The 115,343-nt window shown below is 65.1% G+C and carries 94 protein-coding genes and 3 tRNA genes (2 of these 97 only partly in view); 42 read left to right on the forward strand and 55 right to left on the reverse strand.

Annotated features, from left to right (window positions below):
* Positions 1 to 595: the 5' portion of a glycosyltransferase gene (locus tag L8K25_RS12805; protein ID WP_242139380.1), read on the reverse strand. Its footprint begins 515 nt before the window's first position; only the first 595 of its 1,110 coding nucleotides appear in the window; the start codon lies at positions 593 to 595; its stop codon lies off the left edge, out of view.
* Positions 596 to 698: 103 nt separating this feature from the next.
* A complete protein-coding gene (locus L8K25_RS22805) occupies positions 699 to 1,328 on the reverse strand; it encodes a transglutaminase-like cysteine peptidase (protein ID WP_242139381.1) in 630 nt (209 codons plus the stop codon).
* 795 nt (positions 1,329 to 2,123) lie between these two features.
* On the opposite strand from L8K25_RS22805, the gene L8K25_RS12815 reads away from it, so the two are divergent.
* The 5 genes from L8K25_RS12815 to L8K25_RS12835 all read left to right on the forward strand — a co-directional run bounded on the left by L8K25_RS12815 (position 2,124) and on the right by L8K25_RS12835 (position 7,360).
* Positions 2,124 to 2,642 carry a polysaccharide biosynthesis/export family protein gene (locus L8K25_RS12815; protein WP_242139382.1) on the forward strand — a complete coding sequence of 173 codons (519 nt, stop codon included), beginning with the start codon at positions 2,124 to 2,126 and terminating at the stop codon, positions 2,640 to 2,642.
* Between the two features lie 45 nt (positions 2,643 to 2,687).
* On the forward strand, positions 2,688 to 3,170 hold the full coding sequence (locus L8K25_RS12820) for a hypothetical protein (protein WP_242139383.1): 483 nt from the start codon (positions 2,688 to 2,690) through the stop codon (positions 3,168 to 3,170).
* Positions 3,171 to 3,193: 23 nt separating this feature from the next.
* Positions 3,194 to 4,504, forward strand: coding sequence for an outer membrane beta-barrel protein (locus L8K25_RS12825; protein WP_242139384.1), 1,311 nt, complete (start codon positions 3,194 to 3,196; stop codon positions 4,502 to 4,504).
* 25 nt (positions 4,505 to 4,529) lie between these two features.
* Positions 4,530 to 6,689, forward strand: a complete 2,160-nt coding sequence (locus L8K25_RS12830) for an AAA family ATPase (protein ID WP_242139385.1) — start codon at positions 4,530 to 4,532, stop codon at positions 6,687 to 6,689.
* 74 nt (positions 6,690 to 6,763) lie between these two features.
* The gene (locus L8K25_RS12835) at positions 6,764 to 7,360 is read left to right on the forward strand and encodes a hypothetical protein (protein ID WP_242139386.1); all 597 of its coding nucleotides are present in this window, start codon (positions 6,764 to 6,766) and stop codon (positions 7,358 to 7,360) included.
* Here the strand turns inward: L8K25_RS12835 and L8K25_RS12840 are convergent.
* The 8 genes from L8K25_RS12840 to epsC form a co-directional block, all read right to left on the reverse strand.
* The gene (locus L8K25_RS12840; RefSeq protein ID WP_242139387.1) at positions 7,321 to 8,625 is read right to left on the reverse strand and encodes an O-antigen ligase family protein; all 1,305 of its coding nucleotides are present in this window, start codon (positions 8,623 to 8,625) and stop codon (positions 7,321 to 7,323) included. The genes L8K25_RS12835 and L8K25_RS12840 overlap by 40 nt on opposite strands.
* A gap of 160 nt (positions 8,626 to 8,785) precedes the next feature.
* Positions 8,786 to 9,445 carry a sugar transferase gene (locus L8K25_RS12845; RefSeq protein WP_242139388.1) on the reverse strand — a complete coding sequence of 220 codons (660 nt, stop codon included), beginning with the start codon at positions 9,443 to 9,445 and terminating at the stop codon, positions 8,786 to 8,788.
* 183 nt (positions 9,446 to 9,628) lie between these two features.
* Positions 9,629 to 10,123: a hypothetical protein gene (locus tag L8K25_RS12850; RefSeq protein ID WP_242139389.1), complete on the reverse strand. Its 495-nt coding sequence runs from the start codon at positions 10,121 to 10,123 to the stop codon at positions 9,629 to 9,631.
* A 114-nt stretch (positions 10,124 to 10,237) separates the two neighbouring features.
* Positions 10,238 to 11,233 carry a cell wall hydrolase gene (locus tag L8K25_RS12855; RefSeq protein ID WP_242139390.1) on the reverse strand — a complete coding sequence of 332 codons (996 nt, stop codon included), beginning with the start codon at positions 11,231 to 11,233 and terminating at the stop codon, positions 10,238 to 10,240.
* A gap of 102 nt (positions 11,234 to 11,335) precedes the next feature.
* A complete protein-coding gene (locus L8K25_RS12860) occupies positions 11,336 to 13,774 on the reverse strand; it encodes a TonB-dependent receptor (RefSeq protein ID WP_242139391.1) in 2,439 nt (812 codons plus the stop codon).
* A 203-nt stretch (positions 13,775 to 13,977) separates the two neighbouring features.
* Positions 13,978 to 14,217: a hypothetical protein gene (locus L8K25_RS12865; protein WP_242139392.1), complete on the reverse strand. Its 240-nt coding sequence runs from the start codon at positions 14,215 to 14,217 to the stop codon at positions 13,978 to 13,980.
* A gap of 27 nt (positions 14,218 to 14,244) precedes the next feature.
* Positions 14,245 to 14,967 carry a gamma-glutamyl-gamma-aminobutyrate hydrolase family protein gene (locus L8K25_RS12870; protein ID WP_242139393.1) on the reverse strand — a complete coding sequence of 241 codons (723 nt, stop codon included), beginning with the start codon at positions 14,965 to 14,967 and terminating at the stop codon, positions 14,245 to 14,247.
* Between the two features lie 38 nt (positions 14,968 to 15,005).
* The gene (gene epsC / locus L8K25_RS12875) at positions 15,006 to 15,986 is read right to left on the reverse strand and encodes a serine O-acetyltransferase EpsC (protein WP_242139394.1); all 981 of its coding nucleotides are present in this window, start codon (positions 15,984 to 15,986) and stop codon (positions 15,006 to 15,008) included.
* A gap of 168 nt (positions 15,987 to 16,154) precedes the next feature.
* Here epsC and L8K25_RS12880 point away from each other — a divergent pair, with 168 nt between their 5' ends.
* Positions 16,155 to 17,501: a dicarboxylate/amino acid:cation symporter gene (locus L8K25_RS12880; protein ID WP_242139395.1), complete on the forward strand. Its 1,347-nt coding sequence runs from the start codon at positions 16,155 to 16,157 to the stop codon at positions 17,499 to 17,501.
* 95 nt (positions 17,502 to 17,596) lie between these two features.
* Here the strand turns inward: L8K25_RS12880 and L8K25_RS12885 are convergent, their stop codons facing one another.
* Positions 17,597 to 18,634 (reverse strand): SDR family NAD(P)-dependent oxidoreductase, encoded by a 1,038-nt coding sequence (locus tag L8K25_RS12885; protein WP_277923619.1) that lies wholly within the window; start codon positions 18,632 to 18,634, stop codon positions 17,597 to 17,599.
* Positions 18,635 to 18,748: 114 nt separating this feature from the next.
* Between L8K25_RS12885 and L8K25_RS12890 the strand changes: the two genes are divergently transcribed.
* A complete protein-coding gene (locus L8K25_RS12890; RefSeq protein ID WP_242139397.1) occupies positions 18,749 to 19,378 on the forward strand; it encodes a TetR/AcrR family transcriptional regulator in 630 nt (209 codons plus the stop codon).
* A gap of 159 nt (positions 19,379 to 19,537) precedes the next feature.
* Here the strand turns inward: L8K25_RS12890 and L8K25_RS12895 are convergent, their stop codons facing one another.
* A complete protein-coding gene (locus L8K25_RS12895) occupies positions 19,538 to 20,443 on the reverse strand; it encodes an aromatic alcohol reductase (RefSeq protein WP_242139398.1) in 906 nt (301 codons plus the stop codon).
* Complete coding sequence (locus tag L8K25_RS12900) at positions 20,440 to 20,874, reverse strand: pyridoxamine 5'-phosphate oxidase family protein (RefSeq protein ID WP_242139399.1); 435 nt, start codon at positions 20,872 to 20,874, stop codon at positions 20,440 to 20,442. The genes L8K25_RS12895 and L8K25_RS12900 overlap by 4 nt, the downstream gene beginning before the upstream one ends.
* Before the next feature lie 82 nt (positions 20,875 to 20,956).
* Between L8K25_RS12900 and L8K25_RS12905 the strand changes: the two genes are divergently transcribed.
* Positions 20,957 to 21,625 carry a TetR/AcrR family transcriptional regulator gene (locus L8K25_RS12905; protein ID WP_242139400.1) on the forward strand — a complete coding sequence of 223 codons (669 nt, stop codon included), beginning with the start codon at positions 20,957 to 20,959 and terminating at the stop codon, positions 21,623 to 21,625.
* A 151-nt stretch (positions 21,626 to 21,776) separates the two neighbouring features.
* On the opposite strand, the gene L8K25_RS12910 is transcribed toward L8K25_RS12905, so the two are convergent.
* Positions 21,777 to 22,682, reverse strand: a complete 906-nt coding sequence (locus L8K25_RS12910) for a LysR family transcriptional regulator (RefSeq protein WP_242139401.1) — start codon at positions 22,680 to 22,682, stop codon at positions 21,777 to 21,779.
* A gap of 95 nt (positions 22,683 to 22,777) precedes the next feature.
* Between L8K25_RS12910 and L8K25_RS12915 the strand changes: the two genes are divergently transcribed.
* Positions 22,778 to 23,737 carry an NAD(P)H-binding protein gene (locus tag L8K25_RS12915; protein ID WP_242139402.1) on the forward strand — a complete coding sequence of 320 codons (960 nt, stop codon included), beginning with the start codon at positions 22,778 to 22,780 and terminating at the stop codon, positions 23,735 to 23,737.
* Between the two features lie 297 nt (positions 23,738 to 24,034).
* Here the strand turns inward: L8K25_RS12915 and pepF are convergent, their stop codons facing one another.
* Both pepF and L8K25_RS12925 read right to left on the reverse strand, forming a co-directional pair.
* Entirely contained in the window at positions 24,035 to 25,900 is a 1,866-nt protein-coding gene (gene pepF / locus L8K25_RS12920) for an oligoendopeptidase F (protein WP_242139403.1), read from the reverse strand.
* Positions 25,901 to 26,401: 501 nt separating this feature from the next.
* Positions 26,402 to 26,492 (reverse strand) — tRNA-Ser (locus L8K25_RS12925).
* Positions 26,493 to 26,604: 112 nt separating this feature from the next.
* Between L8K25_RS12925 and L8K25_RS12930 the strand changes: the two genes are divergently transcribed.
* A complete protein-coding gene (locus L8K25_RS12930; RefSeq protein ID WP_242139404.1) occupies positions 26,605 to 27,504 on the forward strand; it encodes a peptidylprolyl isomerase in 900 nt (299 codons plus the stop codon).
* Positions 27,505 to 27,557: 53 nt separating this feature from the next.
* Here L8K25_RS12930 and L8K25_RS12935 read toward each other — a convergent pair whose 3' ends face one another.
* The 4 genes from L8K25_RS12935 to L8K25_RS12950 are packed head-to-tail and all read right to left on the reverse strand — an operon-like array spanning position 27,558 to position 31,059.
* On the reverse strand, positions 27,558 to 28,157 hold the full coding sequence (locus L8K25_RS12935) for an ABC-type transport auxiliary lipoprotein family protein (protein ID WP_242139405.1): 600 nt from the start codon (positions 28,155 to 28,157) through the stop codon (positions 27,558 to 27,560).
* Positions 28,154 to 29,125: an MlaD family protein gene (locus L8K25_RS12940; RefSeq protein WP_242139406.1), complete on the reverse strand. Its 972-nt coding sequence runs from the start codon at positions 29,123 to 29,125 to the stop codon at positions 28,154 to 28,156. Before L8K25_RS12940 ends, L8K25_RS12935 begins: the two co-directional genes overlap by 4 nt.
* 3 nt (positions 29,126 to 29,128) lie before the next feature.
* Entirely contained in the window at positions 29,129 to 29,962 is an 834-nt protein-coding gene (locus tag L8K25_RS12945; RefSeq protein ID WP_242139407.1) for an ABC transporter ATP-binding protein, read from the reverse strand.
* Positions 29,962 to 31,059 (reverse strand): ABC transporter permease, encoded by a 1,098-nt coding sequence (locus L8K25_RS12950; RefSeq protein WP_242139408.1) that lies wholly within the window; start codon positions 31,057 to 31,059, stop codon positions 29,962 to 29,964. Before L8K25_RS12950 ends, L8K25_RS12945 begins: the two co-directional genes overlap by 1 nt.
* Before the next feature lie 62 nt (positions 31,060 to 31,121).
* Here L8K25_RS12950 and L8K25_RS12955 point away from each other — a divergent pair, with 62 nt between their 5' ends.
* Positions 31,122 to 31,793 carry a haloacid dehalogenase-like hydrolase gene (locus L8K25_RS12955; protein WP_242139409.1) on the forward strand — a complete coding sequence of 224 codons (672 nt, stop codon included), beginning with the start codon at positions 31,122 to 31,124 and terminating at the stop codon, positions 31,791 to 31,793.
* A gap of 46 nt (positions 31,794 to 31,839) precedes the next feature.
* On the opposite strand, the gene L8K25_RS12960 is transcribed toward L8K25_RS12955, so the two are convergent.
* From L8K25_RS12960 to L8K25_RS12975, 4 genes are all read right to left on the reverse strand, one after another.
* On the reverse strand, positions 31,840 to 33,057 hold the full coding sequence (locus tag L8K25_RS12960; protein WP_242139410.1) for a DUF445 domain-containing protein: 1,218 nt from the start codon (positions 33,055 to 33,057) through the stop codon (positions 31,840 to 31,842).
* A gap of 145 nt (positions 33,058 to 33,202) precedes the next feature.
* A complete protein-coding gene (locus L8K25_RS12965; protein WP_242139411.1) occupies positions 33,203 to 36,370 on the reverse strand; it encodes an efflux RND transporter permease subunit in 3,168 nt (1,055 codons plus the stop codon).
* A 4-nt stretch (positions 36,371 to 36,374) separates the two neighbouring features.
* Entirely contained in the window at positions 36,375 to 37,559 is a 1,185-nt protein-coding gene (locus L8K25_RS12970) for an efflux RND transporter periplasmic adaptor subunit (protein ID WP_242139612.1), read from the reverse strand.
* Between the two features lie 241 nt (positions 37,560 to 37,800).
* Complete coding sequence (locus tag L8K25_RS12975; RefSeq protein ID WP_242139613.1) at positions 37,801 to 40,017, reverse strand: penicillin acylase family protein; 2,217 nt, start codon at positions 40,015 to 40,017, stop codon at positions 37,801 to 37,803.
* 53 nt (positions 40,018 to 40,070) lie between these two features.
* Between L8K25_RS12975 and L8K25_RS12980 the strand changes: the two genes are divergently transcribed.
* The 3 genes from L8K25_RS12980 (at position 40,071) to L8K25_RS12990 (ending at position 42,722) form a co-directional block, all read left to right on the forward strand.
* Positions 40,071 to 41,321, forward strand: coding sequence for an amidohydrolase family protein (locus tag L8K25_RS12980; RefSeq protein WP_242139412.1), 1,251 nt, complete (start codon positions 40,071 to 40,073; stop codon positions 41,319 to 41,321).
* Positions 41,322 to 41,628: 307 nt separating this feature from the next.
* On the forward strand, positions 41,629 to 41,886 hold the full coding sequence (locus L8K25_RS12985; RefSeq protein WP_242139413.1) for a hypothetical protein: 258 nt from the start codon (positions 41,629 to 41,631) through the stop codon (positions 41,884 to 41,886).
* Positions 41,883 to 42,722: a CoA ester lyase gene (locus L8K25_RS12990; protein WP_242139414.1), complete on the forward strand. Its 840-nt coding sequence runs from the start codon at positions 41,883 to 41,885 to the stop codon at positions 42,720 to 42,722. The genes L8K25_RS12985 and L8K25_RS12990 overlap by 4 nt, the downstream gene beginning before the upstream one ends.
* 167 nt (positions 42,723 to 42,889) lie before the next feature.
* On the opposite strand, the gene mtnP is transcribed toward L8K25_RS12990, so the two are convergent.
* From mtnP to L8K25_RS13005, 3 genes are read right to left on the reverse strand one after another with little or no spacing between them, the layout of a single operon-like run.
* Positions 42,890 to 43,759 (reverse strand): S-methyl-5'-thioadenosine phosphorylase, encoded by an 870-nt coding sequence (mtnP, locus tag L8K25_RS12995; protein WP_242139415.1) that lies wholly within the window; start codon positions 43,757 to 43,759, stop codon positions 42,890 to 42,892.
* Positions 43,756 to 44,109 carry a hypothetical protein gene (locus tag L8K25_RS13000; RefSeq protein WP_242139416.1) on the reverse strand — a complete coding sequence of 118 codons (354 nt, stop codon included), beginning with the start codon at positions 44,107 to 44,109 and terminating at the stop codon, positions 43,756 to 43,758. Before L8K25_RS13000 ends, mtnP begins: the two co-directional genes overlap by 4 nt.
* Positions 44,109 to 44,732: a DNA-3-methyladenine glycosylase 2 family protein gene (locus tag L8K25_RS13005; protein ID WP_242139417.1), complete on the reverse strand. Its 624-nt coding sequence runs from the start codon at positions 44,730 to 44,732 to the stop codon at positions 44,109 to 44,111. The genes L8K25_RS13000 and L8K25_RS13005 overlap by 1 nt, the downstream gene beginning before the upstream one ends.
* 81 nt (positions 44,733 to 44,813) lie before the next feature.
* Between L8K25_RS13005 and L8K25_RS13010 the strand changes: the two genes are divergently transcribed.
* A complete protein-coding gene (locus tag L8K25_RS13010) occupies positions 44,814 to 45,131 on the forward strand; it encodes a 2Fe-2S iron-sulfur cluster-binding protein (protein WP_242139418.1) in 318 nt (105 codons plus the stop codon).
* Between the two features lie 155 nt (positions 45,132 to 45,286).
* Here L8K25_RS13010 and rlmB read toward each other — a convergent pair whose 3' ends face one another.
* Both rlmB and L8K25_RS13020 read right to left on the reverse strand, forming a co-directional pair.
* Positions 45,287 to 46,033 carry a 23S rRNA (guanosine(2251)-2'-O)-methyltransferase RlmB gene (gene rlmB, locus L8K25_RS13015; RefSeq protein ID WP_242139419.1) on the reverse strand — a complete coding sequence of 249 codons (747 nt, stop codon included), beginning with the start codon at positions 46,031 to 46,033 and terminating at the stop codon, positions 45,287 to 45,289.
* 42 nt (positions 46,034 to 46,075) lie between these two features.
* Positions 46,076 to 47,686, reverse strand: a complete 1,611-nt coding sequence (locus tag L8K25_RS13020; RefSeq protein WP_242139420.1) for a M20/M25/M40 family metallo-hydrolase — start codon at positions 47,684 to 47,686, stop codon at positions 46,076 to 46,078.
* Between the two features lie 188 nt (positions 47,687 to 47,874).
* Here L8K25_RS13020 and L8K25_RS13025 point away from each other — a divergent pair.
* From L8K25_RS13025 to L8K25_RS13035, 3 genes are all read left to right on the forward strand, one after another.
* Positions 47,875 to 47,960, forward strand: a tRNA-Tyr gene (locus tag L8K25_RS13025).
* 239 nt (positions 47,961 to 48,199) lie between these two features.
* Positions 48,200 to 49,261 (forward strand): acyltransferase, encoded by a 1,062-nt coding sequence (locus L8K25_RS13030; RefSeq protein ID WP_277923640.1) that lies wholly within the window; start codon positions 48,200 to 48,202, stop codon positions 49,259 to 49,261.
* A gap of 308 nt (positions 49,262 to 49,569) precedes the next feature.
* Positions 49,570 to 50,130, forward strand: coding sequence for a hypothetical protein (locus tag L8K25_RS13035; RefSeq protein WP_242139422.1), 561 nt, complete (start codon positions 49,570 to 49,572; stop codon positions 50,128 to 50,130).
* On the opposite strand, the gene L8K25_RS13040 is transcribed toward L8K25_RS13035, so the two are convergent.
* Together L8K25_RS13040 and L8K25_RS13045 are read right to left on the reverse strand one after the other, a co-directional pair.
* Positions 50,058 to 50,912, reverse strand: coding sequence for a choice-of-anchor A family protein (locus tag L8K25_RS13040; RefSeq protein WP_242139423.1), 855 nt, complete (start codon positions 50,910 to 50,912; stop codon positions 50,058 to 50,060). The genes L8K25_RS13035 and L8K25_RS13040 overlap by 73 nt on opposite strands.
* Positions 50,913 to 51,022: 110 nt before the next feature.
* A tRNA-Gly gene (locus L8K25_RS13045) sits at positions 51,023 to 51,096 on the reverse strand.
* A gap of 184 nt (positions 51,097 to 51,280) precedes the next feature.
* Between L8K25_RS13045 and L8K25_RS13050 the strand changes: the two genes are divergently transcribed.
* The 5 genes from L8K25_RS13050 to mmsB all read left to right on the forward strand — a co-directional run bounded on the left by L8K25_RS13050 (position 51,281) and on the right by mmsB (position 56,941).
* On the forward strand, positions 51,281 to 52,822 hold the full coding sequence (locus L8K25_RS13050) for a CoA-acylating methylmalonate-semialdehyde dehydrogenase (RefSeq protein WP_242139424.1): 1,542 nt from the start codon (positions 51,281 to 51,283) through the stop codon (positions 52,820 to 52,822).
* Between the two features lie 39 nt (positions 52,823 to 52,861).
* Positions 52,862 to 54,007, forward strand: a complete 1,146-nt coding sequence (locus L8K25_RS13055) for an acyl-CoA dehydrogenase family protein (protein ID WP_242139425.1) — start codon at positions 52,862 to 52,864, stop codon at positions 54,005 to 54,007.
* A gap of 111 nt (positions 54,008 to 54,118) precedes the next feature.
* A complete protein-coding gene (locus L8K25_RS13060) occupies positions 54,119 to 55,162 on the forward strand; it encodes an enoyl-CoA hydratase/isomerase family protein (RefSeq protein WP_242139426.1) in 1,044 nt (347 codons plus the stop codon).
* Positions 55,159 to 55,932: an enoyl-CoA hydratase gene (locus tag L8K25_RS13065; RefSeq protein WP_242139427.1), complete on the forward strand. Its 774-nt coding sequence runs from the start codon at positions 55,159 to 55,161 to the stop codon at positions 55,930 to 55,932. The genes L8K25_RS13060 and L8K25_RS13065 overlap by 4 nt, the downstream gene beginning before the upstream one ends.
* A gap of 130 nt (positions 55,933 to 56,062) precedes the next feature.
* Positions 56,063 to 56,941: a 3-hydroxyisobutyrate dehydrogenase gene (gene mmsB, locus L8K25_RS13070; RefSeq protein ID WP_242139428.1), complete on the forward strand. Its 879-nt coding sequence runs from the start codon at positions 56,063 to 56,065 to the stop codon at positions 56,939 to 56,941.
* 240 nt (positions 56,942 to 57,181) lie between these two features.
* Here mmsB and L8K25_RS13075 read toward each other — a convergent pair whose 3' ends face one another.
* Complete coding sequence (locus tag L8K25_RS13075) at positions 57,182 to 57,895, reverse strand: PAS domain-containing protein (RefSeq protein ID WP_242139429.1); 714 nt, start codon at positions 57,893 to 57,895, stop codon at positions 57,182 to 57,184.
* Positions 57,896 to 58,007: 112 nt separating this feature from the next.
* On the opposite strand from L8K25_RS13075, the gene L8K25_RS13080 reads away from it, so the two are divergent.
* Positions 58,008 to 58,214: a hypothetical protein gene (locus L8K25_RS13080; RefSeq protein WP_242139430.1), complete on the forward strand. Its 207-nt coding sequence runs from the start codon at positions 58,008 to 58,010 to the stop codon at positions 58,212 to 58,214.
* A 2-nt stretch (positions 58,215 to 58,216) separates the two neighbouring features.
* On the opposite strand, the gene L8K25_RS13085 is transcribed toward L8K25_RS13080, so the two are convergent.
* Together L8K25_RS13085 and L8K25_RS13090 are read right to left on the reverse strand one after the other, a co-directional pair.
* Positions 58,217 to 59,590 carry a glutamate--cysteine ligase gene (locus L8K25_RS13085; protein ID WP_242139431.1) on the reverse strand — a complete coding sequence of 458 codons (1,374 nt, stop codon included), beginning with the start codon at positions 59,588 to 59,590 and terminating at the stop codon, positions 58,217 to 58,219.
* 54 nt (positions 59,591 to 59,644) lie between these two features.
* Complete coding sequence (locus L8K25_RS13090) at positions 59,645 to 60,385, reverse strand: 16S rRNA (uracil(1498)-N(3))-methyltransferase (RefSeq protein WP_242139432.1); 741 nt, start codon at positions 60,383 to 60,385, stop codon at positions 59,645 to 59,647.
* Positions 60,386 to 60,471: 86 nt separating this feature from the next.
* Between L8K25_RS13090 and L8K25_RS13095 the strand changes: the two genes are divergently transcribed.
* Together L8K25_RS13095 and L8K25_RS13100 are read left to right on the forward strand one after the other, a co-directional pair.
* The gene (locus tag L8K25_RS13095; protein ID WP_242139433.1) at positions 60,472 to 61,158 is read left to right on the forward strand and encodes a YoaK family protein; all 687 of its coding nucleotides are present in this window, start codon (positions 60,472 to 60,474) and stop codon (positions 61,156 to 61,158) included.
* A gap of 241 nt (positions 61,159 to 61,399) precedes the next feature.
* Entirely contained in the window at positions 61,400 to 61,837 is a 438-nt protein-coding gene (locus tag L8K25_RS13100; RefSeq protein ID WP_242139434.1) for a hypothetical protein, read from the forward strand.
* Positions 61,838 to 61,931: 94 nt separating this feature from the next.
* On the opposite strand, the gene L8K25_RS13105 is transcribed toward L8K25_RS13100, so the two are convergent.
* Positions 61,932 to 62,087, reverse strand: coding sequence for a hypothetical protein (locus L8K25_RS13105; RefSeq protein ID WP_242139435.1), 156 nt, complete (start codon positions 62,085 to 62,087; stop codon positions 61,932 to 61,934).
* A gap of 146 nt (positions 62,088 to 62,233) precedes the next feature.
* Between L8K25_RS13105 and ubiA the strand changes: the two genes are divergently transcribed.
* From ubiA to L8K25_RS13120, 3 genes are all read left to right on the forward strand, one after another.
* Complete coding sequence (ubiA, locus tag L8K25_RS13110) at positions 62,234 to 63,160, forward strand: 4-hydroxybenzoate octaprenyltransferase (protein WP_242139436.1); 927 nt, start codon at positions 62,234 to 62,236, stop codon at positions 63,158 to 63,160.
* Positions 63,161 to 63,221: 61 nt separating this feature from the next.
* Complete coding sequence (locus tag L8K25_RS13115) at positions 63,222 to 64,577, forward strand: metallopeptidase TldD-related protein (RefSeq protein WP_242139437.1); 1,356 nt, start codon at positions 63,222 to 63,224, stop codon at positions 64,575 to 64,577.
* Positions 64,570 to 65,352 (forward strand): 3'(2'),5'-bisphosphate nucleotidase CysQ, encoded by a 783-nt coding sequence (locus L8K25_RS13120; RefSeq protein ID WP_242139438.1) that lies wholly within the window; start codon positions 64,570 to 64,572, stop codon positions 65,350 to 65,352. Before L8K25_RS13115 ends, L8K25_RS13120 begins: the two co-directional genes overlap by 8 nt.
* A gap of 220 nt (positions 65,353 to 65,572) precedes the next feature.
* Here the strand turns inward: L8K25_RS13120 and L8K25_RS13125 are convergent, their stop codons facing one another.
* The 4 genes from L8K25_RS13125 to rpoB form a co-directional block, all read right to left on the reverse strand.
* A complete protein-coding gene (locus tag L8K25_RS13125; RefSeq protein WP_242139439.1) occupies positions 65,573 to 66,121 on the reverse strand; it encodes a pseudouridine synthase in 549 nt (182 codons plus the stop codon).
* 101 nt (positions 66,122 to 66,222) lie between these two features.
* On the reverse strand, positions 66,223 to 69,024 hold the full coding sequence (locus L8K25_RS13130; RefSeq protein WP_242139440.1) for a TonB-dependent receptor: 2,802 nt from the start codon (positions 69,022 to 69,024) through the stop codon (positions 66,223 to 66,225).
* Positions 69,025 to 69,514: 490 nt separating this feature from the next.
* Positions 69,515 to 73,807 carry a DNA-directed RNA polymerase subunit beta' gene (gene rpoC / locus L8K25_RS13135; protein ID WP_242139441.1) on the reverse strand — a complete coding sequence of 1,431 codons (4,293 nt, stop codon included), beginning with the start codon at positions 73,805 to 73,807 and terminating at the stop codon, positions 69,515 to 69,517.
* 170 nt (positions 73,808 to 73,977) lie between these two features.
* Positions 73,978 to 78,162: a DNA-directed RNA polymerase subunit beta gene (rpoB, locus tag L8K25_RS13140; protein ID WP_242139442.1), complete on the reverse strand. Its 4,185-nt coding sequence runs from the start codon at positions 78,160 to 78,162 to the stop codon at positions 73,978 to 73,980.
* Between the two features lie 337 nt (positions 78,163 to 78,499).
* On the opposite strand from rpoB, the gene L8K25_RS13145 reads away from it, so the two are divergent.
* Positions 78,500 to 79,687, forward strand: coding sequence for a hypothetical protein (locus L8K25_RS13145; protein WP_242139443.1), 1,188 nt, complete (start codon positions 78,500 to 78,502; stop codon positions 79,685 to 79,687).
* 170 nt (positions 79,688 to 79,857) lie between these two features.
* Here the strand turns inward: L8K25_RS13145 and rplL are convergent, their stop codons facing one another.
* Together rplL and rplJ are read right to left on the reverse strand one after the other, a co-directional pair.
* Positions 79,858 to 80,235 carry a 50S ribosomal protein L7/L12 gene (gene rplL / locus L8K25_RS13150; RefSeq protein ID WP_242139444.1) on the reverse strand — a complete coding sequence of 126 codons (378 nt, stop codon included), beginning with the start codon at positions 80,233 to 80,235 and terminating at the stop codon, positions 79,858 to 79,860.
* Between the two features lie 70 nt (positions 80,236 to 80,305).
* Complete coding sequence (gene rplJ / locus L8K25_RS13155) at positions 80,306 to 80,839, reverse strand: 50S ribosomal protein L10 (RefSeq protein ID WP_242139445.1); 534 nt, start codon at positions 80,837 to 80,839, stop codon at positions 80,306 to 80,308.
* 577 nt (positions 80,840 to 81,416) lie between these two features.
* On the opposite strand from rplJ, the gene L8K25_RS13160 reads away from it, so the two are divergent.
* A complete protein-coding gene (locus L8K25_RS13160) occupies positions 81,417 to 82,586 on the forward strand; it encodes a pyridoxal phosphate-dependent aminotransferase (RefSeq protein WP_242139446.1) in 1,170 nt (389 codons plus the stop codon).
* Positions 82,587 to 82,765: 179 nt separating this feature from the next.
* Complete coding sequence (locus tag L8K25_RS13165) at positions 82,766 to 84,643, forward strand: AsmA family protein (RefSeq protein ID WP_242139447.1); 1,878 nt, start codon at positions 82,766 to 82,768, stop codon at positions 84,641 to 84,643.
* Positions 84,644 to 84,703: 60 nt separating this feature from the next.
* Here L8K25_RS13165 and L8K25_RS13170 read toward each other — a convergent pair whose 3' ends face one another.
* Complete coding sequence (locus L8K25_RS13170) at positions 84,704 to 85,279, reverse strand: sugar O-acetyltransferase (RefSeq protein WP_277923621.1); 576 nt, start codon at positions 85,277 to 85,279, stop codon at positions 84,704 to 84,706.
* Positions 85,280 to 85,284: 5 nt separating this feature from the next.
* On the reverse strand, positions 85,285 to 85,959 hold the full coding sequence (locus L8K25_RS13175) for a DUF1349 domain-containing protein (RefSeq protein WP_242139449.1): 675 nt from the start codon (positions 85,957 to 85,959) through the stop codon (positions 85,285 to 85,287).
* 84 nt (positions 85,960 to 86,043) lie between these two features.
* On the opposite strand from L8K25_RS13175, the gene L8K25_RS13180 reads away from it, so the two are divergent.
* Complete coding sequence (locus L8K25_RS13180) at positions 86,044 to 86,649, forward strand: TetR family transcriptional regulator (protein WP_242139450.1); 606 nt, start codon at positions 86,044 to 86,046, stop codon at positions 86,647 to 86,649.
* Positions 86,650 to 86,755: 106 nt separating this feature from the next.
* Here the strand turns inward: L8K25_RS13180 and L8K25_RS13185 are convergent, their stop codons facing one another.
* From L8K25_RS13185 to rplK, 3 genes are all read right to left on the reverse strand, one after another.
* Positions 86,756 to 88,828 carry a catalase gene (locus L8K25_RS13185; RefSeq protein ID WP_242139451.1) on the reverse strand — a complete coding sequence of 691 codons (2,073 nt, stop codon included), beginning with the start codon at positions 88,826 to 88,828 and terminating at the stop codon, positions 86,756 to 86,758.
* 202 nt (positions 88,829 to 89,030) lie between these two features.
* A complete protein-coding gene (gene rplA, locus L8K25_RS13190) occupies positions 89,031 to 89,729 on the reverse strand; it encodes a 50S ribosomal protein L1 (RefSeq protein WP_242139452.1) in 699 nt (232 codons plus the stop codon).
* A gap of 4 nt (positions 89,730 to 89,733) precedes the next feature.
* A complete protein-coding gene (gene rplK / locus L8K25_RS13195) occupies positions 89,734 to 90,165 on the reverse strand; it encodes a 50S ribosomal protein L11 (RefSeq protein WP_010160412.1) in 432 nt (143 codons plus the stop codon).
* A gap of 596 nt (positions 90,166 to 90,761) precedes the next feature.
* Between rplK and L8K25_RS13200 the strand changes: the two genes are divergently transcribed.
* On the forward strand, positions 90,762 to 91,322 hold the full coding sequence (locus L8K25_RS13200) for a PEPxxWA-CTERM sorting domain-containing protein (protein ID WP_242139453.1): 561 nt from the start codon (positions 90,762 to 90,764) through the stop codon (positions 91,320 to 91,322).
* 72 nt (positions 91,323 to 91,394) lie between these two features.
* Here the strand turns inward: L8K25_RS13200 and L8K25_RS13205 are convergent, their stop codons facing one another.
* A complete protein-coding gene (locus L8K25_RS13205) occupies positions 91,395 to 92,081 on the reverse strand; it encodes a hypothetical protein (protein WP_242139454.1) in 687 nt (228 codons plus the stop codon).
* A gap of 4 nt (positions 92,082 to 92,085) precedes the next feature.
* Positions 92,086 to 93,297 carry a toxic anion resistance protein gene (locus L8K25_RS13210; protein WP_242139614.1) on the reverse strand — a complete coding sequence of 404 codons (1,212 nt, stop codon included), beginning with the start codon at positions 93,295 to 93,297 and terminating at the stop codon, positions 92,086 to 92,088.
* 179 nt (positions 93,298 to 93,476) lie between these two features.
* Here L8K25_RS13210 and L8K25_RS13215 point away from each other — a divergent pair, with 179 nt between their 5' ends.
* The 5 genes from L8K25_RS13215 to L8K25_RS13235 all read left to right on the forward strand — a co-directional run bounded on the left by L8K25_RS13215 (position 93,477) and on the right by L8K25_RS13235 (position 101,318).
* Complete coding sequence (locus L8K25_RS13215; RefSeq protein ID WP_242139455.1) at positions 93,477 to 95,864, forward strand: TonB-dependent receptor; 2,388 nt, start codon at positions 93,477 to 93,479, stop codon at positions 95,862 to 95,864.
* Positions 95,865 to 96,095: 231 nt separating this feature from the next.
* On the forward strand, positions 96,096 to 97,940 hold the full coding sequence (typA, locus tag L8K25_RS13220; protein WP_242139456.1) for a translational GTPase TypA: 1,845 nt from the start codon (positions 96,096 to 96,098) through the stop codon (positions 97,938 to 97,940).
* Positions 97,941 to 98,198: 258 nt separating this feature from the next.
* Complete coding sequence (locus tag L8K25_RS13225) at positions 98,199 to 98,471, forward strand: hypothetical protein (protein ID WP_242139457.1); 273 nt, start codon at positions 98,199 to 98,201, stop codon at positions 98,469 to 98,471.
* A gap of 138 nt (positions 98,472 to 98,609) precedes the next feature.
* Positions 98,610 to 99,887, forward strand: coding sequence for an AIPR family protein (locus L8K25_RS13230; protein WP_242139458.1), 1,278 nt, complete (start codon positions 98,610 to 98,612; stop codon positions 99,885 to 99,887).
* Positions 99,888 to 100,145: 258 nt separating this feature from the next.
* Positions 100,146 to 101,318, forward strand: coding sequence for a hypothetical protein (locus L8K25_RS13235; RefSeq protein WP_242139459.1), 1,173 nt, complete (start codon positions 100,146 to 100,148; stop codon positions 101,316 to 101,318).
* A 64-nt stretch (positions 101,319 to 101,382) separates the two neighbouring features.
* Here the strand turns inward: L8K25_RS13235 and L8K25_RS13240 are convergent, their stop codons facing one another.
* The 3 genes from L8K25_RS13240 to L8K25_RS13250 form a co-directional block, all read right to left on the reverse strand.
* Entirely contained in the window at positions 101,383 to 103,161 is a 1,779-nt protein-coding gene (locus L8K25_RS13240) for a retropepsin-like aspartic protease (protein WP_242139460.1), read from the reverse strand.
* A 93-nt stretch (positions 103,162 to 103,254) separates the two neighbouring features.
* Positions 103,255 to 105,048, reverse strand: a complete 1,794-nt coding sequence (locus L8K25_RS13245) for an EAL domain-containing protein (protein WP_242139461.1) — start codon at positions 105,046 to 105,048, stop codon at positions 103,255 to 103,257.
* A gap of 214 nt (positions 105,049 to 105,262) precedes the next feature.
* Positions 105,263 to 105,454, reverse strand: coding sequence for a hypothetical protein (locus L8K25_RS13250; RefSeq protein ID WP_242139462.1), 192 nt, complete (start codon positions 105,452 to 105,454; stop codon positions 105,263 to 105,265).
* Between the two features lie 283 nt (positions 105,455 to 105,737).
* Here L8K25_RS13250 and L8K25_RS13255 point away from each other — a divergent pair, with 283 nt between their 5' ends.
* Positions 105,738 to 106,160 carry a hypothetical protein gene (locus tag L8K25_RS13255; RefSeq protein ID WP_242139463.1) on the forward strand — a complete coding sequence of 141 codons (423 nt, stop codon included), beginning with the start codon at positions 105,738 to 105,740 and terminating at the stop codon, positions 106,158 to 106,160.
* Positions 106,161 to 106,262: 102 nt separating this feature from the next.
* Positions 106,263 to 106,526 carry a DUF3297 family protein gene (locus L8K25_RS13260; RefSeq protein WP_242139464.1) on the forward strand — a complete coding sequence of 88 codons (264 nt, stop codon included), beginning with the start codon at positions 106,263 to 106,265 and terminating at the stop codon, positions 106,524 to 106,526.
* An 858-nt stretch (positions 106,527 to 107,384) separates the two neighbouring features.
* Here the strand turns inward: L8K25_RS13260 and L8K25_RS13265 are convergent.
* Both L8K25_RS13265 and L8K25_RS13270 read right to left on the reverse strand, forming a co-directional pair.
* Positions 107,385 to 108,185, reverse strand: coding sequence for a LytTR family DNA-binding domain-containing protein (locus tag L8K25_RS13265; protein WP_242139465.1), 801 nt, complete (start codon positions 108,183 to 108,185; stop codon positions 107,385 to 107,387).
* Entirely contained in the window at positions 108,182 to 109,306 is a 1,125-nt protein-coding gene (locus L8K25_RS13270) for a sensor histidine kinase (RefSeq protein WP_242139466.1), read from the reverse strand. Before L8K25_RS13270 ends, L8K25_RS13265 begins: the two co-directional genes overlap by 4 nt.
* 102 nt (positions 109,307 to 109,408) lie before the next feature.
* Between L8K25_RS13270 and L8K25_RS13275 the strand changes: the two genes are divergently transcribed.
* On the forward strand, positions 109,409 to 110,029 hold the full coding sequence (locus L8K25_RS13275; protein WP_242139467.1) for an HD domain-containing protein: 621 nt from the start codon (positions 109,409 to 109,411) through the stop codon (positions 110,027 to 110,029).
* 180 nt (positions 110,030 to 110,209) lie between these two features.
* Here L8K25_RS13275 and L8K25_RS13280 read toward each other — a convergent pair whose 3' ends face one another.
* Positions 110,210 to 113,542 (reverse strand): TonB-dependent receptor, encoded by a 3,333-nt coding sequence (locus L8K25_RS13280; RefSeq protein ID WP_242139468.1) that lies wholly within the window; start codon positions 113,540 to 113,542, stop codon positions 110,210 to 110,212.
* A 163-nt stretch (positions 113,543 to 113,705) separates the two neighbouring features.
* Positions 113,706 to 115,343, reverse strand: partial view of an NAD-dependent DNA ligase LigA gene (gene ligA / locus L8K25_RS13285; RefSeq protein ID WP_242139469.1) — the 3' portion only. The gene runs 498 nt beyond the window's last position; the window shows 1,638 of its 2,136 coding nt (coding positions 499–2,136); its start codon lies off the right edge, out of view — the gene reads right to left on this strand; the stop codon is at positions 113,706 to 113,708.

Below are 115,343 nucleotides of genomic sequence, written 5' to 3' on the forward strand. Positions count from 1 at the left end.
ATTCATCGCTGATATCCGTACCCGGGGCATAGAGCTGCGTGTCGACGGGCGGATAGACGATCGTCGCGTCGCGTCGCCAGCTCTTGGCGATACGCGCCTTGATATAGCCGCTGTTCGCCATGATCCGGTCCGGCCGCGCCGCGCTCGCCATGTCCCACAACCGCAGCGAGGGTGCGAAGAGCGGCATCGCCAGCCGTGCGCCCAACCCGCTTGCGGCATGATATTGCGCATATTGATCCCACAGATAACGCATCGGCGAGTGGCAGTAGGTAACATGAACCGCATCGGGTCGGGTGATGACGCCCTTGGCAGGTCCCGCCTCGCAACTGATCACCATGTCATACGCGTTGAGATCGAGCAGTTCGAGCGCTCGCGGCATGAGCGGTAGATATTTCTGATAATGCCGCCGGGACAAGGGAAGGCGGTCGATAAACGTCGTGTGAATGGCATGTTCGAGAATTACGGAGGAAATGGCACTGCGGTCGACCACGTGTGTGAAGATGTCCGCATCGGGATACATCTTGCAAAGGTGTTCGAGAACACGTTCGCCACCGCGCATTTGGACGAGCCAGTAATGAATGATTGCAATGCGCAACTCGGCCCCCACCTCGTTGGGGACTAGGTAGATAGGATAAGCAAACCAAGTCCATAGTGCGTTTGTATTAGACGGTCATTAAACATGGTATTGTTCGGGTACGTCAGGATATGGCGCGCCATCGGGTCGGATCACCCGGATATTCTGCAATAAGCCACTGGTAACGCGTCTTCGACCACGGCTCGATAAAGGCGGACAGGCTGTCGAGGACCATGTCCCCTTCGTCCAGCCGTGCGACGAGTACGGTATGCAACCCGACCCTCGACTGAAAGACGATGGCGAAGAACAGGCGTTCCGTGGGAAATCCCGCCGCGACCAGTTCGAGCCGTTTCTCGATTGCAATGTCTTCGCAGTCCCCCACCGCGCTGCGGCCGGATCCGCTGGGGCGCCACAGTTCGCCGATGCCATAGGTGGCCCAGTCACTTTGTTGCCGGACATGGGCGTTTACCCGCGCGCCGATGCGCTGCAGCAGGCTCATCCGGGCTTGGTCCTGGTCCAGCTGGCCCGCGCCGATGGTGTCGAGACTAGGGCGACTTCCGCCGACCAGGCGAAGCGAGGGCCGTCCTGCCAGTGTATCGCAAACCTGTTGGAGCGACCGACAGAGTTCGACGAAGCCGCGCGGCACGTCCGCCGGTGCGCCTAGCGTGAGGAAGGGTTGCTGCGGCGGTTTTGCCTCGACCGGGTTTGCGCAAAGTACAGCTAAACCAACGACCCATCCGAATATGCGCACCACGACCTGCTCCGCCCAATTGGTCGCGGAGCCATGCTCGTGAAGTTCTTAGCAAACGGTTATAAATGACGCTCGAACAATACTAAATAATGTCCGACAGAACTTAAGATGGATAGCGTGAACCAGCCAATGGATAAAAACGCCGGCCAGGTAACGAGGCTCAGCGTAATGGCGATCCCGACGCGGACTGCAGGTGGCCAGCGATAGGGTGCTGCCCGATCGGTACCGTACGGCTTTGCGGTTGGGGTACGGTGCAGACGCGCGGCAGTGCCGGTTCGACCGAGATTGCCCCCCTGTTGTATGTCGTCGGTAACCATCGTTCCAAGCTGCTCCACATCGCGCAAGCGTAGTGGCTCGATCGCCGAGCGGCTAGGTGTTCCACGTACATACTTTGGGTAATCAGATCGGAAATGTGACCCGTTTCTGCGCAGTACGCTTCGCCAGCTGGCCCGGTCAAAATAGCGCAATAAATTAGCGCCAAAGCGGGGCATGCCAATCGTGCCAAAAGATAATAGCTTCAAGAGTTATACATCAGACGTAGAAGAAGACTGATGGTACGTTTGATGTAAGGACCTACTTGTCGTCAAACTATTCAGGAAACAGGAGGGTTTTAACTTGGTATTCTTGATGCTATCACGGATCCAAGATCACAAAGATCGTGTCGATCGAGAGGGCGGCTCATGTGTATTGTCGAGTCACAGTTGGAGTGCCGTATAAAATATCAAGCTGGAGTGCTTGGGTTCCATGTTGAAGCGCCGATCACCTTTTCTGGTCCTATTGCGGTTGGCGGCTTGGGCAGTGATTCTGGCCGGCGTGCCCGCGCAAGGGACGGCTGCCGTTCTGCAGGAGGCAGTGGATACTGACTATCCACTGGGCGTTGCCGATAAGGTTCGCGTGATCGTCTTCGACGAACCGTCTTTATCCGGAGAGTTCATCGTCAATGCCAATGGCGCGTTATCGATGCCGTTGATCGGGGACGTTCGCGCGGTCGGGCAAACTGCGACGGAAATTGCGGCAGTCATCCAGCGGAAACTCATGGACGGTTACGTCCTGCAGCCTCGCGTCAGTATCGATATCCTGACGTTCAGACCGTTTTACATCCTTGGCGAAGTCAACAAGCCCGGAGAGTATCCTTATTCTTCGGGACTGACCGTGGATGGCGCAGTCGCAACGGCGCAGGGTTACACCTATCGGGCGGACAAGCGGAGCATCTACATCAAGCGCGCGGGGGAAGCGCGTTCGGTGAAGTCCCGGATTGCACCCGATCTCAAAATACGACCAGGCGACACGATCAGGGTTGGGGAACGCTATCTCTAGCGCGGCTCGAACGACCGCGCGGATAGCGCAACAAAGGAGTGCACCATGATCAATTCTGGCGCAGTGCGCATTTTGGCGATGATGTTGTCCGGGGCGGGCGTGTCGGGGGATGTTTCCGGCATCGACGCGGCCAGCACTGCGCAGGATCAGCAGCCGACGCAACCTGCGCCGGCAGATGCCGGGCCAAGTTCGCCGGACCGCGACAAGCAGATTTCGGCTTTGGCGGCGTTGCTCGTTGCAGCGTTGAAGGGCGATGGCCGGCCCTCGGCGCAGATCGAAGGCCAGCTGTCCCTAGTCATCAGCCAGGCACAGTCGGGTTGCGGGGATTCCCGGACGGCGTTGACGCAGGCGATGGCGCAGGCCGGAACCCTCAGCGCGGCGGCGTCCGTTGCCGTGCGCAACGTCTCCGGCGCACTCCAGCGCTGCGAGATCGACGGCACTGCGGCCGTCGCGAATGCGCAGACCACCCTCAATCGCGGAACGACCCTGGGCCTGTCCGGGGGAAGCTCGAACTACATTCCGCAATAGCGCAACGCGCCGGAGACATCGAAATGACGCAACGCGCCATCGTCTTGGGAGCATGGATCGGCCTGGCCGGGATAGGGGCGGGTCTTGCCACGCCGGCTGTGGCGCAGAGTGTCGGCGACAGCTTTGTCGTGCCCAATCTTCCGATCGAATACGACCGCGGCCGCAATACCGGCGTGCTCGACCGCCCCCGGCCGCAATATGATGCCCTGGGGGTCAAGATCGGGGGATTCACGCTGTTCCCCCGGCTCGAAACGTCGATCGGCTATTCCGACAACGTCTATCAATCGGCGTCCAACCGAAAGTCCGATGGCGTGGCGGACCTGTCGCCGAGCGCGCGCCTTACCAGCGACTGGTCGCGACATTCCTTCACGCTCGACGGGGCGGCGGATGTGAAACGGTTCTTCACCGAGACCCGCCGCAACCAGGACAGCTGGCACGTCGGCGCATCGGGGCGATACGATCTTGGTGGGCAGGCGACCCTGTCCGCGTCGGCGCGGACCGAGCGCGCGACGGAGCCGCCAACCTCGGCCGCCTATCCCACTGCAGCCGCGGCGGCGTCGCAATATCAGAGCACGCAGATGCAACTGAACGCGGGCTATGCCCCCGGCCGGCTGAAGCTGCAGGGCGGCTTCACGTTCATTGCGCTCGGGTTCGACGATGTGCTCACCTTCGCCAATGGAGTGGTCAGCCAGGCCAACCGCAATTCCCACACGGAAAGCGGCTCGGGCCGCGCCGAATATGCGCTCAGTCCGGACACGTCGGTGTTCGTCCAGACGACGTACGACCGGGTCGCCTACGCCCGGCCACTGGCCACGGGTATCCCGAACCGGAGTTCTGACACCTATCGCGGGCTGGCCGGCGCGACTTTCGACCTCAGTACGTTGCTGCGGGGGTCGCTCGGCGTGGGGTATATGCGCCGGCGCTACGATTCAGCGATCTACCGGCCCATCGGCGGTCTGACCGCCGAGGCCCGGATGGAATATTTTCCGACGCCGTTGACCACGGTGACGGTGTCCGGGCGGCGCCTGATCGAGGATGCGTCGTTCCTGAATTCCGGCGGGTTCGTGAACAATACGGTCGCATTGCGGCTCGATCACGAACTGCTGCGCTACGTCCTGCTCGATACCCAGATCGGCTATGAGCATGACAGCTACAAAGGGACCAATGCCAGTCTCGATATCGTCCGCGCGAGCGGGGGCGCGCGGTATATCCTGACGCGTGAATTCGGCCTGGGCGTGTCCGTCGCGCATGACCTGCGCGCGGCGCATGGCGCCAGCGCGGGGCCTTCCTATCACGAAACCCGGTTTCTCCTATCCATTGTCGCGCAGCGATAGCGACCCTGTCGAAAAGCACCGCAGCATGGACATGACTCTCGAACCGCAGCATTTGCCCCAGGGCAGTCGTCTCGACCAGAGCCGCCATATCGGACGAAAGCCCGTCACGCTGGCCGCGCTAGGCGCCACGCTGCGTCGCCGATGGAAGGTGATCGGTGCGACGATCCTGGTATGTACGCTCGTCGCCATCGTCGGCGGCCTGTTGATCACGCCGCAATATGACGCGGTCGCCCGGATCCGGATAACCCCGGCAAAGCAGGCTCCGCTCGATTTCGACACCGCGAAGGACGGACCGCTCGACCAGGCGCTGGTCAACACCGAGATGGCCACGATCCGTTCCCGCGATATCGCACGCCGTGTCGTCACGCGATACGGATTGCAGGGCGATCCGGAATTTGCGGGCCCAGCCGTAAGCGCGCGGCGCGGACCGATCGCAACCGCCCATGCGATCGAAACCGCAACGTCGGCCGTCCTCCGGCAACTCACGGTCTTGCAGCAGGAAAAGAGCTACGTCCTGACGATTGGCCTGCGTTCGCGCGATCCCGTCAAAGCGGCGCGGCTCGCCAATGCCATGGCCATGGCGTATATCGACAGCACGGCGGACCTGCAGACGAGCACGGCGACGCGACAGGAGCAAAGCGGGCAGACGGCGCTCCAGCGGCTTGGCGGCGAAGCCGAAGCGGCGGAGGCCAGCGTTGCGCGCTACCGTGCCGACAGCGGCATCGTGCAGGGGGGCGGGGTCGGCACGATCAACGAGCAGCAGGTGGTGCCCGTGTCGCAACAGCTCGCGACCGCCAAGGCCGAGGCCGCGGCGTTGCGTTCGAATGTCGCGGCTGCGGAGCGGCAGATCGCGGCCGGCGGCTCGGACACGGTCTCGGCGGTGTTGTCCGCACCGGCAATCAACGACCTGCGCCGTCAGCGCACCGAAGCCGAGCGCCAGCGGGCCCAGCTCGCCGCGCGGTACGGGGACAAGTTCCCCGCGCTGGTCCAGAGCAACCAGCAGATCGTGGCGCTCGACCAGCAGATCGGGCTCGAACAGACCCGGATCATCGAAGGCTTGCGCAGCGCGGCACGATCCGCGGCAGCCAAGGCCGCGGACCTGCAGCAACAGCTCGATGCGCTCAAGCAGCAGATCGCGCTGAACCGTCAGGCCGCGGTCCGTGCCGACAGCTTGCAACGCAAGGCCGATGCCGCGACCGCGGCCTATAACCGGATGGCCGGCACGGTCCAGCAGGCCGCCCAGGCGCAGCGCAGCACCGAACCGCAGGCGCGCTTGTTGGAAGCCGCCGTCGTGCTGGCACGGCCAACCTATCCCAATCGCGCGGCGATCGCGGTGGCGGGCATGCTTGCCGGCTTCGTCCTCGGCATCGGGGCGGCGGCGACCACGGAAGCATTGCAGACCACGATCCGTAGTCCGGAAGAGATCGAGACGATGCTCGGGCTGCGCTTTGTCGGAGCCGTCCCGCAATTGGGGCGTCGTCGCCTGGTCGACGAGAACGGGCGCAGCTGCACGCCGGCGGAGACCCTGCACCACCGACCGGTTTCGGCGTATGCCGAAGCCTTTCGGACCGTCCGCACGGTGATCCGCCCTGGCGGTGCGAAAGTCATCGCAATCGGATCGACCTTGCCGTCCGAGGGCAAGACCACGAGCGCGCTGTCGCTGGCGCGCGTCATGGCGCTGTCCGGCGACCGCGTCCTGTTGATCGACTGCGATGTCCGCCGTGCCGGGCTGGCGCGTGATCTCGCTTGCTTGCCGATGCTCGGAACGCTCGAGGTCCTGCGTGGCGAGGCGACGCTCGCGCAGGCGGTGTGCCCAGACGCGATCGCGGGGCTCGACCTGCTGTACGTGTGCGCTCCGACATTCACGCCCGTGGACCTGTTCGACACCGGCGCGATGGCAACACTGTTGGGTCAGGCGCGCGAACACTATGACCACGTCGTGCTCGATACGCCGCCCTTGCTGGGGATCGCCGACGCGCGGACGCTGGCCAAGCTCGCCGATGGGGTTCTGCTGCTGGTCAAATGGAACGCCACGCCGGTGTCCGCGATCGATACCGCGCTGGCGGGGCTCGAACAGGATAGTGCGGTTGTGCTGGGCGGGGTGCTCACCATGGTCGATACGCATTCCGAGGCGATGGGCGGGCTCTATTATTCATCTCGCTACAACCGGTATTACGAACAGTGAGAGGGCGGCGCCGGCTTCGCCGCGGCCTATGGTCCGGTTTGTCGCCGTCCCCCGTCCTGGCTAGCGTTGCCTGTTTGCTAGGGTGCCTCGGTGCGACCAAGCTGGCGCAGGACGAAGGGCTTGCGGCGGGCATCGCGGCGGCGGCGGGGGAGCGGTCCGCCTCTGCGCGCGACACGGCGCTCGAAGCCTATGGGGATCGTTCCCCGGCGCACCTGCCGCAGCGAGCGATTGCGCCACTGGCGCAGCTCGCGATCAACGGCGCGCATCTGGGAGCAAGCCCAGCCTTGCGGGCGCTGAACGCAGTGCGCGCCAAGGCGTTGATCGACCATCTGGAACGGACACGCCCCGGTCGGGACACGACGGTGTTGCTGGTCACGCAACGCGAATTGCTGGTGAATCATGGCGCCACGGCCGCCGCACTCGGCGCCTTTGCGGGCAGCTACAGGGTTCGGCCGTTCTATGCCGCCTTCGCCGCCTGGCGGATCGCCTTTGCGCGGATCTACTGGTCGGCGCTGGACCCGGCGACGCAACGGGCGGTGATCGAGGAAGCCGTCTGGCAGACACGCTACGACAATGGGCGTCGTGGCGGGATCGAGCGGCTGCTGGGGGATTCCCCCGCTGCCGCAGCTTATCAGTTGCGCATGGTCGCGATCGGCCATGGTGCGGGATAAACGGACGTTTCCGTCGACCCGGTGCGTGGCGGGGCCCGGCGACCGAGCAATCGCCCCCAGGCAAGACCCAGCAATACTGCGCATAGCGCGGCGATGGCCGGAACATTGAGGGCGATATCGGCGATCGATCCTGCAACCGCGACCGCTACCGCAAGCAACAGGGACAGGCCGATCGCGGATGTCCGTGCCGATGGTGCGCGACACAGGCGCCACAGCAGGTTGACCAGCGCGATCGCGACCAGGGCAACGGCGGGCCAACCCGCCTCGATCGCAAACTGCAGAACCACATCGTGCGCGGCGCCGAAATCCCCGACCTGCAGAACCGTTTCGGGAGTGAGGCTGCGTTGGTTTGCGACGGCAAAACCGCCCAGGCCATAGCCGGACAGCGGCGCGTGCATGGCCATCGCGGCGTAATGGCGCAGGATCGCGATCCGGCTCGCGCCATCGTCGCCGACCGCACCATAGCGTTCGAATACGGTGGCCGTCGACAGCCACAGCGCAGCGGCGGCCATTCCCAGCGCGCCTGCCCAGAGGGGACGCCGGAGGCGCTGGCGGCCACCCCGGACGGTTGGAAGGAGCGCGACGACGAAAATGATTTGCGCGACGCAGGTCGCCGCGAAAGCGGTGCGCGACTGGGACAGGGCGACCAGCACGGTCGCCATCATTGCGCCGGTTGTCGCGACCGCCGCGGCGATCGACGGCCAGGCGCGCGCGCGATCCCGCCATTCCCGCCAATAGTCGTGCGCAACGCCGGTCATCAGCAGGCTGATCATACCGTAGCTGATGCCTGCCGCATTGGCGTTGCCGATCAAGCCGCTGAAGCGGTGGTAGCGATGGTCCTCGATCAACGGTCCCAGCAATTCCGGGCTGCCGAACGCGCGCAGGGCCAGTGTCGCCGTCATCAGGATCGCGGCGAACAGGCATAGCCATCGAGCGGTCATGCGCGCAAATCCCCGCAATCGGCCGGCGTGGGCAGCGGCCAACAGAAGGGCGACCAGCGAAAAGGCATGGCACCAGGCAACGCCCAGGAGGTCCGGGTCCAGCGGCGGGGAGACCAGCCCCGCTGCCAGGCGGGGGCGCAGCGGGAGCGCAACCCATGCCAGCAGCAGCAGCAGTGGTGCGGCGACTGGTGCCATCCGCAGAGCGAGGCCGGTATCGCTCGGCAAACGCGCAAAGGCGACGGCGGCCCAACCCAGATACAGGATCGAAGCGACGGCGGACAGTAGCGCCGCATTCGCGCCCTCCATCGCGAGCGGCAGGATCAAGATCAGCGCCAGACCCCGTGAAAGCCAGCGTGCCCCGCGCGCCGGGCGCAGACCGATCCCCACCGCGCGCGACCGGCGCGGTAGAGCAGGCGGTGGTGACGACCCGTACGCAAAGGGGACGTCCGACCGCCCGGTTGCCCGATGGTCGCGAAATTCGGGGCTAGTACGAGCCACGTTGCAACAGCACGGCGGGTAGCGTCAGCACCATGATCCGTCCGTACAGGCCAAGGCTTCTGCGACGCGCATAGACGACGTCCAGCGCCACGCGGCGGCGATAGGTCGTGTTGTTGCGGCCGCTGATCTGCCACAGTCCGGTCAAGCCGGGGCGCAGAGCGGTATAATGGACAAACCGGCGACCATAACGGGGGATCTCTGCGGCGACGATTGGACGCGGGCCGACCAGGCTCATCGATCCTTGCAGCACGTTCAGCAATTGCGGCAATTCGTCGAGGCTGGAGCGACGGAGGAATCGTCCCAGGGGCGTGACGCGCGGATCGTGTCGCAGCTTGTGATCGAACAACCATTCGGCACGGGCACGAAGATCACACTCCAACAGGGCCGCAAGCCTGGCGTCGGCATCTTCGGTCATGGTGCGAAATTTCAAGCACTGAAACTCGTGTCCTTGATAGCCGATCCGACGCTGCGAATAGAAAGCGGGGCCGGTGCTGGTGGATTTGACCAAGGCGGCGACGAAGATCAGTAATGGTCCAAAAAAGATCAGGAGAACTATGCTGATCGCTATATCCAGCAAACGCATGGCGTCGTGAGGAATGCCGGGAATATCCAGATCGATTCGCGTGACGGTGTCGACCTGATCCATACTGCCCCCACGGTTGGATTTATCGAATCACGATCGATATGCTCTCGTGTAAAATATTAAGGGAATATGGAATTATAGGTAATTCTATAAATGTAGTATGCCGGTAAGTATAAATCCGCCACGGGATTTGGATTCCGCCACTTTACTGGCAAGCGCGGGCGCGGACTTTGCGCGGCTGACCGCCTAGAGGGGTTCCGCTGGCATTCCGTCGACGGCGGGTGCCGCCGTTTCGGCGGGGCGTGCGGGTCGCAATCGCATCGCAGCCCTGCGACCCACTGCAATTGCCGGCGCTTCGACGAACAGGAACGCTGCGAAGGATACGAGCGTGACGAGGATCACGGCAACGGGGTAGAGCCAGACGATCCACGCGAACGGCCGCCCGGCGAGCATTGGCTGCGCGGCGCTGAAGGCGACATGCAGGACAATTCCGTGCAGCATGTAAATGCCGAACGAACATTCTCCGAGCACATATGCCCCGCGGTTTGCGACGACCCCGCCGATCCGGTTGCCCGCCGCGACGATAAAAAGGAAGAAACCGAGCGGGAACAGCACAGGGAGCGCCAGGGGATTGTGGATCGTCGTCAGGATCCCGCCGACGACCAGGACCGTGACGATCGCTACGCCCGGATGGCGTGCCCAGGCGCACGGATGGCGAGAAAGGATCAGACGCGCGATCATGCCGCGTATTTATCGCTTACGCCCGCTCCGAGATGCTCCACCCAAGCCAACAGGCAGACGGTTCGCGGCATACCGAAACGGACCAAGACGCCAACTCCATGCCGGGTGGCGACTTCAGGTTCCCGGGATGGCGAGAGCAGGGCGGTCCCGTCGTACCTTCGGATAGAAGTCCCGCGGAGACTTGGCCGAAGCGGTCGGCACGGCGGCGGGGTTGGTCGATGCTACGGGTTCGGTCGGCGCGGTCGCTGACCGGGACGGCGCGGCCAGTGGCCCGTCGCGCAGGTCCGTTGCGGACACCGGTGGCGCGCCATCTGGACCGGGCGGCATCGTGGTCGCAAATTCCGTAGGTATCTCCGCATGTTCCAGCGTCGGCGCGACCGAGGCCATCGCATATCCGCCGTAAGGACGGGGCGGCCTGTAGAAGACGTGATGGCCGATGATGGCGACCTTCGACAGATCGCCGGCCCAGCGGGGAACGATCCAGATCGCGTGATAGTGCGTTGCCTGCCCGGCGGGCAGCGAAATTGCCCCGCGCAACGCCGCCTCGGCGACGCCGCGGGCGCGCGCCAAGGCGGCGGGATCGGGACGGCGGGCGAGCGATCCGTCGCAGGAGAAGGTGAACTGGCAACCGTCGCGCCGATCGGCGCCCTCATAGACCACGCCGCAGATCGTCTTGGGATAATGCGGATTGCGCAACCGGTTCAGAACGACCTGAGCGACCGCCTGTTGGCCGGCGATCGGCTCGCCGGCGGCTTCGTAATAGATTGCGGTGGCGAGACAGGTCGTGGATGCGCCGAAATCGGTCTCGGACAGCCAGGATGGATCGAACGGTGGGGGCGATGGATTGGTCGTCGCCAGCGCGCTTGCCAAATTCCGAGCCACTGCCTGTGTGGCGCTCAGATCGAGCGTCTGTTGCGGCAGGAAATGCTCGAGCGGGAGGTCTGCCGGGCGCGGCTGGATCGATCGCACGGTAGGGGGCGGCACGTCGCCCAACTGTACGATGTCCTGCGACGAAAACGCAACGCTATAGACCAGATATAATAGGCCGCTTCCGATCGATACTACAAACAGCGTACTATAAAGTATCGAGAGGCGGATCGGCGAGATCATGGCGCAATGGTGCTATCGCATCATTGATGGAGTCAATCGCCGTATTTGGAAACTATGCCGGAATACCGTCCGGGGCACCCTCAGGTGCCCCGGTTCGACCGCCTACCAGGCCAGGCTTACGCGGCCGTAAACATAGCGCCCGTTGAACCCGAACGGAGAGTAATACGGGAAGGCCGTCCCGCCATTGTTATAGTTGAGCACATTGGTGCCGGGAACCCGATTGGGGTAGACGTCGAACAGATTGTTGGCGCCGACCGAAAGCGTTGCCGCCCGTGCCACTTTTGCCCGCAGTTCGGCATCGACCAGGAAGTGCCGACCCGTATCGACATAATCGACGAGCGAGGACGCGGGCTGCGTCACGCTGCCGTAATAGGTCCCGCGCAACGTGGCGCCGAACCGGTCGAGCGACCAGTCGGCCTGGCCGACCACCTTGACCCTTGGCGTGCCATGTTCGAACGCGGCGACCCGCTGCGGGCCAAACAATGCCGGGACCGCGACCGTGCCCGTGCCGGTCGGCACGCTGGTGATCTTGACCTCATTGAGATTGGCGGAAGTGGTCAGGTCGAACAGGCCATAGCTGGTCCGCTGCGTCCGGTAGTGCGCGATGATGTCGATGCCCTTGGTGGTCGACCGCAAACCGTTGACGAAGAAGCGCGCCGCCGTCACGTTGAACGGTGCCAGCAAGGCCGCAATCGCGGCAGTGTTGTTGACGCCGCTGCCGAGGTTGTCTGACAGCGCGATCTGGTCGCGGATCTTGATCTGATACGCATCGACCGAAAGGTCGAATCCGCCGAACCGGAGCACGCCGCCCCCCGACAGGTTGAACGACTTTTCCGGCTGCAGCGGCTTGCCGCCAAGTGCGGTTGCGACCGGGTAGGTCGACGGATACAGGCCGGTGTCCACGATCGTCGCGACCCCATTGACGTTGGTCGTCAGCGGCTGGGTCAGGGTGTAGAAGGATTGTTGCAGCGACGGGGCCCGGAACCCGTTCGACACCGTCCCGCGCAGCGCGAAATGCGGCCCGAAATCATAGCGTGCGGAGAATTTGCCGGTGCCGGTCGTGCCGAAGTCCGAATAGCCCTCGCCACGACCGGCGAGACCGAGCGTCAGGTCGGCGATCTTCGCTTCCAGGTCCAGGTAGATGCCGATGTTGCCGCGGTGCCGGTCCAGCGCATTGGCTGGCGTAAAGCCCTGGAAACCCTGTGCTCCGCTACCGAGCGCGGTGTTGCCCCCAAGCGGTCCGCGCGCATAGGATTCGACCTGGCCCGGGGTAATTTTGAAACTCTCGTAGCGTGAATCGATGCCCCAGGCGACGTTAAGCGTACCGCTGCCGAGGCCGAACTGCTTGTCGACGTCTAGCCCCGCGGTGACCTGCGAATAGCGGACCCGGCCGTCGTAAAATTCGGTCGGCGACGCCGCGCCGTAGGTCGAATTGATCGAGTTGCGCGTGTCGAAGCGCAGCGCGTTGGCACCGAACGACGTGTTGAAATCGACGTTCCAGCCAGACACGACGCCCTTGACGCCGAGTGCTCCGTTGAAGTCGTCCGACCGTACGCCGATGCGAGGCAGGAAGCCGTTCGGATAGATCGAGGGAACGGTATTTACGTTGCCGGCTAGGCGATAGAAGGCTGCGCTGATGCTGTCACGATGCTGGTAGCCGCCATGCCCGTAGACCGACCACACCGCGCCGACCGGCACCGAAAAATTGACGAAGCCGCTATATTGCTCGACCTTCGGGTCGCCGAAATGGGAAATGATCGCATTCGGCGTCACGCGCCGGTCGAGATCGCCGCGGCTGGTGCGGTCGCGATTCTGGTAATCGCCCGAGACGGTCAGGAACCCGCCGTCGCCGAGCTTGAACCCCTGCCACGCCGAGACATCGACGGTCCGGCCGTCGTTGCGGTGATAGTTGGTGCGCGCGGTCGAGACGTCGGTGACATATTCACCGAAGCTGACGTTCGCGCCGCCACCGTGATCGGCCTTGCGCAGCCGCAGGTTGATGACGCCGGCGATCGCGTCCGAGCCATATTGCGCGGAGGCGCCGTCGCGCAGCACCTCGACGCTGCCCAGCGCAACCGTTGGAATCGTGTCGAGATCGAACGCGGCAGAGCCCCGCCCGACCGAGCCGTTGGTGTTGAGCAGCGCGGAGCTGTGGCCGCGGACACCGTCGATCAGGACCAGCGTCTGGTCCGGGCTGAGACCGCGCAGCGTGATCGGCCGGATCGAGTCGGTCGTGTCCACTGCGGCCGACCGGGGAAAGTCGATCGACGGAGCGACGGCGGCCAGCGCACTGGCGAGCTGGGGCGTGCCCTGATGCTGCAGCGTCTCGGCACTGAGCACGTCCACCGGCGAACTGCTGGCAAGTCGCGATCGCCCGGTGGTGCGCGATCCGGTGACGACGATGTCGTTCGATGCCGGAGGCGTATCCGAGGCGATGGCGACGGGGGCATCTGCTTGTTGCGCCTGCGCATGCGCCGTTCCGGCAACCATCATGGCAAGGGTCGAGGCTGCAACCGCGAGCAGCGGCCGGGGGGTGGTCATGTTCGGGTCCCTTTGGAATTTCTATGTAGTGGCACAGCGCCCTCGGGCGCTTTTGTGACATGCCCTTTGGCAGATTTGTCGATGCCGTGAAGCAAGGAAATCTATCGTTCGCAATTGCGAAAAATGGGCCCGGCAACGATGCCGGGCCGAGGCGCGCGCGGGAGCTTACCATGCGTGTTGGTCGTCGGTTCCCGGGCCGGAAACTAGGGGGTGTTGCCGATAGGCTCCCCTGCGTTCAGCGTTGCCGGGTCGGTTCGGGAAGCGTCATTCTCGTTACCGATGTCGTCGGTTGTCGCGGCATTGCCAGCCGTCGTCGAAGGATCGTCCCCCACGGCCGCGTCGACGACGGCCGTATTGGACGCGGCCTCCGGCTTCGCACAGGCACTTACGGTCAAAAGCAGCGCGGTGGCCGGCGCGACCATCAGTAGAATCTTGTGCATCATTTCCCCTTTCAACGATGGTGGATCCGATCAGCCGGCCGCCGCCGCGCGCAGCGACGTGCCGATGACAGTGAAGAAGGCGCGGCTTTCGGGGGAGCGCTCGGCGTCCCATTCGGGATGCCACTGCACGCCCAGCACGTCCGCTCCGCATGGTCGGGCGCGGACCGCTTCGACCAATCCGTCGTCGGCGGCGACGGCCTCGATCGTAAGCCCGGCACCGAGGCGATCGATCCCCTGTTCGTGGACCGAATTGACCGACATGCGCCGCTGCCCGGTCGATCGCGCGAGCAGTCCGCCGGCCCTCAGCTCGACATCGTGACAATGGCCGAACAACTCCTGGTAACACCCATCCCAGGATCCGCGATGGTGCCGGGCATGGCATGCGGTCGAAAGCGTACCGCCGAACAGCACGTTGATTTCCTGCAGGCCGCGGCAGATGCCGAATACCGGCTTCCCCGCTTCGATCATGCCTCCGGCGAGCGCGAGCGCGACCGTATCGCGGTCCGGATCACGGCGCTGCCCGGCGGGAAGCGGACCGCCGCCATACTGTTCCGGCGCAACGTTGGAGCGCGAGCCGGTCAGCAACAAGCCATCCAGCAGCACGATCAGCGACGCGATGTTGGCATCGTCGCGGACCGCCGGCACCAGCACGACCGCGGCATCCGCTAAGCGGGACAGCGGCGACAGGAACCGCGTGGCGACCGACTGCACCGGTCGCCCGTTGTCTTCGTTGCAGCACAGGACGCCGATCACGGGCCGGGCGCTCGTGCAGGGCGAGGGGTTTGCACTGCTCAATGCGCTGCTGCCCGTTGCAACACGTCTCGCAGGTCCCGCCCTGCCGCTGGAGCCAGCTGCACCGCTTCCGGTTGCACCAGGACGCTGTCTTCGGGGACGTCGGACAACAGCCAGACGTTGCCGCCGATCGTCGATCGCGCACCGATCGTTACGCGGCCCAGGATCGTCGTGCCGGCATAGACCACGACATCGTCGCCCAGGATCGGATGGCGGGAGTGGCGTTCCCGCACATCGTCGCGCGTGAGCCCGGCCGGGCTGCGCGCGCCCAGCGTGACATGCTGGTACAGCCGGACCCGCGCACCCACGATAGCGGTTTCGCCGATGACGACGCCGGTGCCATGATCGATGAAGAAGCTCTCGCCGATCGTAGCACCCGGATGGATGTCGATCCCGGTGCGCTCGTTGGCCATCTCGGACAGCACGCGCGCAACGATCGGCGCGCCCAGGTTGTGAAGTTCGTGGGCGATGCGGTGGTACAGGCTCGCGATGGCGCCCGGATAGCAAACGAGGATTTCATCGACGCTGCGCGCTGCAGGATCGCCGAGGAACGCTGCCTCGACATCGCTATCCACCCGCCGCCGGATGTCGCCCAACGTCGCCGTGAACAGGCGCGCGATCGTCGCGGCCTGATCGGGCTCGAACGGCCCGGCTTCGTGCTGCCAATAGCCGATCTCGGCCGCGATCTCGCGTTCGAGCGCCGTCAGCGCAGCGCGCAGCTTCCCCGCGACGAACGCGTCCTCCTCGACCGCCGAGCCGCGGAAATGGCCGAGCCGTCGCGGATACAGCGCAGATGACAGCAAGGCGACCACCTGTTCCAGACCTGTACGGGACGGGAAGCTTGCAACGTCGCGCGCCTCTTCCTGGCGGGCGCGCCACCCCGCTCGCGCAGTCCGATGGTCCGCCACCGCGTCGTCGATCGAAGGCGGCGCCGTCGGTACGGCGCGAGGCTGAGCGGATATGTGCGTCCGGTTGATCATGATCGCCTCCTGAAGCCAACATATCCTATCAAGCCGATAGGATATGAAAGAATTGCTTCGACCGGCGCAAGGATGGCTTTGCGGACGCGCGCGACGGGTTGGTTCAAGAGGCTCGCGCCCTGCGCGTCAGCGTGGCGGAGCCTTGCCAGACGTTATCGGAGCCTGCCCATGTCCTCTTCCGAACCAGCCGAGCGCTCTGTGCCGCGCCTGCCATTCGGTGCGCAGGTCCTGCTGGGCATGGCGATCGGACTTGCCCTGGGGTTTGCCGGGCGCGCGCTGGACGGAGCGTCCGGCGCGCTGTTGGGGGAGACGCTCCACACGGTCGGCCAGATTTTCGTGCAGCTGCTGAAAGCGCTGGTGCCGCCACTCGTGTTCACCGCGATCGTCGCGTCGATCGCGGCACTGCGCGATCTGGAGAATGCCGCCAAGCTGGTCGTCCAGACGCTGCTGTGGTTCGCGCTGACCGCGCTGATCGCGGTAACCATCGGCATCGTTCTTGGGCTGGTGATCGAGCCCGGTCTGCATGCCGGCATCGACCGCGCCGCCGCCAAGCTGCCGTCGAGCAGCGGAAGCTGGCTCGATTTCCTGAAGGGCCTGGTTCCGGCCAACGTTTTCGGCATCGGCGCGTCGACCACGATCGACGAGAGTGGAGCAAAGACGGCAATATCCTTCAATGTGTTGCAGATCATCGTCGCCGCCATCGCGATCGGCGCGGCGGCGGTCCGTACGGGGGAGGGCGGCGCCGGGTTCCTGGCGTTCAACGCCTCCGCGTTGATTGTCTTTCGCCGGCTGTTGCGCTGGGTAATCGCGCTCACGCCGATCGGGACGGCGGCCCTGATTGGCGACGCGGTGATCCGGTACGGCTGGAGTTCATTATCGGCGCTCGGCGCGTTCGCGGGGGCGGTCTATCTCGGGCTCGCCTTGGTGTTGTTCGTCGTCTACCCGCTCCTGCTGCTGGCGAACGGCCTGAGCCCGCTACGCTTTTTCGGCCATGCCTGGCCGGCGATCCAGTTGGGCTTCGTCTCACGCTCCTCGGTCGGGACGTTGCCGATGACCGAGCAGGTCACCGAACACGGTCTCGGTGTGCCCCGCGCTTATGCGGCCTTCGCCGTACCCCTGGGCGCGACGACCAAGATGGACGGCTGCGCGGCGATCTACCCCGCGCTGTCCGCGATTTTCGTCGCGCAGTTCTTCGGCCTGTCGTTGCACGCTTCGGACTATGGGTTGATCGCGTTCGTCTCGGTGATCGGATCGGCCGCGACCGCGGGATTGACGGGCGCCACCGTGATGCTGACGTTGACCTTGTCGACGCTGGGACTGCCGCTCGAGGGTGCGGGGCTGTTGCTGGCAATCGATCCGATCCTCGACATGGGGCGGACTGCGGTCAACGTCGCAGGCCAGGCGCTGGTACCCACGATCGTGGCAAAGCGCGCAGGCATCCTCGATCTGGCGCTCTTCGGGCAGGACCAGGCGCGCATGCCCGTCGGCGGGGAACACCGCGGGCAGCCGGCATGATGTCATGTGCGATCGGAAGCCAAGCGACGACGGGGGTGATCACAGCCATGGCTTGGTCCTCGCACCATTACCGGCGGCTCCCGCCGTCTTGACGGCTAGAGCAGCGGGCGAGAACCCCGATCGGAATCGGCGGCCAGTGCTCCGTGACCGACATGCCTGCCGGACACCGCCCTCAACCATTCCGGGTGAGTCACATCGACGCCGGAGACGTTGACGACTGCTTGCCAAGCAGCTTCCTGACTGGCGCCGTCGAGGAGGTGGGGTTGGCGTTGCACTTCCATCGGGCCCGAGAACTTCCCCATGGCCGAGGCGAAGAATTGCCCTGAAACGTCGGTGCCGAACGCCGATGCCTGGATGTAACGACCGGCCGCGATCTCCGGCGCCTGATTCATGCCGGGAATGCGGTTCACGATCGGGATCATCAGATACTTCAGCAACGGGCCAGCGTTTCGCGCGACGTTGGTGGCGTTCGACGCACCGGGCGACACAGCGTAGACGGCCATGCCGGCGGGTAGCCGGCGCGCCAACGCCTCGGCCCACCACGCGATCATCAGCTTCGCGTCGGCATACGCCGTGTTGGGCGCGTATTTTACCTTCGGTCCGCTGCGGATCAGGGCTTCGGCCGCCGCGGTATAGTCGCCGCCATAGTCTTTTGCGGCGAACGCCGGCAGGTCGGTATAGCTGAACATGGGGACACCCCCGCGGGCAGGCTCCGCGCTGGTGATCACAATCCGCGCGTCAGGGCTCAGCAAATTGGCATTGAGCAGCCCGACGGCCAGTGCATGGTGGCCGATCAGCGGGGCCTGCGATGCCTCGATACCCTCGGCTGTGATCACCCGCCGCCTGGTCGGGACCAATCCGGCGTTGAGCAGCAGAAAATCGATCGGCCGGCCGCCTTTGGCGAGATCGGCAAGCGCGGACGTGACGCTGGCGGCCGTGTTCAGATCGAGCGCTAGCGGGCTGAACACTCGTTTGCTGGTCCCCGCCACAAGCTGCGCGGCGGTATCCTTGGCCGCGGCCAGGCTGCGCCCCGTTACGATGACGTCCTGCCATCCCCGCTCAGCGAGCAAGCGGGCTGCGGCATAACCGAGCCCCGACGTGGCGCCGGTGACGAGAGCGATCGAATGTCTCATATTCGGTTCCACGATAAGAGGTAAAGCCAGACGGCTTTCGGGCCCGCTTGCTATTTATGGACTAGTTCCGTACATATTTGGGTCAAAGGACGTGGTCAAGGATTATTGGACTGAATGCTAACAAATCCGGGCAGGTCGCGCGGGCGTCCGCGAAACTTCGACGAAAGCGAAGCGCTGAGCAAAGCCACGCAGATCTTCTGGTCGAAAAGCTACGAGGGTGTCGCGATCGACGATCTCATCACGGGCATGGGCGTTGGACGGCAGAGCCTGTATACGGTCTTCGGGGACAAGCGGACGCTGTTCCTGCGTGTCCTTCGTTCGTACGCTGAGCGGAAGGGCGCTGGTGCCGCGAAGGCGCTCTTCTCGCCGCTGGCGCTTCGCGACGCGATCGCCGGTTTCCTGCGGCATGCCGTGGAAGCTGCGACGGAGGAAGGGTCCGTGCCGGGATGCCTGATGGTGTGCGTCGCGCCGCTCGTGGACGACGCCGAGGTCAGGCAGTTCCTGAAGGACGCCGCCGCTGGTGGACAGGCGCTGGTGGAACGCCGTCTGAGCGATGGGATCGGTGCGGGCGAAATCCCGCCTGACTTTCCCGTCGCCACGCGCGCGCGGCAGATTCTCGACCTCGCCCGCGGTCTGACGATGCATGCGCAGATCGGCGCACCGCGCGACGCACTCCGGCAAGATGCCGAGGAAGCTGCCCGCCTGGTGCTCCTGCCACCGCAGATGGTGCGGCCGGAGGGTTGACGCGGATTGGCGTGGACGTCGGAGCGGACGCTGGCAGGGTAGGGGGCAGCGTAAGATACCTGCTGGTCGGTCCGTAACTTCGCCAGCCGGTGAGAACAGCCGTAACGGGCTTCGGCGGCACCGGCGCGCTCGGCAGCCAGTACGGCGTGCCGTCGTCGGTCAGACGGTCGGGGCGAGCACGGCTTCGGCGCGGGTCCAGTCCGTCTTGCCGTAGCGGTCGTTATCAAGTGGCGAGAGCTTGCCGCGCCCGCTCGCCATGTCGCGGACATATTGCATGCCCTGCCACGCCGGGAACGGCGCATCGGTTTGCGGCGATAGCGCGCGCGCGATCCGGATCAGCGTCGAGAGACGCCGGAGCCCGCCCGCCCGGAACGGCTTCCACGCGCGCCCCTCGAGCCGCGTCATCAACGCCGCCAGATCGCGCGAAGACATGACGTCACCCGCGATCCGCAGGAAGCGGGGCGCAGCGGGATCGAGCGCCACGTCGGCGGTATAATCCGCGACATCGTCCTTCGTCGTGAAGTCGAACGGCTGGTCGACGTCACCCCAGTAGAGGATGCGTCGGAAGCGCGGCAGCACGATCGGCGCTTGGCCGGTCAACAAGTCCGCAAACGCGCCGTTGAGGATCGAGGTCGCATGGATCGGCGCGGCATCGACCCGCGCCATGAAGCGGCGCCGAAGGTCCATGTTGCGGTTGTCGCCGGGGCGGGTCTTAGCAAAATCGAGCGAGAAGTCGGACGGGACGAAGCGCGGTACGCCCGCCGCGACCGCCGCATCGAGCAGCCTGCCCTGAAGATCGAGAATGACCGGCTCCAGCCCGTTCAGGACCGAGACGACGCATTCCACGCCGGCGAGCGCATCCGTGAGCGCAGCGTGGTCGGCAAAATCGACCGCGACCGGCGTACCGCCGCACGCGCGCACCGCATCCTGCGCCGCGGCGGGCGTACCGTTGCGGACCAGCGCCCGCACCGCCACACCACGCCGGGCCAGCGCCGACACCACGCGGCCCCCCACGTCGCCCGTGGCACCTGCCAGCGCGATCGTCCGCGGCGCGCTATCGGTCACAGCGCGACCTCGCCTTCGTCGCTGCCGTTCCAATAATGGATGCGGCCGGCCTGCACGCAGATCATCACCACGCCGGGCGTATCGACGCCCTGTTCGAACCACCGGTCGAGATCCTTGGTCCAATGGCGCACGAACTGCGCCTTGTCGCGGATCAGCTCGGCGGTACCTTCAACCGCGATGAACAGCGGCGGGCCGCCAAGCAGGCCGGCCGCGCCGGTGAAGGTCAGCCCGACCTGCGCGTCGTGCGCGATATCGGACACTGTTCGCGCGCTTTCGAACGTGAAGAAGAAGCTGTCCCCGCGATACGCCACTTCGCCATTGTTGCTCATCGGCCGGCTTGCGACCGCGCCGCCCTCGGTACGGGTGGAAAGCATGCCGAAGTCGATCTTCCCCATCTTTTCGGACAGGTCCTCAAGGGTCATCGCAGCCATCACCAACCTCCATGTCAGAAACTGAACTGTACCGTTCAGTTCCATTCAACGGTCGAATGGACTATATGGTTGCGGGATGCAAATGCTCAGCAGTACGAAGCGTGATTCAGCCAAGCGCCGACGGGGGGGGCGACCCTCCGCCGACCAGGCCGGCGACGTCGATCGCCGGATTCTCGACGCCGCCACCGACCTGTTCCTGCGGCTGGGATATGACGCAACGAGCTGCGATCAGGTCGTGGTCCAGGCCGGGGCGGGGAAGGCAAGTCTCTACGCCCGCTATGCCAACAAGGAGGAACTGTTCGCGGCGGTGGTGCGGCGGATGGTCGATCATACGCTGGTCCCGTCAGGCGCGGTGCCGTGGGATCTGTCCGTCCAGGATCGGCTGCGCGCCGTGGGCCATAGCCTGCTCGAACATGCGTTGACCCCCGAGGCGGTCGCGCTGATGCGCGTCGTCGTCACCACCGCACATCGGATGCCCGATCTTGCCCGGTTGGTGGACCGGATCGGCCGCGATGGCGGTATCGCGTGCGTCGCACAGGCGATTGCCGGGGCAGACGCTGCGCCGGACCGGGTCGCGGAGGCTTCGGACGTTGCGGGTCGGTTCATCGACATGGTGTTCGTCCCGCACCAGATGCGCGCGCTGATCGGGGACGATCGCGCGCAACTGGATGCGACTGCCGTCCGGCGCATCGACGATGCGATCGAGCTGCTCACGCGCGCGGGGTGGCTGGATACAGCCGACGCGTCCTAGGCGGCTCGATCCGTCGCCTCCGATTACGACGCTTACGAGGAGGCTGCCATGTCGTCGGGCCGGAGGCCGCCGGCCACATCACCTTCCCTGTCCGTGCATGAACGGAAGCGGTGCAGGTGCCGAACGCGATCGAGCGATGTTCGAGGCTGGGTCAACTCCATTCCATATCGGGGACCGCCCCAACATGCGCAGCCATTCCCGCAACCAGCGCGTCGAACACGATCCGCATGCGGTGGGTCGACTTCAGGTCTTCGTGCATCGCGATCCACACCGGCAGGTGCGCGGTGAACGCTTCGCGGAGCACCGGCACGAGTTCCGGGTCGCGGCGGGCGATGGGATCCTGCAGCACGCCGATCCCGAACCCGGCCCGCACCGCAGCGATATGGGCAAGCTGGTTGTCGGTGCGCAGTGCGAACGCCGGAAGATCGGGCCAGACGGCATTGATGGTCCGCAAGGAAGCGGCATCACGGTCGAAACCGATCACGGCGTGGTGCGCGAGGTCTGCCGTGCGCGTGATTGGTCCGGATCGCGCGAGATAGTCACGTCGGGCATAGAGCCCCAGGCGGATGCGCCCGACCGATTTGGCAAGCAGCGCCTGCTGCTTGGGCTGCGTCATCCGGATCGCCAGATCGGCGTCGCGGCGCAGCAGGTCGGAAGAAGCATTGGTCAGCAACAGCTCCAGCGTCAGTCCGGGATGGGCGGTATGCAAGGCGGTCAGGATAGGCGGAAGCACCTCGGCGCCGATGACCTCGCTCGCACTGATGCGGACGACGCCGGCCGCCACGTCGGTCGGCGCGGAGGCGATGCGGACCAACGCTGCCGCCGCTGCCGCCATCGCCTCGGCATGGGGCGCCAGCGCTCGCGCGGCTTCGGTCGGTTGTAGTCCGCGCGCGGAGCGCGTGAACAGCCCGCCCGTGCTGAGCGTCGCCTCGAGTTCGGCGATATGCCGACCGGCGGTCGGCTGGGTAAGGCCAAGCGCGCGTGCCGCGCTCGACAGGCTGCCTTCGCGCATCACGGCGTCGAAGGTTCGCCACAGTTCCCATCCCGGACCGCTCATATCCATGCAATCCTGTATGGCCGCCCTGCGCTTTTCGCCAATTCTCGTTTACCCGATGTCGGTCCATCTTCCTAGCAGCAGCGAAGAGGTGCGACATGACGAAGATATCGAATACGGCGCTGGTGATCGGCGCGACGGGTGGCATTGGCGGCGAGGTCGCGCGTGTCTTGTCCGCCCGCGGCTGGGACGTGCGGGCGCTGCACCGCGATCCCGCGCATGCCGCGTCGAGCAATCCGGATCTGCACTGGGTTCAGGGCGATGCGATGGACCGGGCGTCGGTCGACCGGGCCGCCGCTGGCATGGCGGTGATCGTTCACGCGGTGAACCCACCGGGGTATCGCAACTGGTCCGGCCTGGTCCTGCCAATGCTCGACAACAGCCTTGCCGCCGCGACCAGACACGGCGCGCATGTGGTTCTTCCGGGGACGGTCTACAACTTCGATCCGGATGCCGGCGAGGCGGTCGACGAGTCGGCTGCGCAGCACCCGAAGACGCGCAAGGGGCGCATCCGCGTCGAAATGGAACGTCGGCTGGAGCGGGCGGCAGAGCAGGGGGCCAAAGCCCTCATCGTCCGCGCGGGCGATTTCTACGGGCCGCGCAGTGGGAACAGCTGGCTGGCGCAGGGCATGGTGCCGACGCCCGGGCCGGTGCAACGGGTCTTCAATCCCGCGCGCGCCGGCGTAGGGCATGCATGGGCCTATCTGCCCGACCTTGCCGAGACCATGGTGCGTCTGCTCGAACGGCGCGACGAACTTGCCGCTTTCGACCGTTTCCATTTCGGCGGCACCTGGGTGGACGACAATCGCAGTTTCGCCGAGGCGATCCGTCAGGCGGCGGGTCGGCCAGATGCGCCAATCTACCCTTTTCCCTGGCCAGTGATCCATGCGCTTGCGCCCTTCAACGAAACGGTGCGCGAGATGCGGGAGATGATCTATCTGTGGCGCCGGCCGCTGCGGCTGATCGATGCAAAGCTGCGGCAATTTCTGGGTGACGTACCAGGCACACCGCTGGACGAAGCGTTGCGCACCACGCTGGCTGGGCTCGGCCGCGCTTGACGATGGGCTGCGGCTAGGGGCCTCCGCCTGACGGCCGCGTATCTTCGCTGCAGGCGCACGGCGGAACAGGGCGACCGGCGGGCATGACCGCACCGCGATCAGCGAGACGGGCGACGACATGGAATGCGCCGTTGTGGACGCGGTGGACGCCGATATCGGCTTTTCCTCCACGTCAGTCGGCGCGCGTGGAGGGGATCCGTCTGGACGAGCAAGCGGCTTCCGCCACGACCCGGGGGGCATGGCGGAAGCCGGCGCTCGCTAAGAACCCTGCAACGTCGCGATGCTCTACCCGCTCGACTAGCCGATCAACGCCTCGACCTGGTCGAGCGTGTCCTTGAACGTCGCGACCACCGCGCGGTACGGCACGGGGCTCGCCATGTCGAGACCGGCGCGCTTGAGGATCTCGGTCGGATAATCCGACCCACCGGACTTGAGCATCGTCAGGTAAGTGTCGCGCTCCTTCGCCCCGCCGTTCAGGATCGAATGCGCGAAATACGAGGCCGCCGAGACGCAGGTCGCATATTGGTAAACGTAGAAGCTGGTGTAGAAGTGCGGAATATACGCCCATTCGGCGGCATAGGCGGGATCGATCGCGACCTTGGGGCCGTGATATCGCTTGAGCAGGTCGAGATAGAGCGCGGTGAAGCGCTCGCCCGATAGCCCCTCGCCCGCCTCGGCCTTGTCGTGCACCGCGAGCTCGAACTCGGCGAACATCGTCTGGCGGTAGAAGGTCCCGCGAATGCTCTCGAGCTGCTGGCCGAGATAGAAGAGTTTCTCCTGCTTGGTCTTGGCCTTGGCGACCATATAGGCCGCGAGCAGCAATTCGTTGCAGGTCGATGCGATCTCGGCGAGGAAGATCGGGTAATCGGCCTTCTCGTAGACCTGCGTCTTGTTGGCGAGCAGCGTGTGCATCGCATGCCCCCATTCGTGCGCGAAGGTGGTCATCCCCTCGTAATTCTCACCGAGGTTGAGCAGCAGATAGGGGTGCACGTCGTATGCGCCGGGGTTCATGTACGCGCCCGCTTTCTTGCCCGGTCGCGGCAGCGGGTCCATCCACTTCTTGGCGGTCGAGGCGCCGAGCAAGGCGACATACTCCGGCCCCAGCGGCTTGACCGCCTCGAGCACCGTCGTGCGCATTTCGGGGATGGTGACCTTCCGGTCGAGCGACACGATCGGCGGATATATGTCGTAATAGGCCATGTCGGGCAGGCCGAGCATCTTGCGGCGCACTTCGAAATAGTGGTGCAACTGCGGCAGGCCGGCATTCGCCTCGGTCACCAGCGTGCGATAGACGCGCTCGGGCACGTTGCGCTCAGATAGCGCGGCAGCGAGCGACGTCGGATATTTGCGCGCCTTCGCCTGATATATATCGGCCTTCACATGCGCGAGATAGGCAGCGCCGAGCGAGCTTTTGAACTTGCCATATTCCGCCCAGAACGCATCGAACACCGCCTTGCGATCGGCGCGCACCGGCGCGTCGCGGTTGAGCGTATAGGCTTGGTCGTCGAGCCGAACCGCCTTGCCGGTCGACAGCGTGATCGTTGGCCAGGGGATGTCCGACCCGACCAGCAGTTCGCGCACGTCGCCCGGCCCGGCAAACGGCGCGCCGGTACCGGCGAGCAGCACTTCGCCTTCGGGCGAGAGCGTATGCGGCGCCTGGCGCAGCGTATCAGCGAGATAGACATCGAAACGTGTCGCGAGCGTCGTGTTGGCGGCGAGATAGCCCTCGATCTTCGCCTTGCCGAGAGTCAGAATCTCGGGCGACGTCCACGACACCGCCTCGCTCAATGCGGTAAACATGTCGGCGACCTGCGCGAGCTTTTCCTGGTTCGCCGAGACGCGCAGATCGGCGTCGCTCTTGAGCGCGGCATAGGTCGAGACGCGCGCACTGTCGCGGGCGAGGTCGGACTGCGCGACCAAGGCGGCGGCCAGCGCGTCGGCTCCGGTGCCAAGCGTGCCCTTGTATTTGGCGAGCGAGGGAATCTTCGTCAGAACGGCCTTGCGCGCGGCATCCCAGCTCGCGTCGTCGGGATAGATTTCCCGAAGATCCCACGCCGCCACGTCCGCGACGGCGGTCCGGTCCTGTGCCCAGGCGGGGAGCGCGGTAGCGACGGCGGCGAAAGCAGCCGCGGCAAGAGCGTCGCGGCGTGTCAGGTCGGTCATCACGGTCCCCCCGGTAGGTGTGTTGGCGGCATCATGTCGTATCATGCCGCCCGAGGGAAGGCGCTTAGGATCGCGAGTTGCACACCGTTGCAGAGGGTGTGGCGATGCCGCTCATTCTCGAACGGTCGGGGCATGGTGCCGGTCCACGACCGAGCCTTGTTCGACGACCGCGAACTGGAGATGAGCCCGGCAGTCCCACCGACGAGTTGATTACAACCGCGCTCGAGCGGTCGTCGATCGGCAGACGCGCTACAAGACCGATCGTTTCTAACGCATCGCTTCCGTCAGAAGGCCAGCGGGCTCGGCCAGAAAAAGGCGTTCGGTTCCTGCTATCGAGCTCGCTCAACGAAGGTCCGAGATTGGCGCGGTATAAATCGCCGAGGCTGGCGAGTTCCGAGGTAAGCGTCCGGCGGCGTTCGGCCTCACGCACACTCGTCATCGGGAAGCGGTTGTGGAAACCGAAGACTTATTCGGAATTCTTCGTTTCAACTCGGAGGGTAGTGGCGGAGCGGGAGGGATTCGAACCCTCGATACGCTTTTGACGTATACTCACTTTCCAGGCGAGCGCCTTCGACCACTCGGCCACCGCTCCGCATGTCCTGGACAGGAGGCTGGCCCTAGAGCGTCGCGCGCGCCTGTGCAAGCGCGCAACATGCCGACCGGGGGGATTGCATGTTTTAGGCTCGGCATGGCACCATCCCGCCATGACCTTTATGCCCTTCATCCTTGCGCTCGTCGCCGCTCAGGTGGTTTCCGCGACGCCGCCTCCTGCGAAGGCAACCGCTGCGCAGATTGCCGCCGCGGCGCCTGCCGCCGCCTGGAACGCGATCGCGCCCGAAGACCTGCTGGTGATCGACTTTGCCGACGGGCAGCGCAGCGTGATCTGGCTCGCGCCCGATTTCGCACCGGTGCATGTCGCGAACATCCGGACGATCGCGCGCAGCGGCTGGTGGGGGGATGCAACCGTTTATCGCGTCCAGGACGATTACGTCACGCAATGGGGCGACGCGTCCGAAAAGAAGCCTCCCGCCGCCGGAATCACACGACGCCCCCCGGCCGAATATGAGTGGGCGTGGGGCGCGCATGGCCAGGCCGTCGCGAACCCGTATCGCGACGCCTATGCCGCGCGGACGGGATTTACGCCGACCGGCTGGGCCGTCGCGGGGGACGGGCGGCGACAATGGTTGCCGCATTGCTATGGCATGGTCGGCGTCGCGCGCGATCTCGCACCAGATACGGGGACGGGCGGAGACCTGTATGCGGTGATCGGCCACGCGCCGCGCCACCTCGACCGCAACATCGCGCTGGTCGGGCGGGTGATCGACGGCATGGCGGCGCTCTCCGCCTTGCCGCGCGGGACCGGGGGCGGGCTTGGCCTGTATGAGGATCCAAAAATGCGCGTGCGGATCAAACGGATCGCGATCATGGCAGATATGCCGGCTGGTGAACGGCCGGTCTATCAATACCTGCGACCCGACGCTCCGGCCTTTGCCCTCACGCTGGAGGCGCGCGCGAATCGTGGGCTGCCGTTTTTCACGGTGCCGGCGGGCACCGCGGATCTGTGCAATCTGATGGTACCGGTGCGCAAGGCACCCACTGGCTAAGTCGCGCCATGCGCCCCGGCGACGGTCGAGGCCATCGCCGGAAGGTAGAGCGGCTAGCGGCCGACCCAGTCCGCTACTTCGACCGCGACCTGGTTCGCGGCGGTGTTCAGCGCGGCGCCAACCGGCGCTGCGGCAATGGCGCTGACGGGTACGCGCGCTTCGAAGCGACGCTTTTCCACGACCTTGCCGGTGCTGCGGATCAAGGATCCGTCGAACGCCACGACTGCCATGTTGGTGCCGGCATCGACCCCGAACGCGCGCAGCTCGCCGGACAGGACCGCCCCGGGATCGGAAAAGGATTGCGCGCTACTCAGCACGATCCGCCCGGTGCGCGGTGGAATCGTGTCCGACAGCAGCCGGGCGAACATCCGCGATGGCGGTTCGACCCATTGCGCCTTGGCGACATAGGCGATCGTGGTGGTGCTGGCCTGGACCGGGACCCGGACCCCGGCCAGCGCCTGTGCGACCGCGGGTACCTGGATCGTGATCGTCGGCGAGGTGCTCGACGACTGCGTCTGGTTGACCGGCAACGTATTGGCCGAGGTCAGCGTGAGCAGCGAGGGCGGCGGCTTCGCGGCAAAGCTGATACAGCCGGACAGCGACGCCAGTGCGGTCAGCGCGAGCAGCGATTTGGTCGAACGGATCATGGTCACTGTCCCTTTCCGGGCTTGTAATCAGGCAGCTTGGATTGGCCGACCAGCGCCCCCGCGCCCCCACGATCGACCTTTTCGGCGACCGAGGTGAGCGCCATCGACATTTGGCGCAAGTCGTGGACGAGCTGGCCGACCTCGGGAATGGTCTGCTTGGAGAAGGCCTGCAGGCCCGGCCGGGCATCGCCGATCGCGGCATCGAGCGTCTCGGCGCTATGCTGGGCTGAGGCGATCGTCTTGTTCAGATTGGCCATGACCGGGCGGACGTCGTCCTTCAGCACGCCATTGGTCGTATCCGCGAGGCTGCCGATCTGCTGCGCAGCGACACCCGCCTTCTGGATCGCGACCCGCGTCTCCGCGAGCGTCGCGGCAATCTCGGGCCCACGATCCGCCAGTGCCGCGCTCAGGCGATTGGTATTGGCGAGAATACCCTGAATCGACTGCTGGTTCTTGTCCGAAAGCATGTCCGACAGACGTTCGGTCAGCGTCGAGATGCGTTCGAGCAACTGCGGCGCCGAGCTCAGCAACGCACCGAGACCGCCGGGCTTGGTCGGAATGGTCGGAACGCCGTTGGGGCATTCCGCGAGCGGATTGTCCGTCGGGCAAGCGATCGGCGCGGCGCCCTTGACGGCGCCGTCGAGCTGCACCGTGCTGGTGCCGGTGAAGCTGCCCTGCAGCGATGCGGTCGTCCCGATCAGGATCGGCGTATCGGGATTGACGCTGATGCGGACACGCACGAGCGAGGGATCGGGCTTCCACAGCGCGATCTCCTTGACCTGTCCCGATACGACACCGGAGAAGGCGACCGCCGATCCCTTCGCCAGGCCGTCGACCGACTGCTTGAAGAAGATGTCATATTCCTTGTCCGTGGCCGTGCCCCAGCGCAGGATCCAGACGAGGAACAGCAGCATCACCGTCAGCAGGATGAGCACGACCGATCCGACCAGCACGTGGTTTGAGCGGGTTTCCATCAGCTATTGCCCTTCCGCTGCAGCGTCAGCATGTTCGTTACGCTCGATCGTCGCCACCGCGGCGCGGCCGCGCGGCCCCTTGAAATATTCCTGGATCCACGGATGATCCAGCGCCAGCAACTCGTCGATCGTGCCGACCGCGATCACTTTCTTGTCCGCCAGCACCGCGATCCGGTCGCAGATCGCATACAGCGTATCGAGATCATGGGTGATCAGGAACACGGTGAGCCCGAGCGTCTTCTGCAACGACTGGGTAAGTTCGTCGAACGCGGCCGCGCCGATCGGGTCCAGTCCGGCGGTGGGTTCGTCGAGAAAAAGCAGTTCCGGGTCGAGCGCGAGGGCGCGGGACAGGCCCGCGCGCTTCTTCATGCCACCGGACAGCTCGGACGGGAATTTTGGTCCGGCGTCGGCGGGCAAACCGCTCATGACCACCTTATAGGCGGCGATCTCATCGAGCAGCGCCGGATCCAGTTCGGGGTAAAATTCGCGCAGCGGAACCTGGACGTTCTCGGCCACGGTTAGCGTGGAGAACAGCGCGCCACCCTGGAACAGGACGCCCCACCGCTTGGTGAGATCCGTGATCTCGATCTCTTCGCGATCCACGGTGGTCTCGCCGAACACTTCGATCGTTCCCGACATCGGTGTCTGCAGGCCGATGATGGAGCGCATCAGCACGGACTTGCCGGTGCCCGATCCGCCGACCACGCCGAAGATCTCGCCGCGGCGGACCGTTAGGTTCACCCCGTCATGGACGAGCTGCTCCCCGAACCCGTTGACCAGATCGCGGACGACGATGACGTCGTCATTCTCTTTACCCTTGGCGTTGCCGGTTTCCATCACACCCATCCGATCGAGGTGAAGAACACCGCAAAGAACGCATCGAGCACGATCACCAGGAAAATCGCCTGCACCACTGCGGCGGTCGTGCGGGTGCCGACCTGTTCGGCATCGCCCTCGACCAGCATGCCCTGGAAGCAACCGGCCATGGCGATGATCAGCCCGAAGAAGGGGGCCTTGATCAAGCCGACGTACAAATCGGTGACCGGCACGACTTCGCGGATGCGCTGGACGAACGTTACCGGCGGAATGCCGAGCGAAACCCAGCACAACAGGCCACCGCCGACGATGGCGATGATCGAGGCGTACATGCCGAGCAGCGGCATCATCACGACCGATGCGATCACGCGTGGCAAGACCAGCGCTTCCATTGGCGAAACGCCGATCGTCCGCATCGCGTCGATCTCCTCGGTCAGTTTCATCGTGCCCAATTGCGCGGCGAACGCCGATCCCGAACGGCCGGCGACCATGATGGCGGTCATCAGAACCCCGAGTTCGCGCAGCGTGATCCGGCCGACCAGATTGATCGTGAACACCTCGAACCCGAATTGTTGCAACTGTACCGAGCCCTGCTGCGCGATCACGATCCCGATCAGGAAGCTCATCAGCCCGATGATCCCCAACGCGGTGACGCCGACGACTTCGAACCGCTGTACCACCGCATTGAAGCGGAACCGCTTTGGATGCGTTGCGACATTCCAGAACGCGATCAGCGTCGCGCCGAAGAATCCGAGCAGACCGTACAGGGTTTGCCCCGCCGAAACGACGGCATCGCCGAGTTCTCCGACGACGCGTGTAAAGCTGCCGACTGGGGCAGGGCGCATCGCGACGGGCTGGTCGGCATTGGAGACCTGTTGCAGCAGATGCTCACCATCTGCATCTAGGCCGAGGATGTCGGCATCATGCTGGGCAGCAAAGCGGTGCACGATCCACGCGCCGACGGTATCGATGCGATCGATCCCGGCCAGATCGACATGCGCGACCTTTCCATCAAAGGCGCGGAGACGCTCGGGCAGGTCCCCGATCTGGGCGAGCGACAGGCTGCCGGTAAAGCGTATCGTGTCGCTGTCTTGGGAGAAGGCGGCCGGTTCGGTCATTCGCGCCTTCCTTGCTGCAATTGGACTGGATCGGCAAGCGTTGCTGTGGTCTGAACTCAGCCATGCACCAACTTGCCGTCTACGATATGGACAAGACGATCACATACGCGCCGACCTGGACGAAGTTCCTCGTCGCTACGGCGCGTGCGGAATCGCCGTGGCGGCTGCTGTTCCTGCCGGTCGCGGCGATCGCCGGGGTCGGCTATGGGCTGCGCGTGGTCAGTCGGCCGCGACTGAAGGAAATTGCGCAGCGGCTGCTCCTGGGCGGGCGCATGCCGGAAGCGACGGCGACGCGCGCGGCGGCACGATTCGCCGAACAGCTCGACCGATCCGGTATCTATCGCGGCGCGCGGGATCAGATCGCGGCGGATCGCGCGGCCGGTTATCGGATCGTCATGGCGACCGCATCCTACGGCTTCTATGCCGAGGCGATTGCCGCACGCCTTGGTTTCGATGACGTGATCGCAACCGGTGTCGTCCGGGAAGGCGGTACGATTCGGGCGAAGATCGCGGGCGAGAATTGCTACGGGCCGGCCAAGCTGACGATGATCCAGGCGTGGCTGGCGGACCATGGCATGGCCCGGACCGATTCGGTGGTGCGCTTCTATTCGGATCATGCTTCGGACGCCCCGTCGCTCGAATGGGCGGATGTCGGGATTGCGGTCAATCCGCACCCGCCGCTTCGTACCATGGCGGCGTTGCGCGGCTGGGCGGTCGAGGATTGGGCACGATAAGTACGGGGCTGACGCCGACCTTCCGTAGGGCGTGGCGTAGTGCCGATTACAGCGCCACGTCCACCGCATGGATCGCCAGTCCGACCAACCCGCCGACCAGGGTCCCATTGACGCGAATATATTGCAGGTCGCGCCCCACCGCATTTTCCAGTCGCCGCGTAATGGTGTCGGCATCCCAGCCCTGCACCGTTTCGGACACCAGCCGCACGATACCGTCGCCATAGTCGGCCGCCAGGCCGACCACCGCGCGACGAACGAACCGGTTGATCGTGCGCCGCAGCTTGGGATCGGTCTGCAGCGTTCCGCCGAGCTGCCGCAACGCATCCCCCACGGGACCAGCCAGCAACCGGTCCGGATCGCGGGCAATTTTCAGCATGCCGGTTCGTGCCTGTTCCCACAGCCCATCGAGCCATCGCTGCATTGCAGGATTGTCGATGATCTCGGCTTTCACCGCCGCGACCCGCTCCCGCATGCGCGGGTCATGGACCAGATCGTGGGCGAGGGTTGCCAGTCCTTCCTCGGCCTTTTCCCGCAAGGGATGGTCGGGGTCGTCGGCAATGCCGGTCAGCATCCCGTTCAAGCCATCGATGATCTTGTTGGCGAGCGTTTCGTCGAGCCCCGTCCAGCGCATGACCGATCCCGAACGTTCGCTGACCATCGCCCGGACGACATGCTCGTTCGCTTCCAGGACGCGCGCTGCCCAGCGCACGATCCCGTCGAGCAGCGGCAGATGCCGGTCCTCTGCAATGGCGGCCGTCAATGCCTGCCCTAGCAGCGGGGCCACGTCCAGCGCGCGCAGCCGCTGGCCGATCCCGGCCTTGACCATCCCGCCGAGCCGCTGCTGATCGAAGGCCTCCAGCATGTTCGCGGCGAGCCGCGATGCGCCGCGTCGCAGCCGGCCGTCGCCCCCGGGGGGATTGGCAAGCCAGCGCCCCACTGCGCCCGCGACGTCGAGACCGTTCATCCGTCGTGCCACGACGCGCGGCGTCAGGAAATTGTCACGCAGGAAGGCCGCCAGGGTGGTGCCGATGCGATCCTTGTTGCGCGGGATGATCGCAGTATGGGGAACGGGCAGCCCGAAGGGGTGGCGAAACAACGCCGTCACCGCGAACCAGTCGGCCAGCCCGCCGACCATTGCCGCCTCCGCAAAGGCGCGAACAAAGCCCATCGCATAGCCGAAGGGATGCCGCGGGTCGGCATAGGCGCGCGCGACGAAAAAGATGATCGCCATCGCAATGAGCAGCCCACCGGCAATCCAGCGCATACGCACCAGCCCTGCCGGAGGCGCTTCGAAGGCACGGGTCGAGCTTGAACGTCGCATTGCGGGACCAATCCCCGAACCCCGCGATTGTTCAAGGGGCATGTCCCGGCGGGGCCCCTTTTTTCCGCCGGGAACGGGATCGGGCCGATTATTCCGCAGGTTGCGGCTTGTCGTCACCCGGCTTGTAATGGATGCGCGGTGGTTCCCCCGGGCCGAGCTGGGGTTGCGTCGGTGGCTTGTGTTCGATCAGCGGGCCGCCTTCGTCACCCGGCCGGTACGTCAGCAACCGCCGTCGCAGGACCGGCGCGACGCGGCTCTCGATGCCGACCGCCAGGCTGAAGCTCGCGGGTACGATGAGCAGCGTCAGCACGGTGGACATGGTGAGTCCACCGATCACGGTAATGCCCATGGGCACGCGCGATGATCCATCGCCGGTCAACGCAAGCGCGGTCGGCATCATCCCCATCACCATCGCAACCGTCGTCATCACGATCGGTTGCGCACGCTTGTGCCCCGCATCGATGATCGCGGTCACGACGTCGACGCCCTTGTTCATCTCCTCCAACGCGAAGTCGATCAACAGGATCGAGTTCTTCGCCACGATCCCGAGCAGCATGATCAACCCGATATAGACGGGCATGGAGATCGGCGTTCCGGTGACGGCCAGACCGATCAGGCCGCCCAGCGGCGCGACCAGCAGCGACATGATGTTGATGAAGGGTGGCAGTAGACGACGATACAGCAGCACCAGCACCGCAAAGAGGAGGAAGATGCCCGCCACCAGCGCGATGATGAAGTTCTGGATCAGCTCTTGCTGCCATTTGGATTCGCCGAGAACGAGCTCCTTAACGCCGATCGGCAGCGTCTTCATGATCGGCAGGTCGTGGATTTCCTTCTGCGCCGTACCGCTCACGACACCCGGCGAAAGATCGGCGCCGACGGTCAGCTGGCGTTGCTGCGCGACGCGTTCGATCTTGGTCGGCCCGGCGCCGAAGCCGATGTCGGCGACGACGCTCAGCGGGACCGATCCACCGGCCGCGGTCTGCACCGGCAGGTTCTGGATCGTCGACAACCGTTGGCGCGAATCCTGGTCGAGCGCGACGCGGATCGGGATCTGGCGATCCGACAACGAGAATTTCGCGCTGTTCTGATCGATGTCGCCGAGGGTGGCGATGCGGATCGCATTGGACATCGCCGCCGTCGTCACACCCATGCTCGCGGCAAGATCCATATGCGGCGTGATGACGATCTCGGGGCGCTTCAGATCGCCGCTGATTCGCGGAGCGACCAGATCGGGCAAGCGGCTCATCTGCTCGACCAGCTTGGCGCCGGTTTCGGCCAGCAGTTTGGGATCATCGCTGCCGAGCGTGATCGTCAGCGCACGCCCCCCGCTGCCCCAGCCACTGGACGAGCGGAACGAAACGCGCGCGTCGGGGATCGTCTGGAGCGTGGGGGCCAACGCGCGCTCGAACTCATAGCTCTTCATCGCGCGGTCGCGTTTGGGCTTGAAGATCGCGGTGACGCGACCGTTTCCGACGAATGCGCGGGAATAGACCGATTCGACGCTCGGCTGCTTCTGCAGAATGTCCGCAACCTGCGCCACGACGGCCTTGGTCTCCGCCAGCGTGGTGCCCGGCACCATCTCGACGTTGGCGGTACTCGAGTCGCTGTCGCGCAACGGCTGGAACGTCGCCGGGATCGACATGAACAGGTAGATGGTCGCACCGAAGGCGACGGCGCCGCCCAGGATCGCGGACCAGCGATGCAGCAGGGTCCACCGCAGGACTGCCATATAGCGGTCCATGATCCAGCCTTCGCCATGCGAAGCCGAACCATGCGCCTTCAGGAAGTAGGCGGCGAGCATCGGGGTGATCAGGCGCGCAACGGCAAGGCTCATCAGCACCGAGGCAACGACCGTCAGGCCGAAGTTCTTGAAGAACTGGCCTGAAATTCCCGGCATGAGGCCGACGGGGAGGAACACCGCGACGATTGCCATGGTGGTTGCCAGCACGGCGAGCCCGATTTCGTCGGCGGCGTCGATCGCCGCCTGATAGGCCGATTTACCCATGCGCATGTGACGGACGATGTTTTCGATTTCGACGATCGCATCGTCGACGAGCACGCCTGCCACGAGACTCAACGCCATCAAGGTCATGTTGTTGAGCGTGAAGCCGAGCAGATCCATGATCCAGAAGGTCGGGATTGCGGAGAGCGGGATGGCGAGCGCAGAGATGATCGTCGAGCGCCAGTCGCGCAGGAAGATGAACACGATGACGACCGCCAGCGCGGCGCCTTCGACCATCGCCTCCATTGCCGAGTCATATTGCTGCTTGGTGTATTTCACGCTGTCCGAGATGCGCTTGAAATGCACCTTCGGATTACGGGCTTCGAGCGCCGCGAGCTTCTTCTCGGCCTCCTCGAAGACGGTGACGTCGGATGCACCCTTGGCGCGCTGGAAGTCGAACGACAGCACCTGCTGGCCATTGAGCGCGGAGGAGGACCGCTGTTCCGCATACAGATCCTCGACCCGCCCGAGATCGGCGAGCTTCAGCGTCTGGCCGAGACCGGTCGCGATCTGCGTCTGGCCGAGCTGATAAGCGCTTTGCGCATTGCCAAGGACGCGGACCGACTGTTCCGACCCGGCAAGCTGCGCCCGTCCGCCGGCGGCGTTGAGGTTGACCTGCCGCAGCTGCTGGTTGACCTGCGACGCGGTCAGCCCGTGCGCGGACAATTTGGCGGGGTTGAGGATCACGCGGATCTCGCGGTCCACGCCGCCATTGCGGGTGACCCCGGCAAGTCCTGGGACCGACAGCAGTTCCTTGGCGACGTTGTTGTCGATGTACCAGCTGAGCTGTTCGACCGTCATGTCGGTGCTGATCGCGGCATAGCTCGCGAGATCGTTCCCGGTCGTGTTGGCGCGCATGATCTGCGGTTCGAGAATGCCCTCGGGCAGGTTGCTGCGGATCTGGGCAACTGCCGAGCGGACGTCCTCGACCGCGCGATCGATCGGCGTGCCGATCGCAAGCTGGACGACGGTTTGGGAATCACCTTCGGTCACGGTCGAATCGATCTCATCGATTCCCTGCAGGCTGCGCAATGCCGCCTCGACGCGCTGCGTCACCTGGGTTTCGAGTTCGGTCGGTGCAGCGCCGGGCTGACTGATATCGACGATGACGACCGGAAAATCGATGTCGGGCTGGTTGTTCACGTCCAGCCGCGTGAAGCTGACGATGCCCGCCAGCGTCAGCATGAAGAACAGGACCAGCGACGGGACCGGGTTGCGGATCGACCAGGCCGAGATGTTCCGGAAGTTCATCGCCTTACCTCTGGTTTGTCGTCGGTGCAGTGACCCGCGTCGGTTTGACCTTCTGGTCCGGCGTCAGGAACGCGCCGGCCGAAAGCACGACCTGTTCGGTCCCGTTCAGTCCGTCGACGATCGCCACACCACGATCGGACACTTCGCCGACCTTGATCGCGCGTCGAACAATCTTGTCGCCATTGCCCATCACGTACACGAAATTGCCCTTGTCGTCGCTTTGGATCGCCGAGTTGGGCAACTGCGGAACGTTGGTCTCGCCGGCGACCACGGCGGCGGAGGCGAAGCCGCCGGGCCGGAGCGCGGGATCGTACGTCAGTGCAATGCGCGCAATGCCCTGGCGGCTTTGCGGGTCGATCACGGGCGAAACCTGCCAGACCTGGCCGGCAAAGCTCTGACTGCCGCCAACGGGGGTGACGTCGGCGTGGGCGCCGATCCTGACGCCGCGCAATTCGGATTCGCTGACCTGCGCGCGCATTTCCATCTGGCCGCCCTCGGCCAGACGGAACAGCGTACCGGTCCCTGGGCCGACGATCTGGCCAGGCTCGACGGCGCGGGTCAGGACCAGGCCGGCGGCCGGCGCACGGATATCGAGGCGGTTGGTCCGCGCATTCGCTTCACCCAGCGTCGCCTGAGCGACCCGCACGCGTGCCAGCGCCGCATCGCGCGTCGCAGCCTTGCGCTCGAGATCCGCCTTGGACAGGAACCCCCGTGTCACCAGCGCCTGTGCGCGGTCCAGTTCGGATTGTGCGATTGCGGCATCCGATCGGGCGACCGCAATCTGCGCACTCAACGAGGCGGCCGTCTGGGTTTGTACCGAGCGGTCGACGAGTGCCAGAACCTGGCCCTTGGCGACCCATTGGCCGGGTTCCACCAGTACGCGCGTCACCATGCCGCCATCACCGGCGACGCCCACCGGCATCTCGCGGCGCGCGGCCAGCGATCCCGTGGCGGATACCACGCGCGAGACGCTCGATCGTCCGGGTACCACGACTGAAACGAGCGGCAGCTGTTCGACCGACTTGGTGACCGGCTTTGCCCGGCCAAACGCGAAATACGCCACGGCGGCAACGATCGCCACGACGACTATGGCGATACCGATCAGACCTGCCCGGCTGCGGCGTGGCGCGTCCGGGGAAGGGAGCCCGCGTATCTCCTCATTGCCGATCGTGCGCGTCTCGTAATTCATCTGAGCCATTCCAGATCATGTGGGTCTCGCGACCCAATCCCCCGCCCGTGCCGTCCGGAAACGACCACCGTGCACGCAGCACTGTGTTATCGGAATAAACCACCAACCTCAAGAGGGGTAATTATCATGCGCAACATGCCGCGTATTGAGGTGCGCTGCAAGGTAAGCATGCAGTCGAACTAGTGGAATTGTAGGTCGAGGTCATTGCGTCGCCTGACATCGCCCGGACCGAAGCCGCAGTTCAGTGCTTCTTGTTCGTGGCGCCTGGCCGATATCGCCGGCTGGCATGCGCGGAGATGTCGGCCGGGTAGAACCATACGGGGCGCAGCTTCCCGCCGGCATAGCGGTCGGCCTGATCCCTGAAATGCGGCGACGCAGGATCCCCGCTTTCGCCCCCGGCCGTCACTGCCCAGGCACGAACCTTGGGCCCGAATTCGACCACTGCCACGAAACTGTTGCCGCTCGATCCATAGAGTTTGCGGGTATTGGAATAGGGCCGCGCGCCGAACGAGGCGAGGCTGCCCCATTGTGCAGAGGTGAAGGGCACCGGGATGCTCGGAAGGCTGTCATCGAAATGCGGCTGGATCGAGTCGTCGAGCCGCTGGAAGCGGTTGATCTGGCCCCAGCCAACCTGCCAGGTCCCGAAATCGCGGGTCAACTGATCGGCGGCTTCCCCCAGGGCGTCCAGCTTGCGGACGTCGGAGATGCGCGTGGCGATATAGTCGGGGACATTGATCTGCTCGGCCTGAACGAAGGTCCCCGCCTCGCGCCACATCTTGCCGCCCCACAGAACGCCGAGCGACGTCGCCACGGAATCGGCGCCCCAACGATAGTCCCATGCCTTCAGCACGCCGATCGGTCCCGCGAGCCGGGCCCGGCGCGGGTCCTTGTCGGGAAGGGCGTCGTAAGCCTTGACCAGCGGGGGGATGAGCCGGGCGAACGCGGGCAGATAGCTGTCATAAGCCGCCGCGATCAGCCGCTCCGGCGTGAAGTCGTGCCGTCCCGTGAGCAACAGATCGGCATGGACGCCGCGCGGATTTTCCCCGAACTGGTCCATATACCGCGGGTAGTCCTTGGCCTTGGGACTATCCGAACCGGCTGCGCTCCACGGCCAGTCATTCGTATTGCGGGCCCAGCCGACACCCGGGTTGATCGCGTTTGGGAGCGACGCGACGGAATGCAGGTCTTTCCAGTCGGTCGCGGGGTCGGCGCCGTCCACGGGCTTGGTATAGTCGAACGCATCATTGCGGATCGGCACAAACTGCGGATGAAGATAGGCGATCTCGCCGCTGGCATCGGCGAACAGCGTATCGTTCGAAGAATTCGCCTTGCGTTCGGCGATCTGCATGTAGCTGGCCAGATCCTGCGTTTTCGTCCGCAACCAGCTTTGCTCGAGCGCCGGCACGGGCTTCCACATCATGGCCTCGGCGATCCATTTGCCGCCTTGGCTGGCGACGATCGGGCCATGGTGCGATGCGTACGTCGTGAAACTGCGCGTCGCCAGACTGCCATCTGCCTTGCGGTACGACAGCGTGATCGGCCGGGTCGTGATCGGCCGTTGTCCGGTGCCGTAGCGATACGTGATCGTGCCCCCGGACCTGGTGATCGTTTCGGCAAAGGAATCGACATTGTCGACGCCCGAAGAGGTGTGCATCCACCCGGTCTTCTCGTTGAAACCCTGATAGATGAAGAACTGGCCCCAGGTCGACGCGCCATAGGCGTTGAGCCCCTGGCGACTCGTCATCTGCAACTCCGACCGGAAATAGAAGCTGGTGTGCGGATTGATCAGCAACAGTGCATGCCCGTTGACGGTATTGCGCGGCGCGATGGCGATGCCGTTCGATCCACGCGGTTCGCGAGGAACCGGCCCTGACTCTTCTGCCGCGACCGCGATGCGCTCGCCCCCGTAGAAGGCGGCGAGGTCAGTAAGCGAGATCCGCTCGATATCGCCGCCGATGCTGCCTTCGGTGAAAGAGAGCGCCATCCACGGTTCGAAGTGCGTGAGCACTCTGGGATGCGTCCTCGGATGCGTCGCGAGATAGTAATTGAGCCCATCCGCCCAGGCGCGCATCAGCGCCTGCAGGTACGCTGGGCTTTCGGCAAAGCGGGCTTGCAGATCCAGCGGGTCGACATAGAGCCGCTGACGCAAGTCCGCCCATAGTGCGGTCTGGCCTTCCGCCTCGGCGGTGCGGCCGAGCGCGGTCAGATAGTTCGCTTCGATCCGCGCGAAATCATCCTCGGCCTGGGCATAGATCGCGCCGAATACCGCGTCGGCATCGGTGTTGCCGCTGACATGCGCGATGCCCCACGTGTCGCGCGTGATCGTCACCCGCGCGGCGGCGGCGGTCAGCCGGCTGCGCTCCGTGCCGGCTAGGGCAGGTGCCGTAGCGGTGGAGAGCAGGGTGATCAGCAGGAGCGCGGCGGCGCACTTGCGCAGGGCGGGGGCGGGGGTATCCATGTCGGTAAGGCTATCGGGCATCTCCGCCCGCGACAACCATTGGGGAGCACGGAATGAAATGGCTGGTCGGGATCGCATTGCTGGCGATCGGCGCGGCACCCGCGCCGACGGGCACCGTCCTCCTGCGGCCTGCCGCGGTTTTCGACGGGATCGATCGCGTCGCGCATCCGGGCTGGCAGGTGCTGGTCACGGGCGAACGGATCGTGGCGGTCGGGCCGATGCTGACGGTCCCGGCAAATGCCGAGACGATCGATCTCCCGGGCGAGACCTTGATGCCAGGGATGATCGAGGGGCACGGCCACCTGTTCCTTCATCCGTATAATGAGGCGTCGTGGGACGATCAGGTGTTGCACGAACCGCTCGCCTTGCGCACCGCGCGCGCCACGGTCAGCGCGCGTGCCACATTGCTTGCCGGATTCACGACGGAACGGGACCTCGGAACCGAAGGGGCGGGCTATGCCGATGTCGGGCTGAAGCTCGCGATCGCGCAGGATATCGTGCCCGGTCCCCGCATGCTGGTCGCAACGCGCGCCATCGTCGCCAAGGGTGCCTATGGCCCGAAAGGCTTCGAACCCGGCACGCCCGTCCCGCAAGGAGCCGAGGAAGCGAGTGGGGTCGACGATGTGGTACGGGTCGTTCGCAGCCAGATCGCCGCCGGGGCGGACGTGGTGAAACTTTACGGCGACTATCGTTGGGGGCCGGGCGAGCCGAGCCGGGCGACCTTCTCGCAAGCAGAAATGACCGCCGCCGTATCCGCCGCGCACGATGCCGGACGGATCGTAGCGGTGCATACCTCGACCCCGGAAGGCATGCGCCGTGCGATCGCTGCTGGCGCAGATACGATCGAGCATGGCTATGGCGGAACGGTTGAGATCTTTCGTGCCATGGCGGCGCGGGGAATCGCGCTTTGCCCGACGTTGGCGGCATCGGACGCGGTGTCGCGCTATCGCGGATGGACCGGCGGAAATCCCGTGCCGGCGGCGGTTGTCGAGAATCGGGCGGCCTTCGCCCTCGCGCGGTCGGCGGGCGTGCCGATCTGCATGGGCGGGGACGTGGGGGTGTTCGCGCACGGTGACAACGCGCGGGAAATGACGCTGATGGTCGAAGCCGGGATGCCGGTCGCGCAGGTTCTTTTGGCTGCCACGTCCGGCAATGCGCGCGCCTTTCACCTTTCCGACCGTGGGAGCGTCAAAGCCGGCATGCTCGCGGATATGATCGCGATGCATGGGAATCCGCTGAAGGATATCGCTGCCGTGGGTCGGGTCGACTGGGTCATGAAGGGGGGCAGGGTCGTCCGGCCCTGACCAAGGACGGGCGACGACGCTGCGCGACGACGGCGGATAGCTGGACTCACAATACTGATAAGGAGTTTGGAAAATGCGTGCTGCGTGTATGCCAACGCCTCTTGCAATGCAGCATCCGTACCCGCACGTTCATCTCGAAAAGTCGCGGGTCGCCGCCGGGAACGCCGGCAATGGCGCGGGTGGCTGAGCGTTTGCGCAAAACGGGGATCAGACGTTGACCAGTTCGTTCTTGCGCCGCTTGCGCCCGGTGGTTGGCGGCACCGTAGCGGGTTCCATCGCATTACCGCGGATTAGAGCCGTCATACCGTTGCAACTCGAAGCAATCCAGGATGTCGACCTGCTTCCAGGCGAGACGCCCGCTACCGACACAACCCGGAGCATCATCGCCGCCCTCTATCCCAAGATCCAGTCGGTCGCTGCGATCGGACCCCACGCACCGTGCAGCGGCCAGCGGTTCAAGCGCAGCGCTGTCACCTATTCGCCGGGACCTACGCTCTCGGGTCGTCTCGCCGACCAGACCATCAAGCGTGGGTCGCTCCGCCGCGCGCGAGTCAGTCAACCATGATGCGGATCCGCAGCGCGCTCTTCATGCCGGCGTCGAATATCCGTGCCATCGACAAGGCGCGCGGATTGGCGTGCGACGCAGTGATCCTCGATTTGGAAGATGCGGTTGCGCCCGATGGCAAGGTCGCGGCGCGGGCACAGGCCCTGGCGGCCGCGCGCGCGGGGGGCTTCGGCGACCGGCTGCTGGTCCTGCGCGTCAATGCGCTGGATACCGAATGGGGCGAGGCGGATTTGGCCGCCGCGCACGGAGTGGGGTTCGATGCCGTGCTGTTGCCCAAGGTCTCGCATCCGGACGACCTTGCGCTGGCGCGCGCCACGCTCGGGGCGGTGCCGTTGTGGGCCATGATCGAGACTTGCGCGGCGATGCTCGCCTTGCCTGTGATCGCTGCGGCGACAGGATTGGCCTGTCTCGTCGCGGGGACGAACGATCTCGCCAAGGAGATGCGGTGCACGCCGGGTGTCGATCGCCTGCCGCTGCTGCCGCACCTCGTCGCGATCGTGACGGCGGCGCGCGCGCACGGACTGATCGCTCTGGACGGGGTGTCAAATGTGCTGGCGGATACGCCGGAACTGGCGGCGGAATGCGCGCAGGGGGCGGGGTTCGGGTTCGACGGCAAGACCCTTATCCATCCGGTGCAGATCGCCCTGGCGAACCGCGCATTCGCCCCTACCGCCGAGCAGTTGCGCTGGGCCGAGGCGGTGATCGCCGCGTTTGCACTGCCGGAGAATGCGCGGCTCGGGGCGATCCGGGTCGATGGCGCGATGGTCGAACGGTTGCATCTGGCGCAGGCGGAGCAGATCGTCGCGGGTGCGGGTTCCGCAGGGCTTCCCGCGTAGCCGTTGTGGCTTTGTGCGAGACGTGAATCGCTCACGTAAAGGCACGCAGCCGCCAAGAAATGAGGGCAGGAGGCCGCCGTTTCTCTTCTCGTCCTTTGGAGGCTTTGCGCCTTTTCGGCAGCAAAAGCGTCTCGCACAAAGCATGCAGAACGCCCGTGGCGCGCCCTCTAGCGCAGCACCCGCCCGGCTACCGCATCCAGCTTCGCGAGCACCCCGGGATCACGCGCCGCGGGTGCCGTGATCAGCGCATGGTCGAGCACCGTATCGAGGGGCGAGGGCGTGCGCTCGGCAGGCAGCGCCGCGACCAGTGCCGCAACCGTCCGACGCGCAATGGCGCCGTTCGCGCCCATCTGGCGGATCACCTCGCTCACCTCGACGAACGCGGCTTCTTCGCGCCAGCAATCATAGTCGGTGACCATGCCGATCAGCGCATAGGGAAGCTCCGCCTCGCGCGCGAGCTTCGCCTCGGGCATCGCGGTCATGCCGATCACGTCGGCGCCCCACTGGCGGTACATCAGGCTTTCCGCGCGGGTCGAGAATTGCGGTCCCTCCATCGCGAGATAGGTCGCCCCCTTGGTCACCTTGCCCCCCGCGCTCGTCACTGCTTCGGCAGCGAAGGCGGACAGGCGGGGACAGACCGGTTCGGCCATCGACACGTGCGCCACCATGCCGGTCCCGAAGAAGCTCGGCGCACGTTGCGTCGTCCGGTCGATGAACTGGTCGACGACCACGAAGCGCCCCGGCTCGAGTTCCTCCCGGAGCGATCCGATCGAGGAGATCGCTACGATATCCGTGCAGCCGGCCCGTTTGAGCGCATCGATATTGGCGCGCGCGTTGAGCTCGGATGGGCTGATCCGATGGCCGCGCCCGTGGCGCGGCAGGAAGACCAGCTCGACCGAACCGATATTGCCGCACAACAGATCGTCCGACGGCGCGCCCCATGGCGTGTCGACGCCGCGCCACTGCGCATTCTCGAGTTCGTCGATCGCGTACAGCCCGGAGCCGCCGATGATCCCGATCTTCCAGCCTGTGCTCACAAGGTTTCCGTCTTTTGCTGATTCAACCGGTCGAGCCAGGCCTGCGCCTGTTTCGGCTCCCCTACCGCGTCCGAACGGACCGGGCCGCGCGCCGCGACGAACGCGGCATGCAAGGAGAACGGCTCCAACCCCAGCGTAGCGCGCAGGTCGTCGATCGTTTCTCCCAGAGAGATCAATGCAGCGACGGTGGCAACCGACGCGGATGTTTCGCCCTTCTTGCCCTGATGGCCGAACAGGCCCCAGCGTCCCTTGGCAGTTGTTTCCAGCGCGGCAATCAACGCGGCACGATACTCGGTTTCATAGGCGATGCGATCCGCATCGATTCGAGCGAGGCGGTCGGCGCGTGCCATCAAACGACCTTCATGTCGCTCTGATAGTGATACCAGGCGAAGATCGCCGCCGCGCCGCGATGCGGCCGCCAGGCTTCGGCGAGTTCGCGTACCAGCTTCTCGCTCGGCCGCGTCTCATGGCCGAGCAGCCGCCCGATCTCGATCTGCACCGCCAAGTCGCCTGCCGGCCAGATGTCGGTCCGCCCCTCCGCAAAGAGGAGGTAGATTTCGGCGGACCAGCGGCCGATGCCTTTCACGGCGATCAGCTTGGCGATCGCTTCCTCGTCATCCTCGGGCAGATTGGCGAGATCGAGCTCGCCGCTGCTCACCAGCGCCGACAGGCTGCGGGCATAGCTTGCTTTCTGGCGGGACAGGCCGGCCGCGCGGAGCTGTTCGTCGGTGGCGCGGGTGATGGCGTGCGGATCGTTCAGGTCGCCGACGATCGCTTCCAGCTTGTTCCAGGTGGATTGCGCGGAGGTCGTGCTGACTTGCTGCCCGATGATCGTGCGCAGCAACGTTGCGAAGCCGCGCGCACTGATCCGCGGCGGGGGGTAGCCGACCCGGCCGAGCGCCGTCGCGAATGCGGGCTCGCGTGCGGCGAGGACGTCCATGGCGGTCGTCAATTGTTCGGTCGTCAGGCCCATGCGGCATCCCATGCTTGCCGCTTGCGTCGCGGCGTGGGGCTGGGCATGGCAAGATCGACCCATTGATACAAGGATGCACGCATGCCCAAGCTTATCGTCGTGACTCGTGAGGGAGAAGAACGCGAGATCATGGGTGAGGCCGGCCTATCCGTAATGGAGGTCATTCGCGACGCCGGCATCGACGAGTTGCTCGCCTTGTGCGGTGGCTGCTGCTCGTGCGCGACCTGCCATGTCCATGTCGACCCGGCTTTTGCCGCCAAACTTCCCAAGATGAGCGCGGACGAGGACGATCTGCTCGACTCGTCGGCGGATCGCAATGCGACGTCACGGCTGTCGTGCCAGGTCGAATTTACCGATGCGCTTGACGGCCTGAAGGTAACGATCGCCGCCGAGGATTGAGCGGCATTCCCTCAGGCGGCTAAATTCTTAACGCCTTCCCCGGCGAAGGCCGGGGCCTAGGAGCGAGCCGATCGTAATCCGCGCGCTGCGCTTTATTACATCGGCCATCACTACTGGGCCCCGGCCTTCGCCGGGGAGGCGGTCAAGGGGAGCTCCTACCGGCTCGCCGCCGCATACAGCGCGATCGCGGCGGCGTTGGAGACGTTGAGGCTCTCCATCTTGGGCGAAATCGGCAGGCGCGCCAGTTCGTCGCAATGCGATGCGGTATTCTGCCGCATGCCTTCACCCTCGGCCCCCAGCACAAGCGCGACGCGCTGGGTGCCCATTGCCTGATTGAGCGTCTGCGTCGCCTCGCCGGTCAGCCCGACGCGCCAGAACCCCGCTTCCGCGATCTCGTCGAGCGCGCGCGCGAGATTGACCACGCGAACCCACGGCACGATCTCGAGCGCGCCAGACGCCGCACGTGCAATCGTTCCCGATTCGGGGGGCGCGTGACGATCCGGCGTGACGATGCCGAGCACATCGAACGCCGCCGCCGAGCGCATGATCGCGCCGACATTATGCGGATCGGTAACCTGGTCGAGCACGATCAGCGGACGCTTGTCGTCCTGTCCCTGCTGCAACAGGTCGGCGAGCCACATGTCCTCGAGCGGATCGACCTCGATCACGATCCCCTGATGCGGTGCGTCGCCCGGCACCAGCCGCGCAAGGTCGGTCACTTCGGCATAGACGATCGGCACGTCCGCGGGGATGTCGAGCGCGGCGCTTGCCTCGCGTGTCGCCCAGATCTTGCGGACGACGCGCTCGGGGTTCTCGAACGCGGCGGCGACGGCGTGCCGTCCCCAGAACCGCGGGCGGCCCGCGGGGGCCTGGGACGGACGATGTCCACGACGTGCTGCCATCAACGCTGCTCCAACTTCATCATACGCACTAGGGTCACGGTGTCATTCTTCCTCGTCGGAATAAGCGAACGGGTCGGTCGCGACCGGCTTGGTCGGTAGTGGCGGGCGAGGCAAGGCCTTGTCCGCATTTGCCGCATTGACCAGGAACGATGCGAGGATCGTCGCGCCCTGCCGCATGTCGTCGCCCTTCAGGTGATCGAACGTGTCGATGTTCGAATGATGCACCCGGCTGTCATAGTCGAGCGGATCCTGGATGAACTGGAACCCCGGCACGCCGACCGACTGCATGAACACGTGATCGGTCCCGCCGGTCTTGCGGATCACGACATCGGTCGCCCCCATTGAGGCGAACGGCGCGAGCCAGTCGCGGAAGATCGGCACCACTGCCGGATTGTTCTCGGCATAGATGCCGCGGATCTTGCCCGAGCCGTTGTCGAGGTTGAAATAGGCAGCGAGATCGCCCCAGCCGGGCCTGGGCGTGATCGGCCAGCGGTTGGACCAGCCGGTATACAGCTTCAGTCCAGTGAGTTTCGGTTCGCTCGGGCTGCCGCGCGTGGCGAGGTGATTCTCGACATAGGATAGCGAACCGAGCAGCCCCTGTTCCTCGCCCGCCCAAAGCGCGAAGCGGATCGTCCGTTTCGGCCGAACGCCCGTCTTGGCTATGATCCGCGCGGCCTCCATCACCATCGCCGAACCCGCGCCATTGTCCGCGGCGCCATCGCCCGCCACCCATGAATCGAGATGCGCCCCGGCCATGACATAGCCAGCCTTCGGGTCGGTGCCGGGAATCTCGGCGATCACGTCATACGCTTGTGGATCACTATCATCGAAGCGTACGTCGCTGCTGATCTCGAGCGTGGGGGCGGGGCCGAGTTTTGCCAGGCGCGCGAGTCGCCGATAGTCTTCCGCCGAAATCTGGACCGCCGGCAGGGCAGGGGTGTCGCCGACGCCGAACGTATAGCCTTCGCCACTGACGAGCTTGCCGTCGCGATATGCCATGGTCGCCATCGCAACCGCGCCTTCGGCCTTCAGGAACGCATCGAGCTTCTTTGCGTAATCGAGCCGCTTCACCCGGCGATCGGCGGCGGCGGGATCGTAGCTCGGCTGCTGATACTGATCGAGCTTCCGGAGCTCCTCCGCGCTGTACCGCTGGAATGCCGCTTCCTTGGGCTCCGAGCCGGTATCGGGGAGGGTGACGAGCACGATCTTGCCGGCCAGTTGCCCATGCCATTTGGCAAAATCCCGTTCGCGTTTCATCGGGGCGATGACGATCGGTGCGCTGATCGGGCCGTTGGTCGCGGGCGTCCAGGCAATCGGGATTGCGGTCAGCGCGACCGGGCGCGGTGTAAGCATACGGACGCTGGAGTTGACGATGTACCAGCCGCGTCCGAAGTCGAACCCTTCCTTGTGGACGTTGCGCAGGCCCCATTCGGTGAACTTCGCCTGAGTCCAGGCTTCGGCCTGACGCATCGCCGGGGAGTTGGTCATCCGCGGGCCGATAACGTCGGCAAGATGCGCGGCGATCGGCATCACGTCGCTATGGGTCGATCCCTCGTCGATGAGGCGGGCAACCTGCGCGCGATCGACGGTCTGCGCCAGCGCGGGCGCCGTGGCAAATACGATGGCGGTAGAAAGCAGCAGAACGCGACGCATGATAACCCCCCGGTTGTTGAGCATCGTCCGATGCGACGACCATTTACCGGTATGCGGCACGGGCAACAGGTGCAACCCCGACCCGAATGCAGAATTTCGCGCTTCGGGGGCGTTGACAGCACGGCAAGTGGTCGGCATTGGACGCCCTCGCTTTTCGGAGCGACCATCCTTCGAGGATGCGAACCTGGGGACAGGTGGCCGAGTGGTTAAAGGCAGCAGACTGTAAATCTGCCCGTGCAAGCGTACGCTGGTTCGAATCCAGCCCTGTCCACCATCGCTATACGTGAGCGCGACAATCGCAAAAATCGGCAGAAGCTACCCCCGTCCGTCAAGCGCGTGCCGCGCCGGTCGTCCCTGTCGCCACGGTCATCCGAACTGCACCGCTTGCGCACGACGTTGGGTGGTCGGACCTGCCCCATGCCCTCAATGAGTATGATTGCTTTTCCCCTCCTGTCTCGCTGAACCTCGCGCGGACCGTCCGTCGGCGGCTGGCAGCGAGGAAGGGCGTTGGCAATGCTCGGATCATTCGGGAAAGGGACATGGCGGGCCGCGTCACATTCTCCGGAACGGATACCGCGGCCTTCCAACGGCCCCTCGACCCAACGGGATGGAGGCATCGAACTCTTTCGATACGTCATGGCGCTGCTGGTCATCGGTATCCACGTACTGCCGCCCGTCGCCGTCAATTCTGCGCAACCCTTGGGGCTGCCAGACTGGGCAGTTGCGATGGACGTGCTCTGCCGGTGCGCCGTGCCATTCTTCTTCATTGCCAGCGGCTATTATTTCAAACCGGAACGCGGTGTGGTTGCCAACCTGACGCGCGCGATCGCGCGGATCGCACCCATATACGGTGCTTGGTATTGTTTGTATCTGGCGGTGGCCGCGGCATTGCCGGAAAAGCTGCCAAGCCACTGGAGAATCCTGGCGCTCATCGATGGCGGTCCAGCGTTCCATCTATGGTTCCTGCCGGCACTCCTGCTGGGGCTGATCATACTTACGATCAGTCTCGCGGCAGGGGGGAGGGTTCTGGCGATCCTCGTTGCGATGGTGCTTGCCGCAGCTGGACCAGCACTGGCGGATTATCATGCGCTGATCGGGATGGACACCTATCCTGCCCATTTGAACGACTTCAAGCGTCAACTGGGCGCGCCGGCGTTCGTGGTGATCGGGTATCTGCTCAAGGGCACGAAGGTACAGCGTCCGTCCTTTGCGTTCGTCCTATGCGGGCTGTCGCTGGTCGCGATGTTTGCCGAGCGCTATAGCGTTACCCTTGTTCTCGGAAACCGGGATGTCGGCAACGCGGAGAGCCTGCTGGCGGTATTCCCCTTTGGCGCTTCCGTCTTCAATCTCGCCCGGTCTTTGAATGGCGATGGGCCACTGGATCGTCTGAGCGGGCTGGGGCGGATCAGTTTGGCGGTATATCTCATCCACCCCCTGTTCATCTGGATGATCCGAACGCATCTCGACGCCGGGTTTGGATATTATTTGTATATTGCGGGCATAGTCGCGGCGGGTTCGACGGCTACGGCGTTCGTGGTTGTTCGGGTTCCCTGGTTGCGACGGCTCATCACGTAGCGGGCGCGTGCAAGCCCCGGGACGCCGCAGGTTCATTCCTGCGGCATGGCAGCCGACTTGCTGGTCCAACTGTGGTTTCCCGCATATGACTTGCGAGGGAGCACCGCCGTACGGTGCCGGCGTTGGGATGAAATGACGGTTCGCCACCCTTGCGGTCGGCGCGAGCATCTGCGTATTCTTACGGATAGCGTGCGGGCGTAAGTCCGCGAGCCATCTTCAATGAACCGATTCTCGAAAGGCGCCAGCGTTGCTTGGCGCCTTTTCGTGCCCTTGTCCCCGGTCGAGCGACCAAAACCTAAGGATTTTGCATGCGCCGCCTCGCGATCGTTCACGGGCATCAAGGGCGGGTAGGACAGGCGTTCGCATCGCGGCTGGTGGAGGATGGCTTCGAGGTCGTGACCGGCGAAGCCATTGCGCGGCTCGAATGGCCGATGATGGACGCGCGTGCGTATCTCTTCGATTGTGCGTATCAGCACGAAGATCCCGCCGGGCACGTCGAACGCGCGGTCCGGCATCTGGCGGAGTGGCGCCGATTGGCCGGGATTTTCATTCCCTCCTCGCTACATATCGGCACCGATACCGCTTACGGCCGGGCCAAGCTCGTGATCGAGCAGCTCGTTGCGTTCTATCGGGGCGAGGGGGCGAATGTCGTTACCGACCGGATCGGGTATTTCCCCGGGGACGGGGTTGCCGGCGATGCAAACAATCCGTTCTATCACAAGCTGGTAACCGGGGATGCGTTATACACGAGGGTAATGGCGCGCCTGCTGGACGAGCCGCTGCCCCGTGGCCGGAATCAGCCCCTGACGGCTGGTGCGGCATATGCCAATCGCGAAGACCCTGCCGCCAACGCGGTCACGCACGGTTGAGCAACGGTAATCGTGCGTTTGCGGCGCAAAACGAAGCCGATCGCGCAAAACCCTAGCAGCAGCATGGTCCAGGTCGCTGGCTCGGGAATGGCCGTGACCGTCGTCGCGCTGTTGTCGACGAAGCCCTGGCCCCCGATCGTCGCACCCTCGGAATAGAAGCTGTTGGCAACCACCGATCCGGCGACCGATCCGCCCTGGATCTGCACGCGGGCGTCCGGCGCGAGCAGCGAACCGGCGATCGTCATTCCGCCCATCGACACCGTCGTTGCTTCGTAGAAATTGAACAGGACCTGGCTCGGCAACAGCGACCCGTAGGAAATGTTGAGAAAGTTCGTCAGCGATCCGCCGCTCACATTGACGACTGCGCCGCTGCCGATGCCGGAAAATGTCAGCGCGTAAAGCCGGCTGTAAGTCGATCCGTCGATGTAGAAGATATTCGTCCCGCTCGACGTTCCCTGCAGTGTAGCATCGCCGGGCGTATATTGCCCCGTCGTCAGGGTACCGGTCGCGGTGCGGGCCGCGTAGGTTTGCGAAAGCGTACGGGCGACGCTGTCGGCGGCGCTGGTTGAACGCGAAAGACTCGTAAAGTTGCGCGCGTTCGCCCCGTCGGAATCGCTGAACGCGCCCGCTACGATCGCGCCGTACGATCCACCCGCGATGTGGGCACCGTTCGTTGCGTAGACACTGGCCGCGAACACCGACTGCGCCGAGAAGGCGGGCGTTGCGCATGCCAGTGCAAGGCCGAACGCCACTGCTGATCGGCCAAATCCGAATATTGTCACTGCTGGTCCTAACGCGTGGCCGGAACTCTGGCCTGCGCTGCGTGTGCGACCCAATGCGATGAACGTGCTGTGAACGGCGTATGCGGAGGATCGCAATGGGAACCGGTGGCTGGAGCGGGTAACGGGAATCGAACCCGTGTATTCAGCTTGGAAGGCTGCTGTACTACCATTGTACTATACCCGCGCACCAGGCGGTGCCGACGCGTCGCTGCACGTCCGATAGCGTGCGTCTTTCTTCGGTGCAACCCGCCTGCTGAGCAGGCCGTTCCGTCGGAAAAGTTTCTTGCGCAACCACTTTGATAGCCATTCGCGCTTGGCGCGCGTTCCAGAATGGGCGAAAGACGCGCCAAACAAGCGAAGAGGATGCCATGCGGATCATCGACCATCATATCGCCGGCCTGTCGGCGAACGGCACCCAGGGCGGCGCGGCGCGCAGCGGCGACGTGTTCGACCCCAACACCGGGCAGGTCCAGGCGACGGTGACGCTCGGCACGCAAGCCGACCTCGATACCGCGATCGCCGCCGCGCAAAAAGCGCAGCCGGGCTGGGCCGCGACCAACCCGCAGCGCCGTGCGCGCGTGATGTTCGAGTTCAAGCGGCTGGTCGAACTGCACATGGACGAGCTCGCCGAGCTGCTGTCGTCTGAGCACGGCAAGGTGATCGCGGATTCGAAGGGCGATATCCAGCGCGGGCTCGAGGTGATCGAATTCTGTTGCGGTATCCCGCATGTGCTCAAGGGCGAGTATACCCAGGGCGCGGGGCCGGGGATCGACGTCTATTCCATGCGCCAGCCGCTCGGCATCGGGGCGGGCATCACCCCGTTCAATTTCCCGGCGATGATCCCGCTGTGGATGTCGGGCGTGGCGATCGCGACCGGCAATGCGTTCATTCTCAAGCCGTCCGAGCGTGATCCGTCGGTGCCGGTCCGGCTCGCCGAGCTGTTCCGCGAGGCGGGGCTGCCCGAGGGCATCCTCCAGGTCGTCCACGGCGACAAGGAAATGGTCGACGCGATCCTCGATCATCCCGCGATCAGCGCGGTCAGCTTCGTCGGCTCGTCCGACATCGCGCACTACGTCTACAAGCGCGGCGTCGCGGCGGGGAAACGCGTCCAGGCGATGGGTGGCGCGAAGAACCACGGGATCGTCATGCCCGACGCCGATCTGGACCAGGTCGTCGCGGATCTGTCGGGCGCGGCATTCGGGTCGGCGGGCGAGCGCTGCATGGCGTTGCCGGTGGTGGTGCCGGTCGGCGAGAAGACCGCGATCGCGTTGCGCGAGAAGCTGATCCCGGCGATTGCCGCGCTGCGGGTCGGGGTTTCGACCGACAAGGACGCGCATTACGGTCCGGTCGTGAATGCCGCGCACCGCGCGCGCATCGAGCAGTGGATCCAGACGGGCGTCGACGAGGGCGCGGAGCTCGTCGTCGACGGGCGCGGGTTCGAATTGCAGGGGCATGAGAAGGGGTTCTTCATCGGCCCGTCGCTGTTCGACCACGTCACCCCGTCGATGGAATCGTACAAGGAGGAGATCTTCGGCCCGGTCCTCCAGATCGTTCGCGCGGACGATTTCGATCATGCCGTCCGGCTCCCGAGCGAGCATCAGTACGGCAACGGCGTCGCGATCTTCACGCGCAACGGCCACGCGGCGCGCGAATTCGCGGCGCGGGTCAATGTCGGGATGGTCGGGATCAACGTGCCGATCCCGGTGCCGGTCGCCTATCACACGTTCGGCGGGTGGAAGCGCAGCGCGTTCGGCGATACCAACCAGCACGGCATGGAAGGCGTCAAGTTCTGGACCAAGGTCAAGACCGTGACGCAGCGCTGGCCCGACGGCTCGGCTTTGCCGGGCGGCAGCGAGGACGGTGGACCCAGCCGGATCCAGGATGCGTTCGTGATTCCGACGATGGGGTGAGGCGCTCTGCCTGCCCCTGATACGACAAGAGAGCTTTGCATGACCGACCAGTTCGACCTAACCGACGATCAGCGCGAGATCCAGGAGCTCGCGCGCCGCTTCACCGCCGACCAAATCACGCCGTTCGCGGCGGAGTGGGACGAGAAACACATCTTCCCGCGCGACACGATCAAGGCGGCGGCGGAACTGGGGTTCGCGGCGATCTACGTTTCGGAGGAATCGGGCGGGATCAATCTCGGGCGGCTCGAAGCGGCGCTGATCATGGAGGCGATGGCCTATGGCTGCCCGTCGATCTCGGCGTTCATCTCGATCCACAATATGGCGAGCTGGATGATCGACCGGTTCGGCGGGCAAGGGGTGAAGGACAAGTATCTGCCGTCGCTCGTCACGATGGACCGGATTGCGAGCTATTGCCTGACCGAGCCGGGCTCGGGCTCGGACGCCGCCGCGCTCAAGACCCGCGCAGTCCGGGACGGCGACCATTATGTCGTCAACGGCACCAAGCAGTTCATCTCGGGCGGCGGCGAGAACGAGGTCTATGTGACGATGGTCCGCACTGGTGAGGACGGCCCCAAGGGCATTTCGTGCCTGGTGATCGAGAAGGACATGCCCGGCGTCAGCTTCGGCGCGAACGAGCGCAAGCTCGGCTGGCACTCGCAGCCGACCGCGCAGGTGGTGTTCGAGGATGTGCATGTCCCTGTGGATAACCTTGTGGGCGGCGAGGGCGAGGGGTTCCGCATCGCGATGATGGGGCTCGATGGCGGGCGGCTCAACATCGGTGCGTGTTCGCTTGGCGGGGCGCAGCGGTGCCTCGATGAATCCGTGACCTACACCAAGGATCGCAAGCAGTTCGGCACCGCGATTGCGGATTTCCAGAACACGCAGTTCATGCTCGCGGACATGGCGACCGACCTCGAGGCGGCGCGCGCGCTGCTCTACATGGCAGCGGCGAAGGTCACCGCGAACGCGCCCGACAAGACCAAGTTTGCGGCGATGGCGAAGCGGCTGTCGACCGATACCGGCTCGCTGGTCGCCGACCGTGCGCTCCAACTGCATGGTGGCTACGGTTATCTGATGGATTACCCGATCGAACGCTTCTGGCGCGACCTGCGCGTGCATTCGATCCTTGAGGGGACCAATCAGGTGATGCGGATGATCATCGGGCGCGAACTGACGCGACAATAACCCGGCGGAGCCAAGCCCCCCTTCTTCTTCGTGGCTTTGTGGCTTTGTGCGCAAAAGAACTTTTCTCGCACGAAGCCACAAAGACACGAAGACAGTGATGAGAGACCGTGCATGACCAGCGACGTCCTGACCATTATCGAAGGGCCTGTCGGCCGGATCAGGCTCAACCGGCCGAAGGCGCTTCATGCGCTGACGACCGACATGTGTGTCGCGATGCTGGATGCGCTCGACGCATGGCGTGCCGACCCCGCGATCGAGGCGGTGCTGCTCGACCACGCCGAGGGCAGGGGCTTCTGCGCGGGTGGCGACATCCGGATGCTCGCGGAAAGCGGCGCGGCGGATGGGGTCGCGGCGCGCGCGTTCTTCCACACCGAATATCGGCTCAACCATCGGCTGTTCACCTACGCCAAGCCCACCGTCGCGTTCATGGACGGGATTACGATGGGCGGCGGCGTCGGCATCGCCTGCCCGTGCGATTTCCGCGTGGCGACCGAGAACACCAAGTTCGCGATGCCCGAGACCGGAATCGGGCTGTTCCCCGATGTCGGCGGCGGCTGGTATCTGTCGCGGCTGCCGGGGCGGATCGGGCAGTATCTCGCGCTGACCGGGCACCGGCTCGACGGGGCGGAGTGCCTCGCGCTGGGTCTGGCGACGCATTATTTGCAGAGCGCGTCGCTGGACGATGCCAAGGCGCAGATTGCCGCCAATCCACAGGCGATAGCGGCGACGCTCGACGCTCTCGGCGAGACGCCGCCCGAAGCGAAGATCCTTGCGCAGCGCGAGGCGATCGACCGGCTGTTCGCCTCCGACGCACTTGAGGACATCTACGCGGCGCTCGAAGCAGATGGCGGGGACTGGGCGACGCAACAGCTCGCCACGCTCCGCACCAAGTCGCCACAGACGATGAAAGTGTCGCTCCGCCTGCTCCACGAAGGCAAGATGATGGCGACGTTCGAGGACGAGATGCGGCAGGAATATGCGATCGGCTCGCGTGTCGTGCAGCGGCATGATTTTCTCGAAGGCGTCCGCGCGGTGATCGTCGACAAGGACAACGCCCCACGCTGGGACCCGGCGACGCCCGAGGACGTGACCGATCACGTGATCGACCAGATCTTTGCGCCTCTCTCTCCAGCCGATGAATGGACCCCGGCATGACGTACGAAACGATCCTCGTCGAACAGCGTGACCGCGTCACGCTGATCACGCTCAACCGGCCCAAGGCGCTCAACGCGCTCAACAGCCAGATCCTCGCTGGCCTGCTCGCGGCGATGGCGGCGTTCGATGCGGATCCGTCGCAGGGCTGCGCGGTCATCACCGGCAGCGAGAAGGCGTTCGCGGCGGGCGCGGACATCAAGGAGATGCAGGCGCAGGGCTTCGCCGACATGTATGCGCATGACTTTTTCGCCGGCTGGGACCGATTCACGCGCACGCGCAAGCCGATCATCGCGGCGGTCGCGGGCTATGCGCTCGGCGGCGGGTGCGAGCTGGCGATGATGTGCGACTTCATCCTCGCCGCCGATAGCGCCAAGTTCGGCCAGCCCGAGATCAAGCTCGCGGTCTCGCCCGGCATGGGCGGGTCGCAGCGGCTGACGCGCGCGGTCGGCAAGGCCAAGGCGATGGAGATGTGCCTGACCGGGCGGATGATGGACGCCGCCGAGGCCGAACGCGCCGGGCTCGCCTCGCGCGTGATCCCCGCCGCCGAGCTGGTCGAGGAAGCGGTCAAGGTCGCCGCGACGATCGCGGGCATGGCCCCGCTCGCGGTGCTGGCGAACAAGGAAATGGTCAATGCCGCGTTCGAGACGTCGCTCGGCATGGGCGTCCAGTTCGAACGCCGCCTGTTCCACGCATTGTTCGGGACCGAGGACCAGAGCGAAGGCATGACCGCCTTCGTCGAGAAGCGCCAAGGGGTGTGGACGGGGAAGTGACGCAAAATCCCCTCCCGCGTGCGGGAGGGGCTAGGGGAGGGGCGTGCTTCAAGCCGCGCGCGCTGCGGCACTGCCCTCCCCCGACCCCTCCCGCTAGCGGGAGTGGGGAATAAGAATAAGGAGAGAAACAATGGCACGCATCGCATTCATCGGGCTGGGCAACATGGGCGGCGGAATGGCCGCGAATCTTGCGAAGGCGGGGCATGACGTCCGCGCGTTCGATCTGTCGTCCGAAGCCCTTGAACGCGCCAGAACGGCTGGCTGCCTGCCCGTGGAGTCTGCTGCGGAGGCGGCCGAGGATGCCGAAGCGATCGTCACCATGCTCCCAGCCGGTCGTCACGTCGAAGCGGTCTATGCAGACCTGTTCGCGGCCAACATCCTGCCGACAACGCTTCTGATCGATTGCTCGACGATCGACGTCGCCACCGCCAAGCGGGTCGCCGAGACCGCGCTCGCCAACGGTATCACTGCGGTCGACGCGCCTGTTTCTGGCGGAATCGGTGCAGCCAATGCGGGCACGCTGACCTTCATGGTCGGCGGTACCGACGCGGGCTTCGCCAAGGCCAAGCCGATCCTCGCGGCGATGGGGCAGGCCGTGATTCACGCGGGCGGCAACGGCACCGGCCAGGCCGCGAAGATCGCCAACAACATGCTGCTCGGCGCGACGATGGTGGCGACGTGCGAGGCGTTCCTGCTGGCGGAAAAGCTCGGGCTGGACGCCCAGACCTTCTACGATATCTCGAGCGTCTCCTCGGGGCAAAGCTGGTCGATGACGCGCTATTGCCCGGTGCCGGGGGTTGGGCCCGACACCCCCGCCGACCACGAGTATCAAGGGGGATTTGCGACCGCGCTGATGCTGAAGGACCTCAAGCTCGCCGCCGAAGCGGCCAGCGGCGCAGGGGCGGACACGCCGATGGGGACGAAGGCGGCCGAACTGTATCAGAGGTTCGCTGACGACGGACAGGGCGGACTGGACTTTTCCGCGATCATCAAGATGCTGCGAGGGTAGCGTCCGCACACGCCACCGCATGCCTTACGCTGCGCCAACCCGTTTCGGATACGCCCGGGGGCGATGTTTCACGACGCCGCCCTTGCTCCTTCGGCCAGTGCAGCCGACGCCCCGCCTTTATCGGCGGTAAGTGCCGAATGCGGGCTGGCGTGGTGTCTGGCCTCGACGCATGCCGATGGTTGCGCGGGCCGTCCGCGTCTGGATCGAGCGGCAAGGCTGATGCCCCAATTGCGGCGCGTATCAGACCTTGCCGGGCGGCGGGCCGCCATATTGCGACAGGTAGCGGGCGAGCTCGGCTTGCAGCGCGGTCGAGGTTCGAACGGATGAATCCTCCAGACCGCATCCGGCATTTTCGATTTCGAGGTCGCCCCGCGCGACCATGTCCAGCACGTCGAGCGCCCCGGACGTCGGATCGAGCCCGATTTCCCGACAGATGTCGCCGATCGACAGCCGCGGGCCAACACATTCCAGCTTGAAGCACGCCAGCGCGATGTCCCATTTCGCGCCGGCAAAGCGCTCGGCGCCGAACGCATCGCTACGGCCCCGGCGAGCGCGCAACATCCGCGTTACGGTGATGAAGTTGCTTTCGAGCGTACCGATCGGCATTGCGTCGGCGAGCGGGCGGACGGTCGCGACCAAGCGCTGCGGTCCGATCCCGTCCGACACGACCGAAGCCCGATTCTGGACCCGCATGAGCTTGCCGTCCGAACGGACGTAGCTTTTGCTGATCGTGAGCGGGGCGCCGGAATCGCGCAATTGCGCGATTGCACGGATGTGGCGGGCCTGTTCGACCGGGTTGGTAAACTGAACGGCGACCCGGCCGATCAACTCGGTTCGCTCGCGACCGAGGATCTCGCAATAGGCGTCGTCGACCGACAGATACGTGCCGGCCAAGTCGGTGAGAACGTGGGCCACCGGCACATCGGGATCGAAAAAGCTTTGCAGAATCCGCACTTCCATAAATCCCCGGTGCAGAATCAATGCCATAATAGAGCATATTGCGCTATGGTGCGCTGTCGACCCGGCGGGTATCCGGCAGTGAACCCTGTGTTGGGAGCGTCGTGCCATGACCACTGCCGTGTCCGGGACATCCGACAAGATCGAAGCCATGGCGAACGTCATGGTCGAGACGTTCGGCGCACGGGCGCTCGGTGTAGCCCAGGCGCAGGTCGAGGCCGCTACGCCCGACCAACCGTCCGTTGCCGAAACCTGGCAGCAGATCGTCGGGCTGATCGGGGCGCGCCTGGCGGCACCCCCCGAGACATCGCGGTAAACCTAGAAGCGTAGCGCGTCATAGACCTTGGAAACGTCGCCACCCCAGACGCCGTGATATTTTTCCAGAAGCACTTCGGCAGGTACCTTGCCGCTGCGCACGACTTCGCGGAGCGGATCCAGGAACCCGGTCTCGTTATTGCCGCTCGTATCGAGCCGCGCGCGCGTGGCGAGGCCTGCGTGCGCGATGTCGAGCACCTCGCCCGCGATGTCGCGCAGTTTGCGGCCGCCCGCGATCGGCGCGTCGAGGCCAAGCTTGGGGACCGAATCGCGCAACGCCTGGCGTTCCTCGATCGTCCAGTGCTTGACGAGATCCCACGCGGCATCGAGCGCCTGAGCATCGTAGAGCAGCCCGACCCACAAGGCCGGCAGCGCACAGATCCGCCCCCACGGACCCCCGTCCGCCCCGCGCATCTCGAGGAAGGTCTTGAGTCGTACTTCGGGGAAGGCGGTCGACAGATGGTCGTTCCAGTCGTCGAGCGTCGGCGTCTCGCCGGGCAGCACCGATAGCTTGCCCTCGAGGAAATCGCGGAACGACAGCCCCGCTGCGTCGATATAGCGGCCCTCGCGGTAGACGAAGTACATCGGCACATCGAGCGCGTACTCCGTGTAGCGATCGTAACCGAAGCCATCCTCGAACACGAACGGCAGCATCCCCGTGCGTGCCGGATCCGTGTCCGACCAGATATGACTGCGGTACGAGAGCATCCCGTTGGGCTTGCCCTCGGTGAAGGGCGAATTGGCGAACAGCGCGGTGGCGAGCGGCTGGAGCGCGAGTCCGACGCGGAACTTCTGCACCATGTCGGCTTCGGACTGGTAATCGAGGTTCACCTGGATCGTGCAGGTGCGCAGCATCATGTCGAGACCCATCGTGCCCACGCGCGGCATGTGCCGCAGCATGATCGCATAGCGCCCCTTGGGCATGATCGGCAGTTCGGCGCGGGTCTTGTCCGGCCACATGCCCAGGCCGAGGAAGCCGATCCCGAACTTCTCGCCGATCGCCTTGACCTGTTCCAGATGCCGGCCGGTCTCGGCGCAGGTCTGGTGAAGGGTCTCGAGCGGTGCGCCCGACAGTTCGAACTGGCCGGCGGGCTCCAGGCTGATCGAGCCGTCGCTCCCCGTCATGGCGATGACGTTGCCATTCTCCTCGACCGGCGTCCATCCATAGGCCTGGAGCGCATCGAGCAGGTCGCGGATGCCGCCCTTCTCGGTGTAGCTCGGCGCATGGTGGTCGCTGTCGGCGTAGACGAACTTCTCATGCTCGGTACCGATCCGCCAGCGTTCCGGGGGCTTTTCCCCGCTCGCGAAACTGGCGACGAGCTGGTCGCGCGACTCGATCAGGGGGGAGGTCTTGATGGTGTCGGAGCGGGTCGTCATCGTCGCGCCTTAGCGCCGCGTTGCGTCGCCCGCCAGCGGGTTTCGATCCGCTACCTACCAATCACCACGCGCGGCCATCCACAGCGCCGTTGCCGCCGCCGCGGCGGTGTCCGCGCGGAGGATGCGAGGGCCGAGCGTGATCGCAGTCGCGCCCGGCACGGCGCGGATCGCTTCGCGTTCGGCATCGTCGAATCCTCCTTCGGGACCGACGAGGATCGCGGCGCTCGCCGGGCCGTCGCGCATTGCGGCGGCGGCGGGCGTGCCGCCCGTTTCATCCGCGAAATACAGCGCGCGCCCGGCAGGCCAGTCGCGCAGCAGCGCGGTCAGCTTCACGGGTTCGGCAAGCTCGGGAACCGCGGTCCGGCCGCATTGCTCGGCCGCCTCGACCATGTGCGCGCGGAGCCGTTCGCCGTTCAGCCGGTCGACGATCGTCCGTCGGGTGAGGACGGGCACGAGCCGCGCGACGCCGAGCTCGCACGCCTTTTCCGCGACCCAGTCGATCCGCCCCTTCTTGATCGGCGCGGCGCACAGCCACAGGTCGGGGACATGCTCGCGTTCGCGCAAGCGCTCGGTGACGTCGAGCATCAGGTCGCGCTTGCCGACGCTCGCGGCGACGCCGAGCCATTCGCCCGACTGGCCATCGAACAGCTTGACCGGGTCCCCCGCCTTCATCCGCATGACGGTCGCGAGATAATGCGCCTGCGCGCCCTCGACGCGCAGCGGGCCGGGCGCGAGCGGGTGCTCGACGAACAGGCGCGGGGTGGATTGCGGGGGCCATGCGGGGGTTGCGGGCATGGGGCTTCCTAGGGCGGATTGCCGCCGCTGCACAATCGTGCGCATGCGAACCCTGCTTCGCCGGGGAAGACGCTGAGGATTCGACCATGACACGATACAGCACGCGCGTCTGGCTGCTCGCGGCGGGAACGTCGAGTATGGCGGGCTATGTCGACGCGGTCGGCTTCCTCAAGCTCGGCGGGCTGTTCGTTTCGTTCATGAGCGGCAATTCGACCCGGCTTGCGGTCGGCCTGGTCGTCGACCCCTATGTCGCGCGGGTCGCGATCGGGCTGCTCGGCGCGTTCGTCGGCGGCGTCGTGCTCGGCACGCTGATCGCGGCGGCGGCGGGGGTGTGGCGCAAGCCCGTGATCCTGCTGGTGGTCGGCGCGCTGCTTGCGGTGGCGGGCTGGCTCGACTTGGCGGGCGCGGGCGGCTGGGCGACGCCGCTGATGGCGGCGGCGATGGGGTGCGTGAACACCACCTTCCAGCGCGCGGGCGAAGTGAGCATCGGGGTCACGTACATGACCGGTACGCTCGTCAAGTTCGGGCAGCGCCTGGCCGATGCAATGCTGGGCGGGGCGCGCTGGGCATGGGTGCCGTATCTCGCGCTGTGGCTCGGATTGGTCGGCGGCGCGGTGGTGGGAAGCCTGATGTACCGGAGCTTCGGCACCGCCAGCATCTGGGGCGCCGCGGGCGTGGCGGTCGTGCTTGCGGTCTATGCTGGGTTGCTCGGGCCGGCGGAGCCATCCCGCGCCCGCGCGGTGATCGGGGTCGGGTCGGGGGCGGAAAGTTAGGGGAAAGTTAGGCGGAATCGCCGTGCGGATCGCCAGTGTTCCGCGCAGCGAATGGGAGTTCGGATCCTGTCAAAGAGCACCGTGCGGTATAGCAGGACAGGGGGCCTGTAGGACAGGGGCCTGTAGGACAGGGGCGCTGGCGCAGTACCCGGCGGTCCCCACCGGAGATTGCTTGATCGAACGCTGGCGATCATTCACCGTCGGCGCCTCACGCCATTTCGATACGAACGGGGAGATACCAATGCGCCGAACGATGATCTTCGCGCTGGCGGGCTTGGCACTGGCTGGACCCTTGCCGGTGGCGGCCGCCCCGGCCGTGCAGAAAGAAGCGACGGCCGCCGATGGCCAGGTCCAGCTGTTTCTTGCGACGCTCAAGGCTGGCAAAGGGGGCCAGGCGGTGGAAGAGCTGATGGCAGCGTCGCCCCTGTGGGCAAAGCATGCGGGCTTCAGCGAACAAATGACCGGCCAGATCGATGCGGCGGTCAAGGCGTATGGGCCGGTCATATCGTACGAACGCGTGTCCACGGCCAACGTCGGTACGATGGCGACGCGGGAATATTATCTCGTGCAACATCGGGACATGGTGACACGGTGGGAATTCGACCTGGTGCGAACCCCGAGCGGATGGAACGTCGGCTTCTTCGGCTTTACCGATCAGCCGAACACCTGGTTTTCTTGAGCGTCGTGACGGCCGGGGAGACGATCCCCATGCAACGTCTCGCGTCCGATCCCGGGACTTTGGCAGCGGGGGGCATCGGCACGCCCATCTGAACCTAACGCCGCCGGAACCCCGCGCGCACCAGCACGGCGAGCAGCCCGACCGCGATCGCACCCAGCACGACCCAGGCGGTGACCATCCCGACGCTGCGCGCGACCGCCCAGAGCAAGGCTTCGAAAAAGCGCCCGATCGCGACGGAAAGATGGACCAAAGGCAGGGTTCTCCGGGCGTCGGGCGACAGGTCCGAACGGAATGGCGGCCGCGACGGGCGGGTGTCCCGCCCTCTGTGCCGACCCCGCATGGCAAAAGCGAGGCGCAATGTTTCCCCGGCATGTCCTCTTGCGCTACGGCGGGGGCATGTCCCGCTCTCCCTCCTCCGCGCCGCTTCTCACCCCCGATACCGAGCATCGCGGGATGGTCGCGCTGTTGCCCGCGCCCGCGCGGCCGTTCGCGCTGCTCGCCCGGTTCGATCGGCCGATCGGCTGGTGGCTGCTGTTCTGGCCCGGCGCGTGGAGCGTGGCGCTGGCCGGCGGGACGATCGATCGCTGGGACCTGACCCTGTGGCTGCTGCTCGGCAGCATCGCGATGCGCGGCGCGGGGTGCGTGTTCAACGACATCATCGACCGCGATCTCGACCGGCAGGTCGCGCGCACCCGCAGCCGTCCGCTCGCGAGCGGCGCGGTTTCGGTCAGGGCGGCGGCGGTGTGGCTGGTATTGCTGTGCCTGGTCGGGCTGGCGGTGCTGTTGCAACTGCACGGGTTCGCGGCGGTGGTCGCGCTGTGCAGCCTGGCGCCGGTCGCGGCTTACCCCTTCATGAAGCGGATCACCTGGTGGCCGCAGATCTGGCTCGGGCTGGTGTTCTCCTGGGCCGCGCTGGTGGGATGGGCGGAGATCACGCGGACGCTCTCGTGGCCTGGGCTGCTGCTGTACGCGGGGTCGATCTGCTGGGTGGTGGGCTATGACACGATCTACGCGCTGCAGGACCGGGAGGACGATGCGCTGATCGGCGTGCGGTCGTCCGCGCTGAGGATGGGAAACAGGGTGCGCGCGGGCGTCGCCGCCTTCTATGCCGCGGCGCTGGCCTTGTGGGCGGGCGCGATCTGGGTGCTGCGGCCGGATTGGCTGGCGGTCGGGGCGTTGCTGCCGGTCGCCCTGCACTTCGTCTGGCAGGTCGCGACGCTGCGCCCCGATGACGGCGTGGGCGCGCTGGCGCGGTTTCGGTCGAACCGGTTCGCGGGGTTGCTGATGTTTCTCGCCTGCGTGGTGGTGGGCACGACGCTCTGAGCGGGGAACACGGACGAAACCGCTCTAGCATCGCGCGGTGCGACACCTTAAGTCCAAACCCATGTTGACCCCCGATCAGGCGCAGGACCGCGCCGCCGCCATCGTCGCCCGAGCCACCGCCGCCGGAGCCGACGCCGCCGATGCCGTCTATGCCGCCGACATGTCGCTCGACATCTCCGTCCGGCTCGGGGCGCTCGAGGACGTCGGGCGCTCGGAGAGTGCCGACCTTGGCTTGCGCGTGTTCGTCGGCAAGCGCTCGGCGAGCGTGTCCACCTCCGACCTGTCGGACGATTCGATCGCCGCCCTGGTCGAGCGCGCGGTCGCGATGGCGCGCGAGGCGCCTGAGGACGCCTGGGCCGGGCTCGCGCCACAGGAACGCCTGATGCGCGGCGCGCCGCCGCTGCTCGACCTCGACGATGGCGGCGGGGCTTCGCCCGAAAGCCTGCGTGCGGTCGCACTCGCCGCCGAGGACGCTGCGCGCGCGGTGCCCGGCGTGACCAACAGCGAGGGCGGCTCGGCGAGCGCGTCGCGCTCGATCTGGGCGCTCGCGACGAGCCGCGGCTTTGCGGCCGCCTACGCCGCAACCGGCTACGGCCTCTCCGCAAGCGTGCTTGCCGGCGCGACCGAGGGCGGTGGCGAGATGGTGCGCGACTATGCCTATAGTTCGGCACGCCACCGCCATGCGCTCGAGGCACCCGAGGCGATCGGTACCAAGGCGGGCGAGCGCGCCGTCGCGCGCGTCAACCCCGGGCGGCTGGCGAGCGGACCGATGTCGGTGGTGTATGATCCGCGCGTCGGATCGAGCCTGCTCGGCCATCTGATGGGCGCGATTTCGGGCTCGGCGATCACGCGCAAGACGAGCTTCCTGCTCGATGCGCTGGGGACGCAGGTGTTCTCGGCCGGCGTGACCGTGCTGGACGATCCGCATCGCCCGCACGGCCTGCGCTCGCGCCCGTTCGACGGGGAGGGGCTGCCGGTCAGCCCGTCCGCGATCATCGAGCACGGCATGCTCGAGGCGTGGTTGCTCGACAGCGCTTCGGCGCGGCAATTGGGGCTGGAGCCGACCGGCCACGCCTCGCGCGGCGTCGGCGGATCGCCCGGTGTGTCGCCGAGCAACGTCCATATGGTCGCGGGCAAGGTGCCGGTGTCCACGCTGATCGCCGACATTGCGAACGGCGTGTTCGTGACCGAGCTGATCGGCATGGGCGTCAACGGCGTGACCGGGGACTATTCGCGTGGCGCTGCGGGGTTCCGGATCGTCGACGGGCAGATTGCCGGGCCGGTCGCCGAATTCACCATCGCGGGCAACCTGCGCGACATGTACCGTAACCTGACGCCCGCGAACGATCTCGAATTCCGTTATGGCACCAACGTGCCGACGCTGCGGGTCGAGGGGATGACCGTCGCCAGTGGTTGAACCCGGTCTGACGGATGCGGTCGCCGCCATCGTGGCGGAAGCGGGCGCGCTGGCGCTGCGCCAGTGGCGGACCGACTTCGCGCGCTGGGAAAAGGCGCCGGGCGACCCGGTGTGCGCGGTCGACCTCGAGGTGAACGCGCTGTTGCGGGAGCGGCTGTCGGCATTGCTGCCCGATGCGGGATGGCTGTCCGAGGAGACGGCGGACAATGCGGATCGTCTGGCCCGTTCGCGGCTGTGGGTGGTCGATCCGATCGACGGGACGCGCGATTACATTCGCGGGCGCGATGGCTGGGCCGTTTCGGTTGCGCTGGTGGAGCGCGGCCAGCCGGTGATCGGTGTGCTCGACGCGGCGGCGCGGGGACAGGTGTTTCGCGCGGAGCTGGGCCAGGGGGCGTGGGCCAATGGCGTCCGCCTCGCGGTCGGCGACCGGCGCGTGTTCGGCGGGGCGCGCGTGCCGACCGACGCCTTGCCCAAGGTCGATCGCGACTTGGTGGCGGTGGCCAAGCCCAATTCGATTGCGCTCAGGATCGCGATGGTGGCGGCGGACGAGGCGGATCTGGTCGCGACCCTGCGCTGGGGCTGGGAATGGGACGTGGCGGCGGCGGTGCTGATCGCGGCCGAGGCGGGCGCGCGCGTGACCGATGCTCTGGGACAGGCGCTGACCTTCAATACGCCGCGTGCGCAGGCGTTCGGCGTGGTGACGTCGGTGCCGGGGATCCACGCGGCCGCGATCGAGCGGTTGCGCGAACGGGCGTCGGCTTTGTCGAGGGGGTGAGTCGGGGCGGGTGATTGCGGTCGGGCTTGCGGCACGGCGCCACCCCAACCCCTCCCCTGAAGGGGAGGGGCTAAGAAGAAGACGCCCCTCACCTGACGGGGAGAGGCTAAGAAGAAGACGCCCCTCACCTGACGGGGAAGGGCGACGGAAAAGAGGTTCTCCCCTCCCCTTCAGGGGAGGGGCTGGGGGTGGGGCAGTGTCTCACCGACCCCGAGGCCCGCTACACCAGCACTTCGCGCATCGCCCCCGGTGCCAGTCCCTCGATCGTCCATTCCCCGATCCGCCAGCGCACCAGCCGCAGCGTCGGAAACCCGATCGCCGCGGTCATTCGCCGCACCTGCCGGTTGCGGCCCTCGCGGATCGTGAGCGTGATCCAGCCGTCGGGCACGCTCTTGCGAAACCGCACCGGCGGATCGCGCGGCCAGAGCGCCGGGTCGTCGATCCGCTCTACCTCGGCGGGCAGCGTCATCCCGTCCTTGAGGCGCACCCCCTGGCGCAACGGCGCGAGCGCGGCGTCGTCGGGATCGCCCTCGACCTGGATCAGATAGGTCTTGGGCAGCTTGAACTTCGGGTCCGCGATCCGTGCCTGCAGCCGGCCATCGTCGGTCAGCAGCATCAACCCCTCGCTGTCGCGGTCGAGCCGCCCCGCCGGATAGACGCCGGGTACCGCGACGTAATCGGACAGCGTCGCACGCGGGGTAGGGGACTTCGCGTCGGTGAATTGCGACAGGACGTCATAGGGTTTGTTGAGCAGGATCAGGCGCGCCATCGCCGCGCCTTACGCGCATCGCGCCGATAACGGAACCGCCGCCCGGACAGCGTCCGGACGGCGGTCGCGGGTGGCAGTCGCAGACGGCGCCAGGCGCGGCGTCACATGCGGAACGACACCGATCCGACGAAGGTGCGGCCGTTCTTGTAGAAGGCCGTCGGACGATCCGGCGTGCCGTTATACTGCAGGTACGTCTCGTCGAGCAGGTTCTGGGCGTTGACCGAGAAGGTGATCGCGTCGTTGAGCTTGAGGCTCGCCGAGAGATCGACCTGATTGTACGGCGCGACCATCTCGCGCGACCCCAGGCGGCCGATCGTGCGGAAATAGGACGAGCGATAATTGTAGCTCAGGCGCGCCTGGAACGGACCCTTTTCGAAATAGGGGATCACGTTGACGGTATGCCGCGACAGGTACGGCAGGTTGAGCGCGGTCCCCGTCACGTCGACCGACGAGGTGCTGCTGTCCTGATACGAATAGTTCGCCTGGAGGCCGAACCCGCCCCAGATCTCGGCCTGGCCCGACACCAGCACGCCGTTGACCTTCGCCTTGCCGCCGTTGACCGGACGCGAGACGTTGTAGCGATTGTCCAGCTGACCCGTCAGCGAGTTGAACAGCGTCACGCCCTGTTGGCGGAAGTTGATGATGTAGTTCGAGATTTCGCGACGGAACAGCTCGACGGCCAACAGCGACCCGGCGCGGGGGTAGAATTCCGCGGTCAGTTCGTAATTGACCGATTCATACGGCTTCAGGTCGGGATTGCCGCCGCTCGCGTCGAAGGTGGTGTCGTTCTGCGAGATCGACGCCGCGAGATCCTGGTAGCGGGGCCGCGAGATAACCTTGGCGACCGCGCCGCGGAAGATCAGCTGCTTGCTGGCTTCGTACGCGATGTTGAAGCTGGGCAGGAACTTCAGATAATCGGTCGTCGAACTGGTCGGCGTGGGGGCGGGCGTCGGGTTGGCCGCCGTGGCGAGCGTCAGCGCATAATCCGATACGTCCCGCGTATAGACCAACCGCCCACCGATGTTGCCGCGGAACCCGGCCTGGTTGAAGTTCGCCTGCAGATAGGAACCGACGACCGTTTCCTTGACCTTGGTGGTCGCGCCGATCTTGTCGATCAGCGGGCTGTTGATCGCATTCGCCAGGATGTCGATCACCGACTGTTCCGGCAGGTTCAGATATTGCGTGGCATTGCCGTTGCCGCCGCTGCCGCTGAACGTACCGCCCGGCGTGGACAGCGTCGGGACATTGAGCTGCGACGCCAGCAGGGAGGTCGTCAGATAGGTGTTGATGCCGCGACCGTCGATCCGGTTGATGTGGTCCGTGACGCGCGAGCCGAGCAGCACTTCGGTGAACGGCCCGAACGAAACCGGGATGGTCGCATCATAGCCGCCGAAGATGTCGCGATCGGTCGTGACGCTGAAATCCTGCCCGCCGATCTGCGCGCCGATCAGCTGCCGCCCGTTGACGACGACCGGATTGCCCTCGATCTGCGCGGGGTTGTTGTTCGGGTTGGTGAAATAGTTTGCCGCGTTGGTCGGATCACCGACGAAGTTCACGGTCGCCGAATTCGGCGTGAAGGCATAGCTGTACGGCAGCTTGGTCTGGACGTTGAAGAGATATTCCGGGTTGCGACCCCCGGTCGCCTTGCTCCAGCCGCCGGCGAACGAGACCTTCGCGCCGCCCGAACCTTCCCAATCGGCGAACAGGTTGATGTTGTCGGTCTTGAGCTTCGTGCGGCGTACCAGCGTATCGAGCTGTGCGCTCTGGTTCTTGGCGCCCGCGAACGAGGCGGCCGTCACCACGCCGTTGCTGACCGTCGCCGAGGTCAGCACGTCACCGGTCCACGCGCCGGGGATCGTATACATCGACTGGCTGTAATTGTTGTAATTGCCGTCGATGTGCAGGCCGTTGAGCGTCAGCGTCAGGTTCTGCACCGGACGATACTGGACGGTGCCCGACACGCTCTTGCGCTCGCGCGTCTGCTGGAAATAGGCGTAGTTGATCCCGAACGGCGAGGCGGCCTTGTAGAGATCCGAAATCGTCCCGCCGTTGATCGTCGCGCCGGGGCTCTTCAGGCTCAGCGTGCCATCGGCGGCACGGTTGACGAACGGGCTGCTGTACGTGCCGTCGGCGTTGGCCGCGACGTTGTCATAGCCGAAGAACTCGACACCCGCGCGCGTGAGGCTCTGCTTGTCGTAGGTCGCCGCGACCAGGACGCCGAACGTGTCGGACTTGTTCTTCCAGCTGTAGAGCCCGGAGCCACGGACGTTCCCCTTGTCGGAACGATCATTGTACGTGTAGCCGCCCGACGCGAAGATCGAATTGGCCGGGGTATCGAGCGGACGGCGCGTGCGGACGATGACCGTACCGCCGAGGCTGCCTTCCTCGATCCGCGGTTCCGGCGACTTGTAGACTTCCAGCCGCTCGACGAGCTCGGGGGCGAGCAGCGAATAGTTGAAGGTACGGCTGGACGGATCGTTGTCGTTGCCGCCCCAATCGGCCGAGGCGAGCGCATGGCCATCGAGCAGCATGCGGTTGAGCGCGGGGTCGGTGCCGAGGATCGCGACCTTCTCACCCTCGCCGAAGCGGCGGTCGATGCTGACGCCTGGGATATGCGACAGCGATTCGGCGACATTACGGTCCGGGAACTTGCCGATCGCCTCGGACGTGATGACGTCGACCACGGCGTTGGCCTTGCGCTTGACCGAAATCGCGCTGCGCAGGCTCTCGCGAATGCCGGTGACGACGATGTCGCCATCCGGGGTGGCGGCGGCGGATGGGGCTTCGGTGTCCGCGACCGGAGCCTGGGTCTGTCCGTCGGCGGGAGCGGTCTGTGCCGATGCGGGCAGGATGCTCAACCCGGCGAGAACGCTGGAGGTCAACAACACGGTATGAAGTCGCATATAATCCACCCCTTACAGAGGCCCCGGCAGATCGTTTCCGCTCGCGGCCTGAAACCCCGCGGCGACGCGAGGACGACTGATCTCGCCGGGCATGGTCACATATTGGTCTTAGTTTTGGACCGTACCGGCATTATTTTTGTAACTAAGCAGAAATAATAAATCCATCGGAAAAATGGCAGCGTCCCCACTTTGCGCCTTGCCCGTCGAACGGGAAAGATTCTAACAAAATGAGCGATCTAGCTGCATATTACCGTGCCGGAGCGGCGCGTTCGAGGCGGCTGTGCATCTTAAGGATGATGCCCGACATTTCAAATTGGTAAGGTAACGACCGGTCCGATCGGCCCGACAGGTTGCAAGTGGTGCGTATCCAGCACGCCCTTCGGGGGCGGCGCTGCACGCGCCCCGGCGGATCGGCCACAAAAAAGCCGCCGCCCGGAAACCCGGACGGCGGCCTTTTGATCAGTCTCGGCAAAGTAGCCGAACGCGGAGATCACTCCTTGTTCAGATACTCGCCTGCATCGGCGTCGGTGCCGGTGCCGCTGGTGGTGACGACCGCGAGCGGATCGCTACCCATCCCGCCCGAGTCGCGCGCCGACCGCGCGAGCTCGGCGTCATGCTCTTCCTTCGCCGAGTTCGGCGCGACGATCGCAACCTCGGCGAGACGCCGCTGCTGGACCCGCAGCGCCGCATCGCGCGACGAAGCGGTGACGCGTAGGCGGTTCATCCCCGCACCCGTACCCGCCGGGATCAGGCGACCCACGATGACGTTCTCCTTGAGCCCCGTCAGCGTGTCCTTCTTGCCCTGCACCGATGCTTCGGTGAGGACTCGGGTGGTCTCCTGGAACGACGCCGCCGAGATGAAGCTGCGGGTCTGCAGCGACGCCTTGGTGATGCCGAGCAGGACGGGCTTGCCCTGAGCCGGACGCTCCTTCTTGTCGATCTTCGAGTTGATCTCGTCCATCTCGTCGCGATCGACCTGCTCGCCCGCCAGCAGCGTGGTGTCGCCGCCGTCGGTGATCTCGACCTTCTGCAGCATCTGGCGAACGATCGTCTCGATGTGCTTGTCGTTGATCTTCACGCCCTGGAGACGATAGACCTCCTGGATTTCCGACACGAGATATTCCGCCAGGGGCTCGATGCCGAGCACCTCGAGAATGTCATGCGGATCAGGCGAGCCGCCGATGAGGTTGTCGCCGCGCTTGACGTAATCGCCTTCCTGCACGTCGATGACCTTCGACTTGGGCACCAGATACTCGACGACCTCGCCGCCATCCTCGGGCTGGATGCCGATCTTGCGCTTCGCCTTGTAATCCTTGCCGAACACGACGCGGCCGGAGACCTTTGCGATGATCGCATTCTCCTTCGGCTTGCGCGCCTCGAACAGCTCGGCAACACGCGGCAGACCGCCGGTGATGTCGCGCGTCTTGGCGCTCTCGCGGCTGACACGGGCCAGGACGTCACCGCCCGAAACCGTCGCCCCATCCTCGACCGAGAGCGTCGCGCCCGGCACCAGCATGTAGCGGCCGGCTTCCTCTGCGCTCGCACCCGTCAGGGTGAGGCGCGGACGAAGATCTTCCTTGGCCTTGGTCGTGGCACGGTACTCGATCACGACACGCTGCGAGATACCGGTCGCTTCATCGGCCTGCTCGGTGAGCGTCTTGCCCTCGATCAGATCCTGATACTTCACGACACCGGGATTCTCGGTGATCACCGGCATGGTGAAGGGATCCCACTCCGCCAGACGATCGCCCTTTTCGACGATGTGGCCATCGTCGAACAGCACGTACGCGCCGTACGGAATGCGGTGCACCGCCCGCTCGCGGCCGTCCATGTCGACGATCGCGATTTCACCCGAGCGGCTGAGCACGACGCGGCGGCCACGCTGGTCGGTGATGGTGCGAAGATCACGATATTCCATCGTGCCGTCGGCCACTGCCTCCAGGTTGGACTGCTCGTTGAGCTGTGCCGCACCACCGATGTGGAAGGTACGCATGGTCAGCTGCGTGCCCGGCTCACCGATCGACTGCGCCGCGATGACGCCGACCGCTTCACCGATGTTCACCGGCGTACCGCGGGCGAGATCGCGCCCGTAGCACTTGCCGCAGACACCGATCTTGGTCTCGCAGACCAGCGGCGAACGGATCTTGCACGACTGCGTCCCGATCGCCTCGATCTTCGCGACCATCGGCTCGTCGAGCAGCGTGCCCGACGGGATCACGATCTCGCCGGTCTTGCTGTCGACGATGTCTTCCGCGGTCGTACGACCGAGGATGCGCTCACCGAGCGACGCGATGGTCGAACCGCCCTGAACGATCGCGCGCATTTCGAGCGCACGGGTCGTCCCGCAATCCTCCTCGATGATGACGCAATCCTGCGACACGTCGACGAGACGGCGGGTGAGGTAGCCCGAGTTGGCGGTCTTCAATGCCGTATCCGCGAGACCCTTACGGGCACCGTGGGTGGAGTTGAAGTACTCAAGGACGGTCAGGCCTTCCTTGAAGTTCGAGATGATCGGCGTTTCAATGATCTCGCCCGACGGCTTGGCCATCAGGCCGCGCATACCGGCAAGCTGCTTGATCTGCGCCTGCGAACCACGCGCACCCGAGTGGGCCATCATGTAGATCGAGTTGATCGGCTTCTCGCGACCCTTGTTCGGGCCGTCTTCGTAATGCTTGACCGCCTTGATCTCGTTCATCATCGCGTTCGCGACCTGATCGCCGCAACGGCTCCAGGCGTCGATCACCTTGTTGTACTTCTCCTGCTGCGTGATCAGACCGTCCTGATATTGCTGCTCGAAGTCCTTCACCAGACCCTTGGTCTCGTCGACCAATGCGATCTTGGCGTCCGGAATGATCATGTCGTCCTTGCCGAACGAGATGCCCGCCTTGAACGCGTGCTTGAAGCCCAGCGACATGATCGCATCGGCGAACAGCACCGTGTCCTTCTGGCCGGCGTGACGATAGACCTCGTCGATCACGTCGCCGACATCCTTCTTGGTCAGAAGGCGGTTGACGATGTCGAACGGCACCTTGTGGTTCTGCGGCAGGCACTCGCCGAGCAACATGCGACCCGGGGTGGTCTCATAGCGCTTGAGATACTGCTTGCCGTCCTCATCGGTCTGCGGGACGCGGCTGATGATCTTGGTGTGGAGCGTGACCGCGCCAGCCTCGATCGCGTGATGAACCTCCTGCATGTCGGAGATCATCATGCCCTCGCCGGGCTCGCCTTCCTTGAGCATCGACAGATAGTACAGGCCCAGCACCATGTCCTGCGACGGCACGATGATCGGCTTGCCGTTCGCAGGGCTGAGGATGTTGTTGGTCGACATCATCAGGACGCGTGCTTCGAGCTGTGCTTCCAGCGACAGCGGCACGTGGACCGCCATCTGATCGCCATCGAAATCGGCGTTGAAGGCGGAGCAGACCAGCGGGTGCAGCTGGATCGCCTTGCCCTCGATCAGCACCGGCTCGAACGCCTGGATGCCGAGACGGTGAAGCGTCGGCGCACGGTTGAGCATGACCGGATGCTCGCGGATCACCTCGTCCAGGATGTCCCAGACTTCCTTGCGCTCCTTCTCGACCCACTTCTTCGCCTGCTTAAGGGTCATCGACAGACCCTTGGCGTCGAGACGTGCGTAAATGAACGGCTTGAACAGCTCGAGCGCCATTTTCTTCGGCAGGCCGCACTGGTGCAGCTTGAGTTCCGGACCGGTCACGATGACCGAACGACCCGAATAGTCGACGCGCTTGCCCAGAAGGTTCTGGCGGAAGCGGCCCTGCTTGCCCTTGAGCATGTCGGACAGCGACTTGAGCGGACGCTTGTTGGCACCCGTGATCGTGCGACCGCGGCGACCGTTATCGAACAGTGCGTCGACGGCCTCCTGCAGCATGCGCTTCTCGTTGCGGACGATGATGTCCGGCGCGCGGAGCTCCATCAAACGCTTCAGACGATTGTTGCGGTTGATCACGCGGCGATACAGATCGTTCAGATCCGACGTCGCGAAACGACCACCGTCCAGCGGCACCAGCGGGCGCAGCTCGGGCGGGATGACCGGAACGACCTCGAGGATCATCCACTCGGGGCGGTTGCCCGAATCGATGAAGCTCTCGACGACCTTGAGCCGCTTGATGATCTTCTTGGGCTTGAGCTCGGACTTGGTGACCGCGAGCTCCTCGAGGAGCTCCTTGCGCTCGCCCTCGAGATCGAGGTCCTGCAGCATGATGCGGACGGCTTCCGCGCCGATGCCGGCCGAGAAAGCGTCTTCGCCATACTCGTCCTGTGCGTCGAGGAGCTCGTCCTCGGTCATCAGCTGGTACTTTTCGAGCGGGGTCAGGCCCGGCTCGATCACGATATACGCCTCGAAGTACAGCACGCGCTCGAGCTGCTTGAGCTGCATGTCGAGCAGCAGGCCGATGCGCGACGGCAGCGACTTGAGGAACCAGATGTGCGCGACCGGGGCGGCCAGCTCGATATGGCCCATGCGCTCACGCCGGACCTTCGAGACGGTCACTTCGACGCCGCACTTCTCGCAGACGATACCCTTGTACTTCATGCGCTTGTACTTGCCGCACAGGCACTCGTAATCCTTGATCGGACCGAAGATGCGCGCGCAGAACAGGCCGTCACGCTCGGGCTTGAACGTGCGATAGTTGATGGTCTCGGGCTTCTTGATCTCACCGAACGACCAGCTGCGGATCTTGTCCGGGCTGGCGATGCCGATCTGGATCTGGTCGAAGGTCTCGGCCTTGACGACCGGGTTCGCGAAATTGGTCAGTTCGTTCATGGAGATGAACCTTTCCTCGAAATCTTACCCCCCGCCCGCTTGCGGGAGGGGGAGGGGCCCAGCCTCTTCAGGCTGGGAGGGGGTGGGCACCCGGTAGCGGCCGTGCGGTCCGCCGCGGGCCGGGAGCCCACCCCTCAATCCCCTCCCGCAAGCGGGAGGGGAGGCTCTTGTTACTCGGCCGCGATCGCGACGCCGTCGCTGTCGAAATGCTCGGTCGTGGTCAGTTCGATGTTCAGACCCAGCGAGCGCATTTCCTTGACGAGCACGTTGAAGCTCTCCGGAATACCGGCCTCGAACGTGTCGTCACCCTTGACGATCGCCTCATAGACCTTGGTGCGCCCGACGACGTCGTCCGACTTGACCGTGAGCATTTCCTGCAAGGTGTACGCAGCACCATATGCCTGAAGCGCCCAGACCTCCATCTCGCCGAAGCGCTGGCCACCGAACTGCGCCTTACCACCCAGCGGCTGCTGCGTGACGAGCGAGTACGGCCCGATCGACCGGGCGTGGATCTTGTCGTCGACCAGATGGTGGAGCTTGAGCATGTAGATGATGCCCACGGTCACCTTGCGGTCGAACTGATCCCCGGTGCGTCCGTCGAACAGATCCGACTGACCCGACGTATCGAGACCCGCCAGTTCCAGCATCGCCGAGACGTCGGCTTCGCGGGCACCGTCGAACACGGGCGTTCCCATCGGGATACCGGTCCGCAGGTTGTCGGTCAGCTCGATGATCTGCTCGGCAGTCCGCGCCTCGATGTCCGCGGCATAGTGATCGCCGTACACTTCGAGCAGCCGTGCCTTGACCGCGTCGGGCATGTCGCCCGGCTTGGGTTCGGGGTTGGCTTCGCGCCAATCCTCGAGCGCACGATGGACCTGCTGACCGAGGTTACGGGCAGCCCAGCCGAGATGCGTCTCGAAGATCTGACCGACGTTCATGCGCGACGGCACGCCCAGCGGGTTGAGCACGAGATCGACCGGCGTGCCGTCGGCGAGGAACGGCATGTCCTCCGCCGGCAGGATCCGCGAGATGACGCCCTTGTTGCCGTGACGGCCGGCCATCTTGTCGCCCGGCTGCAGCTTCCGCTTCACCGCGACGAAGACCTTGACCATCTTGAGCACGCCTGGCGGCAGCTCGTCCCCACGCTCGAGCTTGTCGCGACGATCGTGGAACTTGTCGAGGATCAGCTTGGCGGCATCGTCATACTGCGTCTTGACCGCTTCCAGATCGCTCTGGGTCTTGTCGTCGGCAACCGCGAACTTCCACCATTCGTGACGATCGACGCTGTCGAGGACGTCCTGGTCGATGACCACGCCCTTCTTCGGCCCGTTCTTGGGGACGGCGGTTGCCGTCTGGCCGATCAGCATCTCGCGCAGACGCGACCAGGTCGCTCGGTTGAGGATGCTGCGCTCGTCGTCCGAGTCCTTCTTGAGGCGCTCGATCTCCTCGCGCTCGATCGCCATCGCGCGCTCGTCCTTGTCGATGCCGTGGCGGTTGAACACCCGGACCTCGACGACCGTCCCGGCAACACCCGGCGGCAGGCGAAGCGACGTGTCGCGCACGTCCGACGCCTTTTCACCGAAGATCGCGCGGAGCAGCTTTTCTTCCGGCGTCATCGGGCTTTCGCCCTTCGGCGTGATCTTGCCCGCGAGAATATCGCCCGGCTCGACCTCTGCGCCGATGTACACGATGCCCGCCTCGTCGAGGTTGCGGAGCGCTTCCTCACCGACGTTGGGGATATCGCGCGTGATGTCTTCCGGCCCGAGCTTGGTGTCGCGCGCCATGACTTCGAATTCCTCGATGTGGATCGAGGTGAAGACGTCGTCCTTGACGATGCGCTCGGAGATGAGGATCGAATCCTCGTAGTTATACCCGTTCCACGGCATGAACGCGACGAGCGCGTTGCGCCCCAACGCGAGCTCACCGAACTCGGTCGACGGACCGTCGGCGATGACGTCGCCGGCATGGATCACGTCGCCCACCTTCACCAGCGGACGCTGGTTGATGCAGGTATTCTGGTTCGAGCGCTGGAACTTCATCAGCGTGTAGATGTCGACGCCCGACTGGCCGGCGTCGATTTCGCCGGTTGCGCGGATGACGATACGCGCCGCGTCAACCTGGTCGACGATGCCAGCGCGCTTGGCCGAGATCGCCGCACCCGAATCGCGTGCCACGGTCTCTTCCATGCCGGTGCCGACGAACGGCGCTTCGGCCTGGACGAGCGGAACCGCCTGACGCTGCATGTTCGAGCCCATCAGTGCGCGGTTGGCGTCATCGTTTTCCAGGAACGGAATGAGCGATGCGGCGACCGAGACGAGCTGCTTGGGGCTGACGTCCATCAGCGTAATGTTGTTCGGGATCGCCATCAGGAATTCGCCCGCCTGACGCGACGAGACAAGTTCCTCGACGAAGCCGTTCGACGAATCGAGCTCGGCGTTGGCCTGCGCGATTGTGTGCTTGGCCTCTTCCATCGCCGACAGATAGACGACGTCGTCGGTGACCTTGTGGTCGACGACCTTGCGGTACGGCGTCTCGATGAAGCCATACTTGTTGACGCGGCTGAACGACGCGAGCGAGTTGATCAGACCGATGTTCGGGCCTTCCGGCGTCTCGATCGGGCAGATGCGGCCATAATGCGTCGGGTGAACGTCGCGGACTTCGAAGCCAGCGCGCTCCCGCGTCAGACCACCCGGTCCAAGTGCCGACACGCGACGTTTGTGGGTGACTTCCGACAGCGGGTTGGTCTGATCCATGAACTGCGACAGCTGCGACGAGCCGAAGAATTCGCGGACCGCGGCAACCGCAGGCTTCGCGTTGATCAGGTCGTTCGGCATCACGGTCGACACGTCGACCGACGACATACGCTCCTTCACTGCGCGCTCCATGCGGAGCAGGCCGACGCGATACTGGTTCTCGAGCAGCTCGCCGACCGAACGCACACGACGGTTACCGAGGTTGTCGATATCGTCGATGTCGCCCTTGCCGTCCTTGAGGTTCACGAGCGTCTTGACGACCTCGAGAATGTCCTCGGTGCGGAGCGTCGTGACGGTGTCCTCGACGTCGAGGTCGAGACGCATGTTGAGCTTCACGCGGCCAACCGCCGACAGATCGTAGCGGTCCGGATCGAAGAACAGGCCGCTGAACAGCGACTCTGCGGTCTCGAGCGTGGGCGGCTCGCCCGGGCGCATGACGCGGTAGATGTCGGACAGTGCCTGCTCGCGCTCCTCGGCCTTGTCGACCTTGAGCGTGTTGCGGATCCACGGACCGGTCGCGACGTGATCGATGTCGAGCAGTTCGATCCGGTCGATCCCGGCCTGGTCAAGCAGCTCGAGGTTCTCGGCGGACACTTCGTCGCCCGCCTCGATGTAGATCTGGCCGGTGTTGTCGTTGATCAGGTCATAGGCGCTGTAGCGACCGAAGATTTCCTCGGTCGGGATCAGCAGGTCGGTCAGGCCGTCCTTGGCTGCCTTGTTGGCGGCGCGCGGGCTGATCTTCTGGCCGTTGGCGAACACGATCTCGCCGGTCTTGGCGTCGATGATGTCGTACATCGGCTTCTGGCCACGCCAGTTCTCGGGCTGGAACGGAATGATCCAGCCACCCTGACCACGGACGAAGGTCACGCGGTTGTAGAAGTGGTTGAGGATCTCCTCACCGGTCATGCCGAGCGCATAGAGCAGCGCCGTCACCGGCAGCTTGCGCTTACGATCGATGCGAACGTTGACAATGTCCTTGGCGTCGAACTCGAAGTCGAGCCACGACCCGCGATACGGAATGACGCGCGCGGCGAACAGATATTTGCCCGATGCGTGGGTCTTGCCGCGGTCATGGTCGAACAGGACGCCCGGCGAACGGTGCATCTGCGAGACGATGACACGCTCGGTGCCGTTGATGATGAAGGTGCCGTTGCCCGTCATCAGGGGCATGTCGCCCATGTAGACGTCCTGCTCCTTGATATCGAGGACCGAACGCGAATCGGTGTCGGCGTCCACCTCGAACACGATCAGGCGCAGCGTGACGCGCATCGGCGCCGCATAGGTGATGCCGCGCTGGCGGCATTCATCGGTGTCGAACTTGGGGGGCTCGAGCTCGTAATTGACGAAGTCGAGTTCCGCGGTGCCGGCGAAATCGCGGATCGGGAACACGCTGCGCAGCGTCTTCTCGAGACCCGAGACATAACCGATCGCTGGGTCGGAGCGCAGGAACTGCTCGTAGCTTTCGCGCTGGACCTCGATCAGGTTCGGCATCTGCACGACTTCGTGAATGTTGCCGAAAACCTTGCGGATGCGGCGCTTGGCGGTGCCGCTTTCTGCTGCGCGCGGCTTGGCCGTGCCCTCGTTGGTTGCCTTGGTCGCCATGGAGTTTTTGCCCTCAAGCTCTAATTTCGTGCCCGGAAACGCCCGGGCGGGCACGCCGAAAACGCAAAAAGCCGCATGTCCTCCACCGGGGTGGAACGACAGCAGCTTTCATGCGTCTCGTGAAACCACAATCCCAATACGATCGACATGCTGCGCGACGGCACGTCATTTCCCGAAGACTGTGGTGGAGTGCGCCATATAGGGACGGTGCGCCGGGGTGTCAAATCGCGGATCGCGAAGGCCCTGATCCGGCGAACGGAACGGTCGGCGCGACGAGGGGATCCTGTTCGACGTCGGATTGCTTTGGTGGTTGCACGATTGCGGCTATGGCCGGGCCGTGAAAATCCTCCCTTCATCGCTCTGGCTCGCAGGGACGTTGCTGCTGGCGACGCCGGTCGCGGCACAGACCTCCGCGCCGGCAACGCCGCTGCCGGATCTCGACGGCTACAGTCTGCCATCGTCCCGGCCGACGCCGCGCGTCGCGCCTGACGCCGAGCCGACTACTGGCGTGAGCGTGCAGCGGCCGGCTCCGGCCCCGACGCCGTCCACTCCGGTCGTAGCGGTGCCATCGGTACCGCCGCGCGTCGTTCCGACCGTCCGGACTACGCCCGTACCGCGCCCGACGCCCGTCCCACGCGCCGGTCCGCCCGAGCGCCCGGTTCCGGTCGTGGCGCCGACCCCGGCGGCGCCGCCGACGATCGCCGTGCCGGCGCCAGTGCGGAAGCCCGATCCGGTCGCCGTACCGACTGCCCCGCCCGTCGCGGTGCGCCAGACGCCAACGCCCACGGCGCCAGCGGACTCCGTATCGCCGCCACGATCCTCCATCTGGGCGCTGGTAGCCGGCGGCGTGATCATCGCGCTTGCGGTGGCGGGGTGGATCCTCTGGCGGCGGCGCGCTGGCAACCCGTCCGCGGTGATCCCGGACGAGGCGTCGTTCGAGCAAGCTCCTCCCGCCGAACCAGAGCCGGCAAGCACCCCGCCAGCAGCCGCGCGCGCAGTCGCTCCGCGAATCACGATACCTGTCGCGCGTCCGCGCATCGAGATCGAATGCATCGCCACGCGCGCCGGGACCAACCTGTTGAGCGCAGCCGTCGAGTATCGGATCATTGTCCGCAACGTCGGCGATGCGATCGCGCACGCGATCCGGCTGGACGTGCGACTGCTGGGCATGGGCGTCCAGCACGATGCGCTGCTGGCCGCGCTCTTCGCGATGCCGCTCGACACGTCGATCGCAGCGCCGTTCGATTTGCCGCCGGGCACTGCGGTCGACCTCGGTGGAATGGCGATGCATCCGAAAGAGACGATCGAGACGGTCGATCTGGGCGGGCGGGCGATGGTCGTGCCGTTGCTTGCGATCAACCTTCGCTATGGCTTGGGGAACGCGGGTGAGGGCCAGACCGCCGGGGCGTTCGTCATCGGACAGGACCGCGGCGCGGGTGGCAAATTGCAGCCGTTTCGTCTCGATAGCGCGCGGATGGCGGACACGGTGGCGGTGATCGCCTATCCGGGCGGCGTTACGAGCTGATATCGCGAGGCTTGCCGCCAGGGCCGGCGGTCTGATTGACGGTCGGTATCCGTCGCTCCGCATTCAAGCCGGACACGAAAAGGGCGACCCCTTCGCAGGGGCCGCCCTTTTCGTTTCGAACCGAGGTCCGGAAGGGAAGGGCGCCGGTTGCCCGCCGCCCTTCGCCTGCCTTACTTGACTTCGACGGTCGCGCCAGCTGCTTCGAGCTGGGCCTTGATCTTGGCTGCTTCGTCCTTCGAAACGCCTTCCTTGACGGCCTTGGGAGCCGACTCGACCAGCGTCTTCGCTTCGGTCAGGCCGAGCGAGGTGATCGCGCGGACTTCCTTGATGACGTTGATCTTCTTGCCACCGTCGCCGGTGAGGATGACGTCGAATTCGGTCTGCTCTTCAGCAGCCGGAGCTGCTGCGCCGCCGGCTGCTGCCGGTGCTGCTGCAACTGCTGCAGCGGCCGAAACGCCCCACTTCTCTTCGAGCATCTTCGACAGGTCTGCTGCTTCGATGACGGTGAGGGCCGAAAGCTGGTCAACCAGCGCGTTGAGGTCTGCCATGTGTAGTCTCCAGTAACAGGGGCATCGCCCCATGGTTTCAGTTCAAAAGATCTCGAATACCCGACAGATGTCAGGCGTCCGCCGTTTCCTGTTCGGCGTCCTTCTCGGCATAGGCTGAAAGCACACGAGCGAGCTGAGCCGCAGGCGCCTGGGCAATCGTCGCGAGCTTGGTTGCGGGTGCAACCAGGAGGCCCACGATCTTCGCGCGCAGTTCGTCCAGCGACGGCATCGTCGCGAGTGCCTTCACGCCGTCCACGTCGAGGACGGTCGCACCCATCGCACCACCGACGATTTCGAACTTGTCGTTCGTCTTCGCGAATTCCACGGCCACCTTGGCGGCCGCGACGGGGTCGATGGAACTGGCGAGACCGACCGGACCGGTGAGCATGTCGCCCAACGGGGTGTAGTCGGTGCCGTCCAGAGCGATCTTGGCAAGCTTGTTCTTCGAGACCTTGTAGCTCGCGCCAGCATCCCGCATCGCGTTACGCAGCTTGGTCGACTGCGAAACGGTCATGCCGAGGTTGCGGGTGACGATCACCACGCCGACTTCGGCAAACGAGCGGTTCAGCTCTGCAACGAGCTCGGTCTTTTGAGCACGATCCATGCCATTCTCCACTTTTTTGGCCATGCCGCGGACGGCACGACCGGTTACGAACCAGGGCGCAGATGCACCCCGGAAGTGTCCAGCGATGGGGAATGGGAGCGACGCCCGTCATCGCCGCAGGGGCGATAAGGGAGGCGGCAAGCCGAAACCCGGGCGAACCCGGTGTCGGCGGAAATCCTGTCCCCGTCTCGGCAGGGCATTAAGACCGACGGAATTCGGCCACCTGCTGTCTCGGACGGTCCTTCCCCGAGCGAACCCGGGTCGGGAGAGCGGCGCTGATAGCTGGATGCGGGGAAAAGTCAACGGGGGGCGTTGCGCCGTCCCCACCACCGTCATTCCCGCGGAGGCGGAGATCCATGAGCGTTACGTATTATGGTAGAGATCAGCCAGTATGGATCCCCGCCTCCGCGGAGATAACGGAATTGGTGTGAGCGGCGACCGGAGCAACAATGTTGCGTTTTCGAGACCGCCGCGATTTGCCACCTTCCCTTTTCATCCGTTTTACGGAACACTCTATCGCCAAGGGCCGGCGAGCCCGTGCAGGAGTGGACGGACTTCCTCCAACAGGGGCCGACCGATGACACATCAAACGCATTTGAATCCAGAAGCCGACGACGACCTGCTGACCCGTGGGTTCGCACGCCGCGACGTCGCGCGAATCGCGGCGGTGTTCGGCGCAGGCGCGGTTGCCGCCACCGTCGGGCGGCCCGCCTGGGCGTCGGGCGGCGTCCCCGATCCTGCGCCGAGCGCGAAGGTACGGATCGGCGCGAACGAATGCTGGACCGGCCCGCTCGCCCCCGGCGCGACAGCCGCAGCGAAGATGATCGGGCAGGGCAACCGGTATTCGCCGCAAGACCAGCGCGGCGATTTTATCAAGGCGGTGATGACGGTCGAGCAGGTCCCGTTCGATCATGTCGCGCCCTGGCCGGGATCGAGCGATCCGCTGTGTCGGGCGGTGGTGACCTATTGTTCGCCGACCAGGGGCCTCGTGACGGCCGACCCGACGTTCGAGCTCGCCGGCCGCACGGCGGCGTGGCTCGGCGCACCGGTCAAGGCGGTGCCGCTCACCGCCGACTATACGCATGACGTCAAGGCGATGCTCGCGGCCAATCCGGATGCCGGGCTCTATTATATTTGTACGCCCAACAATCCGACCGGCACGATCACGCCGCTCGCCGACATCGAATGGCTGATCGCGAACAAGCCCGCCGGGTCGATGGTGCTGATCGACGAGGCCTATACCCACTTCGCAGGGGTGCCGGTGGCATCCTACCTGGCGGTGAAGCATCCCGACGTGATCGTGATGCGGACCTTCTCCAAATTGTTCGGCATGGCGGGGCTCCGGGTCGGCTATATCATCACCAACCCGGCGAATATCACCAAGATGATGCGGTATGACGGTGGGATGCAATCGGGGGCCTTGCCCGTCACGAGCATCGCCTGCGCAACCGCGAGCCTGACCGCCGCGCCGATGATCGCGGCACGACGCGCGCAGATGGAAACCGCGCGCGGCCTCACGCTCGATCATCTCCGGAGCAAGGGCATCACCGTCAAGCCGACCCACGCCAACATGTTCATGATCGACTGGAAGACCAGGCAGGCCAAGGACATGCAGGCCGCGTTCCGCAAGGAAAGCGTCGAGATCGGGCGGTCCTGGCCGATCTGGCCGACCGTCAGCCGCGTGACGGTCGGGTCGGCGGAGGAGATGAAAAGTTTCTGCACCGCGCTCGACAAGGTCATCGCCTGACCCAAAGCCAGTCCGTGTCGGCGGCCGCCAGCGCCGTCGACACATAATGATACGCGAGTGAAACCATCGGTCGGGTGTTGGGTTGATGGCGCGTGACCCAAGCATCCGATCCGGCCCTGTCCGACCAGCCCTCGACTCCCATTGAATTTCGGCCACGATCGCGCTGGCGATCGCGGTTGTTGGCGACCTCGGTCGTCGGCGCGGCCGTGGTGGTCGTCGGCTTCGTTGCGTTGGGCGCGTTTCCGGTCGGGGTGATGCGCAGCACGGTCGAAAGCCGCTTGTCCGCCGCGCTCGACACGAAGGTGCACGTCGGCGCGGTCACGCGCGACACGCTGTTTTCGTACAACCCGGTTGTATCGGTCCGCGACGTACGGATCGCGCAGCCGGCCTGGGTCGGCCCCGGCGATTTCGTCCGGGTGGAGACCGCGCAGGTCCGCGTACCGATGTTCTCGCTGCTGTTCGGGCATTTCCGCCCCGATCGCATCAGCATCGACGGCGCCCGCATCGCGCTGGTCCGGGATGCTTCGGGGAAGGAAAACTGGAAGCCCGATAACCCGAAATCGAAAAGCGGCGGGGACGACCGGCCGAGCCTGTCCGACCTGACGATCACCCATAGCCAGGTCGTGATCCGCGACGCCAGGCGCGGGCTCGTGATCGATGGGCCGCTGAGCGTCGATGCCGCGCACGGGTTGCGCTATGCCGCCACCGGGACCTTCCGGGACACGCCCGCGCGGCTCGAGCTGACGGGCGGCAAGATCACCGGCATCGACCCGACCGCGCCCTATCCCTTCGCCGCGACGCTGGAGTCACCGGCGCTGCGGATGGCGGTGAAGGGGACCATGCGCGGGGTGCTCGACACGCGCCACTTCAGCGCGGACGTCACCGCGCAGGCACCGACGCTCAAGAACCTCGACCGGATCATCGAGGCGGGGCTGTTCGGATCTCAACCGATCAACCTCGCGGGCAAGATCCGGCACGATGGACGCGACTGGTATGTCGACAAGATCGGCGGGAGCATGGGCCGGTCCTTGTTCAGCGGCGTTGCGACGATCCATAAGGATGGCGGGCGGACCAACATCGACGCGAAAGTCGATGCGCGGCAGTTCGATTTCGACGATTTGGCAGATGCGGAAGGCCGCGCTGAATCGGCGGCGCGCAACGCCGCGGTCGGTCCACGCGTGATTCCCCCGACGCGGATCAACCTGTCGAAGCTGGGCAAGACGGACGGGCGGCTGGTGTTCGTGGCGCATCGCCTGCTGTCGAGCAGCGGGACCGTGTTCAAGAGCCTGTCGGGCTCGCTCACGCTGGATCACCGCGTCGTGACGGTGCGCGATATCGTCGCGACGCTGGCGAACGGACGGATGACCGGCGTGGTCAAGGTCGATCATCGCAGCGGCGCGCCCAAGCTGGCGATCGACCTGCGGCTGGCCGGGTTGACGCTGGATGCGCTGGTCGGCCAGCCGAAGATGATCTCGGGCCCGGTGCGCGGGCATATCGTGATGACCGGGCAGGGCGATACGGTGCGCGAGGCGATGGCGCATGCCAGCGGCAAGGCCGCGATCGTCGCGACCGACGGGCAGGTCCAGCGGATGATCGCGGACGTGCTCGGGCAGAACCTCAGCGGCGCGGTGTCGCACGCGATCAGCGGCCCGAGCCAGGAGGTGCCGCTGCGCTGCCTGGTTGCCAATTTCCGTGCGACGCGCGGTGTCCTGTCGCCCAACCCGCTCGCGATCGATACGGGCGCGTCGGTGGGGCGCGGGTCGGGGCGGATCCTGCTCGACGGCGAGCGGCTCGACCTGACGCTGGCAGGGGCGAGCAAGAGCAATGCGCTGCTGCGGATCGCGGACCCGATCCACGTCCGGGGCACTTTAGGGTCGCCGACGGTGACCGTCGCGGGGCTCGGCGCGTCGGAGAAGCCGACCGCTGGCGGCGTGCTGCGGGTGCTGGGGCGGTCGATCGGGCAGGCGCTGGGGATTACCAAGACTCCGGCCTCGGCGGCGGGGCGTCCGCCGACGACGGTCAATTGCTCGGCGGCGGTGGCGCTGGCGTTGCGCTAGGGGCGTGGGCGGGGCGGGACGGTTTTACCCGCTGTCGATGTCAGTTCCCTAGCAGACCAGTCATACGGTCCGCGGCTTCTGGATCACTCTCGAGACCAGGCGTCGTGCAGGATTGCCGGCAACCGTCGTTGCCACGGGGACGTCTCGTGTCACGACGCTGCCCGCACCGATGACCGCATCGTTGCCGATGGTGACGCCCGGCAGGATGATGGCGCCGCCGCCAATCCAGACGTTACGCCCTATGACAATCGGCCGTCCAAATTCGAGCATCTGGGCGCGGACCGATGCTTCGCGCGGATGGTCGGCCGTGAGCATCTGCACGCCGGGACCGACCTGGGTGCCAGCGCCGATCCGCACCGGCATGACATCGAGAACGACGCACCCGTAATTGAGGAACACCCCGTCTTCTAGATGGACGTTATACCCATAATCGCAGTGGAACGGGGAGCGGACGGTAACCCCCGCACCGACGTGGCCTAGTCCTTCGACCAGCAGCGCATAGGTCTCGTCCGCAGAGGCCGCCGGTGCCGCATTGAACCGCGCCATCCAGTCGCGTGCCTGCGCCGCATCGGCGGCCAACTCCGGATCGTCCGCGGTGTAGAGCTCCCCGGCGAGCATCTTTTGCTTCTCGGTCATCGTCATCAGCTCAGGTCGTGCAGGTCCTTGCCGAGCGGCGGGGTGATCCGCAGGTCCGAGAAGCGGACCGCCAGGCCATCCCGTTCAGGCGTGCAGGCCATCGGTCCGACCTGGTAAGATGCGGCAACCGGGAACGGTGCGAGCCGTACCAGCGGCCATGTCTTGCCATCGGCGGAAACCTGAAGGCGCAGCACGCCCTTTGCGACGGTTGCGCGCATCCAGAAATCCTGTGCGTCATGCTCATAGGGGCCGGTCGCCCAGTCGGATTTGCCGTCCGTAAGGACGCTGCTCAGCATCGCACGGCCATCCGACAATTCGATTCCCGCCTTGACCCAACGCCGTTCGTCGACCCGGACCATGATCCCGGCCTGATCATATAACTTTTGATACTGGCCACGGATACGCAGTTGCGCGGTGAACGCAGCGGGGGCGGTGAACCCGAGAAAATGACCGCTGTCGCGGGTGAAGCCGTAATGCGTCTCTCGCCAGAAATCGGTACCTTTGTCGGTGATCATCGACAGGTCGCCTGCGGGATCGACCGACCAGACCCGGGGCTCGTTGAGCCAGCGACCGTCACGACGCCCCAGCGCCGACTTGCCCGCACGCTGTGCCTGCGCCGTGCCTGCCGTACTCGCAGCGACCAGTGCAGCCGCACCCCCCAGGATTGTTCTACGGTTCACCAAATCCTCGCTCATGTGCAACAGGCCTATCTATGTTCGGACCTATATGTACATACGTACACATTGGCGCAAGCGGGTGAATTGATGACAACCGGGAAGGGCAGGCAAAACGACCCGACGCGGCGGCAGCGCATCGTCGACGCAACGTTGGAGGTGATCGCCGCTTATGGTGTGGCAGCAACGACCCATCGCCGCATCGCTGGCGAGGCGGGCGTGCCGTTGGGCTCGGTGACCTATTATTTCGAGTCTCTGGAAGCACTGATAGGCGCTGCCTTCCTGCAACTGGCGGCGCAGTCGTCCGCGCTGTTCAGCGCCCGTCTGGAAGCGGCTGAAGACCGTTCCGGAGCGATCGATGCGGTGGTCGATATCATCGCAGGCACGATCTGGGCGAAGCCGCGCACATTGCTCTTGAGCTACGAACTCTATGCCTTTGCAGCGCGGCACCCTGCGGTAAGCGCCGTGATGCAACAGTGGATGGACACCAGCCGCAGCGCGCTGGAACGCTTTTTCGACCCGCTCACGGCGCGGGCGCTGGACGCCCTGGTCGAAGGGATCGGCATTCATAATTCGATCGACCGCGCGCCGCTCGACCGGGAAGCCATTCGGATTATCGTCGAACGCATCGCTGTGCCTGAGGAAGAGGGTGCCTCCTCTCCGAATTTCGACGGGGGCGGAACGATACCTCCGTAAGCCAGCGACCTACCCCAATACCTGCCGCCCGGCGTGACGATGAAACACAAAAAAGGCCCGGTGCTAAGCGCACCGGGCCTTTTCCATTACCCTATCGCCTCAGCAATCAGGCGAGATCGCGCACGTTAGGCTCACGCGCGAAGAAGCGCTTTGCCGCTGCCTTGACGAAGCCCGCGCCCAGATCGGTCACGCCTTCGTCCTTCTCGACGCCGGCCTTGTCGAGCAACGGCTGTGCCGCTGCGCTGGCACCGACCGCCTTGAGATGCCCGAACGCGTCCATCGCGAACTGGACCGCCGCGCCCTGCTTGAGCAGCATCGCGCAACCCTCTGCCGACAGCGCGATCGCGACCGCGTCGAAGATCTGCGACGGCGTGCCGGCGAGCTGGCCATCGGCCTTGCGCTTGCTGCCGTCCGACAGCGTTGCGCCGCCGACCTTGGGCGCGACCAGCACGGCCTTGCCCTTGGCGTCCTTGATCGACGCGACCAGCGCGTCGAGCTCGGCGGCGTCGGTGCCGTCCGCGATCAGGATGCCGACGACGCGGCCTTCCAGCGTCTCCTTCATGTTCTTCTGGATCGACAGTGCGTCCGAAGGCTTCATGTCGACCGGCTCGCGTGCGGCCTTCGCCTTCTCTGGCAAATCGATGTTGAGGCCGTCCGCGACACGCTGCGCGAGACCCTCATCGACGTTGCGCAGATTGGCGACCATCCGCGGCGGGACCTGATCGAGCAGGCCGACCTTCGACAGCTCGAACACGAACGACGACGCGATATGCGCCTGCTCGTTTTCGGTCGCCGAATTGAAGAACAGCCGTGCCTGGCTATAGTGATCCGCGAACAGTTCCGAACGGACACGCAGCTTGTCGCCCGTCTCGTTGTCGCCGGTCGCGGCGTTGGTCGTCACATAGCCCTTGGTCGCGCTCTCACGCGGACCGCCATCCTCGCCGTGCGCGGCAAGGCTGTTGGGTTCGTAGTTCGCGCGGCCCTTGGGGACCTTGGTCTGCATCATCCCGTCACGCTGGAAGTTGCCAGCCGGCGAGCGCGGGCTGTTGATCGGGATCTGGTGGAAGTTGGTCGTCCCCAGACGCGACTTCTGCGTGTCGAGATAGCTGAACAGGCGACCCTGGAGCAGCGGATCGTTCGAGAAATCGATCCCCGGCACGACGTTGGTCGGCAGGAACGCGACCTGCTCGGTCTCGGCGAAGAAGTTGTCGACGTTGCGGTCGAGCACCATCCGTCCGATGATCCGGACCGGCACGTCTTCTTCCGGGATCAGCTTGGTCGAATCGAGCACGTCATACGGCTGCGCTTCGGCGAATGCCTGGTCGAACACCTGGATGCCCAGCTCCCACTCGGGGAAATCGCCGCTGTCGATCGCTTCGAACAGATCGCGACGGTGATAGTCGTTGTCGGCGGCCTGGAGCTTGAGCGTCTCGTCCCAGATCGTCGACTGCAGGCCGAGCTTCGGCTTCCAGTGGAACTTGACGAAGCTGCTGTTGCCCTCGGCGTTGACGAGGCGGAAGGTGTGGACGCCGAAGCCTTCCATCATCCGCAGCGAGCGGGGGAGGGTACGGTCCGACATCGCCCACATCAGCATGTGGGTCGCTTCCGGCATCAGCGATGCCCAGTCCCAGAAGGTATCGTGCGCGCTGCCGGCCTGCGGATAGGCGCGGTCGGCTTCCATCTTCACCGAATGGATCAGGTCGGGGAACTTGATCGCGTCCTGGATGAAGAACACCGGGATGTTGTTGCCGACGAGATCCCAATTGCCCTCGGTCGTGTAGAACTTGACCGCAAAGCCGCGCACGTCTCGCGGGGTGTCGACCGAGCCTGCGCCGCCGGCGACGGTCGAGAAGCGGACGAAGACCTCGGTCTTCTCGCCCTTCTTGAACACGGCCGCGCGCGACAGATCCGAAATGTCGTCGGTCGCTTCGAAATAGCCGTGCGCGCCCGAACCGCGTGCGTGGACGATCCGCTCGGGGATCCGCTCGTGATCGAAGTGGAAGATCTTCTCGCGCAGCACGAAGTCCTCGAGCAGCGTGGGGCCGCGCGCACCGCTCTTGAGGCTGTTCTGGTTGTCGGAAACGGGCACGCCGTGGTTGGTCGTCAGGACGGGCGCATCGCCCTGTGCCTGCTGGTGCGTCTCGCCACCGTTGCCGGTGACCGTGTCGAAATCTGCCATGGGGGGAGCCTTCTTGGGGGTTCGGGCAGACGACGAACGCGGGGCAGGTAGGTTCCGTACATTATGGTTGATCGAGATCGATGTTGGTCGCGGCGGGGTGGGTGGAGCGGCGGCGGTTGCATCGGGTGTCAGGCCCGCCGCGCAAAGAAAAAGGGCCGGGGTTTCCCCCGGCCCTTTCGCATTCCGTTCGTCGAACGAAGGCTTACGCCGCCGAAACCTCGGCGGTGTCGACCTTGATGCCGGCGCCCATGGTCGAGCTGACGGCGACCTTGCGGACATACTTGCCCTTGGCGCCCGACGGCTTGGCCTTGACCACCGCGTCGACCAGTGCGTCGAAGTTCGCGCGCAGGTCCTCGTTGGTGAACGAGGCCTTGCCGATGCCCGAGTGGATGATCCCGGCCTTCTCGACGCGATATTCGATCTGGCCGCCCTTGGCTGCCTTGACCGCTTCCGCGACGTTCATCGTGACCGTGCCGAGCTTCGGGTTCGGCATCAGGCCCTTGGGACCGAGCACCTTACCAAGGCGACCGACGACGCCCATCATGTCCGGGGTCGCGATGCAGCGATCGAAATCGATCGTGCCGCCCTGGACGATTTCCATCAGGTCTTCCGCACCGACGACGTCTGCACCAGCGGCGCGGGCTTCGTCAGCCTTGGCACCCTTGGCGAACACGCCGACGCGCACCGTCTTGCCGGTGCCCTTGGGCAGCGTGACGACGCCGCGCACCATCTGGTCGGCGTGACGCGGATCGACGCCGAGGTTGAGCGCGACTTCGATCGTCTCGTCGAACTTCGACGTTGCGTGGGTCTTGGCCAGCGCGATCGCTTCATCGACGCCGTACAGCTTCTCGCTGTTGATTGCGGAACCGAGCGTCTTTGCCTTCTTGGTCAGCTTTGCCATGATCTCAGCCCTCCACCACTTCGAGGCCCATTGCGCGGGCGGAGCCTTCGATGATGCGGGTTGCCGCGTCGATATCGTTGGCGTTGAGATCCTTCATCTTCGCGGTCGCGATTTCCGAAAGCTGCGAGCGCTTGATCTTGCCGGCAACCGTCTTGCCCGGCTCCTTCGAGCCCGACTTGAGGCCCGCTGCCTTCTTGATCAGGAACGTCGCGGGCGGCGTCTTGGTCTCGAACGAGAAGCTGCGGTCGGCATAGACGGTGATGACGGTGGGGAGCGGCGTGCCGACTTCCTGGTCACCGGTCGACGCGTTGAACGCCTTGCAGAATTCCATGATGTTGACGCCGCGCTGACCCAGCGCAGGACCGATCGGGGGCGACGGGTTGGCCTTGCCGGCCGGCACCTGAAGCTTGATGTAGCCTGTAATCTTCTTTGCCATAAGGCGGTCTCACTCTGTCATGGGGCGCGGGCGCCGCGAGGGTGCCGTGCCCGGTTCAAGTTTAGCGGTTCTAGCGACGCCGTCTTGCGAAGGCGCCTCCCGCGATTCCATCGATGTCTCGTTGGAAGCGGCGCGCATAGCCGAAACGCGCGAATGATGCAACGTGGGTGGTCGGCCGGGGACGCCAGGGGTTGGCCCGGCGGCGCCGGCGGGCTGGTCTTTGCCGGCGTCCCAAAAGCATGCGCACAACCATTCGGCGCGCGGGTCGGCTTCCCAAAGCATGGCGTGTCCGTACCAAGTCCGAACACCAACCATCAGAAACCGTACGCCTTTATAGTGGTGAGAGACTGTATCGAGACAGTGCCTGTCGCTGGCGCTTACATAGAAACCATTGGAATACCCGGTGATTAACTTGCCGGCGGACGCTGCGTTGGTTGGAGCGGCAGCTCCGCCGACGGACTCCCGCCGATTTGGACGCGACGCTGACATTCTGCTGCGGTGCAGCAGTGACATTGGCGGTTTTCCGCGGTTGGCACGCTTCTTGTTAGCAGGCTTCCATGTCCGCCTGGGCAATCACGAGGAAAAGGGTACAGCGTATGAAGAAGATTTTGGCAGCAGCAGCGGTTGCGCTGCTCGCAACGGCAGCTCCGGCGTTCGCGGCAGAGACCGTCAACGTTGCGTTTGCTCCCGCAACCGGCGGCCAGTCGGTCGGCAATTACTACGGTCTGGTCAACGTTGTCGTCACCGGCACCGGCCAGTCGGACGGCACGATTTTCAACGACGCGTTCTACTCGCTGGACCCTGCCGGTAAGTACAACTCGTCCTACTACCAGCTGACCTTCGGCACGGCACCGCTTGCAAACGCAACGCCGTCGCAGAACGCAGCGAACTACATCGTTGGCGGCCTGCCCGCTTATCGTGACGATCACACGTACTCGTTCACGCTGAACACCGGCCTGGCACAGACCGCTGCTGGTAAGCTGTTCTTCGGCGTCAGCGACGGCGTGTTCTCGGACAACAGCGGCGCTTTCCAGGTCCAGCTGTCGCAGGCAGTTCCTGAGCCGGCAACCTGGGCGATGATGCTCATGGGCTTCGGCATGATCGGTTTCGGCCTGCGCTCGTACCAGCGCAAGTCGACCAAGGTCACCTACGCCTAAGCGTACCACCCTCGGGTAAGGATACCGCCGTCCCTCGGGACGGCGGTATTTTTTTGTCCCGAGCAGATCTGCTCAATCGCGGTATTTGATTTCGAGAAAGCGCCCGCGGGTCTCGAGCAGATCGAGATCGCCCTGGGCGATCTGCGTCGACATCTCCGAAATCTCCTGGTCGATCAGCTTCAGGGCATCCGCCAGCTGCGCATCGGGCGTACGCCCGTTGCGTTCGACCGAGCGAAGCCCGACCGGGACCTTGGCATAATCGCGGATGAGTTCGGGGAGCTGTTCACCGACGAGCTTGCGGACTTCGGCGGCGGCGGGTTGCTGCTCGTCCAGCGTTGCGAGTTGTGGCGCAAGCGCCTCGAGCCGGACGCCGATACCATCGACCAGCGTCTGGGCGGGGGCCGGCAGCAGCGCGCGTTGCGTGTCGAGCCACTGTTCGGTCATCAATGGAAGCGCCTTGAGCGGCACGGCGCTGAGCTGCTCGGCACGCACCTGCGGCGTCAGGCTGGCGAGCAGCAGGGTCGCCGTCACGATCGCCATGATCGCGAAGACGATCAACGCGCCACCCATCCCCAGCGGCATGAACCAGCCGATCGTGATCGCCGCTACCAGAATGGCGAGATCGGCCGCAGCGGCATAGCCGATCCGGCGCGCGATGCTGGTTGCGGCACGCCGACGTCCACGCTGCAACGCGCGTGCGGCCCGCGTCCGGTCGAGCACTTCGCCGGCGCGCGCGACCTGGCGATCGACATCGGTCATGGGATCACTCCGCTTCCAGCTTGAACGTGTCGCCCGGACCCGACAGCCGGTTCTGCGCGGCGCCCTCGGCGCGGGCGATATAGCCCTTCGACTTCTCGACCTCGTTCGACAGCGTGCCCACCGTCGTCTTCATCGAATCGAGCGCCTTGAGCTTGAACGAGTCGATCGCGTCCATCGTATCATAGATGTTCTGGAACGCGCGCTGCAGGGTTTCGACCGGGATGGTGGAGGCGGCGGCCTGCTCGTGGATCGTCGCGGTTTGCGATTTCAGCAATTTACCGGTCGCGTCGATGATATTCGCGGTCGTCGTGTTGAGCGCGGTGATCTGGTCGAGCACGAGCTTCTGATTGGCGAGCGCCTGGGCGACGGTCACTGCCGTGCGCAGCGCGGACACGGTCGTGGTGGACGCGCGATCGACCCCCTTGATCAGTTCGACGTTGTTCTTCTTGACCAGGTCGAGCGCGAGATATCCCTGTACCGTCACCGCCATCTGCGTCAGCAGATCCTGGGTCCGCTGGCGCACGTAGAACAGCGCGCTCTCGCGAAGCGCCTTGGCCTTGGCGGGGTCGCTATGGTCGAGGTCGTTCGCCTTGTCCTCGAGCCGTGCGTCCATTTCCTTCGACAGCACGATCATCTGTTCGAGCCGACCCATGGCGGTCCACAGGTTGCCGCGCTCGGTATCGATCGCGGCATTGTCCATCAGCAATTCGTCCTTGCCGCGCGCGAGCGTCTTGAGGATCGCCGAGATATGCGACTGCGAGGAGCGATACTTGTCGAAATAGGTGTTGATGCTGCCGCCGAACAGCTTGGACATGATCCCGCGGCTCGAGATCAGCTTGCTGTTGGTCGACGGATCGAGCTTCTCGATCGTACGGCGAAGCTCGGTCAGGTCGGCGCCGACGCCGGTCTCGCCATCCATCGCCTTGACGGGGCGATCGAGGAAACGGTTGGATTGTTCGGCCGCGGCGCGGATCTCCTTCTGACCCATTGCCGCGATCGCATCGACGCGCTTCCCGAATTCGGGCGAATTGACGTCCTGTGCGACCAGGTCGTCCACGAAGCCGGCCACTTTTTCCTGGAGTTTTGACCGCACGCCGTCGTCAACGGGAACCAGCCCGGTCGCCTTTTCCGGGGGCAGAACCGGGACAGGATCGGGTGGAGTCAGCACCAGCGCGGCCGCTGCAGCGTCCGTGTCGGTGGGGGCAGTGGTCGCCATCATATCTCTCCCGGGTAATCGCTTGCGATAAATGCCGCTGATCCTTGATCGCTTCAAGTGTATTAAGCCAACATTACACCCAAATAGCGCGTATCGTAACGGATATGTAACGGAATAGACGCGGATACGACCCATGTCGCGCATATCGCAGCGCAGCACATTTCGGGGGTAATATAGTCATGCGTCAGTATCTTGGGTTGGTTGCGACGGTGGCATTGATGGGCTGCTGTTCCTCGGCGGCGATCGCCCAGACCCTGGTGGCACCCGATGTCCCGTCCGACACCCAGGCGGGGGAGGGGGGCGATATCGTCGTTACCGCGCAGAAGCGCGAGCAACGCATCCAGGACGTTCCGATAACGGTCACCGCGGTGACCGGCGCGCATATGGCAGACCTCGGCGTCAATTCGCTCGCCGAGGTCGCCTTGTACATTCCCGGCCTGCGGATCCAGGAGCAAAGCGCCAACAATCCGGGCTTCGTCATTCGCGGGATCACGTCGGATAGCGGATCCGCGCAGCAGGGTGCGCGCGTTTCGCTCTATTATAATGGGGTCGATATTTCGCGGACCCGGGGGGCCTATCAGGATCTGTACGATCTGGAACGGATCGAGGTCGTCAAGGGGCCGCAGGCGACGCTATTCGGCACGGCCTCCGCGGTCGGCGCGGTCAACCTGATCTCGGCGCCAGCGCACGCGGGGACTTCGGCGGAGCTCAACGGCTCGTATGGCAACTACCGTCGCGGCCAGGTTTCGGGCTTCGTCAACGTCGGCAACGACACGCTCGCGGCGCGACTGGCGTTCGCATACAAATATCACGACGGGTTCGTGCGCAACATCGCGGGAGACCCCAAGGTCGCCAACCAGAACCAGGGCAAAATCGACCAGGACGACCTCAATGGTCAGGACCAGCGCGGCATTCGCGGATCGCTGCGCTGGGCACCGACCGACCGGCTGACCGCCAGCCTGGTGCTGACCTATGACGGGCAGCGCAATCCCGGTACCGCCTTCCGTTCGCGCGCCTTGGCGCCGACCGGAGGAAATGGCGGTGACTACAGCTATGCCGAACTGTCGGGATCGCCGTACAGCGCCGCGGTGCTGGGCGCGGCCAAGCTGGGGCTCAAGCGCGACGTCTACGATGCCAATCTGACCGCGACCTATGAGCTCTCCCCGGGCGTCACCTTCACCACGGTCAACGGCTATCGCAAGTTCAACAGCAACGAGGTGTTCGATGCCGATGGCGGTCCCGCCTGGTATCTCGAATTCGCCGAGGACGCGCGCGGTGACCAGTGGAGCCACGAAGGGCGCTTCAACTTCACCGGGGATCGCTACCACGCCTCGTTCGGGTGGAACGCGCTGCTGGAAAACAATCTGCAGCGTGTCCCCTTCTCGACCGAGGAAGGGACCTATCTCGGGTGCTCGGTCGCGGCGGCCTATGCCGGGGTTCGCGCGGCGCTGGCGGCGAACGGGGTTTCGGGCTGTGTCGCACCGAATGGCACCGTCACCGCAGCCCGGGCCACCGCGGTGCTGACGCGCGGCGCGGCGACCCAGATCCCCTATCAGTCGGTGTTCACCAACTACGGCACCAACGACACTTATTCGGTGTTCGCCGACGGGACCTGGATCGCGACTCCCAAGCTCGAGATCACGGCGGGCGCGCGGGTGCTGATCGAACGGCGCAAGTCGGGCTATAGTTCGGTTCAGCCCAATTCGGTGATCCTGGCGGCGCTCGGCGTGCGGACCAGCCTGCTGGGGACGGCCAATACCAACGGCACGATCTTTACCGCGGAACGAAGCTTCGCCGCGATCCTCCCGCGCGCGAACCTGCTGTACCGGATGACGGATGCGATCAACCTGTACGCGACCATCAGCAAGGGACGCCGTTCGCCGGTGGTTCAGCTGGCGGCGGCGAGTGCAGCGGGGGTGGTGGTGCCGAACCTGCAGGTCGTTCCAGACGAAGTGGTGTGGAACTATGAAGCCGGGATCAAGGGTAAGGTCGGCCCGTTCACCGGCTCGCTCGGGGTGTTCTACCAGGACTATAACGGCTTCCAGGTATCGGTCGTCAACAACGGCGTCACCACCACGCAGAGCGCCGGCAAGGCGCGCAGCCCGGGCGTCGAGGCGGAGGGCAACCTCAAGCTCGGCCGCTTCGTCCAGCTGTTCGGCACCTTCGCCTATGTCGATGGCAAGATTGCCACCAACGCCAGCTACGGCGTCTATTCGGGCGCGCGCTTCCGGTTGCAGCCGCAATATACCGCGTCGGGCGGGGCGACGATCCGGGTGCCGGTGAAGACCATCACCCTCTACGCCACGCCGTCGGCCACCTACCAGAGCAGCCAGTTCTTCGAACTGCCCAATTCCGCCGCGATCAGCGAAGGGGCCTATGCCCTGGTCAACCTGCGGGCGGGCGTCGAGCTGGCCGATGGGAAATATCACATCGGCGGCTTCGCGCGAAACCTGCTGAACCGGCAATATCTGATCGATGCCGGCAACACTGGCGCGGGCTTCGGCATCCCGACCTACATCCGCGGAGAGCCGCGCGTGTACGGGATCGAAGTTGGCGGACGGTTCTAAGCCCATGGCGGGGCTTCCGGTTGTGTGCGACCTCGAGCCCCGCCCCCGATCATGCGGCGGCGGATCAGGCGGATCTGCCGCCGGCGCCCGCCTCGATCCCGCTCCCGTGCGGTCGGCGCCGCGCCGCCCGGACGCGTGTCGCGCGCGCTCGTTTCGCCCCCGCCCTTGTTGCAGTGCACGGTTTCCGCTAGGGGCACGCGATCCTTTTCCCGATTTTGTAACGAGACACCCATGAGCCTCCGCAATGTGGCCATCATCGCACACGTCGATCATGGCAAAACGACCCTGGTCGACCAGCTCTTCCGCCAGTCCGGCACCTTCCGCGACAACCAGCGGATTGAAGAAAGAGCCATGGATTCCAATGACTTGGAAAAAGAGCGTGGCATCACCATTCTCGCCAAGCCGACCTCGGTCGACTGGACGCCGCCGGGGGAATCCGAGAGCATCCGCATCAACATCGTCGACACGCCCGGCCACGCCGATTTCGGCGGCGAAGTCGAGCGCATCCTCAGCATGGTCGACGGCGTCGTCCTGCTGGTCGATTCGTCGGAAGGCGCGATGCCGCAGACCAAGTTCGTCACCGGCAAGGCGCTCGCGCTCGGCCTGAAGCCGATCGTCGTCGTCAACAAGGTCGACCGCAACGACGCGCGCATCCAGGAAGTGCTCGACGAAGTGTTCGACCTGTTCGTGTCGCTCGACGCGAACGACGAACAGCTCGATTTCCCCGTGCTCTACGCATCGGGCCGCAACGGCTATGCCTCGACCGACATGGACGCCCGCGAAGGCACGCTGATCCCGATGTTCGAGACGATCGTCCAGCACGTGCCCCCGCCCAAGGTCGAAGTCGCGGGCGTGCCGTTCACCTTCCTCGTCACGCTGCTCGATCGCGATCCGTTCCTCGGCCGCATCCTGACCGGTCGCGTCAACTCGGGCGTGATCAAGCTCAACCAGGCGATCCACGCGCTCGACAACGACGGCAAGATCATCGAGACCGGCCGCGCCTCCAAGATCCTGTCGTTCCGCGGGCTCGACCGCGTCCCGGTCGACGAAGCGAAGGCGGGTGACATCATCAGCCTCGCGGGGCTTTCGGTGGCAACGGTTGCCGACACGATCGCCGACATCACCGTGACCGAGCCGCTCCACGCGCAGCCGATCGATCCGCCGACGCTGTCGATGCGCTTTGCCGTCAACGATTCGCCGATGGCGGGCCGCGAGGGCAGCAAGGTGACCAGCCGCATGATCCGCGAGCGCCTGTTCCGCGAAGCCGAGAGCAACGTCGCGGTCAAGGTGACCGAAGCCTCCGACAAGGACAGCTTCGAAGTCGCCGGGCGCGGCGAGCTCCAGCTCGGCGTGCTGATCGAGACGATGCGCCGCGAGGGCTTCGAGCTCGGCATCAGCCGTCCGCGCGTGCTGTTCGGCGAGGACGAGGACGGCAAGAAGACCGAGCCGTACGAGACCGTCATCATCGACGTCGACGAGGAATATTCGGGCACGGTCGTCGAGAAGATGAACCTGCGCAAAGCCGAGATGACCGACATGCGGCCCTCCACCGGCGGCAAGACGCGCATCACCTTTTCCGCACCGTCGCGCGGGATGATCGGGTACCACGGGGAATTTTTGTCGGACACGCGCGGCACCGGCATCATGAACCGCCTGTTCGAGCGCTATGGCCCGTTCAAGGGCAACATCGAGGGCCGCAAGAACGGCGTGCTCATCTCGAACGGCTCGGGCGAAGCCAATAACTACGCGCTGGGTCCGCTCGAAGAGCGCGGTATCCTGTTCGTCGGCCACGGCGAGGCGCTGTACGAGGGCATGATCGTTGGCGAGAACGCCAAGCCGGACGACCTCGAGGTCAACCCGATGAAGACCAAGGCGCTGACCAACTTCCGCGCGAGCGGCGGGAAGGACGACCAGGTCCGCCTGACCCCGCCGAAGCGCGCGACGCTGGAGCAGGCGATCGCTTATATCGACGACGACGAGATGGTCGAAGTGACGCCCAAGTCGATCCGGCTGCGCAAGCGGTTCCTGGATGCGAACGAGCGCAAGCGTGCTTCGCGGGCGAAGCTGAGCAGCTGAGGTTGCGGGTCTTTAGGGGCTAGAAGGGAGGCCGGGTGCGAAAGCACCCGGCCTTTTTTTGCCATTGCCGTCACTTAAGCTTTGGGACGTCCGAATTTTCAGGGGAAGGCTGTTTCTGCTGGCCGCTGTTGCTGAGCGGTAGCCATGGTGCCTTCGAGACGTTCGCGAGAAACCATCTAGACCAACGGCATGCTCTTTCGCTAACCAAGATTTCAAAGCTATTCGTTGCTTTCGAACGAAAACTTGGGGGGGAATTTAATGAGCGCCGCGCCGAACTTGACAGATATATTGACATCGATCGACGAACTCGCAGCACGTGGCCAGGTGAGCCGTGAGAAAGCTTTTTCGGCTTGGTACGCCATTAATTTTTATTCGATCGACGAGGATGATGCGCTCGATGCGGCTGCTGCGGATGGAGGTAATGATCAAGGGATAGATTTAGTATTTGTCGACGAAGCTTCCGAAAGTTTGATGGTAATACAGGCTCATTGTCCTGGCAATACTACAAAGCCCACGCCAAAGGCCAAATAGGACGCCGTTCTTGCTAGCCTGCCCTATATTAAGAATCCCAAGGCACTTCGCGATGCCGGTCGGGGTGACCTTGCTGATTTAATCGAAAGCGCAAACAAAGATCATCGTGAGCTTTCTCTTACTCTTGGGCTCATATCATTGGGTCAAAAGTCTGACGCAATAGTTAGTGCTGTATCTGTATCAAAGGACGGAGACTCTGACGCCTCATACTTTTATGCAGGGCAGGACGAGATAATAGCGCAGTATAAGGCTATCGTACTAGACGGGGGCGGTGTATCGGAAGACTACATAGACTTCTCGGCGAACTTCTTTGAAGACAAGGGTGAGTATGGTCGGGCCATCGTGGGATCTGTTAGCGCAAGCGAATTGCAGAGACTTCATAAATCATACCCGCAAGAGCTATTCGCAGGTAACATTAGACTATTTTTAGGTGCCCGTAAGGGAGGAATAAACGAACAGATTATCAAAACGGCTCGAGAACACCCTGGATTATTTTGGGCTTTAAACAACGGTGTCACTATTGTCGCTGACACAATTGAGCCGGAAAAAGAACACGCCTCTAACCGAGTTAACCTCAAACGGTTTAGCATTGTCAACGGATGCCAAACAACATCTAGTTTAGTCCATGCGGAGGCATCGCCGTCTGCTAAAGTTCTGGTCCGTATTATTGCTGCGAAGCAAAACATAAGAACCGACATAGTTCGATATAACAATTCGCAGAACGCTGTTCGAATCTGGAGTGTTAGATCAGCAGACAATATACAGAAGTCGCTTAGGAAAGAGTTTGAAGCCATTGGTGTCGATTATGCGCCAAAGCTTGAGGGTGCTAGACGCAAAAAAGATTTACAGATAATAGAACTTGATAAAGTAGCGCAGTTTTTAGCCTCTGGGCATCCGGATTACCTAATTCCTGCTATATCAAACAAGGGGCAGCTATTTGACGAGCCCTATCAAACAATATTTTTTAAGGGAATTACCGCGAAGGATGTATATCTCGCGTGGTTAGTAGGAAACATCTCAGAGTCAAAAAGACAAGAACTCCAAAGTGAGTTAAGAGACGACGATAATTCTGGGCTGTTAGGTGTTACAAGTACCTACTGGATCAGTTACACGACCAGGAAACTAATAGATAAGCAGAACTACTTTAGTTCTTCTGTAGTAACGCTAGGTTGTATGAACCGTCCTGAGTTTGCATCGGCAATTGCGCGTTACGTTGATGCCTCTGCAGAGGCCTTCTGGGATGCTGCAGTTGATGCGTACGATGATGACTTTGGTTCGTTCAAAAGTGCGCTGAGATCTACAGCCTTCTTCAAAAAGGTTGATAGCAAGCTGGCCTTGAGGATTAATAAGATAATTTTAAAGAAGGGTGTCCCTGACCTAAAGCATGTCTGTAAGACTGCATCAGTAAAAAAGTAAAACCCGGATAAACCAGGTTACGAAGAGACATCTGTTAAACTGTTAACGGGCATTGGCATCTATATGGTGCCAATGCCCGGAATCTCCAAAACGACTTTCTCGCGTAGAAGAGCGGAAGTCGTTAAATCGGTGGCGACCAACGCCCTAATAGGTAATCCGCCAGGCTAGTTGCAAAGGAACAAACCCAGCACAAACGCCTGTCCTACACACCCCAATCCTGCCACCCTGCACGCCACCACCCCAACAGGAGGCAGCGCCATGCAGAACCGCACCCCCGTCGCGCGCAGCGATCGGCCGGATCTTCCCGATTTCGCGCCCGTGCCGCGCAAATACCGGCATGATGGCTGGACGCCCGAGCGGCAGAAGGCGTTCATCGAGGCGCTCGCCGATACCGGCTGCGTCAGCCGCGCCGCCGCGATGGTCAACATGGCGCAGGCCAATTGCTACACGCTGCGCCGCGCGCCCGGTGCGGAGGAGTTCCGCCGCGCGTGGGATGCAGCGCTCGACTTCGGGTTGCAGCGGCTGAAGGACATTGCGTTCGAACGCGCGATCGAGGGGTATCAGGTGCCGGTGTTCGTCGGCGGGCGGCTGATGGGCTATCGCCGCAAGACCAATGACGCGCTGCTGATGTTCTGCCTGCGCCATTATGGCCATGACGCCGAGGGGCGGCGCAGCACCATCGCTTATTACAGCGCCGCCGCGATGGCGGGCGCGACGACCGGCGGCGCGGCCGCCGCGACGGCGATCGCGGGGGAGTCGGCGACGGTGGCGGCTACGGCTGGCGCGGGGACAGGCGCGGTGGCGGTTGCGGGGGCGGTTGCGGAAACGGTTGCGGGGGCGGGGCGCGCGGTGGCGCACGCCTCCGCCACGGTGCGGACGGTCACGCGCGGGCGCGGTGGCCGCTGGGCGCGTCCGGGACCGGCGGGCGGCGGCGACGCGGACGGCGACACCGACCGCGGCGACGTCGACGATCGGCACGGGGCCGCGCGGCAGGACGCGCTGGCGCAGGCGCTCCACGCTTTCGGCGGGGTGACGCTCGACGCGACCGCCGCCGCCGCGATCGAGGCGGCGCTCGAGGCGTGCGCCCGGCGGCGGCGCGCGGGGGATGCGCGGATCGAACGGGGCGGCGACGATGGCATCGCGCAGCAGCTCGACGACGGGCAGCCGGGGCTGGTCAGGGTCGGCTGGCGCGACGAGCAGCATTGGGGGCAGCTCGAGCCGCTCCACGCGGGCGACCCGGCCGATGCGTTCGGCGATGCCGTGCTGTTCGACGGCGTTGCCGGCTCGGACGGGACGGGGATGGACCCGCGCTTCATCCACGAACTGCCCTGGTCGCTGTCGGGCACGGACATGCTCGACCCGCCCGGCGCCGCGCCGGGCGCGCCGGTAGCGGAGGGGGCGGCGGAGGGAGAGGCGGGGGACGGGCGCTGAGGCACCGCTCCCCCGCGCGATGCGGAACCGCGCGACAGGGACGTGCGGGCGGGGGTGCGCGGGTCTATCCCGCCAGGTGATAGCGTCTCGCGCGCTCCACGACGCGCGGGTCGAGCGCGAGCGCGGCGGTGCGGTCGGCGGCGGCCTTGTCGGCCTGGCCCGCGTGCGCATAGACCAGCCCGCGCATGTAGCGCGGCCAGGCGTTGCGCGGCTGCGCCGCCACCGCACGGTCATAGTCGGCGAGCGCCTTGGCGGTTTCGCCGCGGCGGAAATAGACCAGGGCGCGGCTGTCGAGATAGTTCGGGTCGCCGCTGCGCAACCGCAGCGCCGAGTCGCAATCCGACAGCGCCTTGTCGAGCGCCTGGTTGCTGAGGCCGCGCGCCCAGCACCGCCCGTTGAGCGCGCGCGCGCGGCCGCTGTCCTCGGTGTGGAACTTGAGCCAGGCGTCGAAGCTCGGCACCGCGCGGTCGGCCGCGCCCGCCTCGGTCAGCAACGCGCCGAGCATCAGCCGCGCGTCGGACGCGGGGGCGAGCGTGGTGTCGGCGACCAGCAGATCCTCGAGCGCGCCCTTGGGGTCGCGCGTCTCCATCCGCAGCCGCGCGCGGGCGAGCCGCGCCTCGGGGTTCTGCGGGGCAAGCTGGATCGCGCCGTCGATATCGCTCGCGCCGAGCAGCAGCTGCCGGTTGTCGAGATGCGCGATCCCGCGCTGGAGCAGATAGGGCGCCTCCTTGGGCGCGAGCGCGACCGCCTTGTCGAAATCCGCCAGCGCGGCGTCGAAGTTGCGATGCGAGGCGAACACCGCGCCGCGCCGGCTGAACCCCGCCGCGTCGGTCGGCGCGGTGGTCGCGTCGGTCAGGTCGAGCGCCTTGCCGGTGTCGTCCACCACGCCCTTCGGGTCGAGCCCGAACAGCGGGCCGCCCTCATAGGTGACGTACAGGCGGTGGTGCGCGTTATCGACATAGAGGTGGTGCGTCGTGAAGAAGTCGATCCCGATCAGCATGTCGGCATCGACCAGATTGTCGTCGGCGATGTCGATCCACGGGTTGCGGATCGCCTCGCCGCCGATGTCGATGCTGGTGAAGCGCGCGCGCCACGCCCGGCTGCGGCCGGTGCCGAGGCCGTAGGCGAAGCCCGCGCCGACCACCCCCGGACTGTCCGGAGTCACGCCGATCCGCCGCGCGGCGGACAGCGTCAGCATCGACCCCTGCGCGCCGCTGTCGAACATCGCGCGGACCTTGACGCCGTTGATCGTGACGGTGCCGATGGTGTGGCGCTGCCCTGGGCCCATCGGCGTCAGCTCGACGACGGTGACGGGTCTGGTGCCCGCCCAATAGGCCATGTTGGCGGTGCGGCAGCCGGTCGCCTGCACCAGGTGGACGACCCCGTGCGGCAGGTCATATTCGACATCGCCGAGGCCCAGGATGTTCTGCCCCAGCAACCCGGCGCGCCCGGTATCGGTGCCGCCGACCGCGAAGTTCATGCGCGGCAGCGTCTGCCCGCCGATCGTGAAGTCGCGCGCGGTGCTCTGGCGCAGCGCCGTGCTCCCGCCGATCCCGCGCAGCTGCGCGCCGGGCATGACGTCGAGCACGGTCAGCCCGAACTCGGCGGCATTGGCGGGCGCGATCGTGCTGAAGAACGCGCCGCTGTCGAGGATGAACCGCGCCTCGCGTCCGCCGATCTGCGCGGTCACCATCGGGCGGCGACCCTCCATCGTCACCGGAATGTCGAGGAACTTGGCCAGCTTGCACTGGGTCGGCGCGGCCTGCGCCAGCGTCGGCGCGAGCATCGCCCCGAGCAGGACCGCAGCACCCGTGGCGCGCCTGCCGTTCAACCACCGAACCATTGCCTGCCCCCTGTCGCCGACCGCCCCCGGGCCGCGCCACCCGAGAGATCACCACGAATTGCCGGGCCGGGAAAGGCCTGTCCCGAAAGAATTTTACGCGCCGGTGCCCGCCGCGTGACCGGCGCCGTCCGCGGGGCTGTTGAAGCGGTGAAACCACGACGCGAACGCCGCCGATTCGAGCGGCGGTGCATAATGATAGCCCTGCGCCTCGTCGCATCCGAGCGTCGCCAGCACGGCGTCGACCTCGGCGCTCTCCACCCCTTCGGCGACGACCTGCAGCTCGAGCTGATGCGCGAGCGAGATCATCGTGCGCACCAGGATCCGGTCGCGCGCATTCCCCGCCGCCATCCCGCGGATGAACGACTGGTCGATCTTGACGACCTGCGCGGGGAGGCGCTGGAGATAGGCGAGGCTGCTCTGCCCGGTGCCGAAATCGTCGATCGCGATCCGCACCCCGATCGCGCGCAGCGCCTCCAGCCGCCGGATCGCGCGCCCGCTATCCTCCATCAGCGCGCTTTCGGTCAGCTCGAGCTCGATCATTCCGGCGGGAACCTGATGCTTGAGCAGCAGCAGCGCGAGGCTGGCGGCGAAGTCCTCTTCTTCCAGGTTGGACGCCGAAATGTTGATCGCCAGGGGAACATGCACCCCCGCAAGCTGCCAGGCACGGACCTGCGCCAGTCCGGCGTCGAGCACCCATTGAGTCGTGCTGCGCGCCAGCCCGGTGTTCTCGATCACCGGGATGAATTCCCCCGGCGACACCACGCCGAGCTCGGGATGCAGCCAGCGCAGCAACGCCTCCGCGCCGATGCATTTGCCGGTCGCCAGGCTGATGCGCGGCTGGAACGCGAGGCGCAGCTGATCGCCCTGTTCGATTGCCTCGCCGAAGGCGCGCAGCAGATCGTAGTTGCGCAGATGCGGGTCGTCCCCGGCGGGTGAGAACACCCCGACCGCACCCTCGCTGTTGCGCGCATCCTGCGCCGCGCTATGCGCCGCGCGCAGCACGTCGCGCGACCGCATACGGCCGAGCTTGAAGGGAACCAGCCCGGCGGTGAGCGTGGTCACGAAGCGCATCGTCGATGCCTTGGTGGTCGCCTTCATCCCCGCGTCGAGGATCGCGCGATAGGCGTCCTGCGAATGTCCCGCCTCGGACAGGAAGGCGAGCTGCGTCACCCCGACGTGATAGACCCGCCGGTTTGGGCCGAGCAGGCCGGTGATGGTGCGGCCGGCCATCGCGACGAATTCGTCGATGAAATTCGCGCCCAGGACGCGGATCAGGCTGCCGACCTGGTCGGGCCTTGCAAGATCGACCAGCACCGCAAAGCGGGCCTGACCCGGGTGTTCGCGCGCGAGGTCGTCGAGATCCTCCTGAAACTGCGTCCGGTTGGGCAGGCCGCTGACCGGGTCGATCCGGCCGAACGCATGCTGCAGTTCGACCTGCGCCATGACCATCGCCGCCAGATCGCGGAGCGCATCCATTTCCTGTGGGGTCACGCTACGCGGTTCGGTGCCCAGAACGCACAAGGCGCCGAGTCCGTGGCCGTCGTCGGTAACGAGCGGGGCGCCGGCATAGAACAGGATGCCCTGCCGCCCGAGCGTGCTGTCGGCATAGCGCGCGTCCTTGGAGAAATCGGGAATGACCAGGGCGCTGGTCGTTTCGGCGACCTGCGCGCAGGGCGCATCGGCGCGACCGAGCTCCTGATGATCGACTCCGATCCGGGACTTGAACCATTGCCGGTCGCTGTCGGTCAGCGAGATCGCGGCGATCGGCAGATCGAAGATCTGCGCCGCCATGCGAGTAATCCGATCGAAGCTTTCGCTGGTCGGCGTGTCGAGCAGGTTCAGCTGCTGCAAAGCATCGAGCCGAGCGATTTCGTCGTCAGTCCCCACAAAGGTCTCCGTGCGCACCATCCTCCCGGTTAAGATCTTGATATTGAGCACTAGTTAACATGATCCGCCGCCCGCCGCGATCCTTTTCGAATGCGGCCCTCGGGGCCGGGGGGAACGTAGGGGGTCCGCCTGACTTCGAGGATGCGCGGACGTGCGGGCGCCGGGTCACGCCGCTATGGCCGGGATACGCCGGGCCGGACGCCGCGCGCACGGTTCAGCGGTGGAAGAACACCATCACCGCGTCGAACACGGTCGCACCCGCAAGCGGGCCGATCAGCAACATCAGCAAGTTGAAGCCGATGATCCAGGCGGTCAGCGTTTCGCCGCGTTTGCTCAGGCGTGGACGCGGGGGTTCCGGTTCCCATGGCTCGGGCGGGGGCCAGCCGTTCTGGAAATCGACGAACATCGCGAAACTCCACTTCCACGGACCATAGTATAGGAAGAGACGCGATCCGCCCAGCCGCGTTCCCGTTTTTCTCCCGGGGTTGGCCGTGGGTTCCCATCGTCCTTTAGGGGGCTGTCTGCCGTGGTGCGCGGCCGCCGGGCCGTGGGTCCGCCACCTAGCTGAACCCCTGCTAAACGCAGCATTCCGCCGCTATTCAGAACGAATCGGGCATATCCTGCAACACGCTAGCCCCCCAAGCGTTTGATCGACCGACAGAGGGCCTGCTGGATTGAGGAGATTGGACATGAACAGCTTTTTGAAGAAGGCCGGTCTCGGGCTGGCGCTTGCGGCAAGCGCGTTGACGGCGGCGGCGCCGGCCGAGGCGCAGCGCTGGGGCGGATACGGCCGCGGTGGCTGGGGCGGCGGCTACCATGGCGGCTATCGGCATTACGACAATGGCGCAGGGACGGCGGTCGTCGCCGGAATCGCGGGGCTGGCGATCGGTGCCGCGCTGACGTCCAACCGCAACGACCGGTATCGCGACGACTATTACCGCCAGCGCGGGTACCAGCCGTATTATGACGACGGCTATTACCGCAGCCACGGCTATTATCCGAACGACGGCTATTACGCCTATCGCTCGCAGCGGGATTGGGGCCGGTGCTGGGTCGAGCGGCGCTACGATCGCTATTACGACGATTACGTCCGGGTCCGCGTCTGCGATTGATCGCAGCGTCCGTTCGGGCGGCATGATGACGGCGCGGGCTTCGGTCCGCGCCGTTTTCGTGTCTGGCCTATTGCTGCGTTTTGCGTCATGAGCGCCACCATCATGACCGACACCGATCTCCCCCCCGACCGCCTCTCCTCCAACCCGCGCAGCCCGTTCTTCGACGAGGACAAGCTGGCCCGCGGCATCGGCATCCGCTTCAAGGGTGCCGAGCGCACCGACGTCGAGGAATATTGCCGCTCCGAGGGGTGGATCCGTGTCGCGCTGGGCAAGAAGGTCGACCGGCACGGGCAACCGCTGACGCTCAAGCTGTCGGGCGAGGTCGAGGCGTGGTTCGAGCGGCCTGCCGACGGCGCCGAGGGCTGAGTTTTCTTGGCCCCTTTCCCGAAGGGGAGGGGAGTTATGGGTCAGCGGACGAAAAGCGGCACGACATCACGATAGCGCCGCGTTTCGAGCGGCCGGCCGAGGGTGCTGGCGCCGCAGGGGGCCGGTTTTCCTAGCCCCTCCCCTTCAGGGGAGGGGTTGGGGTGGGGCCGTGCCGGTTGCCGACCGCCTCGCTGCTGGACTGCCCCACCCCCAGCCCCTCCCCTGAAGGGGAGGGGAGTTATAGGTCAGGGGATGAAACGCGGCACGACATCGCGATAGCGCCGCGTTTCGAGCAGTCGGCCGAGGTTGCTGGCGCCGCAGGGGCCGGTTTTCTTAGCCCCTCCCCTTCAGGGGAGGGGTTGGGGTGGGGCCGTGCCTGTTGCCGACCGCCTGTCTGCTGGACTGCCCCACCCCCAGCCCCTCCCCTGAAGGGGAGGGGAGTTATGGGTCATTTGACGAAACGCGGCACGACATCGCGATAGCTCCGCGTTTCGAGCGGCCGGCCTGAGGGTGCTGGCGCCGCAGGGGGGCGGTTTGCCTAGCCCCTCCCCTTTAGGGGAGGGGTTGGAGTGGGGCCGTGCCGGTTGCCGACCGCCTCGCTGCTGGACTGCCCCACCCCCAGCCCCTCCCCTGAAGGGGAGGGGAGTTATGCGTCAGGGGACGAAACGTGCCACGATATCGCGATAGCTCCGCGTTTCGAGCGGCCGGCCTGAGGGTGCTGACACCGCAGAGGGCGGTTTTCTTAGCCCCTCCCCTTCAGGGGAGGGGTTGGGGGTGGGGAAGTCCAGCAAAGCGCGCTCTCTGTGAGACACGTCCCCACCCCAACCCCTCCCCTGAAGGGGAGGGGCTAAGTGGTGGTCAGTGCACGAAACGCGCCACGACGTCGCGGTACGAGCGCGACACCTTCACCTGTGCGTTCGACTGGAGCACCAGGAAGCATTCGCCATTGGTGTGCGGCTTCACTTCCTTGACCAGATCGAGGTTGACGATGGTCGAGCGATGCACCCGCTGGAACCGGCGCGGATCGAGGCGCTTCTCGAGATCCTTCATCGTTTCGCGCAGGATCAGCGTGTTGTCGCCGGTATAGATGCACATGTAGTCGCCCGCGGCGTCGATCCGCTCGATCGTGTCGACGTCGACCCGGAAGATCTGTCCGCGATCCTTGATATTGATGAGCTTCTCGAAGCGGTTGGCGGAAACTTGCTCGCCGCCGTCGGTGAGGTTCTCGACCGAATCAGGGGCGATTTCGGCGATCACTTCCTTGAGGCGGTCGACCTCCTCCGCGCCGCGCTTTTCGGACAGGCGCTGGCGCACGCGGTCGAGCGTATCGGCGAGGCGGCTCTCCTCGACCGGCTTCATCAGATAATCCACGGCGTCGGTCTCGAACGCCTTGAGCGCGTGGTCGCTATAGGCGGTGACGAAGACGAACAAGGGCGGCTCGACCTCCATCAGCCCCTGGACGACCGAAAAGCCGTCGAACCCCGGCATCTGGATGTCGAGGAAAACGAGGTCGGGCTTGTGCGTCTTGATGCTGCGGATCGCCTCGCGGCCGTTCTGGCAGGTGTCGATGATCTCGATGTCTTCATGCGCCGCCAGCCGGAGCTGAAGCCCCTGGGTGGCGAGTTTCTCGTCGTCGACGAGGATGGTTCGGATCGTCATGCGGCCTCTTTCTTCGGTTCCTCGAGCTGGAACGGGATTTCAATCTCGACCCCGAATCCGCCCCCCGGGATCGATCGTGTCTCGAACTTGTGGTCCGGCCCAAACGCCTGGGCCAGTCTCTCCCTGATATTGGCAAGCCCGACCCCGGTGGAAAGGGGTTGGCTCGCGGAAACGCTTGTCCGAGCCTTGGCTTCGTTCAACCCGGGACCGGTGTCGGATACGACGATCTGCACCCGATCCCCGTTGAGCCGCGCGCTGACGCTGATATCCGCGCCATCTTCCTGGGGGGTCACCGCGTACTTGATCGCGTTTTCAACGAGCGGCTGGAGCAGCAAGGAGGGCAGGCGCGCGCGCGCCGCGCGCGGGTCGACCTCGAAATGCGGGCGCAGCCGTTCCTCGAAGCGCATCTTCTCGATCTCGAGATACAGTTTCAGCGTTTCGAATTCCTGCTGGACGGTGACGTGCGCGGTCGGCTCGTTGGCGAGCGTGTAGCGCAGGAAGGCGGACAGCCGCCCGAGCATCGCATTGGCGCGCTCGGTTTCCTTTAGCAGGACCAGCGTCGAAATGGAATTGAGCGTGTTGAACAGGAAATGCGGGTTGAGTTGATACCGCAGCATCGCAAGTTGCGCGGAGGAGGCGGTGCTCTCGAGCGTGGCGAGCTGGTCGATCTGTTCCTCGACGATCAGGTAGAAATTGATGCCGAAATACAGCGCGGTCCACCCGGCGAGCACGGTGAAGTTGAGGAAGATCGTGCCAAGCACGAGGCTCACCGTCAGCCCCGGGGTCGAGGACTTGATGAACGAGAAGGAGAAGGCGTCGAGCACCGCGTACAGCAACGTCGCGACCGCCAGGGTCGCGATCGTCAGCAACGCCATCGCGAGCCGCGGCTGGCGGCGGTACATCTGGTACAGCGTCGAGAGCAGCAGCGTGATGCTGTAGCCGACGATCGATTCGATCACGACCGGGATGATGACCGAGAGTTCGCTCGCGTTCGATATGCTCGAGACGCCGCGCAGGATCAGATAGCCGGTCCAGCCGGCGGCCTGGAGCGTCCAGAAGGCGCGGCTTTTGTCCTCGAAGAACGGCCGCGAGAAAACGGTGGGCTGTGTGGGGAGCGGCATGGCGCGCGTTCTAGCCCGGCTGGCGGGAAGCGCAAAGCGCGCTATGATCCCCGTCATGAGCTGCGCGTCACGATGCGGCCCCGACCATTGGAGAGGATCGTCATGAACGACATGCCCGACCGCGCGCAGTTCACCGCGATGGAACATGGCACCCAGGCCGACTGGCGGATCATCGGCGGGCATTTCGGCGCCTTCGCCAAGACCCTGCCGGATCGTGTGCTGACACATCTGAAGCTGCTCGACGGTGACTATGGCGGGTTCCCGGTCGACCGGCTGGAGCATTCGCTCCAGACCGCGACGCGCGCGTACCAGGACGGGCGGGACGAGGCGTATGTCGTGATGGCGTTGCTCCACGACATCGGCGATACGCTGGGGACGTATAACCACCCCGAGATCGCCGCCGCCATGCTGCGGCCGTTCGTGTCGGAGGAACTGCACTGGATCGCCAACACGCACGGCGTGTTCCAGGGCTATTATTTCTTCCATTACATCGGCGCGGATCGCGATCTGCGCGAGGCGTATCGCGGGCACCCGCATTTCGCGGCGTGCGCGGACTTCTGCGAGAAATACGACCAGGCGGCGTTCGACCCCGCGTTCGAGAGCGCGCCGCTGTCGTTCTTCGAGCCGATGGTCGGGCGGGTGTTCTCGCGGCCGATCAATTCGATCTATGCGAAGGCGGCGGCTGAAGCGGGGGCGGGGGCGGGGGTGGGGGTGGGGGCGTAACCCGCCCGGCGTTCCCAACGCCGTTCGGGCCGAGCGCAGTCGAAGCCCCGCTCGAAGCGCGAGCGCTTCCCCTTCGCTCGGGGCGAACGGGACGTGGCATGCGCGCTTCCCGGACAAAAAAAGACCGCCGCTCCCCGAAGGGAACGGCGGCCAGGCATCCAGGAAGCTTCGGAGCGCGGATCAGAACTTGAAACGTGCGCCGATGCGGATCGTGTAGAGCGACTGCGTGACGTTCAGCACCTCGTTCGGCTGGACATAGGCCGAGTAGCGATACTGGACGCATGGCTGCGACGAGGTGGTCGCAGCGCGACCGGTCGTTGCCGTGCCCGTCGGAGTTGCGACGGTCAGGCACTGCACCGTCACGACGCCGGCGACCGCGTCGTTGAAGGTCGGGCTGACCTGGCGCAGGCCACCCCAGTTCTTGTTGAGCAGGTTCGTGAAGTTGTTGATGTCAGCAAACACCGACACACGCGACCGGCCCACGAAGGTCGGCAGTTCCTGCTCGAGGTGAAGATCGATCACGGTGTTCGCGCGGCTGCGGGCAATGTTCTTGGCCGCGATCTGACCGCGATAGTTCTTGAGCTTCGTCGCGTTGATCAGTGCCTCGAGCGAGGTCTGGGTCGCGGCGGAGTCGTAGCTCACGATCGGGTCGCTCGCACCGGTCGGCACGTAGAGCAGATTGGTCGACTGGTTCGCGGTCTGCACGGTGCCGAACACTGCCGAGCGGTTGGCCGTGTTGTCGAGCATGGTGAAGCTGTACGGCTTGCCCGCGCGGGTCTCGCCGAACAGCTGGAACGTCGTCTTATAGTCGCGGAAGAACGCGTGGTCGTAACCGAGCGCATACTTATACTGCCACGTCGTCTGCTGATCGGACGTGCCGAGGGCGGCGTGGTTCGGATCGGCCAAGACCTGGAAGCGGTAGTTGGAGTTGATCGTCGAGGACGACGCGTTGCTGACGTCGCGGACGTCCTGCAACGTGAAGCTGCCCGAAAGCGACAAGCCGAACTTGAACGTCTTGTCGACGCGGATCACGCCGATGTGGCTACGGCCCCCCGACGCGTTGGTCGTCAGGATGTCGTAATTGTTGTCGCTGAATCCGCCGGCCCCGGCAATGTTGCCGTACCGCGGACGGCCATCCGGCAACGTACCGATCACGACCGACCGGATATCGGTGAAGACAACCTGGTCGATGTTCTTCGAGTAATAATAGTCGGCACCGAAGTTGAAGCCGAACAGCGTGATGTCACCCGACAGCGTTGCCTTGAGCGACCGCGGCAAGTGGAAGTTCGGATCGATCGCGCCCGTGTTGGTGCGCGGCAGCGTCGTGCTCGACGACACGTTCGTGGCCTGCGACAGCAGTGCTGCCGGGACGACACCCGTGACGTTGTTCAGCGCGACGTTGCACAGGCTGCCCGCCACGTTGCAGCTCGGATCGAGCGTGCCGTTCGGCAGGTAGCGATTGACCGTGATCGAGTTGGTGGTGATCGTGTTCGAGAAGCTGTTCGACAGGTAGATGTCGGGCGACCCGCCACCGAAGATCCCCGCGCCGCCGCGGACCTTCAGCCCGCGGACCAGGCTGCCGGCATTGTAGGCAAAGCTGATACGCGGCTCGAACTGGTCGAGACCCTTGTAGGTCTTGGTGTTCGAAAAACCGTAGCGCGAGGTGAAATACGGGTTGAGGATCGGCCGTTCGCCCATCGCGTACATGCTGTAGCGCGCACCGTAGGTGAGGGTCAGATCCGGCGTGACCTGCCAATCGTCCTGCAGGCCGCCCGTATATTGCGTGTAGTGGAAGTTCGCGGCAGCGGTGCCCGGGCCGTTGATTTCAGCGGCGTAGACGAGCTGGTTGGCCTGGCCGGCGTTGTAGTCGGCGAGCGAGTCGAAGTACCACGACCCAAGGCTGTTCTGGACGAAGTTGTTGAAGGTGCGGTTCTCGGTCACGTCGAACAGCAGCTTCACTTCGTGATTGCCGGCGCGGTAGCGACCGAGGAACGATCCTTCCCACGTGTCGAAGAACAGCTGGTTGGTCTGGCGCGAGGTATCCGGCCCGAAGAAGATGCGCGGCGCACCCGTGGCGCAGCTGGTCGGGGTGTTGCCCGACGGGTTGGCAATCGACGTCGGGTCGACGCAGACGCCGAACTGTCCCGTGCCGCGGCCCAGCAGAGGCTCCTGGCCACGCGTGTTGTACTTGTACAAACCACGGATTTCGGTCGAGAACTTGTCGGTCCAGTCCGAGTTCAGCTGAACGATACCGGCGCGCAACAGCTCGGTGAGCGCATAGGCGTTCGAGCTCAGGCCGTAGCTCGGCGTCGACGCGCTGTTGGACGTGTTGTTCTGGCTGACCAGCGAATCGTACGCGTTGATGTACGACAGCGAGAGCTTCTGGCCGTCGGTGACGTTCCAGTCGATCTGGCCGACGAACTTTTCATCCTTGCGCGGATTGATCACCAGCGCGTCGCCCGGCTTCACGGCGGAATAGCGGCTCGTCGACGTGATCCCGTTGACGCGGTCGATCAGGCCCTGGTTGAGACCGGGAATCTGCCCGACGAGCGTGCTGAACGGCCGCGGGTCGGTGTTGCGCTCGCCCGAAACCATGAAGAACAGCTTGTCGCGGATGATCGGCCCGCTGAGGGTCGCGCCGTAGGTCTCGCTCTTGTACTTCGGCAGCACGATCTTGGTCGAACCGATCCGGTCGCCCGAAAGGCCGTCGGTGTTCTGCGAGTAGAAGCCCGTGACGTGATAGTCGTTGGTGCCCTTGAGCAGGATCGTGTCGATCGCGCCCCCTTGGAAACCGCTCTGGCGGAAGTCGTACGGCGCAACCGAGGTCGAGACCTGGCCGAGCGCGTCGAACGGGACGGGGCCGCGGTTGGTCGGGCTGGCGTCCTGGTTGAGGCCGAACGTATCGCCGACCTGCACACCGTTGATGGTGAAGCGGTTGTAGCGCGAGTTCACGCCGGCGAAGGCGACAGCACCGCCGCGGTCACCGCTGCTGGCGCGATCGATGTTGGCGAACGGGTCGCGACGCTCGACGTCGCGGACGTCGCGGTTGACCGACGCGACCTTGGCGATGTCGGCCTGGGTCAGGATCGTCTGCGGACCGTCGGTCCGCGTGCCAGCGCCGCGGATGCGCGAAGCGGTCACGACGATATCGGCGCCTTCGGTGCCGCCCTCGGCCGTCGTCGCGGTCGCGTCCAGATCGACAGGCAGGTTGAAGACCTGCTGCACGACGGTGTAAATGTCGGTGATGGTCTTGTTGCCCGCCGTGCTGGTCACGGTAACGGTGTATGGACCGCCCGAACGCAGGCCGGAGAAGCTGAACGTACCGTCCGCACCCGTCGTCGACTGCGACTTCGAACCCGAGTTCACGTCGACCACGGCGATGGTGGCACCGGTCACTGGCTTGCCGCTGCTGGTTACCACGCCACGGATCTGGCTGGTGGTTTCCTGCGCGCTGGCGGCAGCCGGTATGATCAGCGCCGCTACGGCCGCGCCAAGAAGCAGATTATGTCGCATAAATTCCCCCTACAGGATCCGATACAAGCGATCCCGGCGGGCCTGTGACCCTGTCCGCGTCGTCTTGCCCGAGCCCCTGCACGGGAAATATTTCGGTTGGATGACATTTCGGGGGAACTTAATGGAAGATTACAATCCGTTCATGGTGCGTTGCAAAAAAGCATCACCTGGATTGGGCAAAGATCTGTGCCCAGGCGGTTTCGTCGATGACGGAAATGCCAAGGTCGGCAGCCTTTTTGAGCTTGGACCCGGCGCCGGGGCCGGCCACGACCAAATCGGTCTTGGCTGACACCGACCCGGCGACTCGGGCGCCGAGCGACTCGGCCTGCGCCTTGGCCTCGTCCCGGCTCATCGTTTCCAGGCTGCCGGTGAACACCACGGTCTTGCCGGTGACCGGCGAATCGCGCGTCTCGTGGACCACGTCGAGCGGGCGGACTTCGCGCAGCAGCGCCGCGACCACCGCGCGATTGTGCGCCTCGGCGAAGAACTCGATCAGCGCGTCGGCGACCTCCGGGCCGATCCCGGCGGTCTCGATCGCGGCGGCAAGCGCCTTGCCGCGGCGGACGATGAACTTGGCCTCGCTCTCGCCGAGCGCCGGCGTGATCGCGCGCCGGACGCGCAGCACGCTGCGCACCATCGCGGCGAAGGCGCGCGCGGAGACATAGCGCCGCGCGAGGTCGCGCGCGGTGATCTCGCCGACATGGCGGATGCCGAGCGCGAACAGGAAGCGGTCGAGCCCGATCTCGCGGCGCAGGTCGATCGCGGCGAGCAATTTGTCGACCACCAGTTCGGACATGCGTTCGCGCGTCACCAGCGCCGCGCGGTGCGTGTGAAGGCGAAAGATGTCGGCGGGGGAGGCGATCAGCCCGTCGCGGAAGAACTCCTCGATCCGCACGAGGCCGAGCCCGCTGATGTCATAGGCATGACGCGACACGAAGTGGATCAGGCGCTCGACCCGCTGCGCCGGGCAGATCAGCCCGCCGGTGCAGCGCACCACGACCTCGCCTTCGCCGCGCTCGGCAAGCGAACCGCATTCGGGGCAGGTGGTCGGGAAGGCGAAGGCGGGACGGTCCGCGTCGCGGGTGAGCACCGCGACGATCTGCGGGATGACGTCGCCCGCGCGCTGCAGCACGACGCGGTCGCCGACGCGCGCGCCGAGTCGCTCGATCTCGTCGGCATTGTGCAGCGTCGCGTTGGTGACGACGACGCCGCCGACGGTGACGGGCTCGAGCCGCGCCACCGGGGTGAGCGCGCCGGTGCGGCCGACCTGGATGTCGATCGCGGTGAGGGTGGTCTCGGCGCGTTCGGCGGGGAATTTGTGCGCGATCGCCCAGCGTGGGGTGCGCCCGACCGTGCCGAGCCGCGCCTGCCAGTCGAGCCGGTCGAGCTTGTACACGACGCCGTCGATGTCGAACGGCAGGTCGGCGCGGGCGCGCTCGATCGCGCGGTACACCGCGAGCGCGGCGTCGGTGGTGGCGGCGTGTCCGAAACCCTCGGCGACGGGAAAGCCCCAGCCGCGGATCGCTTCGACGATCGCCGCCTGCGTCTCGCCGGGGAGCGCGCTGGTCTCGCCCCAGCCCCAGGCGAAGAAGCGCAAGGGCCGTGTCGCGGTGATCGCGGCGTCCTTCTGGCGCAGCGAGCCCGCGGCGGCGTTGCGCGGGTTGGCGAACTGGCGCGCCTCCTTGCCCGCCGCGGTCGCCTCGGTGAGCAGCCGCGCGTTGAGTGCCGCGAAATCCGCCTTCGCCATATAGACTTCGCCGCGCACCTCGAAGACGTCGGGCGACCCCGCCGGCAGCGTATC

The sequence above is a fragment of the Sphingomonas sp. TREG-RG-20F-R18-01 genome (assembly GCF_022662475.1).
Taxonomy (GTDB): domain Bacteria; phylum Pseudomonadota; class Alphaproteobacteria; order Sphingomonadales; family Sphingomonadaceae; genus Sphingomonas.

What these genes read in the sequence shown, in the direction of transcription:
- L8K25_RS12980 (WP_242139412.1), top strand. Translation starts at nt 40,071, where the DNA reads ATGAAATGGCTGGTCGGGATCGCATTGCTGGCGATCGGCGCGGCACCC.
- L8K25_RS13035 (WP_242139422.1), top strand. Translation starts at nt 49,570, where the DNA reads ATGCGCCGCCTCGCGATCGTTCACGGGCATCAAGGGCGGGTAGGACAG.
- rpoB (WP_242139442.1), bottom strand. Translation starts at nt 78,162, where the DNA reads ATGGCGACCAAGGCAACCAACGAGGGCACGGCCAAGCCGCGCGCAGCA.
- L8K25_RS12900 (WP_242139399.1), bottom strand. Translation starts at nt 20,874, where the DNA reads ATGGCTGCGATGACCCTTGAGGACCTGTCCGAAAAGATGGGGAAGATC.
- L8K25_RS13275 (WP_242139467.1), top strand. Translation starts at nt 109,409, where the DNA reads ATGAACGACATGCCCGACCGCGCGCAGTTCACCGCGATGGAACATGGC.
- L8K25_RS12945 (WP_242139407.1), bottom strand. Translation starts at nt 29,962, where the DNA reads ATGGAAACCGGCAACGCCAAGGGTAAAGAGAATGACGACGTCATCGTC.
- L8K25_RS13095 (WP_242139433.1), top strand. Translation starts at nt 60,472, where the DNA reads ATGACACGATACAGCACGCGCGTCTGGCTGCTCGCGGCGGGAACGTCG.
- rplA (WP_242139452.1), bottom strand. Translation starts at nt 89,729, where the DNA reads ATGGCAAAGCTGACCAAGAAGGCAAAGACGCTCGGTTCCGCAATCAAC.
- L8K25_RS13185 (WP_242139451.1), bottom strand. Translation starts at nt 88,828, where the DNA reads ATGGCAGATTTCGACACGGTCACCGGCAACGGTGGCGAGACGCACCAG.
- L8K25_RS13100 (WP_242139434.1), top strand. Translation starts at nt 61,400, where the DNA reads ATGCGCCGAACGATGATCTTCGCGCTGGCGGGCTTGGCACTGGCTGGA.
- L8K25_RS12975 (WP_242139613.1), bottom strand. Translation starts at nt 40,017, where the DNA reads ATGGATACCCCCGCCCCCGCCCTGCGCAAGTGCGCCGCCGCGCTCCTG.
- L8K25_RS13115 (WP_242139437.1), top strand. Translation starts at nt 63,222, where the DNA reads ATGTTGACCCCCGATCAGGCGCAGGACCGCGCCGCCGCCATCGTCGCC.
- L8K25_RS13260 (WP_242139464.1), top strand. Translation starts at nt 106,263, where the DNA reads ATGACCGACACCGATCTCCCCCCCGACCGCCTCTCCTCCAACCCGCGC.
- mmsB (WP_242139428.1), top strand. Translation starts at nt 56,063, where the DNA reads ATGGCACGCATCGCATTCATCGGGCTGGGCAACATGGGCGGCGGAATG.
- L8K25_RS12930 (WP_242139404.1), top strand. Translation starts at nt 26,605, where the DNA reads ATGACCTTTATGCCCTTCATCCTTGCGCTCGTCGCCGCTCAGGTGGTT.
- typA (WP_242139456.1), top strand. Translation starts at nt 96,096, where the DNA reads ATGAGCCTCCGCAATGTGGCCATCATCGCACACGTCGATCATGGCAAA.
- L8K25_RS12850 (WP_242139389.1), bottom strand. Translation starts at nt 10,123, where the DNA reads ATGATCGCGCGTCTGATCCTTTCTCGCCATCCGTGCGCCTGGGCACGC.
- L8K25_RS12915 (WP_242139402.1), top strand. Translation starts at nt 22,778, where the DNA reads ATGACGAAGATATCGAATACGGCGCTGGTGATCGGCGCGACGGGTGGC.
- L8K25_RS12880 (WP_242139395.1), top strand. Translation starts at nt 16,155, where the DNA reads ATGTCCTCTTCCGAACCAGCCGAGCGCTCTGTGCCGCGCCTGCCATTC.
- L8K25_RS13130 (WP_242139440.1), bottom strand. Translation starts at nt 69,024, where the DNA reads ATGCGACTTCATACCGTGTTGTTGACCTCCAGCGTTCTCGCCGGGTTG.
- L8K25_RS13240 (WP_242139460.1), bottom strand. Translation starts at nt 103,161, where the DNA reads ATGGTTCGGTGGTTGAACGGCAGGCGCGCCACGGGTGCTGCGGTCCTG.
- L8K25_RS12830 (WP_242139385.1), top strand. Translation starts at nt 4,530, where the DNA reads ATGGACATGACTCTCGAACCGCAGCATTTGCCCCAGGGCAGTCGTCTC.
- L8K25_RS12860 (WP_242139391.1), bottom strand. Translation starts at nt 13,774, where the DNA reads ATGACCACCCCCCGGCCGCTGCTCGCGGTTGCAGCCTCGACCCTTGCC.
- L8K25_RS13020 (WP_242139420.1), bottom strand. Translation starts at nt 47,686, where the DNA reads ATGCGTCGCGTTCTGCTGCTTTCTACCGCCATCGTATTTGCCACGGCG.
- L8K25_RS12855 (WP_242139390.1), bottom strand. Translation starts at nt 11,233, where the DNA reads ATGATCTCGCCGATCCGCCTCTCGATACTTTATAGTACGCTGTTTGTA.
- L8K25_RS13265 (WP_242139465.1), bottom strand. Translation starts at nt 108,185, where the DNA reads ATGACGATCCGAACCATCCTCGTCGACGACGAGAAACTCGCCACCCAG.
- L8K25_RS12940 (WP_242139406.1), bottom strand. Translation starts at nt 29,125, where the DNA reads ATGGAAACCCGCTCAAACCACGTGCTGGTCGGATCGGTCGTGCTCATC.
- L8K25_RS12820 (WP_242139383.1), top strand. Translation starts at nt 2,688, where the DNA reads ATGATCAATTCTGGCGCAGTGCGCATTTTGGCGATGATGTTGTCCGGG.
- L8K25_RS12955 (WP_242139409.1), top strand. Translation starts at nt 31,122, where the DNA reads ATGCACCAACTTGCCGTCTACGATATGGACAAGACGATCACATACGCG.
- L8K25_RS12905 (WP_242139400.1), top strand. Translation starts at nt 20,957, where the DNA reads ATGCTCAGCAGTACGAAGCGTGATTCAGCCAAGCGCCGACGGGGGGGG.
- L8K25_RS12865 (WP_242139392.1), bottom strand. Translation starts at nt 14,217, where the DNA reads ATGATGCACAAGATTCTACTGATGGTCGCGCCGGCCACCGCGCTGCTT.
- epsC (WP_242139394.1), bottom strand. Translation starts at nt 15,986, where the DNA reads ATGATCAACCGGACGCACATATCCGCTCAGCCTCGCGCCGTACCGACG.
- L8K25_RS12910 (WP_242139401.1), bottom strand. Translation starts at nt 22,682, where the DNA reads ATGAGCGGTCCGGGATGGGAACTGTGGCGAACCTTCGACGCCGTGATG.
- L8K25_RS13250 (WP_242139462.1), bottom strand. Translation starts at nt 105,454, where the DNA reads ATGTTCGTCGATTTCCAGAACGGCTGGCCCCCGCCCGAGCCATGGGAA.
- L8K25_RS13160 (WP_242139446.1), top strand. Translation starts at nt 81,417, where the DNA reads ATGACACATCAAACGCATTTGAATCCAGAAGCCGACGACGACCTGCTG.
- L8K25_RS13255 (WP_242139463.1), top strand. Translation starts at nt 105,738, where the DNA reads ATGAACAGCTTTTTGAAGAAGGCCGGTCTCGGGCTGGCGCTTGCGGCA.
- L8K25_RS12990 (WP_242139414.1), top strand. Translation starts at nt 41,883, where the DNA reads ATGATGCGGATCCGCAGCGCGCTCTTCATGCCGGCGTCGAATATCCGT.
- rplL (WP_242139444.1), bottom strand. Translation starts at nt 80,235, where the DNA reads ATGGCAGACCTCAACGCGCTGGTTGACCAGCTTTCGGCCCTCACCGTC.
- L8K25_RS12960 (WP_242139410.1), bottom strand. Translation starts at nt 33,057, where the DNA reads ATGCGCTGGATTGCCGGTGGGCTGCTCATTGCGATGGCGATCATCTTT.
- L8K25_RS13210 (WP_242139614.1), bottom strand. Translation starts at nt 93,297, where the DNA reads ATGGCGACCACTGCCCCCACCGACACGGACGCTGCAGCGGCCGCGCTG.
- L8K25_RS12845 (WP_242139388.1), bottom strand. Translation starts at nt 9,445, where the DNA reads ATGGATCAGGTCGACACCGTCACGCGAATCGATCTGGATATTCCCGGC.
- L8K25_RS12885 (WP_277923619.1), bottom strand. Translation starts at nt 18,634, where the DNA reads ATGAGACATTCGATCGCTCTCGTCACCGGCGCCACGTCGGGGCTCGGT.
- L8K25_RS13060 (WP_242139426.1), top strand. Translation starts at nt 54,119, where the DNA reads ATGACCAGCGACGTCCTGACCATTATCGAAGGGCCTGTCGGCCGGATC.
- L8K25_RS13170 (WP_277923621.1), bottom strand. Translation starts at nt 85,279, where the DNA reads ATGACCGAGAAGCAAAAGATGCTCGCCGGGGAGCTCTACACCGCGGAC.
- rlmB (WP_242139419.1), bottom strand. Translation starts at nt 46,033, where the DNA reads ATGGCAGCACGTCGTGGACATCGTCCGTCCCAGGCCCCCGCGGGCCGC.
- L8K25_RS13205 (WP_242139454.1), bottom strand. Translation starts at nt 92,081, where the DNA reads ATGACCGATGTCGATCGCCAGGTCGCGCGCGCCGGCGAAGTGCTCGAC.
- L8K25_RS13000 (WP_242139416.1), bottom strand. Translation starts at nt 44,109, where the DNA reads ATGGCACGCGCCGACCGCCTCGCTCGAATCGATGCGGATCGCATCGCC.
- rplJ (WP_242139445.1), bottom strand. Translation starts at nt 80,839, where the DNA reads ATGGATCGTGCTCAAAAGACCGAGCTCGTTGCAGAGCTGAACCGCTCG.
- L8K25_RS13010 (WP_242139418.1), top strand. Translation starts at nt 44,814, where the DNA reads ATGCCCAAGCTTATCGTCGTGACTCGTGAGGGAGAAGAACGCGAGATC.
- rpoC (WP_242139441.1), bottom strand. Translation starts at nt 73,807, where the DNA reads ATGAACGAACTGACCAATTTCGCGAACCCGGTCGTCAAGGCCGAGACC.
- L8K25_RS12970 (WP_242139612.1), bottom strand. Translation starts at nt 37,559, where the DNA reads ATGAATTACGAGACGCGCACGATCGGCAATGAGGAGATACGCGGGCTC.
- L8K25_RS13085 (WP_242139431.1), bottom strand. Translation starts at nt 59,590, where the DNA reads ATGACGACCCGCTCCGACACCATCAAGACCTCCCCCCTGATCGAGTCG.
- L8K25_RS13270 (WP_242139466.1), bottom strand. Translation starts at nt 109,306, where the DNA reads ATGCCGCTCCCCACACAGCCCACCGTTTTCTCGCGGCCGTTCTTCGAG.
- L8K25_RS13280 (WP_242139468.1), bottom strand. Translation starts at nt 113,542, where the DNA reads ATGCGACATAATCTGCTTCTTGGCGCGGCCGTAGCGGCGCTGATCATA.
- L8K25_RS12950 (WP_242139408.1), bottom strand. Translation starts at nt 31,059, where the DNA reads ATGACCGAACCGGCCGCCTTCTCCCAAGACAGCGACACGATACGCTTT.
- L8K25_RS13065 (WP_242139427.1), top strand. Translation starts at nt 55,159, where the DNA reads ATGACGTACGAAACGATCCTCGTCGAACAGCGTGACCGCGTCACGCTG.
- L8K25_RS12825 (WP_242139384.1), top strand. Translation starts at nt 3,194, where the DNA reads ATGACGCAACGCGCCATCGTCTTGGGAGCATGGATCGGCCTGGCCGGG.
- L8K25_RS13125 (WP_242139439.1), bottom strand. Translation starts at nt 66,121, where the DNA reads ATGGCGCGCCTGATCCTGCTCAACAAACCCTATGACGTCCTGTCGCAA.
- L8K25_RS13055 (WP_242139425.1), top strand. Translation starts at nt 52,862, where the DNA reads ATGACCGACCAGTTCGACCTAACCGACGATCAGCGCGAGATCCAGGAG.
- L8K25_RS13225 (WP_242139457.1), top strand. Translation starts at nt 98,199, where the DNA reads ATGAGCGCCGCGCCGAACTTGACAGATATATTGACATCGATCGACGAA.
- L8K25_RS12965 (WP_242139411.1), bottom strand. Translation starts at nt 36,370, where the DNA reads ATGAACTTCCGGAACATCTCGGCCTGGTCGATCCGCAACCCGGTCCCG.
- L8K25_RS13215 (WP_242139455.1), top strand. Translation starts at nt 93,477, where the DNA reads ATGCGTCAGTATCTTGGGTTGGTTGCGACGGTGGCATTGATGGGCTGC.
- ubiA (WP_242139436.1), top strand. Translation starts at nt 62,234, where the DNA reads ATGTCCCGCTCTCCCTCCTCCGCGCCGCTTCTCACCCCCGATACCGAG.
- L8K25_RS12890 (WP_242139397.1), top strand. Translation starts at nt 18,749, where the DNA reads ATGCTAACAAATCCGGGCAGGTCGCGCGGGCGTCCGCGAAACTTCGAC.
- L8K25_RS13005 (WP_242139417.1), bottom strand. Translation starts at nt 44,732, where the DNA reads ATGGGCCTGACGACCGAACAATTGACGACCGCCATGGACGTCCTCGCC.
- rplK (WP_010160412.1), bottom strand. Translation starts at nt 90,165, where the DNA reads ATGGCAAAGAAGATTACAGGCTACATCAAGCTTCAGGTGCCGGCCGGC.
- L8K25_RS13180 (WP_242139450.1), top strand. Translation starts at nt 86,044, where the DNA reads ATGACAACCGGGAAGGGCAGGCAAAACGACCCGACGCGGCGGCAGCGC.
- L8K25_RS13090 (WP_242139432.1), bottom strand. Translation starts at nt 60,385, where the DNA reads ATGCCCGCAACCCCCGCATGGCCCCCGCAATCCACCCCGCGCCTGTTC.
- pepF (WP_242139403.1), bottom strand. Translation starts at nt 25,900, where the DNA reads ATGACCGACCTGACACGCCGCGACGCTCTTGCCGCGGCTGCTTTCGCC.
- L8K25_RS13050 (WP_242139424.1), top strand. Translation starts at nt 51,281, where the DNA reads ATGCGGATCATCGACCATCATATCGCCGGCCTGTCGGCGAACGGCACC.
- L8K25_RS13235 (WP_242139459.1), top strand. Translation starts at nt 100,146, where the DNA reads ATGCAGAACCGCACCCCCGTCGCGCGCAGCGATCGGCCGGATCTTCCC.
- L8K25_RS13080 (WP_242139430.1), top strand. Translation starts at nt 58,008, where the DNA reads ATGACCACTGCCGTGTCCGGGACATCCGACAAGATCGAAGCCATGGCG.
- L8K25_RS13200 (WP_242139453.1), top strand. Translation starts at nt 90,762, where the DNA reads ATGAAGAAGATTTTGGCAGCAGCAGCGGTTGCGCTGCTCGCAACGGCA.
- L8K25_RS13030 (WP_277923640.1), top strand. Translation starts at nt 48,200, where the DNA reads ATGCTCGGATCATTCGGGAAAGGGACATGGCGGGCCGCGTCACATTCT.